The following is a 111,593-nucleotide window of genomic DNA, read 5'->3' on the forward strand; positions in this document are numbered from 1 at the left end:
CTCGCCCCGCGCGAGGGCGGCCTGCGCGAGCAGCTCACCAACCGCGAACAGACGATCCTGCTGCAACTGGCCCAAGGGCGCTCGAACCGCGAGGTGGCGCACGACCTCGACATCTCCATCCGCACGGTCGAAACCCACCGCAAGAACATCAAGCGCAAGCTCGGCATCAGCTCGACAGCGGGCCTCACCCGCTATGCGCTGGAACACGGCGTGCTGCAGGGCACCGGCGTTTCGCTTTAGGGGGCGGTCGAGGGGGCGCTGCTCCTAGCGTTGAAAGTCGGGACGACTTTCAACGTCTCCCCCGGGATACTGTCCCCAAGAAGAAGCCCCGGCGTCGCGACACACCGGGGCCGTCATTTTCCCGGGCTCAGCCGACCAGCCCGCCATCCTCGCGCCAGACAACCACCACCGACGAGCGCGGCAACTTGCCCTCGCCATCGGGGAAGGGCGCGTCGGGGTGCTGGATGCCCACGAACATCGCCGTCCGGTCCGCCGACCACGTGAGCCCTGTGACCTCCGAACCCCTGGGCCCGGTGAGGAACCGCGCGATCTCGCCCGTCACCGGGTCGCCCGCCAGCATCTGGTTGTTGCCCATGCCGGCGAACTCGCCCTCGTTGCTGTCGTCGCCATCGGTCTGGATCCACACCAGCCCGGCACTGTCGAAGGCCATGCCATCGGGCGAGTTGAACATGTTGCCGTTGGTCACGTTCTCCGAGCCGCCATAGACGTTCTGGTAGACGTCCGGGTTGCCCGCCATCACGTAGAGATCCCAGTCGAACGTATCGGCGGCGTGGTCGTCCTCATGCGGCCGCCAGCGCACGATCTGGCCGTAATTGTTGGTCTCGCGCGGGTTGGGCCCGTTCACCGGCGTCTCGTCGCCGCCCGCGTTGGGCTTCACGCCGCGGTTCTTGTTGTTGGTCAGGCAGCAATAGGCCTCGACGGCATGCGGGTTGGCGGCGATCCACTCGGGCCGGTCCATCGTCGTGGCTCCGACCTTCGAGGCCGCCATCCGGGCAAAGATCAGCACCTCGGCCAGGCTTTCCATGCCGGTGCTCTCCGGCGTCAGCGGCAGCCATTCGCCGGTGCCGTCATCGTTGAACTTCGCGGCGTAGAGCGTGCCCTCGTCCAGCAGCCCCCCGGTCGACCCGCCCGGCGCATAGGCCGCGTCCGAGACGAAGCGGTACATGAATTCGCCCCGCTCGTCGTCGCCCATGTAGACCACCACGCGCCCGTCGGGCGCCAGCACCACCTCGGCATTCTCGTGCTTGAACCGGCCAAGGCCGGTATGCTTGACCGGCGTGCTCTCCGGGTCCGCCGGGTCGATCTCGACCACCCAGCCCGCGCGGTGCGGCTCGTTGGGGTGTTTCGCCGTGTCGAACCGGTCATCCCACTTGTGGTAATCGTAGCCCCAGCCATCGGCCCCGATCCCGTAGCGCTCGTACCCGGCCTGCACCGCCTCCGGCACATCAGCCTCGGAGGTGGCCCCGAAATACCCGTTGAAGTTCTCCTCGCAGGTCAGATACGTCCCCCACGGCGTCTTGCCCGAGCCGCAATTGTTGAACGTGCCAAGGCTCTCGGTCCCGCTCGGGTCGGCCTCGGTCTTCAGCAGCTCATGCCCGGCGGCAGGCCCGGCAATCGTCATCGGCGTCAGATGCGTGATCCGCCGGTTATACGGGCTGTCGACCACGACGCCCCAGCCGCCCTCGCCCTTCTCGACCTCCATCACCGTCACGCCCTGCAGCTTCTGCAGCTTGCGCACGTCGTCCAGCCCGGCGGGCACGCCCTCCTCGGACTGGGGCAGGTTGATATCGCGATTGGTGTATTCGAGGTTCACGGCAATCAGCTCGTGGCCCTCATGCACGAATGTCTCCATCCCGTCGGTATTCTCGCCGAACACCCGGTCGGCGCTTTCGGCATCCCCGCCGGTGGCATGATCGAACTCCGGCGCGTCGGAAAACAGCGGATCGCCCCAGCGCACCAGCACGTCCCACTGGTAGCCCTCGGGCACGTGCACCGTGGCATCGGTCTGCGCCGCGATCGGGGTGAAGGGAAAGCGCGAGTGCTCCATCGCCTCGGCGGCCCCGCCCAGCAGCTGCGCCGTGCCCATCGCCGCCGCGCCCGAACCGAAGGCCACGACTCCGCCAAGGAAGCCGCGCCGCGACAGCGCGCGCTCGACCACCTCGTCGAACTCGCACCCCTCGGGGCGCGGGTCGTTCAACTCGTCCCACTCGTCGGCGGATACCCGGTTCAGGTCTACATCTTTCATGGCTGGAATCTCCCTTGCTTCATCATCCTCCGCAATCGGTGATTCCTGTAAAATCCATGTGTCCCTTTCGCGAAAACCCGCGCGCTGTAGGAAAAATTCCGCCCCCTCACCCGGTATCGCCGGCTCAGGTACAGCGCACTCCCGGTTCGACCAGTTCGAACGCCACGATCTCGAATTCGTAAAGCTCGCTGTTGTCCGGCCGCATCGCCCGCGCGATCAGCCGGCCCTCGGCATCGTGATAGACCGCGTGCGCCGTATGCAACGCGCGGTAGCAATGGTCGCCATTCGGATAGTAATACTTGATCATGCCGCTGTCTCCCGGTTCAGCCCTCTCGCCCCTCTCCTACCAGCCGACCCTGACACCCCCTGTCCGCAACCCCCGTTCCTGCGCAACATCCGGAAAGCAAACCCGCCGCCCTGCGACATTTTTTTCGGCCAACCCCGTTCTCAGCGGTTGACGGGTCCCATCCCCCGCCATAATGTCCCGCGCACGCAGACAGGAGCTTCCGATGATCGGTTCGATCGTAATTCTGGTAGGAAAATGGCGCATGGGCCGGTAACGGACACCATAACGGTACCCCATGCGCCCCCGAAACCCGGGGGCTTTTTTATGCGCAGCGACAGACACGTCATAAACGGAGCAAATCAAGATGACACGTCACATGACCGGAGCGAAAATGGTGGTTCAGGCCCTCAAGGATCAGGGTGTGGACGTCGTATTCGGATACCCCGGCGGCGCCGTGCTACCGATTTATGACGAGGTCTTTCAGCAGAACGACATCCGCCACGTGCTCGTCCGCCACGAACAGGGCGCGGTGCACGCGGCCGAAGGCTATGCGCGCTCGACCGGCAAGCCCGGCGTCTGCCTCGTCACCTCGGGCCCCGGCGCCACCAATGCGGTCACCGGCATCACCGACGCGCTGATGGATTCGATCCCGCTCATCGTCCTTTCGGGGCAGGTGCCCACCTTCATGATCGGCAACGACGCCTTCCAGGAGGCCGACACCGTCGGCATCACCCGCCCCTGCACCAAGCACAACTGGCTGGTGAGCGACACCAAGGACCTCTCCAACGTCCTGCATCAGGCCTTCCATGTCGCAACCTCCGGCCGGCCCGGCCCGGTTCTGGTCGACATCCCCAAGGACGTGCAGTTCGCCAGCGCCGAGTACACGCCCCCGCAAAGGGCCAAGACCTCGCATTACCAGCCGCAGGTCAAGGGCGATATGGAAGAGATCACCGAACTGGTCGAGGCGCTCGAACAGGCCGAACGCCCGATCTTCTATACCGGCGGCGGCGTGATCAACTCTGGCCCCGCCGCCAGCCAGCTGCTGCGCGAGCTGGTCGACGCCACCGGCGTGCCGATCACCTCGACGCTCATGGGCCTCGGCGCCTACCCGGCGAAGGGCGACAACTGGCTCGGGATGCTCGGCATGCACGGTCTCTACGAGGCCAACATGGCGATGCATGACTGCGACCTGCTGATCAACGTGGGCGCCCGGTTCGACGACCGGATCACCGGCCGCGTCGACGCCTTCAGCCCGCATTCCACCCGGGCCCATATCGACATCGACCCCTCCTCGATCAACAAGGTCATCAAGACCGACATCCCCATCGTCGGCGACATCGCCCACGTACTCGAGGACGTGCTGAAGATCTGGAAATCCCGCGGCCGCAAGACCAACCGCGAGGGGATCGAGAAGTGGTGGAAGAAGATCAACGAGTGGAAGAAGGTCAACTGCCTCGCCTTCACGCAGGCGGGCAAGACCATCAAGCCGCAATACGCCCTCCAGCGCCTCGAGGAGCTGACCAAGGATCACGACCGCTATATCTGCACCGAGGTCGGCCAGCACCAGATGTGGGCGGCGCAGTATCTGGGCTTCAACGACCCCAACCGCTGGATGACCTCCGGGGGCCTGGGCACCATGGGCTACGGCTTCCCGGCCTCGATCGGTGTGCAGATGGCGCACCCGGACGCGCTGGTGATCAACGTCGCGGGCGAGGCGTCGTGGCTGATGAACATGCAGGAGATGGGCACCGCGGTGCAGTTCCGCCTGCCGGTCAAGCAGTTCATCATGAACAACGAACGCCTCGGCATGGTCCGCCAGTGGCAGGAGCTTCTGCACGGCGAGCGCTACTCGCATTCCTGGTCCGAGGCCCTGCCCGATTTCGTCAAGCTGGCCGAGGCCTTCGGCGCCAAGGGCATCCAGTGCAAGGATCCGACCGAGCTCGACGACGCCATCATGGAAATGCTCGAGCATGACGGCCCGGTGATCTTCGACTGCCTCGTCGAGAAGCACGAGAACTGCTTCCCGATGATCCCGTCGGGCGAGCCGCACAACAAGATGCTGCTGGGCGAGAACGCCTCCACCAAGGACGCGATCAGCAGCTCCGGCGCGGTTCTGGTGTAATGACCCACTCTCACCCACCCTCCCCCGCAGGGTGGGTGAAACCCACCAACCCTTCTCGCCTTCGCGCCGCCCAAGGACCCGCCGCATGACGCCCCACTCCGCCGCAGACGCCCGTCTCGCGATCTTCGACAGCCGCCGCGGCCGGCAGCTCGGCCTCCTGGGCGCGCTGGTGACGGTCATGTTCGGCGCCATCTTCATCGTCGGCGGCATCGTCGAGATCAACGAGACCGACCTGATCTCGGTCTCGGTCGATTTCTACGTCTTCTGGGCGGCCGCCAAGCTGGCTCTCCAGGGCCTGCCCCTCGACGCCTTCGACGTCACCCGCATCGCCGAGATGGCGGCCGTCACCCATGACGACTGGATGCCCTGGGCCTACCCTCCGGGCTTCCTGCTGCTGGTGATGCCGCTGGGCCTCCTGCCCTTCGCGCCCGCCTGGGCGGTTTTCATGGTCCTCTCCTGCGCCGCGCTCCTGCTGGCCACCCGCCCCTTCACCGCCGGGCGCACGCATGTCCTGCTGGGCACCGCACTGGCGCCCGCGATCCTGCCCTGCCTGCTGGTGGGCCAGACCACCATCCTCTGGCTCGCCGGGCTGATGGCGGCGCTGGCCGCACTCCGCGCCGAAAGACCAATCCTCGCCGGCATCTTCATCGGCCTGCTGACCCTGAAACCCCAGCTCGGCCTGCTCATCCCCTTCGCCCTCATCGCCGCCGGCCAGTGGCGCGCGATCCTGTCGGCGGCGGTCACCACGCTCCTGCTCGCCGCCATCCCCACCGTGCTCTTCGGCACCGCCTACTGGCCCGAGATGCTCGCCATGATGCGCGAGCACGGGGACACCGTCCGCAACGCCATCGCCGATCTCAACCTGATGATCAGCGCCTATGCCGCCATCGTCTATCTTGGCCTCGCCGAAGCCACGGCACTGGCCGTGCAATGGGCCCTCACCGCCCTCTGCGCCGCCGCCGTCTTCCTCACCTGGCGCCGCCCCTCCACCTCCTTCGACCTGCGCGCCGCCACGCTGCTCTGCGCCATCCCGCTCGCCTCGCCCTACCTGTGGCACTACGAATCCGCCCTGCTCGCCCCCGCCGCGCTCTTCCTTACCCGCGCCGGCGTGGTCACGCCCGGGCGCCCCCTCACCGTGCTCCTCGGCATCGCCATGTGGCTCAGCCTCGGCCCCTCGGCCCTCGTGCTGCTCAAGTCCGGCGCGGCGGATGTCTTCCGGCCCGTCTTCCTGCCCCTCGCCCTCGCGGCGCTTCTCACCTGCCTGTGGCACGCCCTGCTCAGGCCCCGCCCTGCGGCCACCCCGGCCACCCCCGAAGAAACCCACTGAAGGACCAGACCCGATGTCAGCGCTCAAGATCAAGAAAGGCTCGACCAAGCATTCCGCCTACAACCTGCGCCCGACCTTTTCCGACAAGGCCGAGACGCATACCCTGGCGGTGATCGTCGACAACGAACCGGGCGTCCTGGCCCGGGTCATCGGCCTCTTCTCGGGCCGCGGCTACAACATCGACAGCCTCACCGTGGCCGAGGTCGACCATACCGGCCACATGTCGCGCATCACCATCGTCACCACCGGCACGCCGCAGGTGATCGAACAGATCAAGGCACAGCTGGGCCGCATCGTCGTGGTCCACGACGTCCACGACCTCACGGTCGAGGGCCATTCCGTCGAACGCGAACTGGCGCTCCTGAAAGTGGCGGGTGAAGGGGAAAAGCGGGTCGAGGCCCTGCGCCTTGCCGACATCTTCCGCGCCAACGCGGTCGACAGCACGCTCAACAGCTTCGTGTTCGAGATCACCGGAACCCCGCAGAAGATCGACGCCTTCGCCGATCTCATGCGGCCCCTCGGCCTGACCGAGATCGCCCGGACAGGCATCGCCGCGCTCTCGCGCGGCGCCTGATCAGCGGTAGGAGGATTCGGCGGCGCGCTGCGCCCCGGGCGTGCCGCGCGGATGCAGCACCACCACGTTCTGCCGGCCCGCCCCCGTGTTCGGGGGGGCGATCTTGTTGCGGCGCAGGTTCGCCTTGGCCAGCTTCAGATCGCCCGGCAGTGACGGAAATTCGTGCTTCGACACGATGCTGGGATCGACCGCAAGGCGCATGTCGTCCACCTCGCGCAGGTCGAACTCGACAAGGTCGCCGGGCACGAAACAACTCGCCTCCGACAGGTTCTCCTCGTCCTTGTAAAATGCCAGGTTACGGTGGTCCTCGCACCAGATGACCGCCCGGTTATGCTTTTTATCACTCCAAAGAACTACGCCGTACATGGTGACCCCAATCTTCTTCCTCACCTTCGATTTTGAAACAGTTTAAGCAAAAGTGAATGGGGAGATTGCCCATGGAGCTCGGGCAATTTGTGACAAGACCATGCAAAGCTGACGCCAAGTCGCGTCACGACTGACCCTGTTTGGCGTCGATTCTTGTGGAAACGCCTGGGAATCTCCGATAGCGTGATGATATCCCCGCCTTTGCAACTATAAAGCATGTCCTTCCTTGACACAACAACGCACAGCCGACTCGCGGACTCGCGACAGCGACCCGGCCGCGCTCCGAGAGGTCTTCGGCGATAACCTCCGCCGCCTTTGCGCCGGCTACCCCTCGGTATCCGAGCTCTGCCGCGAGCTCGGCATCAACCGCACCCAGTTCAACCGCTACATGTCGGGCGAAAGCTTCCCCCGCCCCGACGTGCTGCACCGCATCTGCACCTTCTTCGGCACCGACGCCCGAATCCTGCTCGAGCCGGTCGATGCCCTCGCCCCGGCGCCGAACGATCTTCTCAGCCATCCGTTCCTTGCCGACTTTTTCGGCAAACCCACGATCGAGGTCTCGGACACGATCTTCCCCAGCGGCTTCTACCGCTTCGCCCGCAAAAGCTTCGTCGACGCCTCGCGCTTCGTGCTGGGGCTCGTGCTGATCAAGCGCGGCGACGGCTACACCTTCCTGCGCGGGTTCGAGCCGCGCCAGGGCGTGCGCGAACAGGGTCTCTCGACCGATCCGCACACCCGCGAATACCGCGGCATCGTCATGCGCCAGGAAGAGGGGATCATGGCCGTGGTCACCCACCGCGCCTCGCTCTCCTGCTCGTTCAACTTCCTGACGCCCGAAACCTCGTTCCAGTCGAACCTGTGGGAAGGCTACGCCTCCCGCACGGTGCGCGAGAAGGTCTCGGGCAACCGCGCCACCCGGATGGTCTACGAACACCTGGGCAATTCCACCGGCCGCATCCTGCAGGCCGCCCGCGAAACCGGGGTCGTGACCATCGACAAGGTGCCGCGCTTCTACCGCCACCTGCTGCGGCCTGACGAGGATTTCCGCTAACCCCCGCCGCACTGCAATTTGTCGCCCTGAGATAATCCGGGTCGCTGCCGGTCGGTCGCGACGGGGGCTTTCATGCGTAGCTCTCCCCAGCTAACGCAAGGAGTCCCGCGATGACCGCCACCGTGACCGATCTCAGCCAGGTCCGCCAGCCCGTCGACAAGGCGCACGGCCTGCCCAACGCGCATTACATCGACCCGGCCGTCTTTGCCGAGGAACGCCAGGCCCTGCTCTTCTCGCAATGGGCGGGCCTCGCCGTCGCCGCCGATGTGCCCGAACCGGGCGACGCGGTGCCGATGGAATTCCTCGGCATGCCGCTCCTCCTCATCCGCGACAAGGAAGGCGACGTGCGCGTCTTCCAGAACATCTGCCGCCACCGCGGCATGATCCTGGTCGAGGAGCCCCGCAAGATCGAGGGCGCGATCCGCTGCCCCTACCATTCCTGGTGCTACTCGACCAAGGGCAAGCTGGTCTCGACCCCCCATGTGGGCGGCCCCGGCCATAACACCCACGAGACCATCAAACGCGACGATCTCGGCCTGATCGAGGTCCGCTCCCACATCTGGCGCGACGTGGTCTGGATCAACGTCTCCGGCGACGCCCCCGCCTTCGAGGAGGCGATGACCGACATTATCGCCCGCTGGTCCGAGTTCGACCTGCCCCTCTACCACGGCGGCCATGACAGCCGGATTACGCTGGAAGTGAAAACCAACTGGAAGCTCGCGGTCGAGAACTTCTGCGAAAGCTACCACCTGCCGTGGGTCCACCCGGGCCTCAACAGCTATTCCAGGCTCGAAGACCACTACAATATCGAGCAACCGGGCGAATTCTCCGGCCAGGGCACCATGGTCTATCGCCAGCTCACCAACGAGAACGGCGAATCCTTCCCCGATTTCGCCGATGTCGGCGCCAAGTGGAACGATCAGGCGGAATACATCGCCGTCTACCCCAACGTCCTGCTCGGCGTCCAGCGCGACCACGCCTTCGCCATCATCCTCGAACCCCGCGGCCATGACCGCACGGTCGAGCACATCCACCTCTACTATTCCGTCCCCGACAGCGACGAGGGGCTGCGCATGCGCAACACCCAGCTCTGGAAGACCGTGTTCGAGGAGGACATCTTCGTCGTCGAGGGCATGCAGAAAGGCCGCCACGCCAGCAGCTTCGACGGCGGCCGTTTCTCGCCGGTGATGGATAGCCCGACCCACTGCTTCCACGACTGGGTGGCCGCCAAGGTCGAGGCCCACCGCGGCCAGGCGCAAGCCGCCGAATGACCGCCCAGCCGGATCAGGGCATCGGCATGGTCGACACGCTCGACGCGCAGCTCCTCGCCGCGCATGACGGCGACGACCGCTTCGCCCTGATCCGGCTCTACACCCAGGCCGCCGACATCACCAACGATGTCGACGCGGCCTGCTTCTTCCTCACCTACGCCTATATATTCGCGCTCGAGGCCGGCGCCGCCGAGGCCACCACCCTCCACGCCCGCCTCAAGGCCCACGGGCGCGAGGAATAACCCTTTCACTCCGCCAGGAACGCCTGCCAGTTCGCCCGCGCATGCACCACCCGCACCACGTCCAGCACGGCCTCATCACTCTGGAAGATAACGAGATGCGCGCGATAGGGATGCACCCGCACCGGCGGCACGAATTCCTCCCTCAACCGGGCCGTCTCCGGAAACTCCGCCAACAGCCGCAGCGTCCGCTCCAACCCGGTCAGGTAGGCCACCGCCTGCCCCTCCGACCACGTCTCGACCGTGTAGCGCCAGATATCCTCCAGATCGGCCTCGGCCCTAGGGCGCCACAGAACCTGCCGGCTCACCCGCCCTGTCCGCGCGTCTTCCTCTCGATGAACCCGGCCATGTCGACCGACCGCGGCTCCCCGCTCCGAAGCCCCTCGTCGATCAGCCCCTGCATCTCGCCGATCGCCTGCTGCCGCTCCAGGTCCTTCCGGATCAGGTCGCGCACGTAATCGCTGACATTGCTGTACTGCCCGCCCCTGGCGCGCGCCTCGACCGAGGATTTCATGTGATCGGGAAGCGATATGTTCATCGTGGCCATGGCTGTTATCTTGGCGTCTTGGCAAACTTTGTCAACTCCCCTCCCCCATCCCTGCAAAACCGTCCTGCGCAAATCCACCTTGCATTTCCCCCTTCCCCTCCGTTAATTAAACACACGTTCAATTAGACGAACGCCAGGAGGAGGAGGCACCCAAATGGATTTCGCCCTCACAGAGGAACAGACGGCCATCTTCGACATGGCCCACGCCTTCGGGCAGGAACAGATCGCCCCCCACGCCCGCGACTGGGAAAAAGAAGGCACCATCCCGAAAGAGCTCTGGCCCCAGGTGGGCGAGCTGGGCTTCGGCGGCCTCTACGTCTCCGAAGAGTCCGGCGGCGCCGGCCTCTCGCGCCTCGACGCCACCCTCGTCTTCGAGGCGCTCTCCATGGCCTGCCCCTCGGTCGCGGCCTTCCTGTCGATCCACAACATGTGCGCCAAGATGATCGACACCTTCGCCTCCGACGAGATGAAGGCGCGCGTCCTGCCCAGGGCCATCGCGCTCGAAACCGTCCTCTCCTACTGCCTCACCGAACCCGGCTCCGGCTCCGACGCGGCGGCATTGAAAACCCGCGCCGAGAAGTCGAACGAAGGCTACACCCTCAACGGCACCAAGGCGTTCATCTCCGGCGGCGGCTATTCCGACGCCTATGTCGTCATGGTCCGCACCGGCGATGACGGGCCAAAGGGCATCTCCACCGTCTATGTCGAGGACGGCACCCCCGGCCTCTCCTTCGGCGGGCTCGAGGACAAGATGGGCTGGCGCTCGCAACCAACCCGCCAGGTCCAGTTCGACGACTGCAAGATCCCCGCCGACAACCTCGTCGGCGACGAGGGGCGCGGCTTCTCCTATGCCATGGCCGGCCTCGACGGCGGCCGCCTCAACATCTCGGCCTGCTCGCTCGGCGCGGCCCAGACCGCCATGAACCTCACCCGCGACTACATGGCCGAGCGCAAGGCCTTCGGCCAGTCCATCGACCAGTTCCAGGCCCTCCAGTTCCGCCTCGCCGAGATGGAGATCGAGCTTCAGGCCGCCCGCACCTTCCTGCGGCAAGCGGCGTGGAAGCTGGACACCAAGGCCCCCGACGCCACCAAGTTCTGCGCCATGGCCAAGAAATTCGTCACCGAAGCGGGCTCGAAAATCTGCAACGACTGCCTGCAACTGCACGGCGGCTACGGCTACCTCGCCGATTACGGCATCGAAAAACTCGTGCGTGACCTGCGCGTTCATGAAATCCTCGAAGGGACCAATGAAATCATGCGCCTGATCGTGGCGCGGCACATGCTGGCGGAGAAATGACAGACATATCGATCCGGAAAGACGGCAAGGCGGGCCGCATCACCCTCACCCGCCCCAAGGCGCTCAACGCCATGACCTACGAGATGTGCATCGCCATCGAGGACGCGGTCGATGCCTGGGCCGATGACGACACGGTCGAGCTGATCATCATCGACGCCGAAGGCGACAAGGCGTTCTGCGCCGGCGGCGACATCGCCGCGCTCTACGAGACCGGGACCAAGGGCGACCATGAATACGCCCGCCGCTTCTGGCGCGACGAATATCGCCTCAACGCCAAGATCTCCGAATATCCCAAGCCCTATGTCGCCTTCATGCAGGGCTTCGTCATGGGCGGCGGCGTCGGCATCTCCTGCCACGGCCACCCCCGCATCGTCTGCGAATCCAGCCAGATCGCCATGCCCGAATGCGGCATCGGCCTGGTGCCGGACGTGGGCGGCACCTACCTGCTGGCCAAGGCGCCGGGTCGGCTGGGCGAATATCTCGGCACCACCGGCACCCGGATGAACGCGGGCGACGCCATCCATGCGGGCTTCGCCGACCATTTCGTCCCGCAGGAGAAATGGGCCGACCTCATCGCCGGGCTCTCCGAAACCGGCGACCTCGCCCTGATCGCGCAAGCCAGCGAAACCCCGCCCGAAGGCAAGGTCAGCCCTCTCCAGGCCGAGATCGACGAGCATTTCGGCGGCGAGACCCTGCTCGACATCCTCAACTCCCTCAATGCCTCCGACAGCGAGTTTGCCGCGCAGGCGCTCAAGGCCCTCTCCCGCGGCTCGCCCCTCTCGATGGCCTGCACCATCGAAATGCTGCACCGCCTGCAAGGCCCCGCCGCCGGTATCCGCCGCGCGCTCGACCTCGAATACCGCTTCACCCATCGCGCCATGGAAAAGGGGGATTTCCTCGAAGGCATCCGCGCCGCGGTGATCGACAAGGACCGCTCGCCCAAATGGCAGCACGACTTCGACAACCCGCCCCAGCTGGCGGCGACGCAGATGCTCATGCCGCTCGGGGCCGATGCCCTGACATTCGAAAAGGAAGGATAACGCCATGAAGATCGGATTCATCGGACTGGGAAACATGGGCGGGCCGATGGCCGCCAACCTCGCCAAGGCCGGTCATGAGGTGACGGGCTTCGACACCGCCGAGGTCAGCATCGAGGGCGTCACCACCGTCGCCTCCGCCGCCGAGGCCGCCAAGGGCGCCGACGTGGTCATCACCATGCTGCCCAACGGCAAGATCCTCCGCGCCGTCGCCGAGGAAATCCATCCGGCGATGGACAAGGGCGCCGTGCATCTCGACTGCTCGACCGTCGATGTCGACAGCGCCCGCGCCGTGGCCGAGGCGGCCCAGGCCGCCGGCCTCTCCGCCCTCGACGCGCCGGTCTCCGGCGGCATCGCCGGCGCCGCCGGCGGCACGCTCACCTTCATGGTCGGCGGCGACGAAGCGGGCTTTAGTACCGCAAAGGAACTCTTCGACATCATGGGCCAGAAGGCCGTGCATTGCGGCCCCTCCGGCAATGGCCAGGCCGCCAAGATCTGCAACAACATGATCCTCGGCGCCACGATGATCGTCACCTGCGAGGCCTTCGCGCTCGCCGACAAGCTGGGCCTCGACCGGCAGGCGATGTTCGACGTGGTCTCCACCTCCTCCGGCTACTCGTGGTCGATGAACGCCTATTGCCCCGCCCCGGGCGTCGGGCCGCAATCGCCCTCCGACAACGACTACAAGCCGGGCTTCGCCGCCGACCTGATGCTCAAGGACCTGCGCCTTGCCATGCAGGCGGCCGAGGCCGCCGATGCCGACACCACCCTCGGCAAGGCGGCGATGAAGCTCTACGAGCAATTCGTCGAACAGGAAGACGGCGCCGGCAAGGACTTCTCCGCCATGCTCCCCCGCCTCGAAAAGCGCGGCCACAGCTAAGGCGGCAATCCGCCCACCCGGCCCGGCCTGCCTTGTGGCGGGCCGGATCGAACCCACTTCCTTGCCTATCGCATATCGCATGCAAGGAGGTTTCCCATGCGCAAGCTCATCGTCGCCGCCGCCGTGGCTGCGACCGCCATGACACCGCTGGCCGCGCAGGCCGGCTCGGCGGGCTGCCCGCCGGGGCTCGCCAAGAAGCATAACGGCTGCCTGCCCCCCGGACACGCCAAGAAGATCTACAGGAGCGATCGCAGGTATCTCCAGGGCGGCACGATCATCTCCTACCCGGAACGCTACGGCCTGAACCCCGGCTACACCTATTACCGCTCGGGCGGCAACGTCTACCGGGTCGACCGTGACACCCGCGAGATACTCGACCTGATCGGCGCAGTCAGCCGGATCCTGAACTGATCCTCGACACCTCCGCCGGGTGGCGGACACCGCCACCCGCACCGACGTAATACCGACAAAATACCGACGTTATACCGACGTTGAAAACCGGCCCTATTCGGCCGCCACTTTCCGCGCCGCCAGCATCTCTTTCAGGTAGCGCCCGGTATGGCTCCGCGGCTCTTCCGCCACGTCCTCAGGTGTGCCCACGGCCACGATCTCACCGCCGCCATCGCCACCTTCCGGGCCGATATCGATCAGCCAGTCGGCGGTCTTGATGACGTCCAGATTGTGCTCGATCACCACGACCGTATTGCCGGTTTCTACAAGCTGATGAAGGACTTCCAGCAGTTTCTTCACGTCCTCGAAATGCAGGCCCGTGGTCGGCTCGTCGAGAATATACAGCGTCCGGCCCGTCGAGCGTTTCGACAGCTCCTTCGACAGCTTCACCCGCTGCGCCTCGCCGCCCGACAGCGTTGTCGCCTGCTGCCCGACCTTGATATAGCCAAGCCCGACCCGCGCCAGCGCATCCATCTTCTCCCGGATCGCCGGCACCGCCTTGAAGAACTCCTGCGCGTCCTCGACAGTCATCTCAAGAACGTCGGCTATGCTCTTGCCTTTCCACGTAATTTCCAACGTCTCTCGGTTGTACCGCGCGCCATTGCACGTCTCGCAGGTGACGTAGACATCGGGCAAAAAGTGCATCTCGATCTTGATCAGCCCGTCCCCCTGGCACGCCTCACACCGCCCGCCCTTGACGTTAAACGAGAACCGGCCCGGCTTGTACCCCCGCGCCTTCGCCTCCGGCAGCCCGGCGAACCAGTCGCGGATCGGCGTGAACGCTCCGGTGTAAGTGGCTGGATTCGAACGCGGAGTCCGCCCGATGGGCCGCTGGTCAATGTCGATCACCTTGTCCAGGTGCTCCAGCCCCTTGATCGTCTCGCAAGGCGCCGGTGTCTGCCGCGCCCCGTTCAGCCGCATCGACGCGGTCTTGAACAGCGTCTCGATCGTCAGGGTCGACTTGCCACCGCCCGACACGCCCGTCACGCAGACGAACCGGCCCAGCGGAAACTCCGCATCGACGGCCTTAAGGTTGTTCCCTTCCGCCTTGATAACCTTGACGGATTTCCCATTCCCCTTGCGCCGTTCGGACGGGATGGAAATCTCCCGCTGGCCCGACAGGTACTGCCCGGTCACCGAAGCCGGGTCGGCCGCAATCTGCTCCGGCGTGCCGTGGCTCACCACCTGCCCGCCATGCACCCCGGCCCCCGGGCCGATGTCGAAAACATAGTCGGCCGTCCGGATCGCCTCCTCGTCATGCTCCACAACGATCACGGTATTGCCCTGATCCCGCAGGTTCTGCAGCGTCTGCAACAGCCGCCCGTTATCCCGCTGGTGAAGGCCAATCGACGGCTCGTCCAGCACGTACAGCACTCCGGTCAGCCCCGACCCGATCTGGCTCGCCAGCCTGATCCGCTGGCTCTCGCCGCCCGAAAGTGTGCCCGCACTGCGCGACAGCGTCAGGTAGTCGAGGCCAACATTGTTAAGGAATCCAAGACGTTCGCGGATTTCCTTCAGGATGGCCCGGGCAATCTCGTTCTTCTGCGCGGTCAGGCTTTCCGGCACGGTCTCGCACCATGCAAAGGCTTCCCGGATCGACATCTCGACCACCTGGCCCACGTGCAGCCCGGCGATCTTCACCGCCAATGCCTCGTCCCGCAGGCGATACCCGCCACAGGCCCCGCAGGGCCGGTTGTTCTGATACCGCTCGAATTCCTCGCGGATCCAGGCGCTGTCCGTCTCGCGATACCGGCGTTCCATGTTGGGGATCACCCCCTCGAACACCCGGCTCACCTGGTAGACGCGTCCGCCCTCGTCATAGCGGAACTGGATCTCCTCGTCGCCCGAACCGTACAGGAACACCTGCTGCACATGCGGATCGAGGTCTTTCCACCGCGCCTTCCGGTCGAACTCGTAATGCCGGGCGATGGCCTCGATCGTCTGAAGGAAATAAGGGCTTTTGCCCTTCCGCCACGGCGCCAGCGCACCGTCGGCGATGCGCAACTGCTCGTCCGGCACCACAAGCCGCTCGTCAAAGAACAGCTCGGCACCCAGCCCGCCGCATTCCGGGCAGGCCCCGAAGGGCGCGTTGAAGGAAAACAGCCGCGGTTCAATCTCTGGAATGGTGAACCCGCTGACCGGACAGGCGAAATTCTCGGAGAAGGTGAACCGTTCCGGCTCCCCTTCCTTCGGTGCGGTTTCAAGCACGGCAATACCGTCGGCCAAGTCCAGCGCGGTGCGGAAACTGTCGGCCAGCCGCGTACCGATGCCCTCCTTCACGACCACCCGGTCGACCACCACGTCGATATCATGCCGGAACTTCTTGTCGAGCTTGGGCGGATCGTCGAGCTCGTGAAACTCTCCATCGACCTTGACCCGCTGGAACCCCTGTTTGCGCAACTCCAGGAATTCCTTGCGGTATTCCCCTTTGCGGTCACGCACTATGGGCGCAAGCAGGTAAGCGCGTGTGCCCTCTTCCATGCCCAGCACGCGGTCGACCATATCCTGCACCTGCTGCGCCTCGATGGGTAGGCCGGTGGCGGGCGAATAGGGTGTGCCCACACGCGCGAAAAGCAGACGCAGGTAGTCGTAGATCTCCGTGACCGTGCCCACGGTCGAGCGCGGGTTCTTGCTGGTCGTCTTCTGCTCGATGGAGATCGCCGGGGAAAGACCGCTGATATGGTCCACATCCGGCTTTTCCATCATGTCGAGGAACTGGCGGGCATAGGCCGACAGGCTTTCGACATAGCGCCGCTGCCCCTCGGCATAGATCGTGTCGAAGGCCAGCGACGACTTGCCCGAGCCGGACAGGCCGGTGATCACCACCAGCTCGTTACGTGGAATATCCACGTCGATATTGCGCAGGTTATGCTCCCGCGCACCGCGCACTTCGATATGCTTGAGCTCGGCCATCCGGTCCCCCGTTCACACTGGTTAAGAGATAGTGGAGGAGGGCCGATCTTCCAAGTCAAAACTGCGAACATAAAGTGAACGCCTGACAACCTCTGTCAGCGAACCGCATTTTTCCGCGGGCCCGCCCGGAATGTCGATCGGGGCGGGCGTCGATCTGCCGATGGACGCTTAGTCGGCCGGTTCAGTAGAACCCGCCGCCATCGCAGGCGGCAAGCAAAAGCACGACGGCACCACCGGAAAGCCAGCGAAGCTTGGCGATCATCCTGTCACGTTTCATCTTGTTCTCCCCTTGGTTCAGATGGCTTTGGTCAGAAGTGCAGGTTCACGCCGACACGTGCGATCAGGTTCGACGACCCACCGACCGCGGGAATGCCGCCCGGAATTTGCGTCGATTCCGGAACATCGACGTAAAGCAGTTCGAGCCGCCCTGACGTCCTCACCCCGAACCAGCGTTCGACGCCGGCCCCGAGGGCCAGGCCCGGCTCCCATTCCTCGTCGGTACCGGCACCGGTCAGCGTGATCGACTTGCGCGTCCACGCGACACCGACCGTGCCGTATATCAGGTAATCCTGCGCGACCACCGTACCGGCACGAAACCGCAACGTGCCCATCCAGTCTTCCTCGAACCGCCCGCCGGGCGATTGGCCGTAGATGTCGAGCGCCGATATGTCGGCCTCGAGGCCGAAGACCGCGTTGCCACTCGTCCAGTTGTAACCGGTCTGGATGCCCCCGATTGCACTTCCCGAGTCGCCGATCGGGCCGGGATTCGCCGGAATGTTGTTGTCGAAATCGCTGTGAACATAGCCAATGTTCGCGCCGATATAGGGCCCTGCCCAATCCTGCGCCGCGGCGGGAAGGGCGAGCACGGACAGCGCAAGGAACGCAAGCGGCGAACTGCCTTGAAGTTTGCGGGTTGGTGCCATTCGGTGCTCCTCCGTCTCCGAGCAGCCTGAAGCCCAACATACATTGATCGGCAAGTTTACGCAACGGCAACCCCACCGGGCCCGACGGGGTTGCCGTTGCTGGACTGGCGATCAGACCGCCGTCAGATGTGTATCACCCGGTCGTAGGCGTCCAGCACCGCCTCGTGCATCATCTCGCTCAGCGTCGGATGCGGGAAGACGGCGTGCATCAGGTCTTCCTCGGTGGTCTCGAGCTGCCGGCCCACGACGTAACCCTGGATCAGCTCGGTCACCTCGGCGCCGACCATGTGCGCGCCCAGCAACTCGCCGGTCTTCTCGTCGAACACCGTCTTCATCATGCCTTCCGCCTCGCCCAGGGCGATGGCCTTGCCGTTGCCGATGAAGGGGAAGCGGCCGACCTTGATCTTGTAGCCCTTCTCCTTCGCCTGCGCCTCGGTCATGCCGACGCTGGCGATCTGCGGATGGCAATAGGTGCAGCCGGCGATGCTGTCGGGGCGCACGGGGTGCGGGTGCCCGCCGGCGATCAGTTCGGCCACCATGACGCCCTCGTGCGACGCCTTGTGCGCCAGCCACGGCGCGCCGGCGAGGTCGCCAATGGCGTAGAGGCCGTCGACCCCGGTACGGCAGTATTCGTCGACGATCACGTGCGTCCGGTCGACCTTGACGCCCAGCTCTTCCAGCCCGAGATTCTCGACGTTCCCGACGATGCCCACGGCCGAAATCACGGTGTCGAACTCGTGTTTCTCGGTCTTGCCGCCGGTTTCGATATGGGCGGTCACCTTGCCCTTTGCGCGGTCAAGCTTCTTGACCGTCGCCTTCTCCATGATCTTCATCTTCTGCTTCTGGAACGCCTTCTTGGCGAAGGCGGAAATCTCGGCATCCTCGACGGGCAGGATCCGGTCCATCACCTCGACCACGGTCGTATCGGCCCCAAGCGTGTTGTAGAAGCTGGCAAACTCGATCCCGATGGCGCCCGATCCGATGACCAGCAGCTTCTTCGGCATGCGCGGCGGCTGAAGCGCGTGCTTGTAGGTCCAGACGAGATCGCCATCGGCCTCGAGCCCCGGCAGTTCCCGCGCCCGGGCGCCGGTGGCCAGCACGATCGCCTTGGATTCCAGCTCCTCGGTGCCCTTGTCGGTCTTGACCGACACCTTGCCCTTGGCAGGCAGCGTGGCCTCGCCCATCACTGTGGTGATCTTGTTCTTCTTCATCAGGTGGCCCACGCCCGAGGCCAGCTGCTTGGCCACCCCGCGAGAGCGTTTGACCACGGCGTCGAGGTCGTAATCAATCCCATCGGCCTTCAGCCCGAACTCCTTGGCGCGGTGCATCAGGTGGAACACCTCGGAACTGCGCAGCATCGCCTTGGTCGGAATGCAGCCCCAGTTGAGGCAGATGCCACCCATGTGCTCGCGCTCCACGATGGCGACATTCAGCCCGAGCTGTGCCCCGCGAATGGCGGCCACATAGCCCCCCGGCCCTGCGCCGATAACGATCATGTCAAAGGATTTTGCCGCCATTTCCGTCTCCGTCTGGCTGTGTTCCGGAATTTAGTTTGATATTAAACTATCTCGCCTCTCCACACAACGCGACAAACGCTCCCCGCAACGCAATGTCACGGGGGGCTGGCCAAACAGCTCACAGGAAAGGATTTTTCACCTCCGGCCTAGGCCGCGTCGGCTTCCTGAAGGGCTTGCAGGGTGGTGCCGTATCCGCCCTGTTCGACATAGTCGAGCTCGGGATCGGTCGAATTGCGGCTGAGCGCATCGTTGCGATAGGGGAATCGGCCGAACATGCGGATGACCTCGCGATGCGCGCGGGCGTGCAGCAGCGTGTTCTCGCCACCTTTCGGCATCCGCTCCATCACCAGGCGGATGCAGCGTTCCTGATCGCACAGGTTTTCGGAATGCATGAGGGGGAGGTAGAAGAACTGTCGCGCCGGCTCGTCGATGCGCAGGTCCCATTTCCGGTGGATCGCCGCCTTGGCCGCGGCCACCGCGTGCTTGTCGGTTGCAAAGGCTGTCGCCTCGCCCCGGAACATGTTGCGCGAAAACTGGTCCATGACGATGATATAGGCCAGTGTCCCGCTGGGATAGGTCAGCCAGAGACCATAGGTGCCCTCACGCGCCCGGTCCCAGGTCTGCCGGAACCTGTCTCGTACCTTCGCGTCAAGCTCGTCCGACGCCTCGTACCATCCCTGAGGTCCGACTTCATCGAGCCAGAACTGCAGGACCTCCTCAGGGGTCGTCATTGGTGCCTCCTCATCTCTTCACACACCCGATATAGGAACGATTATTCCCATATCCTCTTTCATGGACAGTAAAAATTTGTAACATCGGCAACAGTCCGTGACTGTGGATAACTCGTTAGCGCTATCCGTCCTCCGGTTCGTCCTGTGCGGTTTCGTAGTCGTATTCGGCGGCAAAGTTCACCGCCAGCGGCGAGGCGGACATCGAGACCATGGTGAAACTGTCCGTTTCATCCACCGACGGCGCCGCGCGCTGGGTCATCCGGTAGGCCGCGTAGCCCGTGACCGCAAAGCACAACACGGCGATCACCAGGAAGAACGCCCAGGCACCAAGCTGGCCCATCAGCCAGCCGGTGACGACCGGCCCGGCCACCGCGCCAAGACCGTTGATGAACACCAACCCGCCGGCCGCGGCGGCCATGTCCTCGTGGCTCAGGAAGTCGTTGGTATGCGCGATCAGCAGCGAATACAGCGGGTTCGACATGCCCCCGACCATCAACCCCGCCAGAAGCAGCGCCGGAAAGAACGCGCCGAACACCGCCCCCACGATCCCGCCCGCGCCGCAGATGGCGGCAGCGATCAGGATCAGCAGGCGCCGGTCCATCCGGTCCGACAGCCAGCCGATGGGGAATTGCAGCACCAATGCGCCGACGAAGAAGGCCGAGACGAATGTCGAGATCTGCGCCACCGAAAGGCCCACCTCGGCGCCATAGACCGGCGCCATGCCGAACTGCGCCGAGAACACGCCGCCCAGCAGGAACATGCCGACACAGCCCAGCGGCGAAATCTTCATGATCTGGCGCAGGCTGAGGGGTTTGGCGGTATCGAACGACGGCGTGGGGCTGATCGACAGAAGAATGGGCGCAAAGGCCAGCGAGATGAGCACCGAGGGGATGATGAACAGGACGAAGCCGCCCGGATCGGCCACCAGCATCAGCGCCTGCGCCGACACGATGCCCACCATCTGCACGATCATGTAGAGCGACAGGGCCTTGCCGCGGTTCTCGTTGCTGGCCGCCTCGTTGAGCCAGCTTTCGGCAGTCACGTAGACGCCCGAGAAGCAGAACCCGATCAGGATCCGCCCCAAGCCCCACGCGTAGGGATGCGCGAAGGTGGGGTACAGGATCATGACCGCCGAAATGAGCGAGGCCAGCGCCGCGAAGACCCGGACATGCCCGACGCGGCGGATCATGTCCGGCGCCATGCGCGAACCGAACAGGAAACCCACGAAATACCCCGACATCACCAGCGACATTTCAATCGTCGAGAAGCCTTCGATCTCGCCGCGGATGCCGAGCAGCGTGCCCTGCATGCCGTTGCCGACCTGCAGAAGCATCATCCCAAGAAGCAGCGCCCATGCGCTGGACAAAACCGAAAACATGAACTGTGCCTCCCGTACAGACCCGGCAAGAGTGCCTTAGCATGGCACAGATGTCAGGGCCAAAGCCGACTCGCGCTGGTCTGCCCGCGCCGCCCTGACAGCCTTTCAGCCGGGGATCAACAGCGAAGCATCTCCGTACGAGAAGAAACGGTACTCTTCGGCAATCGCGTGCTCATAGATCGTGCGGACCCGCGCCTGCCCCATCAGGGCCGAGACCAGCATCATCAGGGTCGAGCGCGGCAGGTGGAAATTGGTCATCAAAGCGTCGGTGACCCGGAAGGCGAAACCGGGATAGATGAAGATGTCGGTCTCGCCCCGCCACGGCGCGATCTGCCCGCTCTCCCGCGCGGCGCTCTCGATCAGGCGCAGCGCGGTGGTGCCGACGGGAATGACCCGATGGCCCGCCGCCTTGGTGGCGGCAATCTCGGCCGCGGCGGTCGCGCTCACCTCGCCCCATTCGGCATGCATCTTGTGGGTGGTGACATCTTCCACCTTGACCGGCAGGAAAGTGCCCGCGCCCACATGCAACGTGACATGAGTGAATGATACGCCCGCATCGGCCAGTTTCGCCAGCAGCGCCTCGTCGAAATGCAACGAGGCGGTCGGTGCGGCGACGGCACCCGCGTTGCGGGCCCAGACGGTCTGGTAGTCCTCGCGGTCCTGCGCGTCCGCCGCGCGGCGTGCGGCTATATAGGGCGGCAGCGGCATGGCCCCCGCCTCGTTGAGCGCCGCGTCGAAAGCCTCGCCCTCGAGGTTGAAGGCCAGTATCGCCTGCCCGTCTTCCTTCGAGACACAATGCGCCTCGAGCCCGGCCCCGAAGCGCACGACCTCGCCCTCGCGCAGCTTCTTCAGCGGCTTGACCATCGCCCGCCAGCCCCCGCCCGGCGCCGGATCAAGCAGCGTCACCTCGATCCGGGCCTCCGTCTCTCCCGTGGCACCCGCGCGCCGCCGCGTGCCCGACAGGCGCGCCGGGATCACCCGGGTGTCGTTCAGCACCAGCCGGTCGCCGGGGCGCAACCACCGGCCAAGGTCGGTCACGGTCGCGTCGGTAATCGCGTCGCCCTCGGCCACCAGCAGGCGGGCCGAGGTCCTGGGCCGCGCGGGCCGGGTGGCGATCAGCCGCTCCGGCAGATCGAAATCGAAATCGGAAAGCTTCATTCCTAGCGGTCCTGGGTCCGAGTCATGTCTTCCCGTGTTTCGCTTTCCTCCTCGTTCGACGCAACACCGGAACGTTTGGGCGGCGCCCGGCGAAAGATGTCGCGGAACATCCCCGGCGTCAGCACCGACAGCGGGTTGACCTGCACCTTGGGGTCGCTGGTCGGCCCCTTGAGCGCATACTGGAAGCCCAGAAGCCCCTCGCCCTGCCGCGAAAACAGCCCGCCCAGCATGTTGACGGCATAGACAGGGGAAATCACCCCTTCGATATCCATCTGCCCGGCTTCGAGCCAATAGTATCCTTCCATCGAGATACCGAGCGAAGCACCCACGGCGCTGCCGCTGTAAAGGGTCACCCTGTCAGGCCCGAGCTGGAACTCGGCCTCGACCCGGTTGAAATGCAGCCCCTCGCCGGCAAGCTGCTCGAGAATGCCCACCACGCTCAGCGCGTTCAGCAGGGCGGCCATGGCCGGCGCATCCTTGACCCGCAGGTTGTCGACGGTGAGCTTGCCGTCGTAGGTGCCTTCCCCCTGCCCCGGCACCAGCACCAGCACCAGCGAGCCGTCGCGCGCCTGTTTCAGCGCATTGGCCGAACGCAACACGCCGCCCGCGTCCTGCGAGGTGATGGTAAAGGCGCTGCGCCCGTCGCGAGGCAGCACGCGCCCGACGATGGGTGTGCCGCCGTTGACCTTGCCGGTGAACTTGCCGTCCGCGCCGCGTGACATGTCGAGCTCGGCGTTGAAATCGGTCAATGCGATCTTGTCCGAGATCTGCAGCCGGTCGAGCCTGAGCGACACGGGCCCCCGCTCGCCGCGCGGCCCGTCTCCCTTGGCGGCCAGCGAAGTCTGGCGCAGGTCGATCTCGCCGCCGGTGACACGCACCAGCGGCGGCTTGTTCGGCCCGAGCCCCACCAGGTCGACCGGCGCGTCGATCCACGAGCCAAGCTGGACCCGCCCGAAATTGGCCTGTTGCAGGGTGCCGTCGTCGTTCAGCGTGACCGACCCGCTGGCCCGCAGCCCGGCGGCGTCAAGCCGGATACGCTCGATCTTTGGTGGCTGACCCAGCGCGCCTTCCACCTCCAGCAGGCCGGTGGCGCTGGTGCCCATCGACCAGCCGAGCGGTCGCAGGCGCAGGGCCACCCCCGAGAGATCGGAAGACATCCGGAAGACCGGCGGCGTGTCATTCTCGAAGTCGATCTCGATCTGCCCCCGCCCGGATCCTGAAATGCTGCCCGGCGGCAGGCCGATGCGGAACTCGTCGGCGAACCGCTCCGACAGCTCGATCCAGCCATCCACATGCGCGCGCCCGTTGCTGCCCTCGACCAGTGGCATCGACCAGGTGCCCTCGAACGGCACCCGTCCGACACGGCCCTCGCCGGAGATGTTCAGCCGCTCGCTTGTCGCGTCGATCTTCAGCTCCGAGGCGGCCAGCACCCGGTCCTCGACCAGGGTTTCGCTGCGCACGTCCTTCATCGCGCCGGTCAGGCCAAACGCCACGTCCTCGGGCTGAAGGTCATCGACCACGAGGAAATCGAGCTGCCCTTCCAGCTGCGCCATCCCGTCGGCCAGCGTCACCGGGCGCCCGGCCTTGTCGAGAAAGCGGAACGGCTCCTCGTTCAGCAGCGACAGCGCCGCGGTGATCGTGCTGCGGGTCTTCAGCCGCACCGTGCCGGGGCCGCGCTTGATACCGATATCGGGGATGTCGAAGCTCGACCCGGAAATGTCGATCTTGCCGCCCTGCGCGGCGGTCACGTACCCTTCATGCGCTGCGATCACGAAGCGGTTGTCGTAAATGGTGGCGTGGCCCCGGCCGTTCTCGATCATCGGGACGTTCTTGATGAAGCGCGAGGTCAGTTCGGAAAAGTCGAAGCCGAGGAACACGTCGGGCTTGTGGCCGGGGACAGAGCGCAGCGCCATCTGGATATCGCTCAGCTTGGCGGTGACGATGTTCTCCTCGATCCATTTCCGGGTCTTGGGCTCGAGGCGTTCGGGCCAGAGTGTCATCAGCCGATCCGGGTCGATCCCCGGCAGGCGTCCGTCGACACTGACATACCAGCCATCTGATCGGGCCTGCACATCGCCCGAGACGACGAGATTGCGGCCCTGGTCCGACAGGCTCAGCTCGCCCAGCGTGATGCGGAACGGATCGAGTGTCAGGCGCATGTCCATGGTCGCGCCCTCGAAATCGACCGGCGCATCGTAGATTTCCATCGGGTTGGCCGTCAGGTCGCGCACCTGGAACTGCGAGACCAGCGCATTGGGCCAGCCGTCCTCCATCCCGGCCAGGTAGGTCTGGCCCTCGATCCGGGCGCTTGCCCATTTGCTTTGCACGTCGAGCGCGTGAAACCGGATGAGGTGGTCGGACGGGTCATAGGTGAAATGCGTGCTGGCGTGGTCGAAGGCCACCGGGCGGGCCGCCTCGTTCGGGTGCAGCACGCCCTTGCCGATCTCGAGCTTGGTGTCGAGAGGGCCAAGCTGCCCGTCCTCGTCCACCGCGGCGCGGACGGAGCCGGAAATGGGCGCCTCCAGCGCGGTCAGCCACGTCAGCGCGGGCGACTGGCCGGCGATGTCGCCCGCCGGCATGTCCTCGAAATCGATCGCAAATTCCGCCGCCGTCTCGCCGATCCGGCTGGAGTAGCCCACGGCCAGGGTGGTTGCGTAGTCGCGCGCACCCAGCAGCGCGAAATCCGACCGGATCGTCAGCTCCTGCCCGTCACGACGCATCTGGATGCGCCCGCCGTCGACCGTCCAGGCCTTGCCGGCGCGGGCATCCTCGAAACGCAGGGTCAGGTTGTCGGCCGAAACCTCCGTCAGGGCGGAAAAATGCGGGCGCTGAAAGAAATTGTCGGCCCGCTTGATCAGGGCCGTGACAGTCTCGGCCTCCTGCACGGGGTCGGGCGTGTCGCCGACGCTGACCCCCACCGCCCCGTCATTGGCCCGGCGCAGTGTCACCCGCGCGCCGTTCAGCGATATCCGTCCCGGCTGCAATTCGCCCTTCAGCAGCGGCCCGAGCGCCACGGCGCCCTGCACGTCGGACAGTTGCGCGACCGGCGTGCCGGCCTCGTCGCGGATCGTCACGCGGTGCAGCGCCAGCCGCGGCACCCAGTCGTTTTCCAGCACGATCGACACGTCGCCGAAACCGACCGACATGCCCTGCACGTCGCTGTTGATCCTTTCGGTAATCCGTGCGCGCAGCCAGTCGGGTGCCGACAGCCGCGTCCCGACCAACGACATCACGGCAACGCCCGCGGCCATGACCAGCGCGACCAGCAGCGCCCCGCTCCACAGCCCCGCCTTCTTCAGGCGCCGGGCGCGCGGCCGTTCCTGTTTTTCATCGGTCATTCTTGTCTTCAAACGGTGACCTGCCTCTGGCTGTTTATACTGGCCTCTCGCGCCCTAATATGAAACTCAATTCTTTGTTGAAGGAGAATCCCCATGCTGAAACCCGCCGAGGCCGCCCCCGATTTCACCCTGCCCCGCGATGGCGGCGGGAATGTGACCCTGTCCGAACTGCGCCCCGCCCCGGTCGTCCTGTTCTTCTATCCCAAGGACGACACGTCGGGCTGCACCAAGGAAGCCATCGCCTTTACCGGGCTGGGCCGTGAGTTCGAAGCGGCCGGCGCGAAGGTGTTCGGCATCTCGAAGGATACCGTCGCCAAGCACGACAAGTTCCGTGACAAGCACGAGCTTGGCATTCCGCTGCTGTCCGATGCCGAGTCCGACGTGTGCGAGCAATACGGCGTCTGGAAGGAAAAGAGCATGTACGGCAAGAAATTCATGGGGATCGAGCGGACCACCGTGCTGATCGGCGGCGACGGCAAGGTCGTGCAGGTCTGGCCCAAGGTGAAGGTGCCGGGCCATGCCGAAGAGGTGCTCGAGGCGGTGAAGGCGCTTTGACGCAGCCGACCCTGTCGCAGATGGCGGTGGAGGTTCTGACCACTGCCGACGGGCGCGAGAAGACGGCCCTGTCGCGCCGTCATGCGGCCACGTGGTTTGCCGCGCGGGAGGCGGGCGAGACGATCCCGCTGGGGCATGCCACACCGCCCGATTTCCCCGCAAGGCCCGACAGGCCGGAGCTTCTCGACCCGCGCGACGTGCCGCGTCGCCGGCCCGGTTCGCCCAAGGGACGGCTGGCGATCCTGCACGCGGTGGCACATATCGAGCTGAACGCGGTCGACCTGCACTGGGATATCATCGCGCGCTTTACCGACGTGCCGATGCCCGTCGGCTTCTACGATGACTGGGTGAAGTCGGCGGACGAGGAATCGAAGCATTTCAACCTGATATGCGACTGTCTTGAGGCTCAGGACAGCTTTTACGGCGCCATGCCCGCCCATGCCGGCATGTGGCGTGCGGCCTCGGACACGGCAGAGGATTTCATGGGCCGGCTGGCGGTCGTTCCCATGGTGCTCGAGGCGCGGGGGCTCGACGTGACGCCGGGGATGATCGCCCTGTTCGAAAAGGCAGGAGAGACCGGCGCAGTCGAGGCGATGAAGGTGATCTATGCCGAGGAAGTGCACCACGTGGCCTATGGCTCCAAATGGTTTCACTTCCTCTGCGGGAGGCACGAGCACGACCCGAAGGAGGCGTTTCACACTCTCGTCCGCCGCTATTTCCACGGGGCGCTGAAGCCGCCCTTCAACGAGGAAAAACGCGCCGAAGCCGGCCTGCCGCCCGACTTCTACTGGCCGCTTGCCGACAGGGCCGGCTGAGTCGCACCGGCCCTTTCGCACTCAACCCATTGAGATCGGCAATTTTTTGCCGCCTGTGCGGCAAATTGCCGGTTTCATGGACTCAGGTGTCCAAAAACCTTGCTCATCGGGAATCCAGCCGCTAATCACTTCGGAGGCCCTCGTGAAAGAAAAAGTGAACAGCGGGGCCGCCTTGGGGATGGGGCAATAGGGACGGGGTTTACGTGCGAACACGACTCGCAATCAAGTTTCATGCGTTTCTGGAAAGATATTTCCCGGAGCGCAGGGTTTTCCTCCGGTCAGACAACGACACGCGGTTCATCCGCCTGAAGCCCGGGTCTCAACTTATTGCCTTCGTTGGCGTTTCGGCTGTCCTTGCCTGGACAATCATCGCCACCGCCGTTCTGCTGATGGATTCCATCGGATCCGGCAACTTCCGCGAACAGGCCAAGCGTGACCAGCGCACCTACGAGGCGCGGCTCAACGCGCTCGAGGCCGAACGCAACACCCGCGCCGAGGAAGCGGCCACCGCGCAGGAGCGTTTCAACTCGGCCCTGAAACAAATCTCGACCATGCAATCCGACCTGCTGGCCTCCGAAACCCGCCGGCGGGAGCTTGAAACCGGGATCGAGGTCATCCAGTCCACGCTGCGCCGCACCATGAAGGAGCGCGACGCCGCCCGCGAGGAAAGCGAGAGCCTGGCGCTCGCCCTCAGGGACAGCGCACCGGACACCTTGGCCGACAAGGAGGGGATGGGCACCGAAGCGACGCTCGAAACCCTGACCGCCGCCCTCTCCGACACCGCCCGCCAGCGCGACAAGATCAGCAACGACGCCGAACTGGCCCTGCTCGAGGCCGACGAGATGGCCGCGCAGATCCAGCTGATGAAGGACCAGAACGACCAGATATTCCGCCAGCTCGAAGACGCTATGACGATCTCGGTCGAACCGCTCGACAAGATGTTCACCGCCGCCGGCATGGATACCGACAACATGCTCGACACCGTGCGCCGCGGCTATTCGGGCCAGGGCGGGCCGCTGATGCCGCTTTCATTCTCGACCAGGGGCGAGGAGCCGACGCCCGACGCCATGCGCGCCAACCGGATCCTGAACCAGCTCGACCGGCTGAACCTCTACCGCATCGCCGCGCAAAAGGCCCCGTTCGCCCTGCCCGTGAAATCGACCTTCCGTTACACCTCGGGCTTCGGCATGCGCTGGGGGCGGATGCATTCCGGTACCGATTTCGCGTCGAAACACGGCACGCCGATCTATGCCACCGCCGACGGGATCGTCACCCATGCCGAGTGGCTGTCGGGCTATGGCCGGCTGGTGAAGATCCAGCACGAGTTCGGCATCGAGACCCGCTACGCCCATATGTCGCGCATTCGGGTCGAAAAAGGCCAAAGGGTCTCGCGCGGGGAACGTATTGGTGATATGGGGAACACTGGACGTTCCACGGGCACGCATCTACACTACGAGGTCCGTGTCGGCGGCAAGGCCGTCAACCCCATGATATACATCAAGGCTGCGAGAAATGTTTTCTAAGAGCAAAATCAACGATCCCGCCCCCAAGCAAGACACCGCGGCCAAGCCGGCCATCCCGGAAAAGCCGGACACGTCGCGCAGCGACTCACCGTCGACCGAGTTCAAGGCGACCGCGCCCAAGGCCAAGCCGCCGGCATCGGTGCTTTCCTCTGACCTGCACGTCACCGGCAACCTGAAGACCACCGGCGATATCCAGGTCGAAGGCACGGTCGAAGGCGACATCCGCGCGCACCTGCTGACCATCGGCGAAGGCGCCACGATCAAGGGCGAGGTGATCGCCGATGACGTGGTGATCAACGGCCGTATCGTGGGCCGCGTCCGTGGCCTGAAGGTGCGCCTGACCTCGACCGCCCGGGTCGAAGGCGACATCATCCACAAGACCATCGCCATCGAATCCGGCGCCCATTTCGAGGGCTCGGTTCAGCGGCAGGACGACCCGCTCAATTCCAAACCGAAGAACCAGCAGCATGGCGGCGGTCAACAGAACCCGCAGGGCCAGCACAAGCCCCAGCAGGTTCAGGAATCCGCCAAGGGCTGAGCTTTACCGCCCGGGATCTTCGGGGACAGACGAAAAGGCGCCGTGCCTCGCAGCGGCGCCTTTTTCATGTCCGGCAAACGCGGGTTTGCCGGTCCGGCCCACCCTGCCGGATCAGGCGGCCGGCGCGGTCAGCGGCAGCGTGAAGGCGAACGTCGTGGTCCCGCCCTCGCAGGTCACGCCGATCTGTCCGTTATGTGCCTCGGCGATGGTCGCGGCGATATAAAGGCCGAGGCCAAGCCCCTCGCCCTCGGCATGGGTGCCGCGCTGGAACGGGTGGAACAGCTTGTCGCGCAGATCGCCGGGCACGGCGAGGCCGCGGTTGCTGACGGTGATCGACACCTCGCTCTCGCCGGTGTGACCCCGCACCTCGATCGGCGAGCCGGGCGTGCCGTGGCGCACCGCGTTCGACAGCAGGTTCAATACCGCCTGCGCGACCCGCGGCGCATCGCAGGCAACCGGACGGGTGAGGGTGAGATCGAGGTTGATGGTGCTTTCCGGTTCGGCGGCGCGGATCTCCTCGACCACCTGTCGCACGGCGTCCGCCAGCGGCGCGTCGGGCGTCAGGGTTACGCGGATGCCGCCGCCCAGCCGGGCGCGGGCGTGCAGCATGATGTTCGAGATCAGGTCGTTCATCCGGTAGAGCGACGACCGCATCAGCGGCAGGATCATGCGCGCCTTGTCGTTCAGCGGCTCGCGCTCGAGCTGGCGGATGCCGGCCGAGAAGGCCGCGACCGGGTTGCGCAGATCGTGCCCCAGCACCGCCACCAGTTCATCCTGCAGGCGGGCCAGTTCCTTCTCATGGGCGAGGTTGTGCTCCTGCGCCTCCAGCCGCTCCTCGGTCTCGAGGCTGCGGCCGATGACGTCGGCGAACATCTCCAGCATCGCCACCACGCGCGCATCCTTGACGTCGCGCGGCTCGGTGTCGATGGCGCAGAGCGTACCGAAAAAGCTGCCGTCGCTGCGGTAGATCGGGATCGAGGCGTAGCTGACGATGCCGAATTTCCGCGCGATCGGATGGTCCTTGTAGATGTCATCCGTGCCGCTGTCGTTGAACAGGACCTTCTCCGCGCTGGTCCGGACGATCTGGCAGAAGGTCGACTCGATGTCGATCTCGTCCCCCTCGGCCAGGCCGAAATTCACCTCGTCCACCGTCCGGCAGGCCACCCAGCGCTCGGCCGTGACGCGGGCGACGGCGGCAAAGCGCATGTTCGTCGCCAGCATCACCGTCTCGAGGATGGTGCCGACGGTATCGCTACCGGCGATCCGGTCGATATCGGTCTGGAAATCATGCCGCTGCGCAAGGAATGCGGCGTGGTCCTGCATCGCCGCCTGCGGCAGTGAACTCTGGCTCATACTCGTCCCGTACAATCGTATCTCCGGCGCCCGGCCGCCGCCGGGCGGAAAAGGCGGAGCGCGGGGTCATATACCGGCCATTTGCAAGGAATGGCAATATACCCGCGCCGCCGCCGCCGCCGTCAGACACCAGCCGGGTTGTCGACGTCATGCCCCATCGCCCGCAGATCGGCATAGCGGTCGCCGATCCGGTGGTTCGGATGCCCGCCCACCGAGGCGCCGAGCGCGATGACCACCTCGTCGGGGGCCGGCGCATCGGGGATGTTTAGATGGATCGTCTGGTAATGCGAGCGCATGCCGGCATCGTCCTTGTGCATCAGCGGGATCATGATCGGCTGCCCTGCCCCGCCCCGACCGTTGGTGAAGGCGAGGTAGGACTTCGCCTTGATCGCATCGCGCAGCTGGTTGCCGAACCACAGCGAATGGGTCAGCGCCTGCGCATGTTCGACCTCGCCGCCCATGCCCACCACCGCGGCCTTGCCGCAGCCCTCCAGCGTGTCACCGGTCACGTCGAGCAGCATCTCGGTCAGCAGCCTGCCGATCTGGGGGCAGATATCCTGCACCTCGGGGCTCAGGTCTTCGACGTGCTCCCGCCCGAACCACGGGTTGCGGATCACCGCCAGCGCAGCCACCAGTTTGGTGGGCGTCGCCACCTCCTTCCAGCCTTCCTTGTAGGTGGTCTGCACCTGCAGAAGCGTGCGCCTGATCTCAGCCGGCATGGGCCACCTCCTTTTCCGCGAACTCGGGCATCACCTTGTCGATGAACAGCTGCAGCGAGCGTTTCTGCTGGGCCATGTCCATGCCCATAGAGGCGTAGTAGACGAAGGCATCGGCGCCCACGGCCTCGTGCGCCTTCAGTTTCCCGATCACCTGCTCGGGGCTGCCGAACATCAGGTTTTCTTCCAGCATCTCGGGGTCGACGCGGGCATTGCCATCCAGCTCCTCCAGTGGAATTTGCTCCGGGAAGCCATTGATAACCTCGCCCTTTTTCATCATCAGGTTGCCGAACTGTCCCAGCACGTGTCGGATCGAACCCATCGCCGCCTTCCGGTCCGCCTCGGTCTCGTAGACGGCCGCATGGCGCATCACGGCCCATGTACCCCTGAACGGCTTGCCTGCCTTCTCGACCGCCTCGTCGAGCCGGCGGCGATAGGTCTGCACCTCCGACAGCGGCATGGTCAGCGGCCAGCTCAGGATGTCGCAGTCATGCTCGACCGCATAGTCGAAGGTGATCGGCGCGCGGGCCGCCACCCAGACCGGCACCTTCTGCTGCACCGGCTTGGGGCAGGACGTGGCGGTGGGGAACTGCCAGTACTCGCCATCATGGGCATAATCGCCCGCCCAGAGCTTCTGCACCACGGGCAGCATTTCCTGCATGTAACGCCAGCTATCCTTCTGATCGAGGCCAGGCTTCATCCGGTCGAACTCTCGCTGGTAAGCCCCTGATCCGATGCCGAATTCCAGCCGTCCGTCGCTCAGCAGGTCCAGCATCGCCGCCTCGCCGGCCAGGTTGATCGGGTGCCAGTAGGCGGCGTTCACCACGCCGATGCCCAGCCGGATGTTCTTGGCATGCTCGCCCCACCATGTCAGGATCTGGAACGGGTTGGGCGCGATGGTCATCTCGAGCGCGTGGTGCTCGGCCGCCCAGGCGATCTCGAACCCGGCCGCATCGGCCATCTTCACCATCTCGAGCGTGTGGTCGCGCACCTCGCGCATGTCCGTCTCGGGGCTCATGCGTTCGAGGTTGATTGCCAAATGGAACTTCATCACTCTCTCCTTCTCATCGCATCTGGAACGGGTTGCCGACCGGCTCGTCGGACATGTTCATCCACACGGTCTTGGGGCGGGTGTAGTCGTAGACCGCCTGGAACCCGCTTTCCCGGCCATAGCCGGAGGCCTTGACCCCGCCGAAGGCCGCCACGGGCGAGATCGCCCGGTAGGTGTTGACCCAGACGATCCCGGCGCGCACGGCGCGGCTCATCCTAAGGGCACGGGCGCTGTCGCGGGTGAAGATGCCGGCGGCCAGCCCATGCTCGGTGTCGTTGGCCAGGCGCAGCGCCTCCTCCTCCGTGCGGAAGCGCAGCACGCAAAGGACCGGGCCGAAAAGCTCGGTATCGACGATCTTCAGGTCGGGCGACGGGCAGTCGATCACGGTGGGCTGAAAAAACATCTCCCCCGCCTCGGCCCGCTGGCCGCCGCAGACCACGGTCGCGCCTTCCGCGACCGCGCCGGCGATCTCGCGCTCGATGGTCTCGATCTGGCCCTTCGTGCAGAGCGGGCCCATCTCGGTCTCCTCCGCCATCGGGTCGCCGATGCGGATGCCCTCGGCGATCCCCTTCATCCGGGCGATGAAGTCGTCCGCCACATCCTCGTGCACGATCAGGCGGGAGCCGGCCACGCAGCTTTGCCCCGATGCGCCGAAAATCCCGGCGACGGAGCCGTTCACGGCACTCTCCAGATCCGCGTCATCGAACACGATGAAGGGCGACTTGCCGCCCAGTTCGAGGCTCACCTCGGCGAAGTTGCTGGCCGAGTTCATGATGACATGCCGCGCCGCCACCGGCCCGCCGGTAAAGCTGATCCGCGCCACCAGCGGGTGCGAGGTCAGCGCCTTGCCGCAGGGGTCGCCATGGCCCGAGACGATGTTGACCACCCCGTCGGGAATGCCCGCCTCGGCGATCAGCCGGCCGAATGCGAGGATCGCCGCGGGCGCCTGTTCCGAGACCTTGAGGACCACCGTGTTGCCCGCCGCCAGCGCCGGGCCGATCTTGACCGCGGTCAGGAACAGCTGGCTGTTCCACGGCACCACGGCGGCGACCACGCCCAGCGGTTCGCGGTTGGTGAAAACGAACAGGTCGGGCTTGTCGATGGGCAGGGTTTCCCCGCCGATCTTGTCGGCGGCGCCGGCGTAGAAATGGAAGAACTCGGCGATATACTTGGCCTGCCAGCGGGTTTCCTTGAACATCTTGCCGCTGTCGCGCGTCTCGATCTCGCCCAGCTCCTCCGACCGGTCGGCCAGCAGGTCGCCCAGCTTGCGCAGGCAGCGGCCCCGCTCGGTGGGGGTCATGCGCGACCAGGGGCCCTCGTAACAGGCCGCGTGGGCCGCTTTCACCGCCCGGTCGATGTCCTCTGCCGTGGCCTCGGGCGCGGTGGCCCAGGCTTTTCCGGTGGCGGGGTTCACCGTCTCGAACCGGCCCCCGTCGGAGGCGGCGACCCACTGGCCGCCGATCAGCATGTTGTAGTCTTCCATCTCTCCTGCTCCTTCATCCGGCATGGGCGTGCGGCACGACCCGGTGATAGGCCCCCTCGCGATAGGCGAGCGGCGGCGCGGCGCCATCCAGCACATGTTGCACATGACCCAGTATGATCACGTGGCTGCCGGAGCGCACCACCTGCTGCAGGCCGCATTGAAAGGCGGTGGCCCCGTCGATCACCGGCGCCTCGCCGCGGAGGGCGAACATCTCGATCCCGTCGAACCGGTCGGGCACGATCCCGTCGTGCCGCCCGGCAAAGCGGTCGGCGACGTCGGCGAAGCCCTCGGGCAGGACGTTGACGCAGAACCGCCCGTTTTCCTGCACCACCCCCGCGATCCGGCTTTGCGCGGCAAGGCAGACCAGCACGGTGGGCGGGTCGGCCGAGACGGAGGAGAAGGCGCTGACCGTGGCGCCTGCCCGGCCCGCCGGGCCGTCGCTCGTCACCACCGTGACCGAGGCCGCCACGCGGCGCATGGCCGAGATGAAATCCTGTCTGGGTGCAAGCCCGTGGGTCTGCCGAACCATGTCGCATCTCCTGTTTTCGCATCCTGTCGCACCGTCAGGGGTGCCACAGAATCTCAATTCTTGAAAACGAATTGTTTTGCGGAATAAGTTCGGGATATTCGAATTGTGAGGCCCGCCCCCATGAACATCACCGCGCTGCAGACCTTCCTTGCCATCGTCGACACCGGCAGCCTCGTCCGGGCCTCGCAGGTGCTGCATGTCACCCAGTCGACCGTCACGGCCCGGCTGCAGACACTGGAGGACGGGCTTGGCCAGCAACTGCTGAACCGCCAGAAATCGGGCACCACGCTGACCCCGGCGGGCACGCGACTGTTGCGCTATGCCCGGATCATGACCGGGCTCTGGCGACAGGCGCAGCTCGAAACCAGCCTGCCGGCCGGGCTGGCCTCGGTCTGTACCTTCGGCTGCGACCGCGAGCTGTGGCACGGGCCGGGGCGCGACTTCTTCGACGGGGTGCTGTCGGGCAGCCCCGAGATGGCCGTTTCCGTCCTGCAGGGCAGCGCGCGGGATCTCGAGGAATGGCTGGCCAACGGCATGGTCGACGTGATCCTGACCTTCGACTCGGTCACCCGCGGCAACCAGACGGTGCACCCCCTGCCGGCCGAGGAGCTGGTGCTCTATTCCGACCAGCCGGACACGCCGATCGACAAGGGGCCGTTCTATATCTTCGTCGATCACGGCGCCGAGTACCGCCGCCAACATGCCGAAACCTATTACGGCGCGGGGGTGGCGAGGGTCAGCCTCGACAGCTCGTGGTGGGCGCTGCAGACCATGCTGGACAGGGGCGGCTCGGCCTACCTGCCCCGCGCGCTGGCCGAGCCCTACGTGGCCGAGGGCAAGCTCTTCCAGCTCGATGCGCCGGTCTACACGCGCAAGAAGAACCTCATCGTCAACGACGCCGCGGCCCGGAGGTGGACATGGTTCGCCCCGCTCGTGGCCAGGATGACCGCTGCCGAAACATGAACGAAAGGTTAATGCCGGAGCCTGTCGGCGCGCGCCGCCCCTTGCTTCATCTTTCCAAAAATACTCAAATCCGCAGGCAGGCCACGCGGTGGCTCCGGCGCAATTCAAACACACAAGGTTAAGATATCGTATGAAAGCCGCCCTGATGATGGAATATGACGGCGAGCTTCCGCTCGAAACCGTCCCCGACCCGACCTGCCCGCGCGACGGGGCCGTCGTGGCGGTGCGCGCCTGTGGCGTGTGCCGGTCCGATCACCACGCGTGGAAGGGCGCCGACCCGGACGTGGCGCTGCCGCACGTGATGGGGCATGAATTCGCGGGCGAAATCCTCGAAACCGGCCAGGACGTGCGCGCCTTTGCCGTGGGTGACAGGGTCACGGCGCCCTTCATCCTGGGCTGTGGCACCTGCCCCGATTGCCGCGGCGGCGAGCCCACGATCTGCAACCACCAGGAGGTGATCGGCTTCACCGGCTGGGGCGCCTTTGCCGAGCGGGTGGTGATCCGCCGGGCCGATTTCAACCTCGTGCGCCTGCCCGAGAATGTCGACTACACCGCTGCCGCCGGGATGGGCTGCCGCGTGACCACCGCCTTTCGCGCCGTGGTCGACCGGGGGCGCTTGCAGCCCGGGGAGTGGCTGGCGGTGCATGGCTGCGGCGGCGTGGGCCTGTCGGCGATCATGATCGGCGCGGCCCTGGGGGCGCCGGTGGTGGCGGTGGATATCAACTCGGACGCGCTGAAGATGGCAGAGGCATTCGGCGCCACGGCCACGGTCAACGCGAGCGACGGCGATGTCGGCGCGGCGGTGCGCGAGATCACGCGAGGCGGCGCGCATGTCTCGGTCGAGGGGCTGGGGATCACCGCGACCTTCGAGAATTCCCTGCGCTCCCTGCGCAAGATGGGCCGGCATGTGCAGATCGGGATGCCGGTGGGCGCGCACGCCACCCCGCCCCTGCCCCTGCTGGAGCTGGTCTATGCCCGGCAGCTGACCCTGCACGGCACGCGCGGCATCGGCGCGACGCGGTTTTCGGCGCTGTTCGAGATGATCGCGGCCGGCCGGCTTGACCCGTCGCGGCTGGTCACCCGCACCATTCCGCTTTCGGGCGCGGCGGCGGCCCTGCGCGAGATGGATGGTTTCCAATCCAGCGGGGTAACGGTGATCGATCGCCTAGATTGTTGATATTTAGGCAACAAGTTCGCCCATCTGGCCGATTGAGCCTGTGGAAAAGTGTAGATTCGCACTCTTCTTTATGAAAGCCTTGTGACAAGGGCGCCGGTTGGCGCAAGTCAGCCGCGCTCTGTAAAGAGTAGGGAGCCGAGCATGGCCAAGACAGCGACACCGCCGCCGGACAAGGGCAAACCCAAGCCCCAGAACCCGACGAAATCCACACCCAATTCGCCGCGCGTCACAAGTACGACCCGCGTGTTCAACGACTTCGCCGCCATCTGAGCGCGGCGCAAAAACGAAAAGGCCGCCCCCTTTGACAGGCGCGGCCAATCCGAACGGGGCAGTAGGGACGGCGCTTAGCCGACCAGTTCGAGACCCGAGAAGAAATAGGCGATTTCGACCGCCGCGGTTTCCGGTGCATCCGACCCGTGAACCGAGTTCTCGCCGACGGATTCAGCGAATTCCGCCCGGATCGTGCCCGGCGCCGCATCCGCGGGGTTGGTGGCCCCCATCACGTCGCGGTTCTTGGCGATGGCGCCCTCGCCTTCCAGCACCTGCACGACGACCGGCGCGCTGGCCATGAATTCGCACAGCTCATCGTAGAACGGGCGTTCCTTGTGGACAGCGTAGAACACGCCGGCCTGTGCCTTGGTCAGGTGGATGCGTTTCTGGGCGACGATGCGCAGGCCCGCCTCCTCGAACTTGGCGTTGATCTTGCCGGTCAGGTTCCGGTTGGTGGCATCGGGTTTGATGATGCTCAGCGTGCGTTCGACAGCCATGTCAGCCTCTTTTCCTTGGGTTATGCGCGCGGGGGCAATGCGCCCGCGCCGAAAGATCGCGGCTCCGATAGCATGGGGGATAGTGATTGAAAAGCCGCGATTGACCATGCCGGCGGGATGGGGCATGCGGGGGCCATGCTGCGGATTGACGACATATCCTATTCGGTGGCGGGCCGCCCCCTGATCGAACACGCCTCGGCGGTGATCCCCGAGGGGCACAAGGTGGGCATGGTCGGACGCAACGGCACCGGCAAGACCACGCTCTTCCGGCTGATCCGGGGCGAGCTGGCGCTGGAGGGGGGCGAGATCAGCCTGCCCAAGCGCGCCCGCATCGGCGGGGTCGACCAGGAAGTGCCGGGCAACGAGGTGTCGCTTCTGGATACGGTGTTGAAGGCCGACACGGAACGCGCTGAATTGCTTGAGGAATCGATGACCGCGACCGAGGCGGGCCGGATCGCCGAGATCCAGACGCGGCTGGCCGATATCGACGCGTGGTCGGCCGAGGCGCGGGCGTCGTCGATCCTCAAGGGGCTGGGCTTCACCGACGAGGAGCAGGCGATGCCCTGCTCGGCCTTCTCGGGCGGCTGGCGGATGCGCGTGGCGCTGGCGGCGGTGCTGTTCTCGGCGCCGGACCTGCTGCTGCTCGACGAGCCGACCAACTATCTCGACCTCGAAGGCGCCTTGTGGCTCGAGAATTACCTCGCCCGCTATCCGCATACCGTGCTGATCATCAGCCACGATCGCGGGCTTTTGAACCGGGCGGTGGGGGCGATCCTGCACCTCGAGGACCGCAAGCTGACGCTATACCAGGGCGGCTATGACCGGTTCTCCGAGACCCGCGCCGCCAAGCTGGCCGCGGCGGAGTCGGAGGCCAAGAAGCAGGAGGCGCGGCGGGCGCATCTGCAATCCTACGTCGACCGGTTCCGCTACAAGGCCGACAAGGCGAAACAGGCGCAGGCGCGGATCAAGGCGTTGTCGAAGATGCAGCCGATCACCCGGCCGCAGGAGGCCGCGCTCCGGGCGTTTTCCTTCCCCGAGCCGGAGGAGCTGTCGCCGCCGATCCTGCGGCTCGAGGACGCCGCGGTGGGGTATGACGGGCGCGCGGTTCTGAAGCGGCTCGACCTGCGGATCGACCAGGATGACCGGATCGCCCTGCTGGGCCGCAACGGCGAGGGGAAATCGACGCTTTCCAAGCTGTTGGCGGGCAAACTTGAGGCGATGGAGGGGCAGATGCACGCCTCCTCCAAGCTGCGGGTGGGGTATTTCGCCCAGCACCAGCTCGAGGAGTTGCGCCCCGACGAAACACCGCTCGACCATATCCGCCGGATGCGGCCGGGCGAGGCGCCGGGCAAGCTGCGCGCGCGGCTGGGCGGTTTCGGCATCGGCGCCGAGCAGGCGGATACCGAGGCCGGGCGGCTGTCGGGCGGGCAGAAGGCACGGCTGTCGCTCTTGCTGGCGACGCTCGATGCGCCGCATATGCTGATCCTCGACGAGCCCACCAACCACCTCGATATCGAGAGCCGCGAGGCGCTGGTGGAGGCGGTGACGGCCTATACCGGGGCGGTGATCCTGGTGAGCCATGACATGCACTTGCTGAGCCTCGTGGCGGACCGGCTGTGGCTGGTGAAGGACGGGCGGGTGCGGCCCTATGACGGGGATCTGGAGGCGTACCGGCAGATGCTGCTCGGCGGGAATGGCGAGGAGAAGGCGGCGCCGCGGTCCAAGGCGGAGAAGGTGAAGCGCCCCTCGCGGGATGCCCTCCTCGCCATGCGGCAGGAGGTGAGGAAATGCGAGGAACGCGTTGAAAAGCTTCATGAAATGCGCGACCGGATATCCAGGAAACTGGCCGATCCGGAGCTTTACGACGAGACCCGCGCCGGGGACATGGCCGAGTGGCAGAAGAAATATGCCGAGGTGATGAACGGGCTCGACCGGGCCGAGGCGCTGTGGATGACTGCGCTGGAAAAGCTGGAGCGGGCCGAGGGGTGACGGCCCTGAAATGGCCGGATTTCCAACGTCGGTATAACGTCGGTATTTTGTCGGTATTGCGTCGGTGCGGATGACCGACGCGCCTTCCCCCCACCGCCCCCATCTGCAATGGTAGCCCCATGGATACCGGGTTTCTCATCACCGCCTTCGTGACCCTCGTGGTCATCATCGACCCGGTCGGCATGACGCCGCTCTTCGTGGCGCTGACGCAGGGCATGACGGGCGCCCGCCGCCGGGCCATCGCGCTGCGCGCCTGCATCACCTCGGCCCTGATCCTGATCGTGTTCGCCGCCTTCGGCGAGGCGGTGCTGGGCTTCGTCGGCATCTCGATGCCCGCCTTCCGCATCGCCGGCGGCATCCTGTTGTTCCTGACCGCGCTCGACATGCTGTTCGAGCGGCGCACCAAGCGGCGCGAGGGCACGGCACAGGCCGAGGAGGAGGATGACGACAGCGACGACCCCTCGGTCTTTCCGCTGGCCATTCCGCTGATTGCCGGGCCGGGCTCGATCGCCTCGGTGATCCTGCTGGCCGGGCAGCGGCCGGGGCTGGAGGGGCTGGCCTGGGTGGTGGGCGTGATGCTGACGGTGCTGGGGATCGTCTTCGTGCTGTTCCTGACCGCCGGGCTGCTGGAGCGGGCGCTGGGGCGGACGGGGATCAACGTGGTCACCCGCCTGCTGGGCATGCTGCTGGCGGCGCTGGCGGTGCAGTTCGTCCTCGACGGGCTGCGCGGCTTCGGGCTGGCGGCGTGACCTTCCCAACCGCCGCGTGCAGGACTATATCCGACGCATGAGCGAATTCGATTATGCCCGCCTCTTCTACCTCGTGCTGCTGGGCAGCGCCGTGGTGCTTTGGTTCTTCGCGCAGAACCGCAATTCCCTTGGCAAGATCACCCAGCAGGCGATCATCTGGGCATTGATCTTCGTCGGCGTGATCGCCGCGGTGGGCCTCTGGGGCGATATCCGCAACACGGTCATGCCCGGGCAGGCCGTTGTGGCCGAGGACGGGCGGATCGAACTGCCCCGCGCGGCGGATGGGCATTACTACCTGACGGCCGACGTGAACGGCGCGCCGATCCGTTTCGTGGTCGATACCGGGGCGAGCCAGATCGTGCTGACCAAGGCGGATGCGGAAACGGCCGGGCTGGCGACCGAGGAGCTTTCCTTCGTCGGCCGGGCCTATACCGCCAATGGCGAGGTGCGCACGGCGCCGGTGCGGCTGGAGCGGGTCGAGGTGGGGCCGCTGGTCGACGAGGACGTGCGCGCGGTGGTCAACGAGGGCGAGCTGGACCAGTCGCTTCTGGGGATGGAGTACCTGCAGCGGTTCACCAGCGTCGAGATCACCAACGGGACGCTGGTGCTGACACGCTGACGCGCTTTACCGTGCCTTAACCACGTCCGGGGCAGGCTTTGGCCCATGGACAACCGCAACTCTCCCCTGTCGCCGGAGCTTTGGCTCAACGATCTATTCGCCTCCAAGGCGGTGCAGCAGGGTGGCGTGATCCGCCGCAAGGCGCGGGACGTGGAGCGGTTTGCGGGCATGGACGTGTTCCTGCGCGAGGTGCGGCGGCGCGGGTTTCGCGCGGCGCTCAACGGCGGGCAGGTCGTGGTGTTCTGCAACCGGGAGCCTGTCAGGTGGCTTGAGTGAGGGATGGGGGCGCTTTCTTGAAAAGAAAGCGGGGCGAAATCTTTTAAAGATATCGGGTGGCGTCAAGATTAGGCCGTAAGGCTTTATTTTTCGGCCTTTTTCTCCCACCGGCCTGACTCTTCCGACCAGTATTGTGCCGAACAGCCGGCATCGGTCAGGGCCTTCCACTGGCCGCGCGCCGTCTGCAGCGCGGCCTCGTCATTGCCGTCGAACAGCACGCAGACGCGGTCGAGGCGCTGGACCTCTTCCGGCGCGACCTCGGCGCCGTCGATGGTCATGACGCAATGCGGATCGTTGGGGCTGTCAGTCCCGGTGGTCAGCAGGATCGGCTGGCGCGCGGCATGGGGCGCGGTGGCGAGGCCGTGGGGGAGAAACCCCTCCTCCGGCCCCAGCCAGAGCTTCTCGTCGAGCCATTCCATCCGCGCGACCGCCCTGCCCCGGACCGCGACCCGCCAGCCCGCCTCCTGCGCCTTGCCCAGAAGCATGGGCAGGGTCGCCTCGAGCGGGCGGCGGGTCAGGTGATAGAAATAGGCCGCCCCCATCACTTGCCTTCGTAATTGTCCGCGATCATGCGGTTGAGCGAGAGGACGCCCCAGCCCGAGGAGCCCTTGGGCGCGTAGGTGGTGTCTTCGCCCACGCGCGCCACGCCGGCGATGTCGAGGTGAATCCAGGGCGTGCCCTCCTGCACGAAGCGCAGGAGGAACTGCGCAGCCGTGATCGAGCCGGCGGGCCGGCCGCCCACGTTCTTCATGTCGGCGATGGCGGATTTCAGCTGCTTGTCATAGCTGTCGCCCATCGGCATGCGCCAGGCGCCCTCGCCCTCGGCATCGGCCGCCTTGAGGAAGCTGTTGCAGAAGGCATCGTCGTTCGAGAAGACGCCGGCCTTGTCATGGCCCAGCCCGATGATGATGGCGCCCGTGAGGGTGGCGAGGTCGACGATGCCGGAGGGTTTGTACGTCTCCTGCGCGTACCACAGCACGTCGGCCAGCACGAGCCGGCCCTCGGCGTCGGTGTTGATGATCTCGACCGTGTCGCCCTTCATCGAGGTGACCACGTCGCCGGGGCGGGTGGCGCGGTCCGAGGGCATGTTCTCGACCAGCCCGACGAGGCCCACCACGTTGGCCTTGGCCTTGCGCGCGGCGAGCGTGTGCATGACGCCGGTGACGACGCCGGCGCCGCCCATGTCCATGGTCATCTCCTCCATCCCGGCGGCGGGCTTGAGGCTGATGCCGCCGGTGTCGAAGACGACGCCCTTGCCCACCAGTGCCAGCGGCGCGTCGCCCTTCTTGCCACCCATCCATTCCATGATGGCCAGCTTCGAGGGCATGGCGCTGCCATGGCCCACCGACAGCAGCAGGTGCATGCCCAGCTTGCGCATCTCGTCCTCGTCGAGGATCTTGACCTTCAGTCCGGATTTCTCCAACCCCTTGATGCGGCTGGCGAATTCCTCGGTCGTGAGGTGGTTGGCCGGTTCGCTGACAAGGTCGCGGGTGAGGAAGACGCCCTCGGCCGCGGTGAGGTGGGGGGCGGCGGCCTCCTTCAACTCGTCGGGCTTGCCGGTCATGACGGTGATGCCCTTGGGCGCGTCGCGCTCGGCGGTCTTGTGGGCGGTGAACTCGTAGCCCCGCAGGACGAGGCCCAGCAGCATCTCGGCGGCGCGGCGCACCGGGTTCGCCAGCACCAGCAGCGCGGCCTCGCCCTTGAGGCGGCCAAGCGCCACGCCGGCCTTGCGGGCCTCGGCCACGTCGGCATTGCGGGGCAGGCAGACCACGTCGAGCGCCTCGGCCTTCATGCCGGCGGGCCAGGCCAATGTCCGGACATCGCCGGGCTTCATCTTGCCCCAGCTCTCGGCCTCGGCCATGCGGCCCACCGCGCCCCTGGTCAGCCGGTTGGCGCGCCGCGCGCCGGGGTCGAGCTTGCCGTCGGGGGTGACGAAGACGGCGACGCGGCCCTCGAATTCGGCGATGGCGTCGATATCGGTCTCGGTGATGGTCACGGCGGCGGGGGTGGTCATCGGCTGCTCCTCAAATCCCTGTGGTTGGGCAGAGTCCTAGCGCGGCTGTGCCGGCTTGGCCAGTTAGCAGTTTTCCCCCGTGATCAATTCCGGTAAGTTGCCTGAAAAGACGAACCTTGGGGGGTTTAGAGCATGACCAGATTCGACAGGTATATGCTGTCGCAATTCATGGTTCTGTTCGGATTCTTCTCGCTTGTCTTGGTGTCGATCTTCTGGATCAACAAGGCGGTGCGGATGTTCGACCGGCTGGTGGGCGACGGGCAGCCGGCCTGGGTCTTTCTCGAGTTCACCGCGCTTACCCTCCCCGGCGTCATCGGCATGGTGCTGCCGATCGCGGCCTTTGCCGGGGCGGTCTATGTCACCAACCGGCTGTCGACGGAGAGCGAGCTGACGGTGGTGCAGGCGACGGGGTATTCGCCGCTTCGGCTGATCAAGGCGGCGGCGGTGTTCGGCGTGATCATCGCGCTGATCATGTCGCTGCTCAGCCATTACCTGATCCCGACCAGCCTGAGCGAGCTGCGCCAGCGCGAGGCGGAGGTGCGGCAGAGCGTGTCGGCACGGTTCCTGGAGGAGGGCGAGTTCCTGCACCCTGCCCCCGGCATCACCTTCTACATCCGCGACATCAGCCCCGAGGGCGAGCTGCGCGACGTGTTCCTGTCGGACCGGCGCTACCCGGAAAGCCCGGTGACCTATACCTCGACGCTGGCCTACCTGGTGCAGGAAGGGGGCGGCACGAAGCTGGTGATGGTGAAGGGGTTGGCGCAGACGCTCAGGGCCGAGGGCAAGCGGCTCTTCACCACGCATTTCGACGATTTCTCCTATGATATCAGCCGATTGATCGCGCAGAACCCCACCAACCTGAACAAGGTGGAGTTCGCCCATACCGCCGACCTGATGATCCGGCCCGAGGAGGTGATGGAGGTGACGGGCGCCAGCGAGGGGCAGCTGCAGTTCACCCTGCACAGCCGGTTCACGCAGGCGCTGATGTGCATCGTCGCGGCGCTGATCGGGTTCGCCACGCTGCTTCTGGGCAGCTTCAGCCGGTTCGGCGTCTGGTGGCAGATCCTGATCGCCTTCGTGCTGCTGGTGGGCATCAAGCTGGTCGAGGGCAGTATCACCGGGGTGGTGATCAGCCAGCCGGCAATGTGGCCATTGATGTACCTGCCCGCCGGCATAGGCTTCGTGACCACGCTGATCCTCTTGTATTTCGCCGCCCGGCCCGGGCTGTTGCGGCGGCTGGTGCCATGGCGACGGCGGGCATCCTCGGGGGGCGCGCCATGATGCTGGACGCCTATTTCGCGCGCAAGTTCTTCTGGTCGGTGATGCTGGTCTTCTCGATCTTCCTGGTGCTTCTGGCGCTGATCGACCTTGTCGACGAGTTGCAGGATTTCCCCAACCTGCCCTTCGGCGACGTGCTGGAGATCGTGCTGCTGAACCTGCCCTCGGCCAATTACGAGATCCTGCCGCTGGTGATCGTGCTGGCGACGGTGGGCCTCTATATCCGGCTGGCGCGGTCGTCGGAGCTGGTGGTGGTGCGGGCGACCGGGCGGTCGGCGCTGCGCAGCCTGGCCGCGCCGGTGGGGGTGGCGCTTTTGATCGGGCTGTTGTCGGTGACGATGCTGAACCCGATCGTCGCGGCCTCGGCCAAGCGTTACAACGACCTGGTGAACAGCCACGTGGGCGGCGGCGCGGCGATCATGGTCATCGCCTCCGAGGGCCTCTGGCTCAGGCAGGGCAGCCCCGAGGGGCAGACGGTGATCCATGCCGAGCGCGCCAGTTCCGACCTGACGGTGCTGTTCGACACCACCTTCATCGACTTCGACCCCGACGGCCGGCCCGCCAAGCGGATCATGTCGCAGGCGGCGCGGCTGTCGAAGGGCGAGTGGATGCTCTACGACGCCAAGATCTGGGACCTGTCGCGCGGCGACAACCCCGAGGCGGCCGCCGAGACGGCCGAAACGCTGCGCCTGAGTTCGGCGCTGACGCAGGACCGGATCATCGACACGTTCGGCAAGCCCGAGTTCATCCCGATCTGGGACCTGCCCGGCTTTATCGACCAGCTTGACGAGGCGGGGTTTTCCGCGCGGCGCTATGCCATGTGGTTCCAGATGGAGCTGGCCCGGCCGCTGTTCATGATGGCGCTGGTGATGATCTCGGCCGCCTTCACCATGCGCCACGCGCGGCTGTCGAATACCGGCGTTTCGGTGCTGACGGCGGTGCTGCTGGGATTCGGCCTGCATTACATCCGGAACTTCGCCCAGATATTGGGGGAGAATGGCGAAATACCCATACTTCTTGCGGCATGGGCGCCCCCTGTGGCCTCAATACTATTGGCGACGGGCATCCTTTTGCATATGGAGGACGGATGAGGGGTGCTGCCGTAATATGTCTTCTGGTGCTGGGGATGGCGCTGGCCGGGTCGGGCGTGGCCACGGCGCAGACCGGCAGCCGGGCGGACGGCCAGACGACAGGCCAGACCGGCGCCCCGCCCCCGCCCGCCGTGCTGGTCGCCGACGATGTCTACATGGAAGGCAACGAGCGGCTGGTCGCCACCGGCAATGTCGAGGCGCTCTATGACGGCACGCGGCTTCAGGCCGAGGGGATCATCTATGACCGCACCGACGACACGCTGATCCTGAGCGGGCCGATCGTCATCCACGAGGACGGCGAGTCGGTCATCCTGGCCTCGTCGGGCGAGATCGACAAGGAGCTGCGCAACGGCATCCTGCGGGGCGCGCGGATCGTCATGGGCGACCACGTGCAGCTGGCGGCGCAGGAGCTGAACCGCTCGGCCGGGCGCTACAACCAGCTCGTGAAGGTCTCCGTCACCTCCTGCCGGGTGTGCGAGACGGGGCGCGCGCCGCTCTGGCAGATCCGGGCGCGGCGGGTGATCCACGACCAGGAGGAAAAGCAGCTCTATTTCGAGGATGCCCAGTTCCGGGTGCTGGACACGCCGATCTTCTACCTGCCGCGGCTGCGCCTGCCCGATCCCTCGCTTGAGCGCGCCACCGGCTTCCTGGTGCCGTCCTTCTACAACTCGTCGCTGCTGGGCACCGGGGTCCGGGTGCCCTATTTCATCCGGCTGGGCGATCACAAGGACCTGACGGTCACGCCCTTCGTGACCACCGAGAGCACGACGCTGGAACTGCGCTATCGGCAGGCCTTCCGCAACGGGCGGATCGAGTTCGAGGGCGCGATTTCCGACGACGATCTGGGCACGCGAAGCCGGCGGGGATACCTTTTCGGCGAGGGCGAATTCACCCTGCCGGGCGATTTCACCCTGCGTTTCGACATCGAAACGGTGAACGACGACGCCTACCTGCTGGACTATTCCTATTACGAGAAGGACCGGCTGGACAGCGAGCTCGAGATCGAGCGGGCCCGGCGCGACAGCTATGTAAGGGGCGCGATCACCCATTTCCACAGCCTGCGGGTGGGCGAGCAGAATTCGACCCTGCCGACGCTGGTCACCAATGCCGAGTGGGAACGGCGCCTGCACCCCAACTGGACAGGCGGCGGGGAAATCCGCCTGGGGATGCTGGCGCATTCGCATATCCGCTCGTCCGGGCTGATCAGCGACGGGCCGGACCTTGACCCCTGGGCCGACGGGCGTGACGTGGGCCGGCTGACGCTGAGCGCCGACTGGCACCGCAACTGGACCCTGCCGGGCGGTGTGCTGGCGCATGTGCGCACCGGCGTCGCCATCGACCATTTCGAGATACGGCAGGCCGGGCTGACCAGCCTGTCGGAGGCGACCGAGGTCACCCCCACCGTCGCGGTCGAGCTGCGCTGGCCGCTGATCAATGCCATGTCGGGCCACTCGACCCACGTGATCGAGCCGATCGTGCAATTCTCGTGGACCGGCGGCGAGAACCCGTTCATCCCCAACGACGAAAGCACCCGGATCGAGTTCGACGAGGGCAACCTGTTCTCGACCTCGCGCTTTACCGCGCCGGACCGGCGCGAGCGCGGCATGGTGGCGGCCTATGGCGTAAGCTGGACCCGGTTCGACCGGTCGGGCCTGCAGACCTCGCTGGCGATGGGGCAGCTGGTGCGTGACGAGGATCAGCTCGAGCTCAGCGGCCTGAACAGTTTCACCAGTTCCTCGGGCCTCAACAGCAAGGTTTCGGACATGCTGGTGGCCGGGCAGGTCAAGACCGGCAACGGGCTGGTGCTGACGGCGCGGGGCCTGTTCGACGAGACGTTCAACACCACCAAGGCCGAGGCGCGCGCAAGCTGGCAGAACCGCCTTGCCAGCCTGAGCGCCACCTATATCTGGCTGGGCCGCGACGTGGCCGAGAACCGGCCGACGACGATCTCGGAATGGGCCATCGACGCCTCCTACCGGCTGTCGCGGCACTGGACGGGCAACGCCAACTGGCGCTATGACATTGCCAGCGACGAAAGCGTGCGCGCCGGGCTTGGGCTGACCTACACCAACGAATGTGTCGAGGTCCGTCTCGCGGCCTCGCGGCGCTTTACCTCATCGACGATCCTTGAGCCCTCGACCGATATTAGCTTGACGGTCGGGCTCAGGGGCTTCACCACGAAGACGAGCGACAAAAGCTACGTCAGAACCTGCAACAACTAACCGGAATGGACGTCTCTATGCGAATTGTTGTCTTCAAAGCCGCCATGGCCACGCTGGCCGCCGCGCTGTTCCTGGTGCCGGCGCCGCAGGCCGGGGCCCAGGGCCTTTTCGAACCGGTGATCAAGGTCAACGAACAGGCCGTGACCCGGTTCGAGATCGAGCAGCGGGCGCGGATGCTGACGCTGTTCCGCACGCCGGGCGACCCGATCGAGATCGCGCGGGAGCAGCTGGTCGAGGACCGGCTCAAGCTCGGCGCGGCCAAGGTGGACGGCATCCAGGTCACCGAGGAGGTGGTCGACGCGGCGATGGAAGAATTCGCCCAGCGGGGCAACATGTCGGCCAACCAGATGGTGCAGAGCCTTGGCGCCGCGGGGGTCGACGAAAGCTCGTTCCGTGCCTTCGTGCGGGCCGGCGTCACCTGGCGCGAGGTGGTGCGCGCGAAGTTCGGCAATACCGTCGACGTGAGCGAGGAAGACATGGAGCGCGCCAAGCTGGCGATGACCGGCACCTCGGGCGTGACGGTGCTGCTGTCCGAGATCGTGCTGCCCATTCCGCAGGGCGGCGGGCAGGAAGCGATGGCACGCGCCGAGGAGCTGGCGCGGATCACCAGCCTGGCCGAGTTCGCCGCCGCCGCGCGGCGCTATTCGGCCTCGCCCTCGGCCGACAGCGGCGGGCAGATGGGCTGGACCTCGGTCGACGAGCTGCCCGAGCCGCTGCGCCCCGTGGTGCTGGGCCTGTCGCCCGGCGAGGTGTCGGCACCGCTGCCGACCGAACGGGCGATCGTGCTGCTGCAGCTGCGCGACATCGCCGAGACCGCCGTGCCGACGCCGCGCTATTCCTCGATCGAATACGCCATGTACTACATCGCCGGCGGGCAGAGCCAGGAAGCCCGGCAGCGCGCCGCCAATGTCGAGGCCGACGTGGATGTCTGCGACGACCTTTACGGCATCGCCAAGGGCCAGCCGCCCGAGGTGCTGGCGCGCGAGAAGAAGGCGCCGAACGAGATCCCGCAGGACGTGGCGCGCGAACTGGCCAATCTCGATCCCGGCGAGGTGTCGACCCGGCTGACCCGCTCGAACGGGCAGACGCTGGTCTTCCTGATGCTGTGCGAGCGGACCCCCATTGTCGACGGCGGCGAGGGCCCCACGGCCGAGCAGCTGACCAACTTCATCCGCAACCGGCAGCTCGATTCCTTGGCCAACGGTTACCTGGAACAACTGCGCGCCGAGGCCCGGATCGTCGAGCTGAGATGACCGCACCCATCGCGCTGACCTGTGGCGAACCGGCCGGGGTGGGCCCGGAACTGGCGGTGCGGGCGTGGGAGCGGCTGCAGGGGCGGCTGCCCTTCTTCCTGATCGGTGACCCCGACCACCTGCCCGAGGGCGCCCGCGTGGTCGAGATCGACAGCCCCGAGGGGTGCCTCTCCGCCCTGCCCCGCGGCCTGCCGGTGCTGCCGCACCGGTTCGAGGGCGCACTGACCCCCGGCCAGCCCAATCCGGCCCATGCGCAGGGCGTGATCGACGTGATCGCCCGCGCGGTGAAGCTGGTGCAGGACGGGTTCGCCGGCGCCGTCTGTACCGCCCCCATCCACAAGAAGGCGCTGCAGGACGGGGCGGGGTTCGCCTATCCGGGCCATACCGAGTACCTGGCGGCGCTTGGCGGGGTCGACCGGGTGGTGATGATGCTGGCCAGCGACATGCTGCGGGTGGTGCCGGCGACGATCCACATTCCGCTGAAGGACGTGCCGGGAGCGCTGACAGCCGAGTTGCTGCGCGAGACGCTGCGGATCACCCATGCGGCGCTGGTGCGCGATTTCTCGGTGGCGACGCCGCGGCTGGCGGTGGCCGGGCTCAACCCGCATGCCGGCGAAGGCGGCAAGATGGGGCGCGAGGAGATCGAGCTGATCGCGCCGGTGATCGAGGAGTTGCGGGCCGAGGGGCTGGACCTCGCCGGGCCGATGTCGGCCGACACGATGTTCCACGCCAGCGCGCGGGCCACCTATGACGCGGCGGTGGCGATGTATCACGACCAGGCGCTGATCCCGATCAAGACGCTGGATTTCGACCGGGGCGTGAACGTGACGCTGGGCCTGCCCTTCATCCGCACCTCGCCCGATCACGGCACCGCGCTGGACATCGCCGGCAAGGGGGTGGCCAACCCCACCTCGACGATCGAGGCGCTGCGGCTGGCCGCGCGCATGGCCGTCGCCCGCGCCGCCGCATGAGCGGGATCGACAGCCTGCCCCCCCTGCGCGAGGTGATCGCGGCGCACGGGCTCTCGGCGCGCAAGTCGCTGGGCCAGAACTTCCTGCTCGACCTGAACCTGACCGCGCGGATCGCGCGCGCGGCGGGGGAAATCGCGGGCGCCGACGTGCTGGAGATCGGGCCGGGGCCCGGCGGGCTGACCCGCGGGCTGCTGGCCGAGGGCGCGCGCCGGGTGCTGGCGGTGGAGAAGGACAGCCGCTGCATCCCCGCGCTGGAAGAGATCGCCGCGGCGTATCCCGGCCGGCTGGACGTGATCGAGGGCGACGCGCTGGAGGTGGACCCGCTGGCGCACCTGACCCCGCCGATCAAGGTGGCGGCCAACCTGCCCTACAATGTCGGGACGGAGCTGCTGGTACGGTGGCTGACGCCGAAGGACTGGCCTCCCTTCTGGGAGAGCCTGACGCTGATGTTCCAGCGCGAGGTGGCCGAGCGGATCGTGGCGCAGCCCGGCGGCAAGGCATACGGGCGGCTCGCCGTGCTGGCGCAGTGGCGCTGTGACGCGAAGATCGTGTTGAGCCTGCCGCCGGGGGCGTTCTCGCCCCCGCCCAAGGTGTCGAGCGCGGTGGTCCACCTGGCCGCCCTGCCCGGCCCCCGCTACCCGGCCAACGCGAAGATCCTGCAGGACGTGGTGGCCCGCGCCTTCAACCAACGGCGCAAGATGCTGCGGGCGGCGCTGAAGGGGCTGGGGCCGGATATCGAGGACAGGCTGGTGGCGGCGGGGATCAAGCCTACGGACCGGGCCGAGGTGGTATCGCTCGAGCAGTTCTGCGCGCTGGCAAGGGGGTTCGAGGGGTAGAAGGGCTGCGCTGACCAACCGTTTTCTTCGAAGAAAACGGGCCGGAAAATTGCAATTTTCCGGCCCGGAATTTTCCAAAATTCCGATCTCGCCGGACCCGCCGCGCGCGTGACGCGCACGAAAAAAGCGCCACCCCTCGGCAGCGCCCTTTCATTCTCTCGACTGGCAGACAGGCGGTTTACTCCGCCGCTTCCTTCGAATCCGGGCCCTTGTCGCCGCCCCCGTCGGAGGCTTTCGGCTTGGGCGTGCGCGGCTTGCGGGTGCGCTTGGGTTTCTCCTGCGGCGCGTCCTGCTGGCCACCGGTGTCGCCCGACTTGCTTTCCGGCGTTTCCACCAGCCCGCTGTCGGGCTCGTCGCCCGTGGTTTCCAGCACGTCCGAGCGGGATTGCTTCTGCTTGCCTTCGCCCTGCGGCTGGTGGTTCTGCTGCGACGGCTGGTCGTCCTCGACCATGTCGCCGCCGTTCATCTCGCGTTCCTGCCGCTTGGCGCGCTCGCGGTCGCGCTCGGCCTGGCGTTCGCGGTTCTGACGTTCCTGCTCCTCGCGCTTGGCGTCCTGCTCCTTCTGGGCGGACCCCAGAAGCCGCAGGTAATGCTCGGCATGCTGCTGGAAGTTCTCTGCGGCGACCCGGTCGCCGGCCAGCTGGGCGTCGCGCGCAAGCTGGTTGTACTTGTCGATGACCTGCTGCGGCGTGCCGCGCACCTTGCCCTCGGGCCCCGAGCTGTCGAAAACCCGGTTGACGACGTTGCCCATCGATCTATTGCGGTTCGACTTGTTCCGCGAACGTGACTTGGATGATCTCATTGTTAAGTTGTCAGCCCTATGCTCAAAGCGTCTTTTCGACCCGACTGGCGCCCCTTGCGCCGAAATTTGACCCGGATCCGACATGTTCTGGCTTGATGTCAAGCGGGACCGCCTGTTTCAGGCATCCACCGGCTTGACCCCTCCAGTAAACATGCCTGACGGCCCGAGACAAGGGGAAAGGCCGATATTTCGCTCAATTCGGGCGATTTTTAGCGCTCACGTGTCGGTATGTCACGGCGCCGTGAAGGCCCGGGCGGCGCTGACCACCCTGTCGCGCCCGTCGAGATCGGTGTGAAGGCGCAGGTTCTCGAAGCCCCGGGCGCGCAGGAGGGCCGACACGTCGGGCCCCTGCCGCCAGCCGATTTCCAGCAGCAGGCGGCCGCCGGGGCGGAGGTGATCCATGGCGCCCGCGGCGATGGCGCGGTAGGCGGTGAGGCCATCGCCCTCGTCGGTCAGCGCGCCGCGCGGCTCGTAGCGCAGCTCGGGTTCGAGCGTGTCCATCTCCCACGCGGCGATATAGGGCGGGTTCGAGACGACCAGGTCATATTGCCCCTCGACGGCGGTGAACCAGTCGGAGAGGCGCAGCTCGCAGCGGTCGGCCACGCCGAGCGTCTGGGCATTTTCACGCGCCACCGCCAGCGCGTCGTCGGAGATGTCGGTGCCCACCCCGCTGGCCCCGGGCCGCGCGGCCAGCAGCGACAGCAGGATGCAGCCGGTGCCCGTGCCGAGGTCGAGCACCCGCTCGAACGGCGCGCCCAGCCCCGCCTCGACCAGCATTTCCGTCTCGGGGCGCGGGTCGAGCACGTGGCGGGTGACGCGGAATTCGTGGCGGTAGAAGGCGCGCAGGCCAAGGATATGCGACAGCGGCTCGCGCGCGCAGCGGCGGGCGGCCATGCCGGTGAGGCGGTCCTCGGCGGCGGGTGGCAGCGGGTCGGTCTGCATCAGGCTGACCCGGTCGGGCGCCACGCCGAGGGCCGCGGCCATGATCCGCCGCGCCTCGCGGGGGGCGCCCTCGATGCCGGCGGCGGCCAGCCTCCCGCGCAGGTCCGAGAGCCCGTCGCCGACGGTCCGGCTCACCCCTCCATCTCCGCCAGCAGGGTGGCCTGGGCATCGGCGGTCAGCGCGTCGGTGATCTCGTCGAGGTCGCCGTTCATGATCTGGTCGAGCTTGTAGAGGGTGAGGCCGATGCGGTGGTCGGTCATCCGGCCCTGCGGGAAATTGTAGGTGCGGATGCGTTCCGAGCGGTCGCCGGAGCCCACCATCGCCGCCCGGGCCGAGGAGCGTTCGTCATGCGCCTTCTGCCGTTCCATGTCGTAGAGCCGGGTCTTCAGCACCTGCATGGCGATCTCGCGGTTGCGGTGCTGGGATTTCTCGGAGGAGGTCACCACGATGCCGGTGGGCAGGTGGGTGATGCGCACGGCGGAATCGGTGGTGTTGACGTGCTGCCCCCCGGCCCCGCTTGACCGCATCGTGTCGATGCGCAGGGCGTTGGGGTCGATCTGGATGTCCACATCCTCGGCCTCGGGCAGCACGGCGACGGTGGCGGCGGAGGTGTGGATGCGCCCGCCCGATTCCGTTTCCGGCACGCGCTGCACCCGGTGCACGCCGCTTTCGAACTTCATCCGGGCAAAGACGCCGTCGCCCTTCACATGGGCCACCAGCTCCTTGATCCCGCCAAGCTCGGTCTGGCTCATCTCGATGATCTCGAAACTCCAGCCCTTCTCCTCGGCATGGCGCTGGTACATGCGCAAGAGGTCGCCGGCAAAAAGAGCCGCCTCCTCGCCGCCCGTGCCGGGGCGGATCTCGAGGATGACCGAGCGGTTGTCGGCCTCGTCCTTGGGCAGCAGGGCCAGTTGCAGCTTGTCCTCGAGCCCGGGCTTGCGCGCCTCCAGCGTCTCCATCTCCTCGCGTGCAAGCTCGCGCATCTCGGGGTCGTCGAGCATCGCCTGCGCCCCCTCCAGATCGTCGAGCAACTGCCGGTAGGCACGGATTTCCTCGACCACCGGGCGAAGCTCGGCATATTCCCGGCCCAGCTTGGCGATATCGCCGCCGCCCTCGGCCATCCGCGCCTCGAGATACTCGAAGCGCTGCGTGATCTCGTTCAGTTTGTCCAAGGGCACCATGGCGCCGGTCTCTCCCATTCCTTTCATTTGGTCAAGCGGGTTGACGGTGCTATACTTTCCCCCATGAAACGGCTTGCCTTCCTTCTCACGTTCCTTGCCGCGCCGGCGCTGGCCGACGGGATCTATAACGGCAAGACGGTGGATTGCTACTGCACCGACAAGACCGGCGGGCGGGTCGAGATCGGCGAGATGACCTGCCTGCACGTGGACGGGCGCAGCTTCATGGCGCAGTGCCAGATGTCGCTCAACAACCCGATGTGGCGGGAAATCAGCGACGGGTGCCTGTCGTCATCCCTGTCGGAACCGGTTCAGCCAGCCGTCGACGCGCCTGGCGTTCACCCCAAGATCTGACGAGCCGAAGCGCTGACGGGCATGGATGCGGATCTCGCCGCCCGCCTGCTGGACCGTGGTGTAATCGGGAAAGCCCATGAGCTTCGTCCGGCTGACATAGGTGATCATTCCGTCTTCGACCGAGCCTGCCAGCACCGTGGTGCGCGGGCTGCCGGCGATGATCCCGTGCAGACGGGCCAGATCACCCTCGCCCGCCGCGATCACGCGCATGGCGCCGCTGCTGAAATCGCGGTCGGCCACGTCATCCGGCATCTTGTGCCAGCGCTTGGGGTCGGAGGGCGCCAGCCGCACGTAAGCGGCCAGCCCGATGGCCAGCACCAGCACGACCAGCACGACGATTACCGCGATACGCATCCCCCGCCTTTCATTGTTCCCAAAATACTCACTCCCGACCTTTCCGGTGGCGCCAGCCCCAGAGGCTGATCAGATCGGTCGCCACATGCGCCCCCGCGACGGCCGTCGCCCCCGAGGTATCATAGGGCGGCGACACTTCCACAACGTCGCCACCGACCATGTTGATCCCGGCCATGTCGCGCAGGATGATCGCCGCCTGCACCGAGGTCAGCCCGCCCCAGACCGGCGTGCCGGTGCCAGGCGCGAAGGCCGGGTCGAGCCCGTCGATGTCGAAGGAGACATAGGTCGGGTGATCGCCGACGATCCCCTTGATCTTTTGAGCCGTAGCAGCGGGACCGGCCTCGTAGACCTCGCGGGCGTCGATGATGTTGACGCCGAGCGGGTCGGAATTCGAGGTGCGGATGCCCACCTGGACCGAGCGCGCCGGCTCGATCAGCCCCATCTTCACCGCCTTGTAGAACATGGTGCCGTGGTCGATCCGCTCCATGTCGTCATCGGGCCAGGTGTCGGTATGGGCGTCGAACTGGACCAGCGACAGGGGCCCGTATTTCTCGGCATAGGCCTTCAGGATCGGGAAGGTGATGTAATGGTCACCGCCCAAAGCGATGCTGGGCACGCCCGCGGCCAGGATGATGCGGATGTGGTCGGTCACCGCGTCGGGGAAATCCTGGATCTTGGCATAGTCGAAGGCCACGTCGCCATAATCGACGATCGCCAGCTCGCTCATCGCGTCATAGCCCCAGCCATAGGGCGCGTCGAAGGCCTGCAACGTGCTGGCCTCGCGGATGGCGCGGGGGCCGAGGCGGGTGCCGGGGCGGTTGGTGACCGCCTGGTCGAAGGGAATGCCGGTGACCGCCACGTCGACGCCTTGCAGGTTCTTTGTATAGGCGCGGCGCAGGAAGGAGAGCGCGCCACCGAAGGTGTTCTCGTGCGAGAGGCCCTTCAGGTCCTCCTGAATGAGCGCGTTGTCGACTTCCTTCTTCGCATCTTCCAGTGCCATGCCGGTCTTGCCTCCAGATCTGCCGGGAATAATTTGATCAAATTGTGCAGGTTCGAAGCGGGGCGTCAAGCCCCGTGGTTCAGGCCGCCGGCTGGGCGCGCTCCACCAGCCGGGCGAAGAAGGAGGCGCCCACCGGCGCCACCGCGTCGTTGAAGTCGAATTTCGGGTGGTGCAGCCCCGCGGCCTCGCCCTGCCCGAGGAAGAGGTAGGCGCCGGGGCGCTCGGCCAGCATGTAGGAGAAATCCTCGGCCCCCATCTCCTTGCGCCGGTCGTCCACCACCGCGCCGCCGGTGGCAACCTCGCGGGCGATGCCGGCGGCAAAACCCGTCTGGTCGGGGTGGTTGATCGTGGCCGGGTAGCCCACGTCGATGCGCAGCTCCGCCGTGACCCCGTAGGAGGCCGCCTGCCCCGCCACGATCTCCTCCAGCCGGCGGTGGACCATGGCCTGCACGCCCGGGTCGAAGCTGCGGATCGTGCCGTTGATATAGGCGGTTTCGGGGATGATGTTCTCGGCGCTGCCGGTGTGGATCTGGGTGACCGAGACGACCAGCTCGTCGAGGGCGTAGTGGTTGCGGCTGACGATGGTCTGGATCGCCTGCACCATGCCCGCCGCCGCCACGACCGGGTCGCGGGTCTCGTGCGGCATGGCGCCGTGGCCGCCAAGGCCGGTCACGTCGATATGGAAGGTGTCGACGCCGGCCATGATCGGGCCGGGGCAGGTTTCGAAACTGCCCTCCGCCGCGCCCGGCAGGGTGTGGAGCGCATAGACCTCGGAGATGCCGTAGCGTTCGAGGATGCCCTCCTCGACCATCACCCGGCCGCCGCCCGGCCCTTCCTCGGCGGGCTGGAAGATCAGCGCGACGCGGCCGGCGAAGTTGCGCGTCTCGGCAAGGTAGCGGGCGGCGCCCAGCAGCATCGTGGTGTGCCCGTCATGGCCGCAGGCATGCATCCGGCCCGGCGTTGCGCTGGCATAGTCGAGCCCCGTCGCCTCCATAATCGGCAGCGCGTCCATGTCGGCGCGCAGCCCGATGGTGGGCCCCTCGCCGCGCCCCTCGATAACCGCGACGACGCCCGAGGTGGCGATGCCGGTCTCGATCTCGGTGATCCCGAATTCCCGCAGCCTGTCGACCACGAAGGCCGCCGTCTCGTGACAGTCGAAGCCCAGCTCGGGGTGGGTGTGCAGGTGCCGCCGCCATGCCGTCATGTCGTCGGCGAACCCCGCGATGCGGTTTATCACGGCCATGTCTGGACTCCTCGCGCCTCATTGGTCACGCTGCATTCAACTGCAAGAATTGAGGGGGTGCAATGCCTGACGATCCGCTGATATTCGACCCGTCCGGAGGTATGCCCCGCCTGATCGAGATCATGCGGCGGCTGCGCGATCCCGACACGGGGTGCCCGTGGGATATCGAGCAGAATTTCGGCACGATTGCCCCCTACACGATCGAGGAGGCCTACGAGGTCGCCGACGCCATCGAGCGCGAGGCGTGGGGCGAATTGAAGGACGAGCTGGGCGATCTGCTGTTGCAGGTGGTATTTCACGCGCAGATCGCGCGGGACCGCGGGCTTTTCGGGTTCGACGAGGTGGCGGACGCGATTGCCGACAAGATGGTGGCGCGGCATCCGCATGTCTTCGGCGACGAGAGCCGCGACAAGTCGGCCGAGCAGCAGACCCGCGACTGGGAGACGGTGAAGGCCGCCGAGCGGGCGGCCAAGGCCCAGACCGGCGTGCTGGACGGCGTGGCGCTGGGGCTGCCGGCGCTACTGCGGGCGGTGAAGCTGCAGAAACGGGCGGCGCGCGTGGGGTTCGACTGGCCGGATGCGAGCCATGTGCTCGACAAGATCACCGAGGAGGCGGGAGAGCTGCGCGAGGCCGCCGAGAGCCTGCCGCAGGAGAAGGTGGAGGAGGAGTTCGGCGACCTGCTCTTCGTCATGGCCAACCTTGCGCGCCACATGGGGGTCGAACCCGAGGCGGCGCTGCGCGGGGCCAATGCCAAGTTCACCCGGCGCTTCGAGCGGATCGAGGCATGGCTGGCCGAAGACGGGCGGGAGGCGTCGGAGTCGGACCTCGCCGAGATGGACGCGCTGTGGGACCGGGCGAAGGCGGAGGAGCGGGGGTGAGCTGACCTCTGTGAGCCACCGTCGGTCGCCCGGAATCAAGCCACGCCAAGGGCGTGGCGCCGGGCAGCGGTCGTCATTGTTGCGCCATTGGTCCGAGCGACAATGGCGACACCGCCCCCCGGGCGGGCGCTTCTGCAACGGGGGCATGCAGAGCCGTCGTCGGAGGTGGGCCGCACCATAAATCACCCAACTCAATCGTTGGTGCGCCCACCCGCGGTCGGGCGCTGCCCGTCGGCGCCCCCTAGATGCTCAGGCGATGACCCTCAGCCTCGGAATGCGCAGGTTGATCATTTTGTTGGAATATCCCCGCCGCCAGGGCACGTTCGTCATCTGGCAATTGACCGGGGTGCCGGTGACGAAATCCTCCTTCTCGCCCTGGGTGAAAAAGCCCACCCCTTTCAGCAGGTAGGTATCGCCCAGCATCACCGTCGTCACGCCACGGACCCGCATCGGCAGGTGCCCCTTGATGACATAGGCCTGCCAGCGATCGCCCTCGGCCCAGATGCCGCAGACCGCCACCTTGCCCTGCACTTCGCGGATCGTGATGGCGTAATACATGCTGCCATAGGGCTTGAACGGGATCTCGATCACGTAGGCGTCCTTGACCAGCGGCGTGGTGAAGCCCGTGGTCTGTGCCACGGAGGGCGCCACGCCCGACAGGCCGATGGCAAGGGACAGGCCGAGCAGGCAGGTGCGGAGAGGCTGAAACGGGAAATTCATATGGCATCCTTCTGTAATGTAAGGATAAAATGCCCCGGAACGCGCCCTCGCGCCAGCACAATCCAAGGTTGACGCGGCCTAACTCAAGGGCGTTGCATATCCGCCATGGCGGACGCTCGGCGCTCGATAGTTACCCCTCCCCCGCCTCCACCATCTGCCGGTAGAGATGCCACGTCCCGTGCCCCAGCAGCGGCAGCACCACGAATAGCCCCAGGAACCCCGGCAGCATCGCCACGAAGGTCAGCCCTGCCACGATCACCGCCCAGCCCAGCATCGGCGCCGGCGCGCGCAGGACCGACTGGAAGGAGGTGATCATGGCCGTCACGAAATCGACCTCGCGGTCGAGCAGCAGCGGCAGGGCGATCACCGTGATCATGTAGAGCAGCAGCGCGAAGGCGGCCCCCACAGCCGTGCCGAACCCCAGCATCGAAAGCCCCTCGCGGGTGAGGTAGATCTCGTAGCTGCTCGACACGTTGGTCATCGCCGACAGGCCGAGGAACAGGGCAAAGATCATGTGGGCGAGGAAGAACCAGAACAGGAACATGATGATGATCACCGCGCAGATCGAGGGCAGTTGCCGCCGCCTCTGATGCGCGATCACGCCGAAGATCTCGCGTGCCACCAGCGGCTCGCCTTCGCTCAGCCTGTGGCTCACCTCGTAGAGCCCGACCGCCGCGAAGGGCCCGATCAGCGGAAAGCCCACGGCCGCGAAGATCAGCCAGTAGCTTTGCCCCGTGACCCACGTGATCCACGCCATGACCCAGCCGATCGCCACGTAGACGCCCGCGAAAACAATGGCATAGCCCGGCGCCCGTCCCATGTCGCGCCAGCCCCGGTGCAGCGCCGCGCCCAGCATGTCGAAGCGCGCCGCGCCCAGCGGCGGCACCCCGAGCGGTTTTTCCTGCATGGCCGTCCTCCCCTCGTCCCCGGCGCAGGTTAGCCAAGGGATCGGCGGGGGCAAAGATGTAACTGGGGCTCAGCTTAACAGCGGCGGCCGCGCCTCGGGCCAGTTCGTCGCGCGGTGATAGGCCTCGGCCACCTCCAGCAGCATCGCGTCCGTGCCCGGCGCGCCGATCAGTTGCAGCCCCATCGGCAGCCCCGCCGCGCCGAACCCCGCCGGCACCGCCACCACCGGCAGGCCAAGCAGGCTGGCGGGGATCACCACCTCCATCCAGCGGTGATAGGTGTCCATCGCCACGCCCGCCACTTCCCCGGGCCAGTCGATATCGGCCGGGAAGGGCCAGGCCTGCGCGGTGGGCAGGGCCAGCACGTCATGCGTCTCGAACAGCGCCATCGCCTGCCGGTACCAGTCGGACCGGCGCAGACTGGCCCGGTGGACGTCGAGTGCCGAGAGTGCCCGGCCCTGCTCGATCTCCCACAGCGCCTCGGGCTTCAGCAGCCCGGCAGTGGCCGGATCGTCGAGCAGCGGGCCGAGATCGGCGGCATTGCTCCAGGCGCGCAGCGTGACCCAGGACTGCCAGAGCGCGTCGCGGTCGAAGGGCGCACCCACCGCATCGACCCGCGCGCCCGCGGCATCCAGCACCCCCAGCGCGCTTTCGCACAGCGCGAGTATGCCGTCCTCCATCGGCCAGGCGCCGCCCCAGTCGCCCAGCCACGCCACGCGGCGACCTTCGGCGCGGGGCTGTGGCACCCCACAGGGCGCGGCATCCCGCGTCATCGGCTGGCCGGGCACGGCGCCCGCCATCACGTCGAGCTGCAAGGCCAGGTCGGCCGGGCAGCGCGCCATCGGTCCGCGCGTCGACAGCCGGTGCAGGTAAAGCTCCCCGCCCCCGCCCGAGGGCACGGTGCCCCAGCTCGGCCGCATCCCGTAGACATTGCACCACCCCGCCGGGTTGCGCAGGCTGCCCATCATGTCCGACCCGTCGGCCAGCGTCAGCATCCCTGCCGCCAGCGCCACCGCGGCGCCGCCCGACGAGCCGCCACAGCTCCGGTCGAGCGCATAGGGGTTGCGGGTGACGCCATGCACCGGGTTGTAGGTGTGGCTGCCCAGCCCGAATTCCGGCGTGTTGGTCTTGCCGATGACGATGGCGCCCGCCGCGCGCAGGCGGGCCACGTGCGGGTCGTCGGCCTCGGCCACCTGGCCCGCGAAGGCGGGCGAGCCCATGCTGGTGGGCAGGCCCTTCGCGTTGGCGAGGTCCTTGATGGCGACGGGCAGGCCGTGCAGCGGGCCGCCCGGCCCGGCCTTGTCCGCGCCCCGTGCCTCGGCCAGCAACTCGTCGGGATCGCGCAGCGAGACGATGGCGTTCACCGCCCCGTTCACCGCGCCGATCCGGTCGAGCGTCGCCTCCATCAGCGCCTCGGCCGTCAGCCGGCCTTCGGCGATCGCGTGGGCCTGCGCGGCGGCGGTCTGTGCGGGGATATCATCCATGCGGCCAATCTGGCGGTCCGCCCGCGGCGGTGCAAGGCCGATTTCGCCGCCGGCCGGGCCGGCCGGGCCGGCGCCCCTGCGCAATTGAATTGCCAACCTTGCCCTTGCGGCTTAGCGTTCGTGCCATAACCGGAATTTGTTGCCCCCCAAACCTTTCCACGAGGACATTGAAATGAAGCACCCTATCCTGGCATCCCTGCTTGCGACCTGCGCCCTGTCCGGCGCCGCCATGGCCGACGAACTGGTCTCGGACGACCTGATCGTGTTGGACGACCTGCTCTGCGTCGGCGCGAAATGTTCCGATAGCGAACCGGAAATCCCCGACCGGCAGGGCCTCAAGATCAAGGACCTCGCTCCTGCCATCCTGTTCGAAGACATGTCCGACTCGGAGTTTCCGAAAGGGGACTGGTCGATCCGGGCCGGCGAGACCACGGCCAGCGGCGCCGAAGAATTCGCCGTGCAGGACGAAGACGCGGGCACCCGGCCTTTCCGCATCCTGGGCGGCGCGAACGAGAACACCCTCGTGATCGGCGAAGACGGCCATGTCGGCATCAACACGATGCTGCCCACCAAGCAGCTTCACGTTACCGGGACGAGCAGCGCCGTCGGCATCCGCATGGATTCAGGATCGGCCTTCTGGGAATTGCGGGCGAACCCGACTTATTTCCAGGTCCGAAACGCCAACGAGCACGCCGCGATCTTGCATCTGGAAAAGGCAGCGCCGAACCACAGCATATTCGTCCATGCGACCGGTAATGTCGGCCTGGGAACAAACAACCCGAGCGCCCCGCTCGAGCTGTTCGGCGACGACTCGTACAACTTCTTCCGCATCACGGCCGACGGCGCGGCGGTCAACCAGTCGGTCGACATCACCTTCACCCAAGGCCCCCTCGGCACCGGGCAGCTGCGTTACAACATCGTGGATGGCGACAACCAGGAAATGTCGCTCGATGCCGACGGCAACATGGAACTCGACGGCACGCTGACCACCGCGGGCTCCTGCTCGGTCGGCTGCGACGCGGTGTTCGACGCCGATTACCCCCTGCCCGCCGAAACCCTTGCCCTCGGGCACCTGCCCAACGTGGGCCCCACCCGCGAGGGAGCTGAACGAGCGTCTCGCCGCACAGGAGGCGCTGAACGCCCGGCTCATCGCCCGGCTCGACGCGCTGGAAGCGGCCGACTGACGCCGCCGGCGGGGCCATCGCGGCCACACGCTCCGCCCCGCTTCTTCTGGCTGAAAATATCCTGGGGGGAGCATTGAAATCCTTCAGGATTTCAATGCGGGGGGCAACGCCCCCTGCCCGCTCTAGTCCTCGCCCTGCGCCTCGGCCCGGCTCTTGCCCGAGACGTTCATCGCCAGCGTCGCCGCCATGAACTGGTCCAGATCGCCGTCCAGCACGCCCTTGGTATCCGAGGTCTCGACGCTCGTGCGTAGGTCCTTCACCATCTGGTAGGGCTGCAGCACGTAAGACCGGATCTGGTTGCCCCAGCCCGCGTCCCCTTTGGCCTCGTGCGCCTCGGCAATCGCCTCGTTCCGCTTGTCCAGCTCCATCTGGTAGAGCCGCGATTTCAGCGCCTTCATGGCGATCTCGCGGTTCTGGTGCTGCGACTTCTCGGAAGACGTCACCACGATCCCCGTCGGAATGTGCGTCATCCGCACCGCCGAGTCGGTCTTGTTGACGTGCTGCCCGCCCGCCCCGGACGAGCGGAACGTATCCACCCGCACGTCCGAGGGGTTCACCTCGATCTCGATATTGTCATCCACCACCGGGTAGACCCAGACCGAGCAGAAGGAGGTATGCCGCTTGGCGGCTGAATCGAAGGGCGAGATCCGCACCAGCCGGTGCACGCCCGATTCCGATTTCAGCCAGCCATAGGCGTTGTGCCCGGAAATCTTGTAGGCGGCCGACTTGATCCCCGCCTCCTCGCCCGGGCTTTCCGACTGAAGCTCGACCGTGTAGCCCCGCTTCTCGGCCCAGCGGACATACATCCGCGCCAGCATGTTGGCCCAGTCGCAGCTTTCCGTGCCGCCCGCGCCCGCGTTGATCTCGAGGAAGGTGTCGTTGCCGTCGGCCTCGCCGTCCAAAAGCGCCTCCAGCTCCTTGGCGGCGGCCTTCTGCTGCAGCGCCTTGATGGCGCTCTCGGCCTCGCCCACGACCTCGGCATCGTCCTCCATCTCGCCCAGTTCAATGAGCTCGATATTGTCCGACAGGTCCTGCTTGATCGTATCATGCGTCTCGATCGCGTCGACCAGCGCCTGCCGGTCGCGCATCAGCTTCTGCGCCTTCGCCGGGTCGTCCCACAGGGTCGGATCCTCGACGCGGGCGTTGAATTCCTCCAGCCGGTGCTTGGCGGTCTCCCACCCCATCCGCTGGCGCAGAAGCTCCAGCGAATTCTCGATCTCTTCCACGGCGGTTTCGATTTCAGCGCGCATGCGTCAGGGTCCTCGATCTGCTCAGATGCGGGTGATACCAAGGGCCAAGGGGTTGGACAAGACGGGTCGGTACGTGTCGCTCGCCGCGCGGAACAAAGGCGCGCCGCCGCGATGCTACGAAACCGCCAGCTCCGCGTAAGACACCATCACGTGCGCGCGATACGCCTCCCGCGCCTGCAGCCGCTCGTAATACCGCGCCACGTTCGGCAGTTCCGCCCGCTCGATCCCGATCTCGTAATATCGGTACAGCACGTGCCCGAACTGCACGTCCGCCAGCGTGAAATCTTCCCCCGCCAGGTACGGCACCTGCCCCAGCCGCGCCTCCGCGATCGCCAGCTTCCCTTCCAGCGCCGCCACCGCCGCCCGGATCGCCGGCCAGTCGCGTTTCGCCTCGGGAGTGCGCACCACGCGCCAGAAGATCGGCACGGTAAACGCCCCGCCCACGTTGATCTTCGCCCATTCCGCCCACTTGTCGACCTGCGCCCGCGCCGACGCATCCTCCGGCCAGAACGGGTCCGACCCGTAGCGATTGGCCAGGTACCGCAGGATCGCCGCCGATTCCCACAAGGGCGCGTCATCGCCATCCTGCAGCACCGGCACCGTCCGGTTGGGGTTCATCGCGATGAAGTCGTCCGTATCCGTGCCGCCATACCTGTGGCCCACGTCATGCCGCGTGCAGTCCAGCCCAAGCTCGGCAATGCCCCACATCACCGCCTGCACGTTCGACGAGGTCTTCCGCCCCCAGACCGTCAGCATGCGCCCCTCCCGGCCCGCGTCAGTAGAGGCCGCCGGAACTCAGGCTGCCAAAGCTCGCCTTGTCGCCCACGCTACCCGTGTCGCCGTCCGACGTGGTCAGCTCGCGCACCTCTTCCGAACGGTTCTGCTCGTAGATATCGAGGTCGTTGCCCATGGCGAACCCGCCGTCATAGACATAGCCGAAAAGCGGCTCCTCCCCGTCGCGGAAATACTCGGCCACCACATGCGCGCCGCCGGCCCCGTCGGGCAGGCGCTCGCCGGTATAGCGGTCGATCTTGATGAAATGCCCGCCCTCGGGCACCTTGAACTTGCCGCCGCCGTATTTCTTGATCGCCTGCGACATGAACTCCTGGAACACCGGCCCGCACATCGACGAGCCATAGGCGCTCCGGCCAAGGCCGCGCGGCTGGTCGAACCCGATATAGCAGCCCGCCACGATGTTCGAGGTAAAGCCCACGAACCACACGTCGCGCGCATCGTTGGTGGTGCCGGTCTTGCCGGCCACCGGCACCGGCAGGTTGATGGCGCCCGAGGCCGTGCCGCGCTGCACCACGCCCTGCATCATCGAGGTCAGCTGGTAGGCGGTGACGGGGTCGATCACCTGGTCGCGGTTCGACACGATGCGCGGGCCCCGGTTCCGCGGGATCGACGGCTCGTCGCATTCCACGCAATCGCGCGGATCGTGCTTGTAAACCGTCTCGCCGTACCGGTTCTGCACCCGGTCGACCAGCGTCGGCTGCACCCGTTCGCCGCCATTGGCGAACATCGCGTAGGCCGAGACCATGCGGTAGAGCGTCGTCTCCTCCGAGCCCAGCGAGTTGGCCAGGAAGGTGCTCATCCGGTCATAGACCCCGAACCGCTCGGCATAGGCGGCGACGGTGTCCATCCCAACCTCCTGCGCCAGCCGCACGGTCATCAGGTTCCGCGACATCTCGATGCCGGTCCGCAGCGGCGTGGGCCCGTAGAACTGGTTCGACGAGTTGCGCGGCCGCCAGATGCCCCCCGCCGTGTCGATCTCGATCGGCGCGTCGATCACGATGGTCGCGGGCGAATAGCCACTGTCGAGTGCTGCGGCGTAAACGAACGGCTTGAAGGACGAGCCCGGCTGCCGGTCGGCCTGCGTCGCCCGGTTGAACACCGAGTCCTGGTAGGAGAACCCGCCCTGCATCGCCAGAACCCGGCCGTTATGCACGTCCATCGCCACGAAGCCGCCCTGCACCTCCGGCACCTGCCGCAGGGTCCAGCGGATCAGGCTGCCATCGTCGTCCGAGGTCATCCGGCGCACATGCACCACGTCGCCGCGCTTGAACGTCTCCTTGAAGTCGCCCGGCAGCCACGCGATGTCCTTGCGCGGCACGCTCTGCACCTCGGCAATCGCCTCGATGCCCACGGTCATCTCCTGGTCGCCCCGCTCCAGCACCACGGCCGGGTACCACTTGCCGTCAAGCTCGATATCGCGCGCCACGTCCGTCGCCGCCAGCGCCTCGCGCCACGCCTTCTCGTCGTCCAGCACCTCTTCCGGCAGGGTCTCGCCCGTGCCGCGCCATTTGCCGGCGTTGCGGTCATACTGCTCCAGCTGCCGCTGCAGCGCCTGCGCGCCGGCGGTCTGCATTTCCGGGTCGATCGTCGCCCGCACGGTCAGCCCACCGGTAAAGAACTCGCCCTCGCCGAAATTCTGCGACAGCTGGCGGCGGATCTCGTCGGTGAAATAGTCCCGCGGCGGCAGCGTGTCGCGCCATTCCGGGAAATCCCCGTTCTGGACCGAGCGCAGCTCCTGCGCGATCTCCTCGTCCTTCACCGCCTCGCTGATGTAACCGTTCTCGTGCATCTCCCGCAGCACGTAGTTGCGGCGGTCGCGCAGCTGGTCCTTGTTGTGCACCGGGTGCGTCCGCCCCGGCGCCTGCGGCATCGAGGCCAGGAACGCCGCCTCGTGCGGCTCCAGCTCGCTCAGCGTCTTGTTGAAATAGGTCTGCGCGGCGGCGGTCACGCCATAGGAATTCTGCCCGAGGAAGATCTCGTTGAGATAGAGCTCGAGGATATCCTCCTTGCTCAGCGTCTCCTCGATCCGCGTGGCCAGGATGATCTCCTTGATCTTCCGCTCGATCCGCCGGTCGCCGGACAACAGGAAGTTCTTCATCACCTGCTGGGTGATGGTCGAGGCGCCGCGCACCGTCTCGCCCCGGGTCTTCACCGCCTCGACGATGGCCGCGGCGATCCCGCGCGCGTCGTAACCGGCGTGGTTGTAGAAATTCTTGTCCTCGGCCGAGATGAACGCCTGCTTCACCAGCTCGGGGATTTCCTCGGCCGGGGTGAACAGCCGCCGCTCGCGGGCGAACTCGTCGATGATCCGGCCCTCGCCCGAATAGATCCGGCTGATCGTCGGCGGCGTGTAATTGGCCAGCGATTCGTGGCTGGGCAGGTCCTTGCCATAGATATGGAACACCGCGCCGATCGACAGCGCCACCATCACCACGACAAGCGTCGCAAGGCTGAAAATCGTTCCGAAAAGGCTGAGGATGGGTCTGAGCACGCGCGGCCCCCGTTTCAAGTTAGGCATTCCTATAAGCGGCGGGCGAAAGCCCGTCAAAACACAATCGGGTCAGGCCCGGCACCCCTCCGCCTACTGGCGGACAAGCTTGGCGGCGGCGGCATCGGCGATCCGCCACGCCTCCAGCGCGTCGCGTATGCCGGCGGCCATGGCGGCGCGCCACACCGGGTCGCGCAGATGGTCAAGGTCGCTGCGGCTCGACAGGAACCCCAGCTCGATCAGGATCGACGGGATGTCCGGCGATTTCAGCACCGAGAACCCGGCCGAGCGCAGCGGCCGCGTATTGAGCGCGATCCCCTGCTCCTTGATCCCCAGCCGCACCGCGCGGGCCAGCTGGTCGGCGCGCGGCTGGGTCTCCATCCGGGCCAGGTCCATCAGCACGTCCGCCACCACGTCGTCACTCTCGGTCAGGTCCACGCCGGCCAGAATATTGGCCCTGTTGTGCCGCTCGGCCAGCGCGGCGCTGGCCTTGTCGCTGGCACTGTCGGACAGGGTATAGACCGTGGCGCCTGTCGCCCGCCCCTCGCTCAGCGCGTCGGCATGAAGCGAGATGAACACGTCCGCCTCCAGCTTGTGGGCGATCGCCACCCGCCGCTCGAGCGAGACGAACTTGTCCTCCTCCCGCGTCAGCGCCACGTCGAAGCCGCCGGCGCGCAACAGCTCGTCGCGCAGCTCCTTGGCAAAGCGCAGCATCAGCTCCTTCTCGTTGTCGCCGTCATTCTCGGCGCCGGGGTCGATCCCGCCATGACCGGGGTCCAGCACCACCAGCAGCTTCTCCTCGCCGGTCTGCCGCGCCTGCTTCACTGCCGGCAGGCCGGGCTGGTCGATATCCCATCCCGGCAGCGGCGCCGCGCCGGCCGTGCGGGCAAAGTCCTCCTCCGGCACCTCCCGCAGCACCACCTCGATCTGCACGCTGCCGCTGGCGGGGTCGGTCTTCGCTTCCGTTGTTTCCACCGCGAAGGGGCCGGCCATGTCCACCACCATCCGAGACCACCCGGGCCGGAACGTGCCCATGCGCACGGCCTTCGCCCCGTCGGCCCAGTCGACCAACTTGGGATCAACCCCGCGCCAGTCCACCTCGCGGAAATCCATCACCAGCCGCGCCGGCTCGTCCAGCGTGAACACCCGGAACGGCACGCCCTGGCTCAGCCCCAGCCGCACCCGCAGCCCGCCGCCGATATCGTCGATGCGCGTCTGCGCCATCTCGACCCGCGCCAGCGCGGTCAGCTCCCGCCCCTGCGCATGTGCGCCAAGGCCCATCGCGCAGATCACCAGCGCCAGACAAATCCTGATCATCCTGCTCTTCCGCCGTTACCGGTCTTGCTTGCCCGTCAGCATACACCAAGCGGGCCCCCTTGCCCACAGCCCACGCGCCCCGCAAGGCCCGAAAAACCATTTGCCGCACCCCGCCGCCCGGCCCGCTTTCACTTTTCCAGAAATACTCGATTCCCCAACCGCGCCCCAACCGACACGCCCGCAATCCACGCACCACCCCCCGCTTCTTCTTGGTAAAAATATCCAAATCCCGACGCCCGCCCCAAAACACAGGCGCCCGCGGCCTCAGCGCCCCATGAACGCCTTCAACCGCCTCAGCCCCTCGGCGATATCCGCCGTACTGCGCGCATAGGAAAACCGCAGCGTCCCGCCGCCCCGCACGGGGTCGAAATCCAGCCCCGGCGTCACCGCCACGCCCGCCTTCTCCAGGATTTCCTGCGCGAAGGCCCGGCTGTCATCGGTCAGGTGGCTCACATCCGCATAGACATAGAAGGCGCCATCGGGCGGCGCGATCCGGTCGAACCCCGCCGCCGGCAGGCCATCCAGCATCAACTGCCGGTTGGCGCGGTAGACATCCATGTTCGCCTCCAGCTCCTCGCTGCAGTCCATCGCCGCCAGCGCCGCCACCTGGCTGGCATGGGGCGGGCAGATGAACAGGTTCTGCGCCAGCCGTTCCACCACCCGCACATGATCTTCCGGCACCACCATCCAGCCCACGCGCCAGCCGGTCATCGAGAAATACTTGGAAAACGAGTTGATGACGTAACATTCGTCGCTGATCTCCAGCGCCGTCACCGCCTTCGACTCATACTCGATCCCGTGATAGATCTCGTCGCTGATGAAGCTCGCCCCCTGCGCCGCCGCCGCCTCCATCAGCGCGGCCATATCCTCTCGCCCCAGCATTGTCCCCGTGGGGTTCGCCGGGCTCGCCACCATCAGCCCCGACAGGTCCAGCCCCTCCAGGTCCGCCGCCACCGGCTGCAGCCGGTTGGCCTCGCGCGTCTCGATATCCACCGGCACAAGGTCCAGCGCCCGCAATATCTGCCGGTAGCTCGGATAGCCCGGGGCGCCGATCCCCACCCGCTGCCCGGTGTCGAACAGCGCGGTGAAGGCCAGGATGAACGCCCCCGACGAGCCCGAGGTCACGATCACCCGGTTCGGGTCGAGATCGACGCCATACCACTCGCCGTAAAGCCGCGCGATCCGCGCCCGCAGCGCCGGCAGCCCCAGCGCCACGGTATAGCCCATCGCCTCCTCGCCCATCGCGGCGGCCAGCGCCGCCCGCGCGCCCTCGGGCGCGGGCGTGCCCGGCTGGCCCACCTCCATGTGGATGATGTGCCGCCCCGCCGCCTCGGCCTTGCGGGCGGCTTCCATCACGTCCATCACGATAAAGGGATCGACGCCCGATCGGCTTGAGTTCCGCATGGATTTATCCCTAGACTGCGCCACGTATTCGAGCCTTGGGTTGCACCGGAAAGAGACGCGCCGTCAATGCATCATCTCCGATTTCCGGCCGGGGCTTGCCGCCACCGGCCGCACCTTCAAGAGCGAAATGACGAAACACCAATTGACCAGCAAGACGGAGACCCGCTTCATGACACGCCCCCTTCTGCCCGCGCTGGCCGCCATGGCCACGCTCGCCCTGCCCGCGCAGGCCCTCGACCTCGAGAACATGACCGATGCCGAGCGTGACGCCTTCCGCACCGAGATCCGCGACTACCTGCTCGAAAACCCCGAGGTGATCATGGAAGCCGTCGCCGTGCTGGAACAGCGCGAGACCGCGGCCCAGGCCGAATCCGACGTGCAGATGATCGCCGACCACGCCGAGGCGATCTTCAACGACGATCATTCCTGGGTCGGCGGCAATCCCGAGGGCGATCTGACGCTGGTCGAGTTCATGGATTACCGCTGCGGCTACTGCCGCCGGGCTGCGCCTGAGGTGGACGACCTCGTCGAGTTCGACGGCAATATCCGCTTCGTTATCAAGGAGTTCCCCATCCTGGGCGAGCAATCCATGATGTCCTCGCGTTTCGCCATCGCCACCAAGCAGATCGCGGGCGACGAGGCCTACAAGGCCGCCCATGACGCGCTGATCTCCTTCTCGGGCGATATCGACGAGACCGCCCTCACCCGCATGGGCGAGACGCTGGGCCTCGACACCGAGGCCATCCTCGCCCACATGGACAGCCCCGACGTGACCGAGGTGATCGCCGAGAACCACCAGCTCGCCAAGTCGCTGGGCCTCTCCGGCACGCCCTCCTTCGTGATGGGCGACCAGATGCTGCGCGGCTACGTCCCGCGCGAGCAGATGGAAGAGATCGCCGCCGAGATCCGCGCCGACTCGTGAGGCGGCGGTAATCCTGCCCGGCATTTAGGGCCAAGCCCGCCGGGCAGCGCCCGACCGCGGGTGGGCGCGCCTACGCTTGTGCTGGTTGATTTATCGTGCCGCCCACATCCGACGGTGGCTCGACATGGCCCCGTTGCAGAAGCGCCCGCCCGTCCGGGCGGTCGGGCGCTGCCCGGCGCCGCGCTAAAGCGCGGCTTGATTCCGGGCTTGCATCACTCCGCCGCCTGAGGCTCCGCCTCGCCCTCCTCGATCTCCGCCGCGCGCTTCTCGACCTCCTCGACGATATGGTCGATCATCTGGTCGTTCGACATCTTGTGGCTCGCCTTCCCGGCCAGGTACACCATCCCCGACCCGGCCCCGCCGCCGGTGAAGCCCACATCGGTCATCAGCGCCTCGCCCGGCCCGTTCACCACGCAGCCGATGATCGACAGGCTCATCGGCGTCTTGATATGTTCCAGCCGCTCTTCCAGAACCTCGACCGTTTTGATCACGTCGAACCCCTGCCGCGCGCAGGACGGGCAGGAGATGATGTTCACCCCCCGGTGCCGCAGCCCCAACGATTTCAGGATCTCGTAGCCGACCTTCACCTCCTGCACCGGATCGGCCGACAGGCTCACGCGGATCGTGTCGCCGATCCCCATCCACAGCAGGTTGCCAAGGCCAATCGCCGACTTGATCGTCCCACTCATCAACCCGCCCGCCTCGGTGATCCCGAGGTGAATCGGCGCGTCCGTCTGGTCGGCCAGCATCTGGTAGGCGGTCGCGGCCATGAACACGTCCGACGCCTTGCAGCTGATCTTGAACTCGTGAAAATCGTTGTCCTGCAACACCTTGATATGGTCGAGACCCGACTCCACCATCGCGTCCGGCGTCGGCTCGCCGTATTTCTCCAGCAAATGCCGCTCCAATGACCCGGCATTCACCCCGATCCGCATCGAACAGCCATGATCACGCGCGGCCCTGATCACCTCGCGCACCCGCTCCTGCGACCCGATATTCCCGGGGTTGATCCGCAGGCAAGCGGCGCCCGCCTCGGCGCTCTCGATCCCGCGCTTGTAGTGAAAATGGATATCCGCCACGATCGGCACCGGGCTTTCCCGCACGATCTCCTTCAGCGCCTTCGAACTCTTCTCGTCCGGCACCGAGACCCGCACGATATCCGCGCCCGCCTCGGCGGCGGCCTGCACCTGCGCCACCGTGGCCTTCACGTCCCACGTGTCGGTATTGGTCATGGTCTGCACGCTGATCGGTGCGCCGCCCCCCACCGGCACGTTGCCCACCATGATCTGCCGGCTCTCCCGGCGGTAGATGTTGCGCCACGGGCGGATTTCATTGAGCGACATCAGGTCGGCCCCGCTTGTTCGGATATTTCGTCAGGTGGAATCATAAGTACCCGAAAGCACGGTCGCAATGCGGGCAGGCCGGATTATTCCTGCGGCGTGACGTCCGACTGTTCGAGTTGGGCCACGTAGCGCGACAGGTCGCGATCCTGGCTCAGGTCGGCCACGTCATAGCGCTCGGTCAGCCCCTCGGCCGCCAGTGCAAGGTCCGACGTGACCGAGCCGTTGGGGCCCACCGGCCCGTAATGCTTGCCCGCCACCTCGAAATACACCGCACCGGATTCGCCCACCCGCAGGGTCGGCGGCTCTTCCGTCACCGGCACGCTGTAGGTATCGCCCCCGTTCAGGATGCCCTCGTAGACCACGCTGCCATCGGCGGCGCGCACCCGCACCCAGGCCGGCCGCACGGCCACCAGCCGTACGCCGGGCGGCGGGTCGGCCACGACCTTGGGCGTGTTCGCACCGGGGGTGCTGGCGCCCAGCACCGGCACCACGTCGCCCACGCCTTCCACCGCGCTGGCGATGGCGTTCTCGATGGCGTTGCGGTCCACCTGGTCCGACTGGCGGTCGGCCTCGGGCAGCTCGGCCACGAAGGTGCCCACGTCGGCGGGGTTCAGGGTCGAGATCGGCGCATCGCGGGCCACCATCACCGGCACGTCAAGCGCCTCGGGGCGATAGGGCCGGTCCAGCCCCTCCTCGGACACCGGCGGCAGGACGCCCGCGCTGCGCGTCGGGTCCTCGCTCTGGGCCGGGGTCCTCACCGCGGCGTCGAGCGGATCGAGATCGGTCAGCACGTCGGGCGTGTTCTCGACCGGGGCGAACTGCACCCGCTGGATCTCGTTCAGAACGCTCCACCCGCCATAGCCGATCCCGGCGATCAGCGCGACCAGCACCAGCGCCGAGCCGATGGCGCCCGGCTCGATCTGGCTGAACATGGTCTCGCGCGCCGGCAGGAACGGCGTCGACGGCGCGATCAGCGGGTCTTTCGGGGTGGCGTTGCGGCGCGGCTTCTCGTCCGCCTTGCGGATGCTCGAAGCGCCGGCCGACATGCCATGCGCCACGGAAAACCCGCACTCGGCACAGAAATCGGCAAAAGCCGCGTCCGGGTCCATTCCGAGATAGCGCGCGTAGGAGCGCACGTATCCGGGAATGAATCCGGGCGTGTCGAAGGCATCGGGGTCGGCATTCTCGATGGCGGCAATATAGGAGGCGCGGATGCGGATTTCCCGCTCCACGTCCAGCAGCGATTTGCCAAGGGTCGCCCGTTCGCCGCGCATCTTGTCCCCGAGACGCACGTCGTAGGCATCGAAACCCCTTGGTTTCTCCGCATTTACAAGAGGATCAGCCGTTTTGCTCCGGCGTATGGCCATGCAACCTGCCCCTTACAACCCATTGCCTGTTACCCGAAATGACGATTCGGAACCCGCTCTTTTTGTTTATGAGAGGTTACCACAACGCAATATATATTGCACCCGTCGCATCACGTTTCCGCGACGCGGCGCGATATTATGCCGACATTTCTGCACGATTGAGGGCACAGTGGCTCCACAGCTCGTCCATCGCGCGGATGAGGTGGTCCATCTCGTCGGGGCCGTGCACCGGCGAGGGGGTGAAGCGCAGACGCTCCGTCCCGCGCGGCACGGTGGGGAAGTTGATCGGCTGCACGTAGATGCCGTAACCGTCCAGCAGCATGTCCGACAGCTTCTTGGTATGCACCGGGTCGCCCACGATCACCGGCACGATATGGCTGCCATGGTCGATCAGCGGCAGGCCCATGCCCTTCAGCCGGGTCTTCAGGATCTTCGCCCGCTCCTGGTGCAGGTCGCGCAGCGCCTGGTCCCGCTTGAGATGCGCGACCGAGGCCGCGGCGCCGGCGGCCACCGCTGGCGGCAGCGAGGTCGTGAAGATGAAGCCCGGCGCATAAGACCGTATGGCGTCACACATTTTCGCGCTGGCCGCGATATAGCCGCCCATCACGCCGAACGCCTTGGCCAGCGTCCCGTTGATGATGTCCAGCCGGTGCATCAGCCGGTCCCGCTCGGCCACGCCGCCGCCGCGGGGGCCGTACATGCCGACCGCGTGAACCTCGTCGATATAGGTCAGCGCGCCAAACTCGTCGGCCAGGTCGCAGATCGCCTCGATCGGGCCGAAATCCCCGTCCATCGAGTAGACGCTCTCGAACGCGATCAGCTTCGGCGCATCCGGATCGTCCGCCGCCATCAGCTCGCGCAGATGCTCAACGTCGTTGTGCCGGAAAATCCGCTTCGCCCCGCCATTGCGCCGCACCCCCTCGATCATCGAGGCATGGTTCAGCTCGTCGGAATAGATGATCAGCCCGGGAAACAGCTTCGGCAGGGTCGAGAGCGTGGCGTCGTTGGCAATATAGGCGCTGGTGAACAAGAGCGCGGCTTCCTTGCCGTGCAGATCGGCCAGCTCCGCCTCAAGCCGCTTGTGATAGATCGTGGTGCCGGAAATGTTGCGCGTGCCGCCGCTGCCCGCGCCGGTGGCGTCGACCGCCTCGTGCATCGCCTCCAGGACAACCGGATGCTGGCCCATGCCAAGGTAATCGTTGCCGCACCAGACGGTGATCGGCGTCTCCGACCCGTCCGGCCGGCGCCAGGTGGCATGCGGGAACTGGCCCTTCTTGCGCTCGATATCGATGAAGGTCCGATACCGGCCCTCGTCATGCAGGCGCCCGATCGCCTCGTCCAGCTTGGCCGTATAGTCCACGTCGGATCCCCTCCTTGGCAGTCTTCGGTCCCATCTGAATCCGGTCCGGGGCCGAGGTCGCGCGCCGCACGACATATTCAATATTCTATATGCATGTCCGTAAGATGCATATAAGATGGCGCTTTACAGGACAACAGGTAACAAATCGTCACGCCCTCCCGCCTTGACCTATGTCAACCCGCTGGACAGCGCCCCGCGTCCTGTTACGGTCCCGCCGATATAGCAGATGATCCGGAGACTTCCATGCCGATTGACGCCGTTCTGACGCGCATTGACGACGAGATGCCCGCCGCCCTCGACCGCCTGATGGCGCTCCTGCGCATTCCCTCGATCTCGACCGACCCGGCCTACAAGGCCGACTGCCAGAGCGCCGCGGACTGGCTTGTCGCCGACCTGCAAAGCATTGGCATCAATGCGGAAAAACGCGAAACCCCCGGTCACCCGATGGTCGTGGGCCATGTCGGCGACAGCGGCCCGCACCTGCTCTTCTACGGCCATTACGACGTGCAGCCCGTCGACCCGCTGGAGCTGTGGAAGACCGACCCCTTCGCACCCGAGATCCAGGACACCGAGCAGGGCCGCGTGATCCGCGGCCGCGGCGCCTCCGACGACAAGGGCCAGCTCATGACCTTCGTCGAGGCCTGCCGCGCCTGGCAGGCGGTCAACGGCACCCTGCCCTGCCGCATCACCTTCTTCTTCGAAGGCGAGGAGGAATCGGGCTCCCCCTCCCTCGTCCCCTTCCTCAAGGACAACGCCGAAGAGCTCTCCGCCGACATCGCGCTCGTGTGCGACACCTCCATGGTCTCGCCCGGCGTCCCCTCCATCGCCTCCCAGCTCCGCGGGATGCTGAAGGACGAATTCACCCTCCACGGGCCCAGGATCGACCTCCACTCCGGCCATTACGGCGGCCCTGGCCTCAACCCGCTGAGGGAAATCGCCCGCATCATCGCCTCGTTCCACGACGACACCGGCCGCGTCGCCGTCAAAGGCTTCTACGACGGTGTCGAGGAGGTGCCCGACGAGCTCCTCCGCCAATGGGAAAACTGCGGCTTCGACGAGAAGACCTACCTCTCCTCCGTCGGCTACAGCCAGCCCCACGGCGAACAGGGTTACTCCACCCTCGTCCAGCAATGGGCCCGCCCGACGCTGGAAATCAACGGCCTCTGGGGCGGCTACCAGGGCGCGGGCTCGAAAACCGTCATCCCGGCCGAGGCGCATTGCAAGCTCACCTGCCGCCTCGTGGGCGACATGGACCCCGACCATGTCCGCAAGGCCTTGCGCAAGCATGTCGAAGACCGCCTGCCGGTGGATGCCACCGTCACCTGGGACAACGATCTCGACGGCTCCCCCGCCTCGGTCATGAACATCGACCGGCCCGAGTTCGAACAGGCCCGCCAGGCCCTGTCCGAGGAATGGAACCGCGAGGCCGTCTTCTCCGGCATGGGCGGCTCGATCCCGGTGACCCGCTTCTTCAAGGACATCCTCGGGCTCGATTCCATGCTCATCGGCTTCGCCCAGGACGACGACGCCATCCACTCGCCCAACGAGAAATACAACGTCGAGAGCTTTCACAAGGGCATCCGAAGCTGGGCCCGGGTGCTGGACAAGCTGGCGGGGTCGTAGGCGCGCACCTGCGGACGAAACTGGCACACGCCCGGAATCGAGGCCGAAGGCCGCCGGGCGAGCGCCGGCCCGTCCCCACGGGCAGGCGCTTTGGCGGTGTATCGTGACGTTCATAAGGAAAATGTACGCGGCACCATAAAGCGGCAGCCAATACCGTTGCAGCGCCTCCCCACGGGCCGGCGCTCGCCCGGCGCCGCGCTGTGCCCCACAATCATGAAATACGCGCGGTTCCCGCTCATCTGGATCGAGTCATTCCTTCAGCGTAGGGAGAGAGCGTGAGGTTTCACCAGCAACAACGGGAGCACCCCATGACCATCCCCGGCTTCACCGACCACACCGCCCCACTGAACGGCACGCAGATCACCTGGTCCGAAGCCGGCGACGGCCCGCCGCTCCTGCTCCTCCACGGCTTCCCGCAGACCCGCGCGCTCTGGGCCCGTATCGCCCCCGAACTGGCGCAAACCCACCGCGTCATCTGCCCCGACCTGCGCGGCTACGGCGAAAGCGGCAAGCTCGCCGACCCCGCCGCCTACAGCTTCCGCGAAATGGCCCGCGACCAGACCGCCCTCATGCACCACCTCGGCCACGAAACCTTCGCCGTGGCCGGCCACGACCGCGGCGGCCGCGTGGCCCACCGCTTGGCGCTCGACGCGCCCCACGCCGTCACCCGCCTCTGCGTGATGGACATCGTCCCCACCCACACCCTGCTGGAACCCCTAAAACGCGAGGTCGCACAGGCCTATTACCACTGGTTCTTCCTCGCCCAGCCCGAGCCCTTCCCCGAAACCCTGATCGGCCACGATCCCGACGCCTATTACCACTCCTGCCTGCTCGGCTGGGGCGGCGCGCAACTCTCGGATTTCTACGAGGATCAACTGGCGGCCTACCGCGCCGCCTGGCGCAAGCCCGACACCATCCGCGGCATGTGCAACGACTACCGCGCCGCCCTCTCGCATGATGTCCACGATGACGCCGCCGATCTCGACGCCCGCGTCACCTGCCCCACGCTGGTGCTCTACGGCGCACAAGGCGCGATGGCCAAAGCTTTCGACGTGCCGGCCACGTGGGAGGAGAAATGCACCGACATGCAGGCCGCCGCCATCCCCGGCGGCCATTTCTTCCCCGACACCAGCCCGGCCGAAACCACAACCGCCCTCGCGACCTTCTTCAACGCAAGCGACACGGCCCGAAAGGGCTGACGAGCTAACGCGAATTTTCAAGGGAAGGGAAAGTGGCGCGGTTGACGGGGCTCGAACCCGCGACCTCCGGCGTGACAGGCCGGCACTCTAACCAACTGAGCTACAACCGCGTGCGGGGCGTCTTACGCCAGCCCGCCGCGCCCGTCAATCGCCAAATATCACCTCGCCCGCGTCTTTCAGGCCCCGCCCACGGCACCGACGCGATACCGACAAAATACCGACGTTATACCGACGTCGCAAAACGCAGAAAAACAGGGCCCTGCCCCACATTTCGCGACGCGGCCCAAATCACCCGAATTTTCCGGAAATTAACCAAATGCAGCGATGGCGCGGTTGACGGGGCTCGAACCCGCGACCTCCGGCGTGACAGGCCGGCACTCTAACCAACTGAGCTACAACCGCCCGCTGCGCACCCGGGGCATCCGCCCCAAGCGTCTGCGCTTCTTAGGCCCGCGGCCCGGCCCCGTCAAGCACCCGAAACACCGAATTCGCGGCTTTTCTTCCCCGCCGCGCCCCCGCTCACTCCCCGCGGCCCAGGGCGTGCATGATCTGACCCAGCCGCCGCCGCTGCTCGGGGTCGTCACAGGCCGTGTACCAATCTTCCAGAAGGGCCATCTCCTCCGGCCGCAACGCCCCCTCGGGCGCGTCTTCAAGGCATTTCCGGATGGCTGCCAGCCTCTCGGTCCAGGTGCCGCTCCCGGGCGTCAGTCTCTTCCCCATCAAGTCTCCTCAATGTCGCAGCGACCCTCCCGGAAAACCGCCGGCCGCCTCGTCAATATCAATCGCGTGCAATGCCTCGCTCGATCCCCGAACCATGCCGAAGATCCCCAATGAAAGGCAGCATACAGCATGGAATTCGCATTTGACCAGCAGGCCGTGCGCGGCCCGCCCTCAGCGCCCGGACCGGGGCGTTAACCCTCCGGTCATCTTAACCTGCGACACGGCCCAACTGTTCCGCGCGAAACGCGGGGAAAAGCAGAAAGAAAGGGGAAAATGGTGGGTCGTGAGAGACTCGAACTCCCGACATCTTCGGTGTAAACGAAGCGCTCTACCAACTGAGCTAACGACCCCGTGACGCGCCTCATACAAAGACCGGCGCGGGCGCGCAAGTGGCAAGGTGACGATTGACAGCCGCGCCGCCCCGCGCCTTCATGGCGGCCATGAGCTTCGACCCCGCCGCCCACTGGACACACACGCCCCGCCCCTTCGCCGCGTTCCGCGTCGGCGAGGTGTTCCGCGCCGCCTCCCGCACCATGACCGAGGGAATCTTCGCGGCCTTCCAGGCCGCCTCCGGCGACAACCACCCGATCCATTACGACCGCGCCTACCTGAAACGCCGAGGCCACCCGGAACTCTACGCCCACGGCTACCAGACGCTCATCCAGGCCGCCATCGGTGCCTCGCCCCTGGCGCACGAGATGGGCGACGCCCTCATCGGCTTCCTCGAACAGTCCAGCCGCTTCCTCGCCCCGGTCTATTGCGGCGACACGCTCTACCCCGCCTTCGAGATCACCGCCCTCACCCCCGGCAAGACCACCGGCGTGATGGAGCTGGCCATCACCATCCACAACCAGGACGGCACGCTCGTGGTCGAGGGGATGCAGAAATACCTGCTCACGCTCTGAGGCCCCCGGCGCTACGGCGCCTCAAGCACAGTTTCTTCCCCGTTTTCAAGCAGATAGACGCAGCCCTGAAGGTTGCTCAGCCGATCCATGCCCTGCGCGTCCAGCCCACAGGCCTGCCCCCGCAGCACCTTGCCCAGAAGCCCGTGCGACACCACCACACTGGGGCCCTTCAGCTCGGCCAGGAACGCCGCCACCCGCGCCTGAAGCGCGTCCAGCCCCTCGCCGCCGGGCGCCCCGGCATAGAGGAAGAGGTCGCCCTCGCCCGTCGCCACCTCGGCCCGCAGCCGGCCTTCCCAGTCGCCCGTCGCGATCTCCGCCAGTCGCGGATCGGTCATGAAATCCCGCCCCGCCAGCGCGATCCGCGCCGTCTCCTGCGCGCGGCCCAGCGGCGAGGCGAAACACCCGCCCGCCCCCTCGGCCACCCGCTCCAATATGTCCGGCAATATCCGCGCCTGCCGCGCCGCTTGGCTCCGGCCAAGCGCCGTCAGCGGCGAATCCTTGTGCCCCTGAAGCCGCCCTTCCAGGTTCCATTCGGTCTGGCCATGGCGCAGAAACCAGATCGGGGGCAACTCCGCCATCGTGCAACCCGCTTCAAATCAAGGGAAAATGGTGGGTGATAAGAGATTCGAACTCCTGACATCTTCGATGTGAACGAAGCGCTCTACCACTGAGCTAATCACCCGCCGCCGCGTCTCTTAGCGCTACTCCACGGTCTCTGCAACCGTCTCGTTCGAATTATCGTCATCCGCGCGGTCTTCCGGGTCGAGCGCGGGCCCCGCGCTCTTGCTCTGGCGGATGCGGGCCACGGTGATGCGGGCGTTGGCGGTGTCCTTGGTGCGCTGCTGCTTGATCTTGCCGAAGGGCTGCAGGTTGACCTCACGTCCTTCGGAGATCGCCTCGCCAAGGACGTCGATCATCGCCTCGATCACCGGCTTGGCGAATTTCTTGCGCACGCCCGACCGCTTGACCACCTCGTCGATCAGCCCGCGCTTCTTCAGCTCGGCGCCGCCGCTCTCGGCCGGTGTCTCCACCGTCTCCGCCTTCGCCCGGGCCGCCGAGGCGCTGCCGGGTGCAAGCTTCGTCGCGGCCCTTGCGGGCTTGGTCGAGGTGGGTTTCTTCGTCGTGGAAGCCTTGGTGGAAGACCCGGACTTGCCCGATCCGGCCGTTCTCGCTGCCATGGTGTGCCTCATTTGCTTCAATTATGCGGCAAGCCTACCGATTCTCTTGTCTTTTGACTACCTGCAAGTTGACGTGTGGTAGGTTCGCTTTTTAAATCCGACTAGATGTAGTATTGGGGGAATACCGTGAAAAAGACATTGGCTGCCGCCGCAATTGCCGCCCTTCTGGCTGCTGGAACCGCCCACGCGGGCTCGCTGAACGATACGGTCATCACGCCCGACGTGGTCATGGTCGACGCCGTCGACAATTCCTCGAATGTCGAGGGGCTGATCGCGGCCGTGGCGGTGATCGCCATCATCCTCGGCCCGTCGCTCTGACACTGGCGCAATGACACCGGCGCCCTGACAGGGGCGCCGCGACAACGACACCCCATAGCGCGCGGAAGCCGTTCCGCGCGCCGGGCCTCCGACACACCCTAGAACGCCCCCGTCTCCAGCAACCGCAGCCGCGGCTTGTGCCGCGCGCCGTAGAGGTACCGCGCCCAAAGCGCGAAGAGCCCGGTCAGCAGCCCCGCCTCGATCTCGATCCGGTCGGTCAGCCGGCTGCCCTCCGCCGTGGGCGTCACGCGCATCGTGTGCCGCCACGCCTTCACCCCCGCCCCCTTCTCGGACGATCGCAGGACCATCCGGTCGTCATCGCATTCCAGCACCTCCATGCGATAGGGCTGCTTCGGCAGCTTCCCGAACAGCGAGACCATGACGTCGATCTTCTGCCCCTCCCGCACCCGCCCCCCGGGCAGGCCCTCGAAGGTGACAACCCCCTCCATCACCCGCGCCAGCGCATCGTAATCCGTGGCCAGGGCCCACAGCCGTTCGGGCGCAACGGGATAGTCATGGGTCAGGTGTACGGTCTTCATCACGGCGGCTCCGGGTTGGCTGGTCGCCGCCCTTAAACCACGCCGCAACCGGCTTGTCCCGCCGATACGTGCCCCGTCCCTCCGGGCGCTTGCCAGACCCCAGGCCCGGGGCGGGCCACCATGCCCCGCAGGGTGGGTGACAACCCACCGCCCCCCAACAAGAAAGGGCGCCCCGCAGGACGCCCTTTCCCAACTCTCATCAACCCGAAGGATCAGTGCGCCACCGCGCCCGACCCCTCGCCGGATTTCCGCGCGGCCTCGGCCGCGGCGGCCTCCTCGGCGGCCTCGTCCCAATCGACGGGCTCCGGCGTCTTCACCAGCGCCAGCTTCAGCACGTCGCGCACGTGATCGACGGGCACGATCTTCAGCCCCTCCTTCACGTTGTCGGGGATCTCGGTCAGGTCCTTCTCGTTCTCCCGCGGGATCAGTACGGTCTTGATACCGCCCCGAAGCGCCGCGAGAAGCTTCTCCTTCAGCCCGCCGATCGGCAGCGCGTTGCCGCGCAGCGTCACCTCGCCGGTCATCGCGATATCCTTGCGCACCGGGATGCCCGTCAGAACCGAGACGATCGAGGTCACCATGGCAAGCCCCGCGCTCGGCCCGTCCTTGGGCGTCGCACCCTCGGGCACGTGCACGTGGATATCCCACTTCTCGAACTGCGGCGGCTTCACCCCGATTTCCGGCGCGATCGACCGGACATAGGAACTGGCCGCATCGATCGACTCCTTCATAACGTCGCCCAGCGTGCCGGTGGTCTTCATCCGGCCCTTGCCCGGCAGGCGCAGCGCCTCGATGTTCAGAAGCTCGCCGCCGACCGACGTATAGGCCAGCCCGGTCACGACACCGACCTGGTCACGCTCCTCGGCCAGGCCGAACTTGTACTTCTTCACGCCCAGGAAGTCGCCCAGGTTCTCGCGCGTCACCGTGATCGTCTCGTCCTTCTTGCGGATGATCCGGGTCACGGCCTTCCGCGCCACCTTGGCGATCTCGCGCTCGAGGTTCCGCACACCGGCCTCCCGCGTATAGAGGCGGATGATGTCGGTCAGCGCCTCGTCGGTCAGCTCGAACTCCTTCTTCTTCAGACCGTGGTTCTTGATCTGCTTCGGAACAAGGTGCTGCTTGGCGATCTCGCGCTTTTCGTCCTCGGTGTAGCCGGCCAGGGGGATGATCTCCATCCGGTCCTTCAGCGGCTCGGGCATGTTGTAGCTGTTGGCCGTGGTCAGGAACATCACGTTCGACAGGTCGTATTCCACCTCGAGATAGTGGTCCACGAAGGTCGAGTTCTGCTCCGGGTCCAGCACCTCGAGCATGGCACTTGCCGGGTCGCCGCGGAAGTCCTGCCCCATCTTGTCGATCTCGTCGAGCAGGATGAGCGGGTTGGTCGACTTGGCCTTCTTCAGCGCCTGGATGATCTTGCCCGGCATCGAGCCGATATAGGTCCGGCGGTGCCCGCGGATCTCGCTTTCATCGCGCACGCCGCCAAGGCTGATGCGGATGAACTCGCGCCCCGTGGCCTTCGCCACCGACTGGCCGAGCGACGTCTTGCCCACGCCAGGAGGGCCGACAAGGCACATGATCGGGCCTTTCAGCTTCTTGGAACGCTGCTGAACCGCCAGGTACTCGACGATCCGCTCCTTGACCTTCTCGAGCCCGTGGTGATCGGCGTCGAGGATCTCCTCGGCGCGGCTCAGGTCCTTCTTGACCCGGCTCTTCTTGTTCCACGGAATGCTCAGCATCCAGTCGAGGTAGTTGCGAACGACCGTCGCCTCGGCGCTCATCGGGCTCATGTTCTTGAGCTTCTTCAGCTCGCCCTCGGCCTTCTCGCGCGCCTCCTTCGACAGCTTGGTCTCGGCGATCTTCTCTTCCAGCTCGGCAATCTCGCCCTCGCCGTCCTCGCCGTCGCCCAGCTCCTTCTGAATGGCCTTCATCTGCTCGTTCAGGTAGTACTCGCGCTGGGTGCGCTCCATCTGGCTCTTGACGCGGGTCTTGATCTTCTTCTCGACCTGCAGAACGCTCATCTCGCCCTGCATCAGGCCATAGACCTTCTCCAGCCGCTCGCTCACGCTCAGCGTCTCCAGAAGCTCCTGCTTCTGCGCCACCTCAATGCCGAGGTGACCGGCCACGAGATCGGCCAGCTTCGCGGGCTCCTCGCTCTCGGCCACGGCCGACAGCGCTTCCTCGGGGATGTTCTTCTTGACCTTGGCGTAGCGCGCGAACTCGTCCGTCACCGTGCGCAGCAGCGCGGCGATGGTGGCGGCGTCGCCCGGCATCTCGTTGAGGTACTCGGCCTTCGCCTCGAAGAAGTCCTCGTTCTCGAGGTAATCGGTGATGCGCACGCGCGCCACCCCCTCGACCAGCACCTTGACGGTGCCGTCGGGCAGCTTCAGCAGCTGCAGCACGTTGGCCAGCACCCCGGTGCGATAGATCCCGTCGGCGGTCGGATCGTCCTCGCTCGGGTCGACTTGGCTCGACAGCAGGATCTGCTTGTCGTCCTGCATGACCTCTTCCAGCGCCCGGACCGATTTCTCGCGGCCCACGAAAAGCGGCACGATCATGTGGGGAAAGACCACGATGTCACGCAGCGGCAGCACCGGGTAAGAGTTATTGAGGGGTTCTTGCATGCTCTTGTCCTGTTCTTGGCAAGACGGCTCCGGCCCCGTTTATCGGCAGCCCCGTCCGTCTCCGTTTCCAGAAGGTTAATCTGGGGCGGTTCCACCCTTCTTTCAACCTTCGTTGCGACAACCATGCCCCGCTGTGACACCGGGGGCAAGCGGCAAATCCCCAGCTTTTTCAGGGCCCCCGGCGCGGCTGCGCAACCCGGTCACAGCTACGTGCGCGCGTGCGCAGGGGCGCCATTCGAAGTCTTTGAAAGACTTCGCCCCGCATTCTTTTCAAGAATGCGCCCCCCGCCCCTTCAAACCGGCTCGATATCCCCCTCGGCGCGACCCGCATGGAACGCCGCCTCCCATTCCGCGAAGGTGCCCGCCGCGATGGCGCCGCGCATCCCCTCCATGATCTGCTGGTAGTAATGCAGGTTGTGCCAGGTCAGCAGCATCGAGCTGATGATCTCCTGGCTGCGGAAGACGTGGTGCAGGTAGGCGCGGGAATAATTCCGGCAAGCCGGACAGGTGCAGTCCTCGTCCAGCGGCCGCGGGTCGTCCATGTGCCGCGCGTTCTTGATGTTGACCTGCCCCCGCCGCGTCCACGCCTGCCCCGTCCGGCCAGAGCGCGAGGGCAGCACGCAATCCATCATGTCGATCCCGCGCTTCACGGCGCCCACGATATCATCCGGCTTGCCCACCCCCATCAGGTAGCGCGGCCGGTCCTCGGGCAGCATCCCCGGCGCGTAATCCAGCACGCCGAACATCGCCTCCTGCCCCTCGCCCACGGCCAGCCCGCCGACCGCGTAGCCGTCGAAGCCGATCTCCACCAGCTTCTCGGCGCTCTCGGCGCGCAGCTCCTGCGTCACGCCCCCCTGCTGGATGCCGAAAAGCGCGTGTCCGGGCCGATCGCCGAACGCCTCCTTCGACCGGGCCGCCCACCGCATCGACAGCCTCATGCTCTCGGCCACGGCCTCCTCGCTCGCGGGCAGCGCCGGGCATTCATCGAAACACATCACGATATCCGAGCCCAGCAACCGCTGGATCTCCATCGACCGCTCCGGCGTCAGCTCATGCTTCGAGCCGTCGATATGGCTCTTGAAGGTCACCCCCGCCTCGGTCAGCTTCCGCAGACCGGCCAGGCTCATCACCTGGAACCCGCCGCTGTCGGTCAGGATCGGCCGCTCCCAGTTCATGAACCGGTGCAGCCCGCCCAGCCGCGCCACCCGCTCCGCCCCGGGGCGCAGCATCAGGTGATAGGTGTTGCCCAGCAGGATATCCGCCCCGGTCTCGCGCACGCTTCCGGGCAGCATCGCCTTGACCGTGCCGGCGGTGCCCACCGGCATGAAGGCCGGCGTCCGGATCTCGCCCCGCGGCGTGGAGATCACCCCGGTCCGGGCCGAACCGTCGGTGGCGTTCAGGGAAAAGGAAATTCTCGTCATGGCGGCCCAAATGCACCGGATTTTCCGGTTTGCCAAGTCATCCTTGTTTCGCATCCCCATCCATGCTGGTATCGAGCGCGCAGGGCCAAAGGCGCGTCAAGACGCCCGCAACAACGACATGAGGGGAGAGGTTCATGACCCAATCCGAAACGCCGGAAACACTGCAGTTCGGATGGGAAGAATGGATATCGCTCCCCGATCTGGGCGTTCCCGCCCTGCGTGCCAAGGTGGATACCGGGGCCCGCACCTCGGCCCTTCACGCCTTCGATATCGAGACATTCGGCACCCAGGCCCGGCCCAAGGTGCGCTTTACCGTCCACCCCATCCCCGGGCGCGACGACCTGGTGATTCCCTGCTCCGCCAATATCGTCGACCGGCGCGAGGTTGCCTCGTCGAACGGCGAGAAGGAGATGCGCTACGTCATCGAAAGCACCCTCCTGGTCAACGGCCAGAAATGGCCCATCGAGATCACGCTCACCAACCGCTCCTCCATGACCTCGCGGATGCTGCTCGGGCGGCAGGCGATGAAGGATCACATCTCGATCGCCGCCACCGACCGCTTCCTGCAACCGGAACTCAGCTACGACGTCTACCACACCTCCCGCATGCGCGAGGTGGCGCCGAAACGGGCGCTGCGCATCTGCGTGCTCAGCCGGGAAGACAACTACTCCACGCGCCGCCTCGTCGAAGAGGGCGAGAAACGCGGCCACGCGGTTGAAGTCATCAACACAACCCGTTGTTATATGGCGATTAACACGCTGGCCCCCGAAGTGCATTACGACGGCAAGCGCCTGCCCCGTTTCGACGCGGTGATCCCCCGCATCGGCGCCTCGATCACCCCCTACGGCGCCGCCATCATCCGCCAGTTCGAAACCATCGGCACCTACTGCGTCAACGGCGCCGCCGGCATTTCCGCCAGCCGCGACAAGCTCTACGCCCACCAGATCATGGCCCGCGCCCGCATCGGCATGCCCAACACCGCCTTTGCCAGCTCGCCCCGCGACACCGCCAACATCATCAGCCTCGTCGGCACCACGCCCCTCATCGTCAAGCTGCTGGAATCGACCCAAGGCAAGGGCGTCGTCCTCGCCGAAACCAAGAAGGCCGCCGAATCCGTCATCGACGCCTTCCGCGGCCTCAAGGCCAACTTCCTCGTGCAAAGCTTCGTCAAGGAGGCGGCGGGCGAGGATATCCGCTGCCTCGTCATCGGCGGCAAGGTCGTGGCCTCAATGAAACGCACCGGCGCCGAGGGCGATTTCCGCTCCAACCTGCACCGCGGCGGCACCGCCAAATCGGTCCGCATCACCAAGGAGGAACGCGAAACCGCCGTCCGCGCCGCCCGCGCCTTCGACCTCAACATGGCCGGCGTCGATCTTCTGCGCTCGGAAAGCGGGCCCAAGGTGCTCGAGGTCAACTCCTCCCCCGGTTTCGAGGGCATCGAGACCTCCACCGGCAAGAACATCGTCGGCAAGCTCTACGAACAGATCGAGGCCCGCGTCCGCCCCGTTCCGATCCGCCGCCGCAAGACCACGCCGGGCAGCGCGGCCAAGGATTCCTGACGCCCCGCCCCCTCTGGACGCCGCCGCCGATAAATCCTATATGTTCTCTCAGGATAGGAACGTCAGGAATACCCGATGACTCAGAGCCCGGAACCGCTCGAGGGCACCCCTCTCATCGCACCGTCCAGCACGGAACACCCGCTCTACGAGCCGGTGGTCGAGGCATGCCGTTCCGTCTACGACCCTGAAATCCCTGTGAATATCTACGATCTCGGGCTGGTCTACACGATCGACATCGACAGTGAGAACGCCGTTCGCGTGATCATGACGCTGACCGCGCCGGGCTGCCCGGTGGCCGGCGAAATGCCCGGCTGGGTCGCCGACGCGATCGAGCCGCTGGAAGGCGTCAAGCATGTCGACGTCGAACTCACGTGGGAGCCGCCCTGGGGCATGGACATGATGTCCGACGAGGCAAGGCTCGAACTGGGCTTCATGTAAAAGCAAGCCTTTTGGCTTGCATCCCGTCCAAGCAAGCTTTTTCACTTGCTTTATCCGAAAGCAACCCTTATAACTTGCATGCCCCGAATGCAAAGGATTCTGCTTTCATGCCCCGCGTGCAGGCTGTCTTCACCGGCGATCTGATCGGCTCCCGCGACGCCCCTGCCGCGGCGGTCGAAGCCGCCATGGACAGCCTGAAGAGTGCTGCGCAATCCATTGAAACCACTCACGGTTTCTCGGCCCGCTTCACCCGCAACCGTGGCGATGGTTGGCAGATCCTCCTGCCCGACCCGCACCTCGCCCTCCACGCATTCCTCGCCCTTGCCGCCACCCTGCGCGCGGCCGATACCGGGCTCGCCACCCGCATCGCCATCGGCCTCGGCCCGGTCGACACCCCCGGCACCGCCGACCTCTCCGACGCCGCCGGCGCGGCCTTCGTCACCTCCGGCGACCTGCTCGAAACCCTCGATACCGAAACCGCCGCCATCGCCGGCCACGGCGTCACCGACTGGCAGCGCGGCGTCATCGCGCTCGCCGACTGGATCGTCAGCGGCTGGACCGCCCAACAGGCCGAGGCGGTCGCCCTCACCCTGCTCGAGCCCACCCACACCACCAATGCCGAACGGGCCCGCACCCTCGGCATCAGCCGCCAGGCCTTCGAGGCGCGCCTCAAGGGCTCCGGCCTCTCCGCCTTCGCCCATGCGCGCAGCGCCTTCCAGACCCACGATTTCGAGGCCCCCGCATGATCGAGACCTTCACCGCCCTCCTCTTCGCCCATGCGCTGGCCGATTTCCTGTTCCAGACCAACTGGATCAACGCGAACAAGCACCGCCCCCACGTGATGCTCCTGCATGGCGCCATCGTGCTGGTCACCGCGCAGGCCTCCATAGGCCGCGCGGACGCGCCCGAACTCCTCGCGCTGGCCGCCGCCCACCTCGTGATCGACGGCCTCAAGACATGGGGCGGCTTCACCTCCCTCACCGCCTACATCACCGACCAGGCCGCCCATATCGCCACCATCGCCGCGGTGGCGGCCTTTGCCCCCGGCCTCTGGGCCTCGGGGCCTTGGGCCGCCTATCCGCCCCTCCTGCCGCTCATGGCGCTGGGCGCGGGGCTGATCCTCACCCTCATCGCCGGGCAATACGCCGTCAGCCTGCTGATGCAACGGCACGGCGCCCGCATCCGCAGCGCCGGCCTCCGCCTCGGCGGGCAACAGATCGGCCTGCTCGAACGCGGGCTCATCTTCCTCTTCCTCCTCACCAATCACCCGATCGGCGTGGGCTTCCTGATCGGCGCCAAGTCGCTCCTGCGCTTCGGCACCGCCACCAAGGACCAGCGCACCGCCGAATACGTCATCATCGGCACGCTCGCCTCCTTCGGCTGGGCCATTGTTGTGGCGCTCGCCACGCAGTCGCTTCTCTCGGCGCTTCCCGCCCTTGAGATCGGCGCATCGCGGCCTTAGATTCCCGGACAGGACAAAAGGAAACACGCATGTTCGGCATTCCCGGAAAACAGGCGGTCACCATGACCCCGACAGCCGCGTCACAGATCGCCAAGCTGATGAGCAAGGGCGACACCAAGGGCCTGCGCATCGGCGTCAAGAAAGGCGGCTGCGCGGGCATGGAATACACCATGGATTACGTGACCGAGGTCGACCCCAACGACGAGGTCGTCGAACAGGACGGCGCGCGCGTGATGATCGCGCCGATGGCCCAGATGTTCCTCTTCGGCACCGAGATCGACTACCAGACCTCGCTGCTCGAATCCGGCTTCGTCTTCAACAACCCCAACGTGACCGAGGCCTGCGGCTGCGGCGAATCGATCAAGTTCGAGGGCATGTGAGGATTGCACCCCAACCCCTCCCGATCTAAGAAAAAAGAAAACGAGAGGGCACTGGGATGATGCGCAAGCTGGCCGCCGGCAACTGGAAGATGAACGGAACCCGCGCGGCCCTGGCCGAGCTGGAGAAGATCGCCGCCGCCCACCCCGAGGCGGCTGTCGACATCCTCGTCTGTCCCCCCTTCCAGCTCCTGGCCCAGGCCGCGGACATCGCCGCCAGTAGCCCCGTCGCCATCGGCGCTCAGGACTGCCATAACGAGACCTCGGGCGCCCACACCGGCGACATCTCCGCCGCCATGCTTGTCGATACCGGCGCGACGGCGGTGATCGTCGGCCATTCCGAACGCCGCGAAGACCATAACGAGACCAGCGCGCTTGTCCGCGAAAAGGCCCGCACGGCCATCGAGGCGGGCCTCACCGCCATCATCTGCCTCGGCGAATCCGAGGCACAGCGCGACGCCGCCAACACGCTCGACATCATCGCCGGCCAGCTTGCCACCTCCGTCCCCGACATCACCACCGGCGTCAACACCGTCATCGCCTACGAACCGGTCTGGGCCATCGGCACCGGCAAGACCCCCACGACCGAGCAGATCGACGAGGTGCACGATTTCATTCGCGCCCGCCTCGTCCGCCGCTTCGGAGAGACCGAAGGCCGCGCCGTCCGGCTGCTCTACGGCGGGTCGGTCAAACCGGGCAACGCGGCCGAGATCTTCGCCACCGACAATGTCGACGGCGCGCTGGTCGGCGGCGCCAGCCTCAAGGCCGAGGATTTCTCGCCCATCATCAAGGCGTTGGAAGCCACGGCTTAAGTGCCGGGCGGTGCATCGCACCGACGCAATACCGACAAAATACCGACGTCTGCATCACAGCGGCAGCATGGTGGTCGACTTGATCTCTTCCATCGACAAAAGCGCCGTCACGTTATGCACCTTCACCTCGGAAATCAGCGCCTGGTAGAACGTGTCATAGGCCCGCGCATTGGCCACGACGACCTTTAGAATATAGTCGATATCACCGGCCAGCCTGTGCGCCTCCTGCACCTCCGGGCGGTCCTTTAACGCCTTGAGAAACCTTGCCTGCCATTCCGCGTCATGTTCCGACGTGCGGATCAGCACGAAGAAACACGCCTCGAACCCCAGGGCTTCAGCATCCAGCAAGAAAGTCTGCTGCCGGATCACCCCGCCCTCGCGCATCTTGCGAATCCGGTTCCAAACGGGCGTCTTGGAACTGCCCACCGCCTTGGCGATGTCGTCCAGCGACTGCCCGCCGTCGCGCTGCAATTCCACAAGGATTTTCCGGTCGAGCTCGTCGAGGCGAACAGCCATTCCTGATTTGTCCTTCCACTGGAACATTCCATCCGGCCTGCCGCCAAACTGGAACATATGTCCTTATTTCCTTCCGCGTATGGCGGATAACCGGGAATATTTTCTATATAGAGGAGGAAGTCAATCGCAACGCGGAGACGGCACAGATGAAACATTTCCCGATCTTCATGGCGCTGGAAGGCCGCCGCGTCGCCCTCTCGGGCGGCGGAGAGGCGGCACTGGCCAAGCTGCGCCTGCTGATGAAGACCGAGGCAGAGCTTGCCGTCTTCACCCCCGCCCCCGCGCCCGAGATCGAGGCCTGGGCCGCCGAAGGCCGCCTGACCCTCACCCGCCGCGCACTCGAACCCGGCGACACCGCCGGCGCCGTGATGTTCTACGCCGCAGACGAGGACGAAACCGAAGACGCCCGCACCGCCGCCATCGCCACGGCCGACGGCGCGCTCGTGAACATCGTCGACAACCTCGAAGACAGCCAGTTCATCACCCCCGCCATCGTCGACCGCGACCCCGTGACCGTGGCCATCGGCACCGAGGGCGCCGCCCCCGTTCTGGCCCGCGCCATCAAGGCCGATCTCGAGGCGCGCCTGCCCGCCACGCTGGGCACGCTCGCCCGCATCGGCAAGGGCTTCCGAAAGGCCGTCGAGGTGCTGCCCTTCGGTCGCCGCCGCCGCGATTTCTGGGCCGACTACTACTTCAACGCCGGCCCCCGCGCCATGGATGACGGCGGCGAAGGCGCCGTGAAGGACGCCCTTCAAACCCTTCTGACCAAACATGAAAACGCGACCGACCGCGAAGGTCACGTGGCCTTCGTCGGTGCCGGCCCGGGCGATCCGGAGCTGCTGACGCTCAAGGCCCGCAAGGCGCTCGACACCGCCGACGTGGTCATCCACGACCGGCTCGTCACGCCCGAGATCCTCGAACTTGCCCGCCGCGAGGCGGTGCTGATCGACGCCGGCAAGGAAGGCTTCGGCCCCTCCATGAGCCAGGAGGAAATCAGCCGCCTGATCGTCGAGCACGGGTCAAAAGGCGCGCAGGTCGTCCGCCTCAAGGGCGGCGACCCCACCATCTTCGGCCGCCTCGACGAGGAGATCGACGCCGTCGACGCCGCCGGCCTGGGCTGGCACGTCGTCCCCGGCATCACCGCCGCCTCGGCCTCCGTCGCCGCCATCGGCCAGAGCCTGACGAAGCGTACGCGCAATTCCTCCGTCCGCTACCTCACCGGCCATGACATGAAGGGTTTCGCCGACCACGACTGGAAGGCACTGGCCCGCCCGGGCGAGGTCGCGGCGATCTACATGGGCAAGAAATCCGCCCGCTTCATCCAAGGTAGGCTGATCATGCACGGCGCCGACAGGGCCACGCCCGTCACCGTGATCGAGAACGCCTCGCGCCCCGATCAGCGGGTGCTCTCCACCACGCTCGACCGGCTGCCGCAGGACCTAACCGAGGCCGGCCTCACCGGCCCCGCGCTCACCTTCTACGGCCTCGCCCCCCGCGCGGCACAGGCCGAGCTTTCCCAAGCCGAACAGGAGCTTGCCTGACATGGCCAAACCATTCACCCCCAAGGTCGTCACGGCCAACGCCCTGATCGAGGGCGACGTGGTCTACCTCGCCGCCGATGACAGCTGGACCCGCGAGCTCTCCCAGGCCGAGCTGCTCGAAGACGAGGCCGTCGCCGACGAACGCCTGCTCTTCGCCTCGGCCCAGACCGAGACGGTCGTGGGCGTCTACCTCGCCGACGCGACGCCGGGCGAAAACGGCCCCGAACCCACCCATTTCCGCGAGGATTTCCGGCGCACCGGCCCCTCCAACTATTTCCACGGCAAGCAATCCGAAGGGCCGGCCAAATCCGCCGCCCCCGAGCAGGAGACGCAGACCCATGTATGACTATACCGAATTCGACGCCGCCTTCGTGGCCGAGCGCAACCGCCAGTTCCGCGCCCAGGTCGAGCGCCGCGTCGCCGGCCACCTGACCGAGGACGAGTTCAAGCCGCTTCGCCTGATGAACGGCCTCTACCTGCAGCTTCACGCCTACATGCTGCGCGTGGCCATCCCCTATGGCACGATCAACAGCCGCCAGATGGACCAGCTCGCCTACATCGCCGAGACGTGGGACAAGGGTTATGGCCATTTCACCACCCGCCAGAACATCCAGTACAACTGGCCCAAGCTGCCGGACGTGCCCGACATGCTGGATGCGCTGGCCGAGGTGAACATGCACGCCATCCAGACCAGCGGGAACACCATCCGCAACGTCACCGCCGACCATTTCGCCGGTGCCGCGGCGGATGAGGTGGCCGACCCGCGCCCGGTGGCCGAACTGCTGCGCCAATGGTCGACCGACCACCCGGAGTTCCAGTTCCTGCCCCGCAAGTTCAAGATCGCCGTGACCGGCGCCGAGAACGACCGCGCGGTCATCAAGGCCCATGACATCGGCATCCAGATCGTCGACCGCGACGGGGACCTCGGATACCGCGTCGTCGTCGGCGGCGGCCTTGGCCGGACGCCAATGATCGGCAAGGTGCTGAACGACTTCGTGCCGCAGGAAGACCTGCTGCCCTATGTCGAGGCCATCGTCAGCGTCTGGAACCTGCTGGGCCGGCGCGACAACAAGTACAAGGCGCGCATCAAGATCACCGTGCATGAGCATGGAATCGAAGACATTCGTGCCCGTGTCGAGGAGCGTTTCAAGGCGATCCGCCCGGCCTTCACCGGCATCGACGTGCAGCTCTTCGAGGAGATCAAGCAGGCCTTCGCGGCGCCGGCCTTCCGCGAGGACAGCACCGCCGTCTACGAGACCGCCTACAAGACCGACCCGATCTTCCGCGCCTGGGCCGACACCAACCTGGCCCAGCACCGCGCGCCGGGCTATGCCATCGTGCAGATCAGCCTCAAGGCCCACGGCGCCACCCCGGGCGACGCCTCGGCCGAGCAGATGCGCGTGATGGCCGAGATTGCCCGCAAGTACGGCCATGACGAGCTGCGCATCAGCCACGAGCAGAACGTGATCCTGCCGCATGTCCACAAGTCCGACCTGCCGGCCATCCACGCCACGCTCAAGAAGCACGGGCTCGCCACGGCGAATATCGGCCTCATCTCCGATATCATCGCCTGCCCCGGCATGGATTACTGCGCGCTGGCCACCGCCCGCTCGATCCCGATCGCGCAAGAGATCGCCACCCGTTTCGACGAGCTCAAGCTCGAGCATGAGATCGGCGACATGAAGATCAAGATTTCCGGCTGCATCAACGCCTGCGGCCACCACCACGTGGGCCATATCGGCATCCTCGGGCTGGATCGCGCGGGCGTCGAGAACTACCAGATCACGCTGGGCGGCGACGGCACGCAGGACGCGGCCATCGGCACCCGCACCGGCCCCGGTTTCTCGGCCGACGAGATCATCCCGGCGGTCGAACGGATCGTCTACGCCTACCTGGAACTGCGCGACGGCCCGCAGGAGACCTTCCTGCAAGCCTATCGCCGCGTCGGAATGGAGCCGTTCAAGGCTGCCCTCTACGAGAAGGCCGAGGCCTATGCCGCTGAATGATCTGGATAGAACCGTCGCCAGCCTGAACGAGCGCTACCGCCACCACTCGGCGACGTCCGTTCTGGCCCACGCCCTGCGCGACCCCGATGCCGGCGACCTGGCACTGGTGTCGAGCTTCGGTGCCGAATCCGTCGTGCTTCTGCACATGGTCTCGGTCGCCAAGCGCGACACGCCGGTGATCTTCCTGGACACGCAGCTTCTGTTTGCCGAAACGCTGGTCTACCAGCAGGAGGTCAGCGAGCGGCTGGGCCTGACGGATGTGCGCGTGATCCACGCCGATCAGGCCGCGCTGGCCCGCACCGACCCCGACCAGACGCTGCACCAGCGCGACACCGATGCCTGCTGCGACCTGCGCAAGACGGTGCCGCTCCAAAAGGCCCTTGCCCCGTTCGACGGCTGGATCACCGGTCGCAAGCGGTTCCACGGCAACGGCCGCGAGGCGCTGGAGTTCTTCGAGGTCGAGCCCGGCACCGGCCGGATCAAGGTCAACCCGCTGGCCCACTGGCGCCGCGAGGACGTGCAGACCTACATGGAAGAAAACCGCCTGCCGCGCCATCCGCTGGTCGCCAAGGGCTACCCGTCGATCGGCTGCATGCCCTGCACCTCGCCCGTGAAGGAAGGTGAAGACATTCGCGCAGGCCGTTGGCGCGGCGAAGAAAAATCCGAGTGCGGCATCCATTTCGTGGATGGCAAGCTCGTCCGGACAGGAGTGAACGCATGACCGTAATCGTGACCGACACAGGCTTCGCGCCCGATGGCTTCAACGGCGGTTTCGTCGCGCTGGAAGAGGCGCCGAACGGCGCCCCGGCGCTCGACCTGCCCTCCGACACCGACCCGGCCACCCTCACGGGTCGGCTGGACGGGGTCGAGGCCATCCGCGTCGATTTCCCCAGCTTCGCCGACGGGCGCGGCTTCACCATCGCCCGCCAGCTTCGGCTGATGGGCTTCGCCGGCCGCCTCCGCGCCCGCGGCCACGTCATCGCCGACCAGTACGCCATGGCCCGCCGCGCCGGCTTCGACGAGGTGGAAATCTCCGACGAGCTCGCCGCACGCCAGCCGGAAGACCAGTGGACATTCCGCGCCAACTGGCAGGCCCACGACTACCAGGCCCGCCTGCGCGGATAACGCCCCTTCACCTCGACGCCCTCAACGATTAACAGAAGGTGCCGGTTCATAAGGCCGGCAGGATGCATTGATGAACGAGACCGTAACCGTGACCGAAGCCAAGGCCGTGAAAGTTCCCACCCTGCCCGACGCGCAGACCGTGACAGAAGTGAAGCACTGGACGGACCGGCTGTTTTCCTTCCGCGTGTCGCGCCCTGCCAGCCTGCGCTTCCGCTCGGGCGAGTTCGTGATGATCGGGCTGATGCAGAAGGACGAGAAGACCGGCAAGGAAAAGCCGCTGTTGCGGGCCTATTCCATCGCCTCTCCGTCCTGGGATGACGAGCTGGAGTTCTATTCGATCAAGGTGCAGGACGGCCCGCTCACCTCGCGCCTGCAGCACATCCAGCCGGGCGACCAGATCATCCTGCGGCCCAAGCCCGTGGGCACGCTGGTGCATGACGCGCTGCTGCCCGGCAAGCGCATCTGGTTCTTCGCCACCGGCACCGGGTTCGCGCCCTTCGCCTCGCTCCTGCGCGATCCGCAGACCTACGAGGATTACGACGAGGTGATCATCACCCACACCTGCCGCGAGGTGGGCGAGCTGCAGTACGGTCATGACCTGATCGAATCCATCCGCTCCGACGAGATGCTGGCGGAACTGATCGGCGAGGGCTTCCACGAGAAGCTGCGCTATTACCCCACCACCACCCGCGAGGAGAGCCCGAAGATGGGGCGCATTACCGACCTGATGCGCAAGGGCGAGGTGTTCGAGGACCTGGGCGTCGAGCCGCTTTCGCCCGAGACCGACCGCGCGATGGTCTGCGGCAACCTCGCCTTCAACCTCGAACTGAAAGAGATGCTCGAGGAATACGGCCTGCGCGAAGGCGCCAATTCCGACCCGAAGGAATATGTGGTCGAGAAGGCCTTCCTGGACTAACTTCGCCTCGCAATACTCTGATATTACAATATAAAACCCGCGCCGAAAATCTCGGCGCGGGTTTTCCTGTCATAGCGGACCGGTGGGATCAGAGCCCCAGCGCCTCCCGTACTGCGGTCAGCGCGGTTTCAAGCTGTTCGGGGTTCCCCGCAGCCTCGCGAAGCGTTTCGATCAGCACCGTGCGCCGAACCGCGTCGAGGTCCGAGGCCTCGATCAGCTCGATCGCCTGGTCGAGATCGAACCCGTTGACGCTCAACACCTCCTCGGCTTCGGCACCTTCCACCGCGGCCTCTCCTGCCACGGTCGCTCCGGTCTCGCTGTCGCCGGTGGTGTCCATCGATTCGTCCATCGCCTCCTGGGTCGCCTCGGCGGTGTCCTCCGCGGCCTCTTCGGTGGCCTCGGTCGATTGCGCGTCGGCCGGCTCGTCGATGGTAAGCTCGATGATCTCGTCCTCGGCCCTCTCCGCCGCCTCGGACGCCGTATCGGCCACGTCTTCGGCCATTTCCTCGACCGCCTGGGCGGCATTCTCCGCCGCTTCCCCGGCCACGTCAGCCGCCTCTTCGGCCGCCTCTGCAGCTTCCGCCGCGGCCTCCTCGGCCGCCTCGGCCGCCTCGTCTGCGGCCGCTGCCGTGTCCTCGGCCATGTCCCCGGTGGCCTCCTCGGCGGTGTCCGCCGCCTCTTCCGACGCCGTCGCGGCCGCATCGGCGGCCTCCTCGGCGCTTTCCCCGGTTGCGTCCGCGGCTTCGCCCGCATCCTCTGCGACCTCTTCGGCCGCCTCGTCACTCATCCCCAGCACCTCCTGCACCGATTTGCCGGTGAAAAGCAGGTATCCGCCGCCGATGACCAGAACAGCAATTATGATCCAGAGCAGGTTTCGCATGATCGTTCCTTTTGACAGTGCCAGCCTCCGCTTCCGGCGGCCTTCAGATTTCCAGTATCCACATGACTATCCTAGCAGAAAAGCCGCAAGGGAAAACCGGTCGGGTATCGGCCCCGAGCCGCTGATTTTGCAGCTTGAAACGCCCCTTACGGGACGCTACCTTGCGCACTCAAACATGGACGACATAAAGGAACGAAGCCATAGCCCGCAGACCCCACAACGCGCCCCCGACGCGCGACACCGGCCCCCGCGTCAACGATAAGATCCGTGCCCCCGAAATCCGCCTGATCGGCCCAGAGGGGGAAAATATCGGCGTGGTGACCCCAGAAAAGGCTATGGACCTGGCCTACGAGGCCGAACTCGATCTCGTCGAAATCTCGCCCAACGCCACGCCGCCGGTCTGCAAGATCATGGACTACGGCAAGTACAAGTACGAACAGCAGAAACGCGAATCCGAGGCGCGCAAGAAGCAGAAGGTCATCGAGGTGAAGGAGGTGAAGTTCCGCCCCAACACCGATACGCATGACTATGACGTGAAGATGCGCAACGTGGTCAAGTTCCTGGAACATGGCGACAAGGTGAAGGTCACCCTGCGATTCCGCGGCCGCGAAATGGCCCACCAGGATCTCGGCCGTGAACTGCTGCACCGGGTCGCCGGCGATGTCGAGGGAATCGGCAAGGTCGAGAACATGCCCAAGATGGAAGGGCGGCAGATGATCATGATCATCGCCCCGGCCAGCAAGTAACGCCACCTGACCCAACGTCGAACGATCGGAACCTCCCGCCTCCCGCGCGGGAGGTTTTGTTTTTACTGGATACAACCTGCACGGAATCGCTGACGGCGGAGATTGATGAACGGAAACCCTTGATATTCGCAGCATCTCCGTCAGTATCGCACTGCGAACCAACAAGAACGGACGGCACCGGATCAACGGCGCATCAACCGTAAAAGAGACGACAGATCGTCCAGCAAGGGAGGAACCATAATGACACTCAGAACTATCCTCATCGGGGGAATCGCCGCGTCGGCGCTGGCCCCCATGGCGCAGGCCGAGCGTGGCGAAGACGGCCAGGTCGGCATCATCTACTGGCAGGCGCCATCGATCATGAACCCCTACCTGTCCGGCGGCACCAAGGATCTCGAGGCCGCGAGCCTCGTGCTCGAACCGCTGGCGCGCTACAACGAGACCGGCGACATGGTCCCGTGGCTGGTCGACGAGGTGCCCACCGTCGAGAATGGCGGCGTATCCGAGGATCTGACCTCGATCACCTGGAAACTGACCGAGGGGCTGGTGTGGTCCGACGGCTCGCCCGTCACCTCGGAAGACGTGAAATTCAGCTGGGAATACTGCACCGCCGAGGGCGGCGGCTGTGCCCAGATCGAGAAATACGGCGGCATCGAAAGCATCGAGACCCCAGACGAGCTGACCGCCGTGGTCAAGTTCAAGAACCCCAAACCCTTCCCCTACACCGCCTTCGTGGGCGCCCAGTCGCCCATCCTGCAAAAGGCGCAGTTCGCCGATTGCCTCGGGCCCAAGGCACCCGAATGCACCGAACAGAACTTCAACCCGATCGGCACCGGCCCCTTCGTGGTGACGGATTTCCGGCCCAATGACGTGATCACGCTGGAAGCCAACGAGAATTACCGCGATCCCGAGAAACCGGCCTTCGCCTCGGTCGTCTTCAAGGGCGGCGGCGATGCCACTGCGGCGGGCCGCGCGGTGCTGGAGACGGGCGAATTCGATTACGCCTGGAATCTGCAGCTGGCGCCCGACGTGCTAGCCAACATGGAATCGGCCGGCAAGGGCCAGATCGTCTCGGGCTTCGGCACGCTGGTCGAACGGATCATGGTCAACCAGACCGACCCGTCCTCCGACCTGGGCGACCGCCGGGCGACGCTCGACCACCCGCACCCGTTCCTGACCGACAAGGCCGTGCGGCAGGCGCTTTCGATGGCGATCGACCGCGAATTGCTGGTCGAGATCGGCTATGGCGACGCGGGCCGGGTGACCTGCAACGTGCTGCCGGCGCCGGAAATCTACGCCTCCACCGCCAATGACGATTGTAAGGTGCAGGATATCGAGGGTGCCAAGGCCGTGCTGGAAGAGGCCGGCTGGACCGACACCAACGGCAACGGGGTCCGCGACAAGGACGGGGTCGAACTGTCGATGCTGTTCCAGACCTCGACCAACGCCGTGCGCCAGGATTTCCAGGCGCTGATCAAGCAGTGGTGGTCGGAAATCGGCGTCGAGGCCGAGCTGCGCAACATCGATGCCAGCGTCTTCTTCGGCGGCGACCCGGGCAGCCCGGATACGTTCCAGAAGTTCTTCGCCGATGTCGAGATGTACGCCAACAACTTCGACGGCACCGACCCCGAGGCGTATATGTCCAACTGGCATTGCGACCAGATCCCGGCGCCCGAGAACCAGTGGCAGGGCAACAACATGCCCCGTTTCTGCAGCGACGAATACAACGCCCTCGTCGATGAAATGCAGCAGACCGGCGAGCTCGAGAAGCGCGCGGAACTGGCCAAGGCGATGAACGACATGCTGATGCAGGAATACGTGATCATCCCGCTGGTCGATCGCGGCCGGGTCTCTGCCCATTCCAACAGCCTCGGCGGTGTCGTCCTCAACACCTGGGACAGCGAGCTCTGGAACGCGGCCGACTGGCACCGCAAGGACACCAACTGAACGCTTGCCACGACCGGGCGCGCGGGTTAGCCGCGCGCCCGACGCAAGGTGACTTTCAGAAGGTGTGCGGCTGAATGCTGACCTATACAATCCGCCGGCTTGTCCTGTCGGTCCCGACGCTGCTGTTCATCGCGCTCGTCATCTTCCTTCTGCTGGAACTGGCGCCGGGCGACCCGATGGCCCAGGTGCCGCTGACCGTCCCGCCGGAAGTGAAAGCCCAGATGCGCGAGGCGCTGGGGCTGGGCGAGCCCACCCATATCCGTTTCGGCAAGTGGCTGTGGCAGTTCTTCGTGGTCGAGCCGATGGTGCTGACCGACAACCTGTTCGGCACCGAACTGGCCGCCGACAAACAGCGCGTCATCAGCTGGCAGACCCGCTCGCCGGTGATGGACATCGTGGTCCAGCGGATGCCCCAGACGCTCTGGGTGGTGGCCATGGCCTACGTTGTCGGCGTGCTGATCGCCCTGCCCATCGGCATCTACTCGGCCTACCGGCAATATTCCGTCTTCGACCAGGTCGGCACCTTCATCACCATGGTAGGCTACTCTGTCCCGCCCTTCTTCTCGGGCGTGCTGGTCATCGTGATCTTCTCGGTCCAGCTGGGCTGGCTGCCCTCGATCTACGACACCACGCACCGGGTGGTCGACTGGAACACCTTCGTCATGCAGCTCAAGCAGATGGTCATGCCAGTCATGGTGCTTGCGCTGCAGACCACGGCACAGATCAGCCGCTTCATGCGCGCCTCGATGCTCGACAACCTCAACCAGGATTACGTGCGCACCGCCCGCGCCAAGGGCCTGTCCGAACAGATCGTGGTGCTGGTCCACGTGCTGCGCAACTCGATGATCCCGGTCGTCACCGTCATCGCGCTCGGCGTGCCGCAGATCTTCGGCGGCGCCATCATCACCGAGCAGATCTTCAAGGTGAACGGGCTGGGCCAGCTTCTGATCACCGCGATCCAGGCCAACGACCTGCCGATGGTCCAGACCGTCACCTTCATGCTGGCGGTGCTGATCGTGCTCTTCAACATCATTGCCGACCTGCTTTACGGCCTGCTCGACCCGAGGATCCGCTATGACTGATCCGAAACCCGAAAACCCGCAGCCGAAAACCCCGGCCCCCACCCCGCTGGGCGCGCTGAGCGATCCCCAGCCCGCGACCCCGCCGCGCAGCCAGTGGCGCGATGTCTGGGACCAGTTCAAGCACCACCGCGGCGCGCTGGCGGGCGGCATCCTCTTCCTGCTGATCGTCGTCGTGGTCTATCTCGGCCCGCTCGTCTGGCCGCTCGACGCCACCTATATCGACATCCGCGCCCGCAACCAGGGCCCGAGCTGGGCGCACCCGTTCGGCACCGACCAGCTTGGCCGCGACACGCTGGCCCGGATGATGGCGGGCGGTCAGGTCTCGATCGCCGTGGGGCTGACGGCGATGCTGCTGGCGCTCGGCCTCGGCAGCCTGATCGGCGTGCTGGCCGGGTTCTTCCGGCGGCTCGACGGGCCGCTCATGCGGCTGACCGACCTGTTCCTGTCCCTGCCCCTGCTGCCGCTTCTGCTGGTGATGGTGCTGCTCTTCCGGCAGGCGCTCAACACCACCTTCGGGCCGGAGACGGGGATCTTCATCCTGATCGTCTTCGCCATCGGCGTGACAAGCTGGATGCCCACCGCCCGCGTCGTGCGCGGCGACGTGCTGGCGCTGAAGGAACGGGAATTCGTGCTGGCCGCCCGCTCGATCGGAACGACCAATTTCAACCTGATCACCCGGCACGTGCTGCCCAACGTGCTCTCGCCGATCATGGTCTCGGCCACGCTCGGCATCGCCAACGCCATCATCACCGAATCCGCGCTCAGCTTCCTCGGCCTGGGCTTCCCGCCCGACTTCCCGACTTGGGGCCGCCTGCTGAACGACGCGACGGTCTACCTTCAGGATTACCCGGAACGGGTGTTCTGGCCGGGCCTGGCGATCTCGCTGACGGTGCTGTCGGTCAACTACCTCGGCGACGGGCTGCGCGACGCGCTCGACCCGCGTATCCGGGGGCGCTAGGCGAAAACGGTGGTCAACAGCAAATAAGGACCGCTTCACGCCGGACCCGGCAGAGGGAAAACGTTTCACCCCCGCCCCGGCGTCAACCGGAACACTGTTCCGCCGGGACGCGCAGAGGCGAACGGTTTCCCGAAACCCGGCAGATATTCACAGGTCAGAATGCTTGATCGGCAGCAGATTCCACGCCAGATGGGAAAAAATTCCGCATCTCTGCCGAGGCTGCCATGTTTGAAGAATTCGGTTTCGAAACCCTCACCGCCCCGCAGGCGGTGGTCTGGTTCGCGCTGGCCCTGGGTCTCGCCTTCGGGGCGCTGGCCCAGATCACCCGGTTCTGCCTGCGCCGCTCGCTCGTGGGCGAGGACCGCAAACAGGCCTCCGGCGTCTGGCTGACGGCGCTGGCCGTGGCCGTGCTCGGCACGCAGGCCGCCGTCGCGCAGGGCTGGATCGGCTTCGGCGATCACCGCTTCATGGCCGCCAACCTGCCGGTACTGGCCGTCGTTGCAGGCGGCCTGCTGTTCGGCGTGGGCATGGTGCTGACCCGGGGTTGCATTTCCCGGCTGACGGTGCTGTCCGCCTCGGGCAACCTGCGCGCGCTGACCGTGGTGGTGATCTTCGCCATCACCGCCCACGCGACGCTCAAGGGCATCCTGTCGCCGCTGCGCACCACGCTGGGCTCGGTCACGATGCCGCTCGACAGCGCCGCCCTGCCCGGCAACCCGCTGATCTGGACGGCCGGCATCGCCGCCGCCGCGCTGCTTTACGCCCTGCGTTCGGGCAACCGGCCCGTCATGTTGCTCCTCGCCGCGCTGATCGGCGTGCTGGTGCCGCTCGGCTGGGTCGGCACGGGCTTCCTGCTCTACGACGATTTCGACCCGATCGCGATGGAATCGCTGGCCTTCACCTCTTCCATGTCCGACGCGTTGTTCTTCACCGTCGCCTCGACCGCCATTCCGGCGGGCTTCGGCACCGGGCTGATCGGCGGCGTTCTGCTGGGCGGGCTGCTGGCGGCGCTGCTGTCGGGCGGGTTCCGCTGGCAGAGTTTCTCGACCCCGGCGGAAACCGGCCGCTACCTTGCCGGCGGCGCGCTGATGGGCTTTGGCGGCGTTCTGGCCGGGGGCTGCACCGTCGGCGCAGGGCTTTCGGGCATCCCCACCCTCTCCATCGCCGCCATCCTCGCGGTCACCTCGATGGTCATCGGCGCGCTGGTCACCGACCGCGCCCTGCGCGCCGTTCCCGCCGCCCGCGCCCATCCCGCCGAGTAAGCCTTGCACTGACGCCCTTTGCCGCTAGGATGCACGCCGCATTTCAGCAAAGGCAGGCGGCATGACGCGCTACACGTACAAGGTTATCCCGGCCCCCTCGAAGGGGCGGAAGGCCCCTGGGGTCAAAGGCGCGGAAGCGCGGTTCGCCCACGGGCTCGAAGAGGCCATGAACGAGATGGCGGCGCAGGGCTGGGAATACCTGCGCGCCGACATCCTGCCCAGCGAGGAACGCCAGGGCCTGACCTCGACCAACACCGTCTACCGCAGCGTGCTGGTCTTCCGGCGCGAGGCCAGGGGAACAGGCGCCGCGGAGCGCCCGGTGCCGTCGCTGACCGCCCGTCGCGGCCCGCCGACCGAGGAAGAACTGAAATTCACCCGCCGCGAGCCGATCACGGCCGTCGCGGCGGATACCGATATTCCCGAACCGCAGGACCTGCCCGATCCCGAGGCCGAGGAACGGGCCGCCAATGACGACGCTCCCGTCCGGATCGAGGATGCGGAAACGCCGACCGAAACGCCGGAAACCGAAGAGACCGGCGAAGACACCGCCGAGGGTACCGGGAAAGACGACGACGAAACCCCGCCCCGGTGAGACCGTGACCCGTGCCGCGCGACCCGCGGTTTATCGCTCCTCCACCAGATTTTTACAAACTGCCCTCTTCAATTTGCCCACCAATAATCTAAACTCTCCGATCTGACTCGCAGAGGGAAGCCCATGACCAAGAGTGACCCATTCGGATTCGATATTTCTGTCGGCGCTTCGAAGAAGAAGAACCCGCGCGGCCGGCGCGGGATGTCGGGTGCGTCCGAAACCTCGACCCGCGTCTGCGATCACCCGGGCTGCGAGGAGCCCGGCAAGTACCGTGCGCCCAAGGCGCCCGACGTGCTGGATGATTTCTACTGGTTCTGCAAGGACCACGTGCGCGAATACAATACCAAGTGGAACTTTTTCGAAGGCACGACCGAGGCCGAGATGAATGCCCAGATGTCGAAGGACAAGGTCTGGGAACGCCAGACCAAGGCCTTCAACGACCCCGAGGCGCGCGCCTGGGCCCGGCTGGGCATCGAGGATCCGCACCAGGTCCTGGGCGGCAACGCCACCCAGAACCCGGGCAAGAACCGGACGCAGCAGCGCAAGCTGCCCCCGACCGAGCGCCGCGCGCTGGAGATCCTCGAGGCCGAGGATACCTGGTCGAAGGCCGATATCCGCAAGGCCTACAAGTCGCTGATCAAGGTGCTCCACCCCGACATCAACGGCGGCGACCGCAGCCAGGAAGAACAGCTGCAACAGGTGGTCTGGGCCTGGGACCAGATCAAGCCGAGCCGGAACTTCAAGTAGGCATCAGGGCGTGACGGGCTCGGGCCCCGCACGCCGCTCCCCCAGGCGCGGGTGCAGCGTGGCCGCCAGCCCCCAGCACCCGGCCAGCGCGAGCCCCGCGAAGGCAAAGACGCCCGACACCGGCGCCACCAGCAGCACCAGCCACGCCGCCCCCGGCGTCAGGATGCCCGACACGTCGCGGAAGCTGGAATAGACCGCCGACATCTCCGTCCGCTCCGAGGGCTTCACCGACATCAGGAAGGGCAGCCCGCCGCAGATATCGAGCAGCACCAGGAACCCGGAGGCGCAGAACAGCACCGCCAGCGCAAGCGCCGGCGTGGGCGCCAGCATCCAGCCGGCAAGGAACAGCATGCCGGCACAGGCAAACCCCGTCCGCACCGCCATCCGCACCGTGTGCCGCTGCATCCAGCGCAGCATCACCGGCGTCAGGAACAGGATCGCGTTCGTGGCCGACATCATGATCCCGCCGGTCTGCGGGTCGAGCCCGCTTTCGACGGCGTAGATCGGCAGGTAGACGACATAGGCCCACCACCCGCAGGACCGGATCACCGCGAAGAGCCAGCCCACCACCAGCCGCGGCTGGGCAAAGAACCGGCCCAGATAGCGCAGCGGGTTGGCCGCCGGGCGCCGCGCCCGCGTGATCAGCTTGCCGTTGCCCAGTCGCATCACGAAGAACAGCGTCAGCAAGCCGCAAACCGCCGCCGCCGAGACGAGGAACGGCGCCGGGGCCCACCACTGCATCAGTGTCACCCCCGCCACGGGCCCGACCGTCCAGCCGAGCGCGCTGTAGAACATCCGCAGCGTTTCGCACTGGCCCAGCTCGGCCCGCTCGACATAGTCCAGCACGTAGGCGTTGAAACACACGAAAAGCGAAACCGTCGCGACCGTGATCATCACCAGCCCGGCAATCACCCCCGCCCCGCCCGTGGCCGCCGCCAGCGCGCCTGACAGGAACAGCGTCGCCGCCCCGGCATAAAGCCAGCGGCGCGGGATGAACCGGTTGAGCCACGGCACCAGCAGCCCCGCCGTCAGCGACAGGAGGCCGGTGAGGAAATAGACCGCCGACACCACCTGGGCATCGCCCAACGCCCTGTACATGGCGACCGGGAAAACCGACACGAGCATGCCGCGCGCCACGGCCTCGGCCCCGGCAAGCATGGCGAAACCGCGCATCGACGGCGCGGGGGCATGGCGAAGCCATTCGGGAATGCGGCGCTCGAACATCGGGGCATGTCACGTGTTGTTTACCAGACCGGATGCGCCCCGGAACGCGCCCTGTCGCCTTCGTTCGCGACCCGAAGGTCGGAAACGGGCCTCCGCCGCGACCGCCCGAACGAAAAACGGCCGCCCCGATTGGCGACCGTTACGAGAATTTCCGGCGTGTCAGCGCCTTTACGCCGGCTTGAACACCAGGCTCACGCCGTTCAGGCAGTGGCGCTTGCCCGTGGGTTCCGGTCCGTCGTTGAAGATATGGCCCAGGTGGCTGCCGCAGCGGCGGCAATGCACCTCGGTGCGCGGGTAGATCAGCTTGAAATCGCGCTTGGTCTCCACCGCGTTCTCGAGCGGCCGGTAGAAGCTGGGCCAGCCCGTGCCGCTGTCATACTTGGTATCGGAGGGATAAAGCGGCAGGTCGCAGCCGCGGCAGTGATAGGTGCCCTTCGCATACTGCTTGTCGAGCGGCGAGCTGCCGGCGGGCTCTGTGCCCTCCTCGCGCATCACCTTGTATTGCAGATCGGTCAGCATGGCGCGCCATTCCGCCTCGGTGCGGGTCACCTCGAAATTGCCCGAGGCCGAGCTCGCGGCCCCCAGCGATGTCAGCGAAACGGCCGTGCCGCCCATCAGGATCATGGCGATAAAGCCTCTGCGGTCCATGGCGGGGTCCTCCCTTCGGTCCTTGTTGGTCCAAAGATGCCGTTTGCAGGGCGGTGCGGCAAGGGCGCCGCCCTGCACATTTCGGTGATCCGGCTCAGCTTTCGGCGGGCAGGATCACGGTATCGACCACGTGGATCACACCGTTCGACTGGTCGACATCGGCGATGGTTACGTTGATCGTCTGGCCGCGCTCGTCGGTCAGCATGATGTTGTCGCCCTGGTACCGGGCCTCCAGCTCGCAGCCGCCAACGGTCGGCACGATATGCATGCCGCCATCATCGTCCACCATGCCCTTGATGGCGGTCGACATCGCGTCGGCCGAAACCACGTGGCAGGTGAGGATCTGGGTCAGCTTGTCCTTGTACTCGGGCTGCATCAGCGCCTCGAGGGTTGCCGCCGGCAGCTTGTCAAAGGCCGCGTCGGTCGGCGCGAACACGGTGAACGGGCCGTCGCCCGACAGGGTATCGACAAGACCCGCGGCTTTCACGGCCGCGACAAGGGTTTCGTGATCGGCCGAGTTCACGGCGTTTTCCACGATATTCTTGTCGGCATACATGGGCGCACCGCCCACCATCGGGTTCTCAGCGAAGGCTGCAGCGGCGCTCATGGCGGCAACGGCCGTGGCCGCGACAAGTGTCTTGTTGAACATTGTGTATCTCCTCTCTGTCGTCCCGGGCGTCATTGCCCGAACATGCGACAACCCACGAAGGGCAGGCACCGAGAGTTTCAGAGGAAATGCAAAAACCGCGCAGTCTCACGCATCCGTGATCGCGCCGGTGGCCAGAACGGCCCCGGTCGGGGCGCCCGTGGGCGATCCCCCTTCGGGTTCGTCGGAGATTGCCAGAACCCCGCCGGCCAGGGCGCTTTCCAGCTCCGGCGTCACGGTGAACACCGCCCTGTCATCCTCGGGCAGAACGCCCAGCGAAACCGGGGCGGTCTCCCCGGCGATCAGCCACAGTTCAAGCGAGCGGCCCTCCCCGGCCTCTCCGGTCAGCCGCTCGACATACAGCTCGGCAGTGTCGGCGTCATAGGCCGCCTCGATCACCAGGCTGCGATCCTCGGCGGCGATCTCGGCGGTATAGGCCGGCGACTCGGGTGGAACCGGCCCCTGGTCGAGGAAATCGGACGACACGAACAGCAGCACGGCAAGCACGGCCACGGCGAGGCCCGTCAGCCCGAATCGTTGCCACAGCCCACGGCTCTCGCGCCCGCTGTCGCCGAACAGCCGCATCTCGACACGGGTCAGCACGTCTTCGGGGGGCGTCACCGGTTTCACGTCGTCGGCAAAGCCCGAGAATTCCTCGGCCCAGGTGGCGCAGATCCGACGCAGTTCGGGCTCGGACGCCAGGCGCGCCTCGAACGCCGCCGCCTCGTCCTCGGGCAGCAGGCTCAGGGTGTACTCCCCTGCAAGAACGACGTCGTCGTTCGGATCTGATGCTGTGCCGCTCATCGAGACAGGCACTCCCTCAGTTTCAACAGGCTGCGCCGCAGCCAGGTTCGCATCGTGTTGAGCGGCACGTTGTACCGCTCCGCCAGTTCGGCATATGTGTCGCCTTCCAGATACGCGCGTCGCACGGCATCGGCGTGCTGGGTGTCCAGCTCGCCGAAACATCCGTCCAGCCGGGTCCGTTCGGACGCCCGGATCGCCATCGTCTCGGGCCCCGGCGCGGGGTCGGCCAGGGTGGCGGTCAGAACATCCCCCGTGGTCGAATGTCGTGCCCGTCGTTTCCGGTCGATGGCCGCGTTGCGGGCGATGGAAATGAGCCATGTCATCGGGCTCAGGCCATTGGCGCGGTATCGGTCGGCGTTGTTCCAGACCTTGACATAGACGTCTTGCAACACGTCTTCCGCCTCGGCCCGGTCATCCAAGACACGCAGGATAACGCCGAATAGTTTCGCCGAGGTGCGGGAATACATATTGCGAAATGCGGCCCGGTCCCTCAGGGCCATGCGGGCAATCAGATTTTCGATTTCCTGAAGCTCAGACGACATTACACACCAACTCGTTTCGACCTAGGGTAAGTCAGTTGCGCGTGAGGTCCAGCAAAACTTCCCCTACCCCTTGCCCTTTCCGGCTTTATGTTGCACCACGTGGCGAAATTCACGATGCGAACCCAGAGGACCAGACCATGGCGGATGGAACGATAGACACGAAAGCCAAACCGACCGAGGAGATCTCGGTGCGCGACGTGTTCGGCATCGACACCGACATGGTCGTGCGCGGCTTCTCCGACCGCACCGACCGGGTTCCCGAGATCGACACCACCTACAAGTTCGACCCCGATACGACGCTGGCCATCCTCGCGGGCTTCTCCCACAACCGCCGCGTGATGATCCAGGGCTACCACGGCACCGGCAAGTCGACCCATATCGAGCAGGTCGCCGCCCGCCTCAACTGGCCCGCCGTGCGCGTGAACCTCGACAGCCATATCAGCCGGATCGACCTGATCGGCAAGGACGCGATCAAGCTGCGCGACGGCAAGCAGGTGACCGAGTTCCACGAGGGCATCCTGCCCTGGGCGCTGCGCAACCCCGTCGCCATCGTCTTCGACGAGTACGACGCCGGCCGCGCCGACGTGATGTTCGTGATCCAGCGGGTGCTGGAACATGACGGCAAGCTCACCCTGCTCGACCAGAACGAGATCATCACGCCCCACCCCTGCTTCCGCCTCTTCGCCACGTCGAACACGGTGGGCCTGGGCGACACGACCGGCCTCTACCACGGTGTGCAGCAGATCAACCAGGCGCAGATGGACCGCTGGTCGATGGTGGCGACGCTGAACTATCTCAGCCACGATGCCGAGACGAACATCGTGCTGGCCAAGAACCCGCTCTTCAACACCAAGGACGGCCGCCAGCAGGTCAGCCAGATGGTGACCGTGGCCGACCTCACCCGCACCGCCTTCATGAACGGCGACCTCTCGACGGTGATGAGCCCCCGGACGGTGATCAACTGGGCGCAGAACACCCACATCTTCCGCGACGTGGGCTATGCCTTCCGCCTGACCTTCCTCAACAAGTGCGACGAGCTCGAACGCCAGACCGTGGCCGAGTTCTACCAGCGCTGCTTCGACGAGGAACTGCCGGAAAGCGCGGCCAGCGTCAGCCTGGGGTGATGCGGCAGAACGGCAGGCCCCGCGAAACTGGAGCCGTGTCATGCATATCGGCCTGATCGGCGGGATCGGCGTGGCGGCGACGGTGGAATATTACCGCCGCCTGACCACGCTGATGAACAAGCGTCAACAGCGCCTCGAGCTGACCATCGTCCATGCCGACGTTCAGGAACTGATCCGCAACAACAACGCCGACGACCGACTGGCACAGGCCGAGATCTACGCCCGGCTCATCGACCGGCTCAGGGCGGCGGGATGCGACTGCGCTGTCATTTCCTCGATAGGCGGGCATTTCTGTTTCGAAGAGACGCAGGCCATTTCGGCATTGCCACTGGTCTCGGCCGTCGCCCCCCTCGATGCCCATTTCGAAAGCCTGGGCTTGAGCAGCGTGGGGCTGCTCGGCACGCGCAGGGTCATGCAGACGCGGCTTTACGGGCAACTCAAGGCCACCCGCGCGGTCGTACTCGACGACGAAGCCGCGCACCTGGGCCAGACCTACACCGACATGGCGGTCACCGGTCACTGCACGCCCGATCAGCGGCACCTCTTCCTCGACGCGGGCCGCCGCATGATCGACGATCACGGGGCCCAAGCCATCGTGCTGGCCGGCACCGACCTGAACCTCGCCTTCGACGGGCAGGACGCGGGCTATCCGGTCATCGATGCGCTTGATGTTCACGTCGACCTTCTCGCACGGATCGCCTCGGGAGAGGCAGAACCGTCGGCGGGCTGAACCGCCACACCCGGCGCGCGACGTATATTCTATGTATTGACAGGGTATATACATATCCATACCCTCGTCACATGAGGCACAAAACGATCACCCCGGCGGTGGTGGCGTTTCTGGCAGTGACAGGCATCTCCTCCGCCAATGCGGGCACTCTTTCCCCGATGGAACAGGCCCAGGCCTTCGCCACATGCGCCGGCCGGCTTCAGGCGCTCGCCACCCGGCAGGGCGCCGTTCACGACCCGCAATCCACCGACACGCGGCAGAAGCAACTGGGCTTCGAGGATATGCTCGACGCCCTTCTCCCCCATGTCACCGAGGCCGGCGTCGACCCCGGCGCACCCAAGCGCTGGCGCGCCTATGGCTGGACCGAGATCGCCCTCCTCCTGCGCCACGCCGAACATGGCGAGGATGACAGACGCGCCGATCGCGCGCGGGCCGACATGGCCCGCCGGATCGACACCTGCACCCGGATGATCCTGTAAGCCCCCGGAATCGCATCACCCCCACTGGTCAATCAGGTGCAATCCCACTAGGTTGCCCCTGATCACGAACACGATGCGTAAGGCGCGCTAAATGGCTCAGTCCGACAACCCTGCCGATCCCTTCAAGAAGGCGCTGGCCGAGGCGACCAAGGTGCTCGCCGACAACCCCGACCTGTCGGTCACCTACTCGGTCGATCCCGCCGGCCTGACGGGCGAGGCGATGCGCCTGCCGCAGATCAGTCGGCGCATGTCCAAGGACGAGGTGCTGCAGGCCCGCGGCACCGCCGACGCGCTGGCGCTGCGCCACAAGTACCACGATGCCGGCGTCGCGGCCCGCTACACCCCGCCGGGCGAGATGGCGCGCGAACTCTACGATGCCATGGAATCGGCCCGGTGCGAGGCGATGGGCGCCCGCCACATGCCCGGCACCGCCGGCAATATCGACGCCAAGATCGGCGCCGAGGCGTTGCGCCGCGGCTATGACCAGATCAAGGATGCCTCCGAGGCGCCCCTGCCCGTCGCCGCGGGCTATCTCATCCGCCACCTCGCCACTGGCCGCACCCTGCCGCGGGCCGCCGACAACGTCATGCAGCTCTGGCAGGGCTTCATCGAGGATCACGCCGGCGGCACGCTCGAGGACCTGCAGGCCAAGCTCTCCGACCAGGCCGAGTTCGCCCGTTTCGCCCGCCAGGTCATCAAGGACCTGGGCTATGGCGACCAGTTGGGCGACGATCCCGACGCGCCCGATGACGATCAGGACGACTCCGACCAGGAGGCGCAGGAAGAGGATCAGCCCGACAGCACCGGCCAGGACGAAAGCGACGAGGAACAGGCCGACGCCGATCCCGAGCAAAGCCAGGAAGAACAGCAGGACGACGCCCAGGCCCAGGTCAGCATGGATGACATGGCCGACGAGGAGATGGGCGACGAAACCGAGATGCCCGAGGGCGAAGCCCCGCTCGAGCCCCCGGCCCCGCAACCGATTTCCGAGGCCGATCCCGACTACGCGGCCTACTCCACCAATTACGACGAGGAAATCGCCGCCGAAGAGCTGGCCGAGCCGGTCGAGCTGGAACGCCTGCGCGCCTATCTCGACCAGCAGCTCGAACCGCTCAAGGGCGCGGTGTCACGGCTCGCCAACAAGCTGCAGCGCCGGCTTCAGGCCCAGCAGAACCGCTCGTGGGAATTCGACCGCGAGGAAGGTATCCTCGACGCGGGCCGCCTGGCGCGCGTGGTGGCCAACCCCACGACGCCGCTCTCCTTCAAGGTCGAGAAGGACATGGAGTTCCGCGATACCGTCGTGACCCTTCTCCTCGACAATTCCGGCTCGATGCGCGGCCGCCCGATCTCGATCGCCGCGATCTGCGCCGACGTGCTGTCGAAAACGCTCGAACGCTGCCAGGTGAAGGTCGAGATCCTCGGCTTCACCACCCGCGCCTGGAAAGGCGGGCAATCGCGCGAGACATGGCTCAACGAGGGCCGCCCGCAACTGCCCGGCCGCCTCAACGACCTGCGCCACATCATCTACAAATCCGCCGACGCCCCCATGCGCCGGACCCGGAACAATCTCGGGCTGATGATGAAGGAAGGACTGCTGAAAGAGAATATCGACGGCGAGGCGCTGGAATGGGCCCACCGCCGCATCGTCAACCGGCGCGAACAGCGCAAGATCCTGATGGTGATCTCGGATGGCGCGCCGGTCGATGACAGCACGCTGTCGGTCAACCCGGCCAACTACCTCGAGAAACACCTGCGCGACGTGATCGCCATGGTCGAGAAGCGCAAGCAGGTCGAACTGCTGGCCATCGGCATCGGCCACGACGTGACCCGCTATTACGACCGCGCGGTCACCATCACCGATGCCGATCAGCTGGCCGGCGCCATGACCGAACAGCTCGCCGCGCTCTTCGACAGCGACCCGCGCGCCCGGGCCCGCGTGATGGGGATCAAGAAGGCCAGCTAAGGCATTCGCGACAAGATGAAGCCCGGCGCGACCCGGGTTTCATCTTTCCCCAAATACTCAAATCCCTGCCGTTCGGTCCGCGCCACGCCTGAGGGTCCGGAATCCCGCATTGATCTTGCCCCGCCCCTCCCCTAGCAATGTGAGGCTGAACGAATTTCCGGGGGCCCGCCATGTTCCAGACCTTCCAAGACACCGCCAGCCCGGAACAGGGCCC

110 protein-coding genes and 4 tRNA genes (2 of these 114 cut by a window edge) are annotated in these 111,593 nt (G+C 66.2%); 60 read left to right on the plus strand and 54 right to left on the minus strand.

The genetic code is table 11. From position 1 onward, the window contains the following. Positions 1–240, plus strand: partial view of a response regulator gene (locus tag ACO07J_RS11530; RefSeq protein WP_422028958.1) — the final stretch only. Its footprint begins 408 nt before the window's first position; the window shows 240 of its 648 coding nt (coding positions 409–648); the start codon falls outside the window, past its left edge; it ends in the stop codon at positions 238–240. A 127-nt stretch (positions 241–367) separates the two neighbouring features. Here the strand turns inward: ACO07J_RS11530 and ACO07J_RS11535 are convergent, their stop codons facing one another. Both ACO07J_RS11535 and ACO07J_RS11540 read right to left on the minus strand, forming a co-directional pair. Beyond that, positions 368–2,266, minus strand: a complete 1,899-nt coding sequence (locus ACO07J_RS11535) for a PhoX family protein (protein ID WP_422028960.1) — start codon at positions 2,264–2,266, stop codon at positions 368–370. 124 nt (positions 2,267–2,390) lie between these two features. Further along, complete coding sequence (locus ACO07J_RS11540; protein ID WP_422028962.1) at positions 2,391–2,573, minus strand: hypothetical protein; 183 nt, start codon at positions 2,571–2,573, stop codon at positions 2,391–2,393. A gap of 343 nt (positions 2,574–2,916) precedes the next feature. Between ACO07J_RS11540 and ACO07J_RS11545 the strand changes: the two genes are divergently transcribed. The 3 genes from ACO07J_RS11545 to ilvN all read left to right on the plus strand — a co-directional run bounded on the left by ACO07J_RS11545 (position 2,917) and on the right by ilvN (position 6,575). Then, the gene (locus tag ACO07J_RS11545; protein ID WP_422028964.1) at positions 2,917–4,674 is read left to right on the plus strand and encodes an acetolactate synthase 3 large subunit; all 1,758 of its coding nucleotides are present in this window, start codon (positions 2,917–2,919) and stop codon (positions 4,672–4,674) included. A gap of 85 nt (positions 4,675–4,759) precedes the next feature. Further along, positions 4,760–6,001 carry a glycosyltransferase family 87 protein gene (locus ACO07J_RS11550; protein WP_422028966.1) on the plus strand — a complete coding sequence of 414 codons (1,242 nt, stop codon included), beginning with the start codon at positions 4,760–4,762 and terminating at the stop codon, positions 5,999–6,001. Positions 6,002–6,014: 13 nt separating this feature from the next. Then, positions 6,015–6,575, plus strand: a complete 561-nt coding sequence (gene ilvN, locus ACO07J_RS11555) for an acetolactate synthase small subunit (RefSeq protein ID WP_300895956.1) — start codon at positions 6,015–6,017, stop codon at positions 6,573–6,575. Here the strand turns inward: ilvN and ACO07J_RS11560 are convergent, their stop codons facing one another. Next, positions 6,576–6,941, minus strand: coding sequence for a hypothetical protein (locus ACO07J_RS11560; protein ID WP_422028968.1), 366 nt, complete (start codon positions 6,939–6,941; stop codon positions 6,576–6,578). A 226-nt stretch (positions 6,942–7,167) separates the two neighbouring features. On the opposite strand from ACO07J_RS11560, the gene ACO07J_RS11565 reads away from it, so the two are divergent. The 3 genes from ACO07J_RS11565 (at position 7,168) to ACO07J_RS11575 (ending at position 9,505) form a co-directional block, all read left to right on the plus strand. Further along, the gene (locus ACO07J_RS11565; protein WP_422028970.1) at positions 7,168–7,992 is read left to right on the plus strand and encodes a helix-turn-helix domain-containing protein; all 825 of its coding nucleotides are present in this window, start codon (positions 7,168–7,170) and stop codon (positions 7,990–7,992) included. 110 nt (positions 7,993–8,102) lie between these two features. Continuing rightward, positions 8,103–9,263, plus strand: a complete 1,161-nt coding sequence (locus ACO07J_RS11570; protein ID WP_422028972.1) for an aromatic ring-hydroxylating oxygenase subunit alpha — start codon at positions 8,103–8,105, stop codon at positions 9,261–9,263. After that, positions 9,260–9,505 (plus strand): hypothetical protein, encoded by a 246-nt coding sequence (locus tag ACO07J_RS11575; RefSeq protein ID WP_422028974.1) that lies wholly within the window; start codon positions 9,260–9,262, stop codon positions 9,503–9,505. The genes ACO07J_RS11570 and ACO07J_RS11575 overlap by 4 nt, the downstream gene beginning before the upstream one ends. Before the next feature lie 5 nt (positions 9,506–9,510). Here ACO07J_RS11575 and ACO07J_RS11580 read toward each other — a convergent pair whose 3' ends face one another. Continuing rightward, positions 9,511–9,810, minus strand: coding sequence for a type II toxin-antitoxin system RelE/ParE family toxin (locus tag ACO07J_RS11580; protein WP_422028976.1), 300 nt, complete (start codon positions 9,808–9,810; stop codon positions 9,511–9,513). Further along, positions 9,807–10,049, minus strand: a complete 243-nt coding sequence (locus tag ACO07J_RS11585; protein WP_422028978.1) for a type II toxin-antitoxin system ParD family antitoxin — start codon at positions 10,047–10,049, stop codon at positions 9,807–9,809. Before ACO07J_RS11585 ends, ACO07J_RS11580 begins: the two co-directional genes overlap by 4 nt. A gap of 154 nt (positions 10,050–10,203) precedes the next feature. Between ACO07J_RS11585 and ACO07J_RS11590 the strand changes: the two genes are divergently transcribed. The 4 genes from ACO07J_RS11590 to ACO07J_RS11605 all read left to right on the plus strand — a co-directional run bounded on the left by ACO07J_RS11590 (position 10,204) and on the right by ACO07J_RS11605 (position 13,674). Next, positions 10,204–11,346, plus strand: a complete 1,143-nt coding sequence (locus ACO07J_RS11590; protein ID WP_422028980.1) for an acyl-CoA dehydrogenase family protein — start codon at positions 10,204–10,206, stop codon at positions 11,344–11,346. Next, a complete protein-coding gene (locus ACO07J_RS11595) occupies positions 11,343–12,386 on the plus strand; it encodes an enoyl-CoA hydratase/isomerase family protein (protein ID WP_422028982.1) in 1,044 nt (347 codons plus the stop codon). Before ACO07J_RS11590 ends, ACO07J_RS11595 begins: the two co-directional genes overlap by 4 nt. Before the next feature lie 4 nt (positions 12,387–12,390). Continuing rightward, positions 12,391–13,263: a 3-hydroxyisobutyrate dehydrogenase gene (gene mmsB, locus ACO07J_RS11600; protein ID WP_422028984.1), complete on the plus strand. Its 873-nt coding sequence runs from the start codon at positions 12,391–12,393 to the stop codon at positions 13,261–13,263. 96 nt (positions 13,264–13,359) lie between these two features. Then, positions 13,360–13,674 (plus strand): excinuclease ABC subunit A, encoded by a 315-nt coding sequence (locus ACO07J_RS11605; protein ID WP_422028986.1) that lies wholly within the window; start codon positions 13,360–13,362, stop codon positions 13,672–13,674. A 93-nt stretch (positions 13,675–13,767) separates the two neighbouring features. On the opposite strand, the gene uvrA is transcribed toward ACO07J_RS11605, so the two are convergent. The 7 genes from uvrA to ACO07J_RS11640 form a co-directional block, all read right to left on the minus strand. Continuing rightward, positions 13,768–16,626, minus strand: coding sequence for an excinuclease ABC subunit UvrA (gene uvrA / locus ACO07J_RS11610; protein WP_422028988.1), 2,859 nt, complete (start codon positions 16,624–16,626; stop codon positions 13,768–13,770). A 308-nt stretch (positions 16,627–16,934) separates the two neighbouring features. Then, positions 16,935–17,549, minus strand: coding sequence for an outer membrane protein (locus tag ACO07J_RS11615; protein ID WP_422028990.1), 615 nt, complete (start codon positions 17,547–17,549; stop codon positions 16,935–16,937). Between the two features lie 122 nt (positions 17,550–17,671). Then, the gene (gene lpdA / locus ACO07J_RS11620; protein WP_422028992.1) at positions 17,672–19,066 is read right to left on the minus strand and encodes a dihydrolipoyl dehydrogenase; all 1,395 of its coding nucleotides are present in this window, start codon (positions 19,064–19,066) and stop codon (positions 17,672–17,674) included. Positions 19,067–19,212: 146 nt separating this feature from the next. Continuing rightward, entirely contained in the window at positions 19,213–19,797 is a 585-nt protein-coding gene (locus ACO07J_RS11625; RefSeq protein WP_422028994.1) for a DUF924 family protein, read from the minus strand. Between the two features lie 121 nt (positions 19,798–19,918). Continuing rightward, positions 19,919–21,175, minus strand: a complete 1,257-nt coding sequence (locus tag ACO07J_RS11630) for an MFS transporter (RefSeq protein WP_422028996.1) — start codon at positions 21,173–21,175, stop codon at positions 19,919–19,921. Positions 21,176–21,280: 105 nt separating this feature from the next. Continuing rightward, positions 21,281–22,333 (minus strand): tRNA preQ1(34) S-adenosylmethionine ribosyltransferase-isomerase QueA, encoded by a 1,053-nt coding sequence (queA, locus tag ACO07J_RS11635; RefSeq protein ID WP_422028998.1) that lies wholly within the window; start codon positions 22,331–22,333, stop codon positions 21,281–21,283. Between the two features lie 2 nt (positions 22,334–22,335). After that, entirely contained in the window at positions 22,336–25,671 is a 3,336-nt protein-coding gene (locus ACO07J_RS11640; RefSeq protein ID WP_422029000.1) for an AsmA-like C-terminal region-containing protein, read from the minus strand. 93 nt (positions 25,672–25,764) lie between these two features. Here ACO07J_RS11640 and ACO07J_RS11645 point away from each other — a divergent pair, with 93 nt between their 5' ends. From ACO07J_RS11645 to ACO07J_RS11660, 4 genes are all read left to right on the plus strand, one after another. Beyond that, complete coding sequence (locus ACO07J_RS11645; RefSeq protein WP_422029002.1) at positions 25,765–26,226, plus strand: peroxiredoxin; 462 nt, start codon at positions 25,765–25,767, stop codon at positions 26,224–26,226. Between the two features lie 20 nt (positions 26,227–26,246). Then, entirely contained in the window at positions 26,247–27,041 is a 795-nt protein-coding gene (locus ACO07J_RS11650; protein WP_422029771.1) for a ferritin-like domain-containing protein, read from the plus strand. A 203-nt stretch (positions 27,042–27,244) separates the two neighbouring features. Then, the gene (locus ACO07J_RS11655) at positions 27,245–28,564 is read left to right on the plus strand and encodes a DUF5930 domain-containing protein (RefSeq protein ID WP_422029004.1); all 1,320 of its coding nucleotides are present in this window, start codon (positions 27,245–27,247) and stop codon (positions 28,562–28,564) included. Then, positions 28,554–29,102 (plus strand): bactofilin family protein, encoded by a 549-nt coding sequence (locus ACO07J_RS11660; protein WP_422029006.1) that lies wholly within the window; start codon positions 28,554–28,556, stop codon positions 29,100–29,102. Before ACO07J_RS11655 ends, ACO07J_RS11660 begins: the two co-directional genes overlap by 11 nt. A gap of 111 nt (positions 29,103–29,213) precedes the next feature. On the opposite strand, the gene ACO07J_RS11665 is transcribed toward ACO07J_RS11660, so the two are convergent. From ACO07J_RS11665 to ACO07J_RS11685, 5 genes are all read right to left on the minus strand, one after another. Next, positions 29,214–30,455 (minus strand): GAF domain-containing sensor histidine kinase, encoded by a 1,242-nt coding sequence (locus ACO07J_RS11665; protein ID WP_422029007.1) that lies wholly within the window; start codon positions 30,453–30,455, stop codon positions 29,214–29,216. 122 nt (positions 30,456–30,577) lie between these two features. Continuing rightward, a complete protein-coding gene (locus ACO07J_RS11670) occupies positions 30,578–31,174 on the minus strand; it encodes an amino acid synthesis family protein (protein ID WP_422029009.1) in 597 nt (198 codons plus the stop codon). Next, a complete protein-coding gene (locus tag ACO07J_RS11675; RefSeq protein WP_422029011.1) occupies positions 31,164–32,222 on the minus strand; it encodes an LLM class flavin-dependent oxidoreductase in 1,059 nt (352 codons plus the stop codon). Before ACO07J_RS11675 ends, ACO07J_RS11670 begins: the two co-directional genes overlap by 11 nt. A gap of 13 nt (positions 32,223–32,235) precedes the next feature. Continuing rightward, positions 32,236–33,705 (minus strand): aldehyde dehydrogenase, encoded by a 1,470-nt coding sequence (locus ACO07J_RS11680; protein ID WP_422029013.1) that lies wholly within the window; start codon positions 33,703–33,705, stop codon positions 32,236–32,238. 13 nt (positions 33,706–33,718) lie between these two features. After that, the gene (locus ACO07J_RS11685; protein WP_422029015.1) at positions 33,719–34,234 is read right to left on the minus strand and encodes a flavin reductase family protein; all 516 of its coding nucleotides are present in this window, start codon (positions 34,232–34,234) and stop codon (positions 33,719–33,721) included. A gap of 120 nt (positions 34,235–34,354) precedes the next feature. On the opposite strand from ACO07J_RS11685, the gene ACO07J_RS11690 reads away from it, so the two are divergent. The 3 genes from ACO07J_RS11690 (at position 34,355) to ACO07J_RS11700 (ending at position 36,644) form a co-directional block, all read left to right on the plus strand. Then, the gene (locus ACO07J_RS11690; protein ID WP_422029017.1) at positions 34,355–35,197 is read left to right on the plus strand and encodes a LysR family transcriptional regulator; all 843 of its coding nucleotides are present in this window, start codon (positions 34,355–34,357) and stop codon (positions 35,195–35,197) included. Between the two features lie 130 nt (positions 35,198–35,327). After that, the gene (locus ACO07J_RS11695; RefSeq protein ID WP_422029019.1) at positions 35,328–36,374 is read left to right on the plus strand and encodes a zinc-dependent alcohol dehydrogenase family protein; all 1,047 of its coding nucleotides are present in this window, start codon (positions 35,328–35,330) and stop codon (positions 36,372–36,374) included. 141 nt (positions 36,375–36,515) lie between these two features. Next, positions 36,516–36,644: a hypothetical protein gene (locus tag ACO07J_RS11700; RefSeq protein ID WP_422029021.1), complete on the plus strand. Its 129-nt coding sequence runs from the start codon at positions 36,516–36,518 to the stop codon at positions 36,642–36,644. 74 nt (positions 36,645–36,718) lie between these two features. Here the strand turns inward: ACO07J_RS11700 and ndk are convergent, their stop codons facing one another. Further along, complete coding sequence (ndk, locus tag ACO07J_RS11705; RefSeq protein WP_300895991.1) at positions 36,719–37,141, minus strand: nucleoside-diphosphate kinase; 423 nt, start codon at positions 37,139–37,141, stop codon at positions 36,719–36,721. 135 nt (positions 37,142–37,276) lie between these two features. Here ndk and ACO07J_RS11710 point away from each other — a divergent pair, with 135 nt between their 5' ends. The 4 genes from ACO07J_RS11710 to ACO07J_RS11725 all read left to right on the plus strand — a co-directional run bounded on the left by ACO07J_RS11710 (position 37,277) and on the right by ACO07J_RS11725 (position 40,774). After that, positions 37,277–39,130: an ABC-F family ATP-binding cassette domain-containing protein gene (locus ACO07J_RS11710; protein WP_422029023.1), complete on the plus strand. Its 1,854-nt coding sequence runs from the start codon at positions 37,277–37,279 to the stop codon at positions 39,128–39,130. Positions 39,131–39,249: 119 nt separating this feature from the next. After that, positions 39,250–39,879 carry a MarC family protein gene (locus ACO07J_RS11715; protein ID WP_422029025.1) on the plus strand — a complete coding sequence of 210 codons (630 nt, stop codon included), beginning with the start codon at positions 39,250–39,252 and terminating at the stop codon, positions 39,877–39,879. A gap of 37 nt (positions 39,880–39,916) precedes the next feature. Next, positions 39,917–40,498, plus strand: a complete 582-nt coding sequence (locus ACO07J_RS11720; protein ID WP_422029027.1) for a retropepsin-like aspartic protease family protein — start codon at positions 39,917–39,919, stop codon at positions 40,496–40,498. A 45-nt stretch (positions 40,499–40,543) separates the two neighbouring features. Continuing rightward, positions 40,544–40,774: an aspartate aminotransferase gene (locus ACO07J_RS11725; RefSeq protein WP_422029029.1), complete on the plus strand. Its 231-nt coding sequence runs from the start codon at positions 40,544–40,546 to the stop codon at positions 40,772–40,774. 83 nt (positions 40,775–40,857) lie between these two features. Here the strand turns inward: ACO07J_RS11725 and ACO07J_RS11730 are convergent, their stop codons facing one another. Next, the gene (locus tag ACO07J_RS11730) at positions 40,858–41,316 is read right to left on the minus strand and encodes a DNA polymerase III subunit chi (RefSeq protein ID WP_422029031.1); all 459 of its coding nucleotides are present in this window, start codon (positions 41,314–41,316) and stop codon (positions 40,858–40,860) included. Then, positions 41,316–42,788 carry a leucyl aminopeptidase gene (locus ACO07J_RS11735; RefSeq protein WP_422029033.1) on the minus strand — a complete coding sequence of 491 codons (1,473 nt, stop codon included), beginning with the start codon at positions 42,786–42,788 and terminating at the stop codon, positions 41,316–41,318. The genes ACO07J_RS11730 and ACO07J_RS11735 overlap by 1 nt, the downstream gene beginning before the upstream one ends. A gap of 132 nt (positions 42,789–42,920) precedes the next feature. On the opposite strand from ACO07J_RS11735, the gene lptF reads away from it, so the two are divergent. From lptF to rsmA, 6 genes are read left to right on the plus strand one after another with little or no spacing between them, the layout of a single operon-like run. Continuing rightward, a complete protein-coding gene (gene lptF / locus ACO07J_RS11740; RefSeq protein WP_422029035.1) occupies positions 42,921–44,069 on the plus strand; it encodes an LPS export ABC transporter permease LptF in 1,149 nt (382 codons plus the stop codon). Then, on the plus strand, positions 44,066–45,157 hold the full coding sequence (lptG, locus tag ACO07J_RS11745; RefSeq protein WP_422029773.1) for an LPS export ABC transporter permease LptG: 1,092 nt from the start codon (positions 44,066–44,068) through the stop codon (positions 45,155–45,157). Before lptF ends, lptG begins: the two co-directional genes overlap by 4 nt. Beyond that, positions 45,154–47,379, plus strand: coding sequence for an LPS-assembly protein LptD (locus tag ACO07J_RS11750; protein WP_422029037.1), 2,226 nt, complete (start codon positions 45,154–45,156; stop codon positions 47,377–47,379). Before lptG ends, ACO07J_RS11750 begins: the two co-directional genes overlap by 4 nt. A 17-nt stretch (positions 47,380–47,396) precedes the next feature. Beyond that, the gene (locus ACO07J_RS11755; RefSeq protein WP_422029039.1) at positions 47,397–48,632 is read left to right on the plus strand and encodes a peptidylprolyl isomerase; all 1,236 of its coding nucleotides are present in this window, start codon (positions 47,397–47,399) and stop codon (positions 48,630–48,632) included. Next, the gene (gene pdxA, locus ACO07J_RS11760) at positions 48,629–49,603 is read left to right on the plus strand and encodes a 4-hydroxythreonine-4-phosphate dehydrogenase PdxA (protein WP_422029041.1); all 975 of its coding nucleotides are present in this window, start codon (positions 48,629–48,631) and stop codon (positions 49,601–49,603) included. The genes ACO07J_RS11755 and pdxA overlap by 4 nt, the downstream gene beginning before the upstream one ends. Continuing rightward, positions 49,600–50,439, plus strand: a complete 840-nt coding sequence (rsmA, locus tag ACO07J_RS11765; protein ID WP_422029043.1) for a 16S rRNA (adenine(1518)-N(6)/adenine(1519)-N(6))-dimethyltransferase RsmA — start codon at positions 49,600–49,602, stop codon at positions 50,437–50,439. The genes pdxA and rsmA overlap by 4 nt, the downstream gene beginning before the upstream one ends. 178 nt (positions 50,440–50,617) lie before the next feature. Here rsmA and ACO07J_RS11770 read toward each other — a convergent pair whose 3' ends face one another. The 3 genes from ACO07J_RS11770 to prfA all read right to left on the minus strand — a co-directional run bounded on the left by ACO07J_RS11770 (position 50,618) and on the right by prfA (position 53,364). Then, entirely contained in the window at positions 50,618–51,241 is a 624-nt protein-coding gene (locus tag ACO07J_RS11770) for a DUF4167 domain-containing protein (protein WP_422029045.1), read from the minus strand. A gap of 231 nt (positions 51,242–51,472) precedes the next feature. Then, a complete protein-coding gene (gene prmC, locus ACO07J_RS11775) occupies positions 51,473–52,318 on the minus strand; it encodes a peptide chain release factor N(5)-glutamine methyltransferase (protein WP_422029047.1) in 846 nt (281 codons plus the stop codon). Further along, positions 52,315–53,364 (minus strand): peptide chain release factor 1, encoded by a 1,050-nt coding sequence (prfA, locus tag ACO07J_RS11780; RefSeq protein ID WP_422029049.1) that lies wholly within the window; start codon positions 53,362–53,364, stop codon positions 52,315–52,317. Before prfA ends, prmC begins: the two co-directional genes overlap by 4 nt. Before the next feature lie 63 nt (positions 53,365–53,427). On the opposite strand from prfA, the gene ACO07J_RS11785 reads away from it, so the two are divergent. Beyond that, positions 53,428–53,715: a hypothetical protein gene (locus tag ACO07J_RS11785; protein ID WP_422029051.1), complete on the plus strand. Its 288-nt coding sequence runs from the start codon at positions 53,428–53,430 to the stop codon at positions 53,713–53,715. Here the strand turns inward: ACO07J_RS11785 and ACO07J_RS11790 are convergent. The 3 genes from ACO07J_RS11790 to ACO07J_RS11800 all read right to left on the minus strand — a co-directional run bounded on the left by ACO07J_RS11790 (position 53,653) and on the right by ACO07J_RS11800 (position 56,312). Further along, positions 53,653–54,069, minus strand: coding sequence for a DUF1499 domain-containing protein (locus ACO07J_RS11790; protein ID WP_422029053.1), 417 nt, complete (start codon positions 54,067–54,069; stop codon positions 53,653–53,655). The two genes, ACO07J_RS11785 and ACO07J_RS11790, sit on opposite strands and share 63 nt — an antisense overlap. Positions 54,070–54,097: 28 nt before the next feature. Next, positions 54,098–55,069, minus strand: a complete 972-nt coding sequence (speB, locus tag ACO07J_RS11795; protein ID WP_422029055.1) for an agmatinase — start codon at positions 55,067–55,069, stop codon at positions 54,098–54,100. A gap of 79 nt (positions 55,070–55,148) precedes the next feature. Continuing rightward, positions 55,149–56,312, minus strand: coding sequence for a M20 aminoacylase family protein (locus ACO07J_RS11800; RefSeq protein WP_422029057.1), 1,164 nt, complete (start codon positions 56,310–56,312; stop codon positions 55,149–55,151). 62 nt (positions 56,313–56,374) lie between these two features. On the opposite strand from ACO07J_RS11800, the gene mazG reads away from it, so the two are divergent. After that, the gene (gene mazG, locus ACO07J_RS11805) at positions 56,375–57,190 is read left to right on the plus strand and encodes a nucleoside triphosphate pyrophosphohydrolase (protein WP_422029059.1); all 816 of its coding nucleotides are present in this window, start codon (positions 56,375–56,377) and stop codon (positions 57,188–57,190) included. Between the two features lie 249 nt (positions 57,191–57,439). On the opposite strand, the gene ACO07J_RS11810 is transcribed toward mazG, so the two are convergent. The 3 genes from ACO07J_RS11810 to ACO07J_RS11820 form a co-directional block, all read right to left on the minus strand. Continuing rightward, a complete protein-coding gene (locus tag ACO07J_RS11810) occupies positions 57,440–57,910 on the minus strand; it encodes a hypothetical protein (RefSeq protein WP_422029061.1) in 471 nt (156 codons plus the stop codon). A 130-nt stretch (positions 57,911–58,040) separates the two neighbouring features. Beyond that, a complete protein-coding gene (locus ACO07J_RS11815; protein WP_422029063.1) occupies positions 58,041–58,817 on the minus strand; it encodes a DUF2189 domain-containing protein in 777 nt (258 codons plus the stop codon). A gap of 69 nt (positions 58,818–58,886) precedes the next feature. Next, the gene (locus ACO07J_RS11820) at positions 58,887–60,299 is read right to left on the minus strand and encodes an amidase (protein WP_422029065.1); all 1,413 of its coding nucleotides are present in this window, start codon (positions 60,297–60,299) and stop codon (positions 58,887–58,889) included. A gap of 229 nt (positions 60,300–60,528) precedes the next feature. Here ACO07J_RS11820 and ACO07J_RS11825 point away from each other — a divergent pair, with 229 nt between their 5' ends. Continuing rightward, positions 60,529–61,560 carry a hypothetical protein gene (locus ACO07J_RS11825; RefSeq protein ID WP_422029067.1) on the plus strand — a complete coding sequence of 344 codons (1,032 nt, stop codon included), beginning with the start codon at positions 60,529–60,531 and terminating at the stop codon, positions 61,558–61,560. A gap of 45 nt (positions 61,561–61,605) precedes the next feature. Here ACO07J_RS11825 and prfB read toward each other — a convergent pair whose 3' ends face one another. From prfB to ACO07J_RS11850, 5 genes are all read right to left on the minus strand, one after another. Then, on the minus strand, positions 61,606–62,733 hold the full coding sequence (prfB, locus tag ACO07J_RS11830) for a peptide chain release factor 2 (protein ID WP_422029069.1): 1,128 nt from the start codon (positions 62,731–62,733) through the stop codon (positions 61,606–61,608). Between the two features lie 114 nt (positions 62,734–62,847). After that, complete coding sequence (locus ACO07J_RS11835) at positions 62,848–63,489, minus strand: glutathione S-transferase family protein (protein WP_422029071.1); 642 nt, start codon at positions 63,487–63,489, stop codon at positions 62,848–62,850. 19 nt (positions 63,490–63,508) lie between these two features. Continuing rightward, a complete protein-coding gene (locus tag ACO07J_RS11840) occupies positions 63,509–66,019 on the minus strand; it encodes a penicillin-binding protein 1A (RefSeq protein WP_422029073.1) in 2,511 nt (836 codons plus the stop codon). Positions 66,020–66,109: 90 nt separating this feature from the next. Beyond that, a complete protein-coding gene (locus tag ACO07J_RS11845) occupies positions 66,110–67,333 on the minus strand; it encodes an N-acetylmuramoyl-L-alanine amidase (protein ID WP_422029075.1) in 1,224 nt (407 codons plus the stop codon). A gap of 264 nt (positions 67,334–67,597) precedes the next feature. Beyond that, on the minus strand, positions 67,598–68,737 hold the full coding sequence (locus tag ACO07J_RS11850) for a pyridoxal phosphate-dependent aminotransferase (RefSeq protein ID WP_422029077.1): 1,140 nt from the start codon (positions 68,735–68,737) through the stop codon (positions 67,598–67,600). A gap of 169 nt (positions 68,738–68,906) precedes the next feature. Here ACO07J_RS11850 and ACO07J_RS11855 point away from each other — a divergent pair, with 169 nt between their 5' ends. Continuing rightward, complete coding sequence (locus ACO07J_RS11855) at positions 68,907–69,659, plus strand: DsbA family protein (RefSeq protein WP_422029079.1); 753 nt, start codon at positions 68,907–68,909, stop codon at positions 69,657–69,659. Between the two features lie 212 nt (positions 69,660–69,871). Here ACO07J_RS11855 and ispG read toward each other — a convergent pair whose 3' ends face one another. The 3 genes from ispG to hemA all read right to left on the minus strand — a co-directional run bounded on the left by ispG (position 69,872) and on the right by hemA (position 73,729). Beyond that, complete coding sequence (gene ispG / locus ACO07J_RS11860; RefSeq protein ID WP_422029081.1) at positions 69,872–71,002, minus strand: flavodoxin-dependent (E)-4-hydroxy-3-methylbut-2-enyl-diphosphate synthase; 1,131 nt, start codon at positions 71,000–71,002, stop codon at positions 69,872–69,874. 83 nt (positions 71,003–71,085) lie between these two features. After that, positions 71,086–72,276, minus strand: a complete 1,191-nt coding sequence (locus ACO07J_RS11865; protein WP_422029083.1) for a RodZ domain-containing protein — start codon at positions 72,274–72,276, stop codon at positions 71,086–71,088. A gap of 229 nt (positions 72,277–72,505) precedes the next feature. Next, on the minus strand, positions 72,506–73,729 hold the full coding sequence (hemA, locus tag ACO07J_RS11870; RefSeq protein ID WP_422029085.1) for a 5-aminolevulinate synthase: 1,224 nt from the start codon (positions 73,727–73,729) through the stop codon (positions 72,506–72,508). Positions 73,730–73,972: 243 nt separating this feature from the next. On the opposite strand from hemA, the gene ACO07J_RS11875 reads away from it, so the two are divergent. Together ACO07J_RS11875 and ACO07J_RS11880 are read left to right on the plus strand one after the other, a co-directional pair. Continuing rightward, a complete protein-coding gene (locus tag ACO07J_RS11875) occupies positions 73,973–75,352 on the plus strand; it encodes a dipeptidase (protein WP_422029087.1) in 1,380 nt (459 codons plus the stop codon). Between the two features lie 308 nt (positions 75,353–75,660). Then, on the plus strand, positions 75,661–76,551 hold the full coding sequence (locus ACO07J_RS11880; protein ID WP_422029089.1) for an alpha/beta fold hydrolase: 891 nt from the start codon (positions 75,661–75,663) through the stop codon (positions 76,549–76,551). A gap of 33 nt (positions 76,552–76,584) precedes the next feature. Here the strand turns inward: ACO07J_RS11880 and ACO07J_RS11885 are convergent. The 4 genes from ACO07J_RS11885 to ACO07J_RS11900 form a co-directional block, all read right to left on the minus strand. Then, positions 76,585–76,661 (minus strand) — tRNA-Asp (locus tag ACO07J_RS11885). A gap of 215 nt (positions 76,662–76,876) precedes the next feature. After that, a tRNA-Asp gene (locus ACO07J_RS11890) sits at positions 76,877–76,953 on the minus strand. A 117-nt stretch (positions 76,954–77,070) separates the two neighbouring features. Continuing rightward, a complete protein-coding gene (locus ACO07J_RS11895) occupies positions 77,071–77,271 on the minus strand; it encodes a hypothetical protein (protein ID WP_422029091.1) in 201 nt (66 codons plus the stop codon). A gap of 274 nt (positions 77,272–77,545) precedes the next feature. After that, positions 77,546–77,621 (minus strand) — tRNA-Val (locus tag ACO07J_RS11900). A 54-nt stretch (positions 77,622–77,675) separates the two neighbouring features. Between ACO07J_RS11900 and ACO07J_RS11905 the strand changes: the two genes are divergently transcribed. Further along, entirely contained in the window at positions 77,676–78,176 is a 501-nt protein-coding gene (locus ACO07J_RS11905) for a MaoC family dehydratase (protein ID WP_422029093.1), read from the plus strand. 11 nt (positions 78,177–78,187) lie between these two features. On the opposite strand, the gene ACO07J_RS11910 is transcribed toward ACO07J_RS11905, so the two are convergent. From ACO07J_RS11910 to ACO07J_RS11920, 3 genes are all read right to left on the minus strand, one after another. After that, positions 78,188–78,754, minus strand: a complete 567-nt coding sequence (locus ACO07J_RS11910) for a histidine phosphatase family protein (protein ID WP_422029095.1) — start codon at positions 78,752–78,754, stop codon at positions 78,188–78,190. A 29-nt stretch (positions 78,755–78,783) separates the two neighbouring features. Beyond that, positions 78,784–78,858 (minus strand) — tRNA-Val (locus ACO07J_RS11915). Positions 78,859–78,877: 19 nt separating this feature from the next. After that, positions 78,878–79,354 carry an HU family DNA-binding protein gene (locus ACO07J_RS11920; RefSeq protein WP_422029097.1) on the minus strand — a complete coding sequence of 159 codons (477 nt, stop codon included), beginning with the start codon at positions 79,352–79,354 and terminating at the stop codon, positions 78,878–78,880. A gap of 126 nt (positions 79,355–79,480) precedes the next feature. Between ACO07J_RS11920 and ACO07J_RS11925 the strand changes: the two genes are divergently transcribed. Beyond that, positions 79,481–79,672 (plus strand): hypothetical protein, encoded by a 192-nt coding sequence (locus tag ACO07J_RS11925; RefSeq protein ID WP_300894131.1) that lies wholly within the window; start codon positions 79,481–79,483, stop codon positions 79,670–79,672. A 98-nt stretch (positions 79,673–79,770) separates the two neighbouring features. Here ACO07J_RS11925 and ACO07J_RS11930 read toward each other — a convergent pair whose 3' ends face one another. From ACO07J_RS11930 to tgt, 3 genes are all read right to left on the minus strand, one after another. Further along, the gene (locus tag ACO07J_RS11930; protein WP_422029099.1) at positions 79,771–80,211 is read right to left on the minus strand and encodes an SRPBCC family protein; all 441 of its coding nucleotides are present in this window, start codon (positions 80,209–80,211) and stop codon (positions 79,771–79,773) included. Between the two features lie 212 nt (positions 80,212–80,423). After that, the gene (gene lon / locus ACO07J_RS11935) at positions 80,424–82,832 is read right to left on the minus strand and encodes an endopeptidase La (RefSeq protein ID WP_422029101.1); all 2,409 of its coding nucleotides are present in this window, start codon (positions 82,830–82,832) and stop codon (positions 80,424–80,426) included. 293 nt (positions 82,833–83,125) lie between these two features. Beyond that, positions 83,126–84,253 carry a tRNA guanosine(34) transglycosylase Tgt gene (gene tgt, locus ACO07J_RS11940; RefSeq protein ID WP_422029103.1) on the minus strand — a complete coding sequence of 376 codons (1,128 nt, stop codon included), beginning with the start codon at positions 84,251–84,253 and terminating at the stop codon, positions 83,126–83,128. Between the two features lie 134 nt (positions 84,254–84,387). Between tgt and rimK the strand changes: the two genes are divergently transcribed. The 6 genes from rimK (at position 84,388) to tpiA (ending at position 88,901) form a co-directional block, all read left to right on the plus strand. Then, positions 84,388–85,812 carry a 30S ribosomal protein S6--L-glutamate ligase gene (gene rimK / locus ACO07J_RS11945; RefSeq protein WP_422029105.1) on the plus strand — a complete coding sequence of 475 codons (1,425 nt, stop codon included), beginning with the start codon at positions 84,388–84,390 and terminating at the stop codon, positions 85,810–85,812. Between the two features lie 75 nt (positions 85,813–85,887). After that, positions 85,888–86,250, plus strand: a complete 363-nt coding sequence (locus ACO07J_RS11950) for an SUF system Fe-S cluster assembly protein (protein WP_422029107.1) — start codon at positions 85,888–85,890, stop codon at positions 86,248–86,250. Positions 86,251–86,357: 107 nt separating this feature from the next. Next, positions 86,358–86,996 (plus strand): hypothetical protein, encoded by a 639-nt coding sequence (locus ACO07J_RS11955; RefSeq protein WP_422029109.1) that lies wholly within the window; start codon positions 86,358–86,360, stop codon positions 86,994–86,996. After that, the gene (locus tag ACO07J_RS11960; protein WP_422029111.1) at positions 86,993–87,712 is read left to right on the plus strand and encodes a DUF3307 domain-containing protein; all 720 of its coding nucleotides are present in this window, start codon (positions 86,993–86,995) and stop codon (positions 87,710–87,712) included. Before ACO07J_RS11955 ends, ACO07J_RS11960 begins: the two co-directional genes overlap by 4 nt. Positions 87,713–87,741: 29 nt before the next feature. Continuing rightward, complete coding sequence (locus ACO07J_RS11965) at positions 87,742–88,092, plus strand: HesB/IscA family protein (RefSeq protein ID WP_300894123.1); 351 nt, start codon at positions 87,742–87,744, stop codon at positions 88,090–88,092. 56 nt (positions 88,093–88,148) lie between these two features. Further along, complete coding sequence (gene tpiA / locus ACO07J_RS11970; protein WP_422029113.1) at positions 88,149–88,901, plus strand: triose-phosphate isomerase; 753 nt, start codon at positions 88,149–88,151, stop codon at positions 88,899–88,901. A gap of 54 nt (positions 88,902–88,955) precedes the next feature. Here tpiA and ACO07J_RS11975 read toward each other — a convergent pair whose 3' ends face one another. Further along, complete coding sequence (locus ACO07J_RS11975) at positions 88,956–89,417, minus strand: Lrp/AsnC family transcriptional regulator (protein WP_300894121.1); 462 nt, start codon at positions 89,415–89,417, stop codon at positions 88,956–88,958. Between the two features lie 146 nt (positions 89,418–89,563). Between ACO07J_RS11975 and cysG the strand changes: the two genes are divergently transcribed. The 6 genes from cysG (at position 89,564) to ACO07J_RS12005 (ending at position 95,005) form a co-directional block, all read left to right on the plus strand. Continuing rightward, positions 89,564–90,958 carry a siroheme synthase CysG gene (cysG, locus tag ACO07J_RS11980; RefSeq protein ID WP_422029115.1) on the plus strand — a complete coding sequence of 465 codons (1,395 nt, stop codon included), beginning with the start codon at positions 89,564–89,566 and terminating at the stop codon, positions 90,956–90,958. Position 90,959: 1 nt separating this feature from the next. Beyond that, a complete protein-coding gene (locus tag ACO07J_RS11985; protein ID WP_422029117.1) occupies positions 90,960–91,304 on the plus strand; it encodes a DUF2849 domain-containing protein in 345 nt (114 codons plus the stop codon). Next, entirely contained in the window at positions 91,297–92,964 is a 1,668-nt protein-coding gene (locus ACO07J_RS11990; RefSeq protein WP_422029119.1) for a nitrite/sulfite reductase, read from the plus strand. The genes ACO07J_RS11985 and ACO07J_RS11990 overlap by 8 nt, the downstream gene beginning before the upstream one ends. Beyond that, the gene (locus tag ACO07J_RS11995) at positions 92,951–93,685 is read left to right on the plus strand and encodes a phosphoadenylyl-sulfate reductase (RefSeq protein ID WP_422029121.1); all 735 of its coding nucleotides are present in this window, start codon (positions 92,951–92,953) and stop codon (positions 93,683–93,685) included. Before ACO07J_RS11990 ends, ACO07J_RS11995 begins: the two co-directional genes overlap by 14 nt. Continuing rightward, positions 93,682–94,089 carry a DUF934 domain-containing protein gene (locus ACO07J_RS12000; protein ID WP_422029123.1) on the plus strand — a complete coding sequence of 136 codons (408 nt, stop codon included), beginning with the start codon at positions 93,682–93,684 and terminating at the stop codon, positions 94,087–94,089. The genes ACO07J_RS11995 and ACO07J_RS12000 overlap by 4 nt, the downstream gene beginning before the upstream one ends. 70 nt (positions 94,090–94,159) lie before the next feature. Beyond that, entirely contained in the window at positions 94,160–95,005 is an 846-nt protein-coding gene (locus tag ACO07J_RS12005) for a ferredoxin--NADP reductase (RefSeq protein WP_422029125.1), read from the plus strand. Between the two features lie 88 nt (positions 95,006–95,093). On the opposite strand, the gene ACO07J_RS12010 is transcribed toward ACO07J_RS12005, so the two are convergent. After that, on the minus strand, positions 95,094–95,885 hold the full coding sequence (locus ACO07J_RS12010; protein ID WP_422029127.1) for a translation initiation factor 3: 792 nt from the start codon (positions 95,883–95,885) through the stop codon (positions 95,094–95,096). A 200-nt stretch (positions 95,886–96,085) separates the two neighbouring features. On the opposite strand from ACO07J_RS12010, the gene infC reads away from it, so the two are divergent. From infC to ACO07J_RS12045, 7 genes are all read left to right on the plus strand, one after another. Continuing rightward, positions 96,086–96,631 carry a translation initiation factor IF-3 gene (infC, locus tag ACO07J_RS12015; protein ID WP_422029775.1) on the plus strand — a complete coding sequence of 182 codons (546 nt, stop codon included), beginning with the start codon at positions 96,086–96,088 and terminating at the stop codon, positions 96,629–96,631. Positions 96,632–96,871: 240 nt separating this feature from the next. Next, on the plus strand, positions 96,872–98,578 hold the full coding sequence (locus ACO07J_RS12020) for a peptide ABC transporter substrate-binding protein (RefSeq protein WP_422029129.1): 1,707 nt from the start codon (positions 96,872–96,874) through the stop codon (positions 98,576–98,578). Positions 98,579–98,652: 74 nt separating this feature from the next. Next, complete coding sequence (locus ACO07J_RS12025) at positions 98,653–99,660, plus strand: ABC transporter permease (RefSeq protein ID WP_422029131.1); 1,008 nt, start codon at positions 98,653–98,655, stop codon at positions 99,658–99,660. Continuing rightward, positions 99,653–100,618 carry an ABC transporter permease gene (locus ACO07J_RS12030; protein ID WP_422029133.1) on the plus strand — a complete coding sequence of 322 codons (966 nt, stop codon included), beginning with the start codon at positions 99,653–99,655 and terminating at the stop codon, positions 100,616–100,618. The genes ACO07J_RS12025 and ACO07J_RS12030 overlap by 8 nt, the downstream gene beginning before the upstream one ends. Before the next feature lie 224 nt (positions 100,619–100,842). After that, on the plus strand, positions 100,843–101,880 hold the full coding sequence (locus ACO07J_RS12035; RefSeq protein ID WP_422029135.1) for a YeeE/YedE family protein: 1,038 nt from the start codon (positions 100,843–100,845) through the stop codon (positions 101,878–101,880). 61 nt (positions 101,881–101,941) lie between these two features. Further along, positions 101,942–102,472, plus strand: a complete 531-nt coding sequence (locus ACO07J_RS12040; protein ID WP_422029137.1) for a hypothetical protein — start codon at positions 101,942–101,944, stop codon at positions 102,470–102,472. 123 nt (positions 102,473–102,595) lie between these two features. Continuing rightward, the gene (locus ACO07J_RS12045) at positions 102,596–103,219 is read left to right on the plus strand and encodes a J domain-containing protein (RefSeq protein WP_422029139.1); all 624 of its coding nucleotides are present in this window, start codon (positions 102,596–102,598) and stop codon (positions 103,217–103,219) included. A gap of 3 nt (positions 103,220–103,222) precedes the next feature. Here ACO07J_RS12045 and ACO07J_RS12050 read toward each other — a convergent pair whose 3' ends face one another. The 5 genes from ACO07J_RS12050 to ACO07J_RS12070 all read right to left on the minus strand — a co-directional run bounded on the left by ACO07J_RS12050 (position 103,223) and on the right by ACO07J_RS12070 (position 107,041). Next, a complete protein-coding gene (locus ACO07J_RS12050; RefSeq protein WP_422029141.1) occupies positions 103,223–104,443 on the minus strand; it encodes an MFS transporter in 1,221 nt (406 codons plus the stop codon). A gap of 168 nt (positions 104,444–104,611) precedes the next feature. Further along, on the minus strand, positions 104,612–105,091 hold the full coding sequence (gene msrB / locus ACO07J_RS12055) for a peptide-methionine (R)-S-oxide reductase MsrB (protein ID WP_422029143.1): 480 nt from the start codon (positions 105,089–105,091) through the stop codon (positions 104,612–104,614). A 94-nt stretch (positions 105,092–105,185) separates the two neighbouring features. After that, entirely contained in the window at positions 105,186–105,740 is a 555-nt protein-coding gene (locus tag ACO07J_RS12060; RefSeq protein ID WP_422029145.1) for a fasciclin domain-containing protein, read from the minus strand. A 105-nt stretch (positions 105,741–105,845) separates the two neighbouring features. Next, positions 105,846–106,541, minus strand: coding sequence for an anti-sigma factor (locus ACO07J_RS12065; RefSeq protein ID WP_422029147.1), 696 nt, complete (start codon positions 106,539–106,541; stop codon positions 105,846–105,848). After that, positions 106,538–107,041, minus strand: a complete 504-nt coding sequence (locus tag ACO07J_RS12070) for a sigma-70 family RNA polymerase sigma factor (RefSeq protein ID WP_422029149.1) — start codon at positions 107,039–107,041, stop codon at positions 106,538–106,540. Before ACO07J_RS12070 ends, ACO07J_RS12065 begins: the two co-directional genes overlap by 4 nt. Before the next feature lie 179 nt (positions 107,042–107,220). On the opposite strand from ACO07J_RS12070, the gene cobS reads away from it, so the two are divergent. From cobS to ACO07J_RS12095, 5 genes are all read left to right on the plus strand, one after another. Next, a complete protein-coding gene (gene cobS, locus ACO07J_RS12075; RefSeq protein WP_422029151.1) occupies positions 107,221–108,207 on the plus strand; it encodes a cobaltochelatase subunit CobS in 987 nt (328 codons plus the stop codon). A gap of 40 nt (positions 108,208–108,247) precedes the next feature. After that, a complete protein-coding gene (locus ACO07J_RS12080; protein WP_422029153.1) occupies positions 108,248–108,937 on the plus strand; it encodes an aspartate/glutamate racemase family protein in 690 nt (229 codons plus the stop codon). Between the two features lie 71 nt (positions 108,938–109,008). After that, positions 109,009–109,416 (plus strand): hypothetical protein, encoded by a 408-nt coding sequence (locus ACO07J_RS12085; RefSeq protein ID WP_422029155.1) that lies wholly within the window; start codon positions 109,009–109,011, stop codon positions 109,414–109,416. A 91-nt stretch (positions 109,417–109,507) separates the two neighbouring features. After that, the gene (cobT, locus tag ACO07J_RS12090) at positions 109,508–111,379 is read left to right on the plus strand and encodes a cobaltochelatase subunit CobT (protein WP_422029157.1); all 1,872 of its coding nucleotides are present in this window, start codon (positions 109,508–109,510) and stop codon (positions 111,377–111,379) included. 170 nt (positions 111,380–111,549) lie between these two features. Next, a protein-coding gene (locus ACO07J_RS12095; protein WP_422029159.1) for an aminopeptidase P family protein crosses the window boundary here: on the plus strand, positions 111,550–111,593 show its start. It continues 1,756 nt past the right edge of the window; the window shows 44 of its 1,800 coding nt (coding positions 1–44); its start codon is at positions 111,550–111,552; its stop codon lies beyond the right edge, outside the window.

It is taken from the genome of Roseovarius sp. (assembly GCF_965228755.1).
In the GTDB taxonomy this organism is placed as follows: Bacteria; Pseudomonadota; Alphaproteobacteria; order Rhodobacterales; family Rhodobacteraceae; genus Roseovarius.

Excerpts from the sequence above, each read along its gene's own strand:
- ACO07J_RS11535 (WP_422028960.1), bottom strand. The coding sequence starts at position 2,266 with ATGAAAGATGTAGACCTGAACCGGGTATCCGCCGACGAGTGGGACGAG.
- ACO07J_RS11540 (WP_422028962.1), bottom strand. The coding sequence starts at position 2,573 with ATGATCAAGTATTACTATCCGAATGGCGACCATTGCTACCGCGCGTTG.
- ACO07J_RS11545 (WP_422028964.1), top strand. The coding sequence starts at position 2,917 with ATGACACGTCACATGACCGGAGCGAAAATGGTGGTTCAGGCCCTCAAG.
- ACO07J_RS11550 (WP_422028966.1), top strand. The coding sequence starts at position 4,760 with ATGACGCCCCACTCCGCCGCAGACGCCCGTCTCGCGATCTTCGACAGC.
- ilvN (WP_300895956.1), top strand. The coding sequence starts at position 6,015 with ATGTCAGCGCTCAAGATCAAGAAAGGCTCGACCAAGCATTCCGCCTAC.
- ACO07J_RS11560 (WP_422028968.1), bottom strand. The coding sequence starts at position 6,941 with ATGTACGGCGTAGTTCTTTGGAGTGATAAAAAGCATAACCGGGCGGTC.
- ACO07J_RS11570 (WP_422028972.1), top strand. The coding sequence starts at position 8,103 with ATGACCGCCACCGTGACCGATCTCAGCCAGGTCCGCCAGCCCGTCGAC.
- ACO07J_RS11575 (WP_422028974.1), top strand. The coding sequence starts at position 9,260 with ATGACCGCCCAGCCGGATCAGGGCATCGGCATGGTCGACACGCTCGAC.
- ACO07J_RS11585 (WP_422028978.1), bottom strand. The coding sequence starts at position 10,049 with ATGGCCACGATGAACATATCGCTTCCCGATCACATGAAATCCTCGGTC.
- ACO07J_RS11590 (WP_422028980.1), top strand. The coding sequence starts at position 10,204 with ATGGATTTCGCCCTCACAGAGGAACAGACGGCCATCTTCGACATGGCC.
- ACO07J_RS11595 (WP_422028982.1), top strand. The coding sequence starts at position 11,343 with ATGACAGACATATCGATCCGGAAAGACGGCAAGGCGGGCCGCATCACC.
- mmsB (WP_422028984.1), top strand. The coding sequence starts at position 12,391 with ATGAAGATCGGATTCATCGGACTGGGAAACATGGGCGGGCCGATGGCC.
- ACO07J_RS11605 (WP_422028986.1), top strand. The coding sequence starts at position 13,360 with ATGCGCAAGCTCATCGTCGCCGCCGCCGTGGCTGCGACCGCCATGACA.
- uvrA (WP_422028988.1), bottom strand. The coding sequence starts at position 16,626 with ATGGCCGAGCTCAAGCATATCGAAGTGCGCGGTGCGCGGGAGCATAAC.
- ACO07J_RS11615 (WP_422028990.1), bottom strand. The coding sequence starts at position 17,549 with ATGGCACCAACCCGCAAACTTCAAGGCAGTTCGCCGCTTGCGTTCCTT.
- lpdA (WP_422028992.1), bottom strand. The coding sequence starts at position 19,066 with ATGGCGGCAAAATCCTTTGACATGATCGTTATCGGCGCAGGGCCGGGG.
- ACO07J_RS11625 (WP_422028994.1), bottom strand. The coding sequence starts at position 19,797 with ATGACGACCCCTGAGGAGGTCCTGCAGTTCTGGCTCGATGAAGTCGGA.
- ACO07J_RS11630 (WP_422028996.1), bottom strand. The coding sequence starts at position 21,175 with ATGTTTTCGGTTTTGTCCAGCGCATGGGCGCTGCTTCTTGGGATGATG.
- queA (WP_422028998.1), bottom strand. The coding sequence starts at position 22,333 with ATGAAGCTTTCCGATTTCGATTTCGATCTGCCGGAGCGGCTGATCGCC.
- ACO07J_RS11640 (WP_422029000.1), bottom strand. The coding sequence starts at position 25,671 with ATGACCGATGAAAAACAGGAACGGCCGCGCGCCCGGCGCCTGAAGAAG.
- ACO07J_RS11645 (WP_422029002.1), top strand. The coding sequence starts at position 25,765 with ATGCTGAAACCCGCCGAGGCCGCCCCCGATTTCACCCTGCCCCGCGAT.
- ACO07J_RS11650 (WP_422029771.1), top strand. The coding sequence starts at position 26,247 with ATGGCGGTGGAGGTTCTGACCACTGCCGACGGGCGCGAGAAGACGGCC.
- ACO07J_RS11660 (WP_422029006.1), top strand. The coding sequence starts at position 28,554 with ATGTTTTCTAAGAGCAAAATCAACGATCCCGCCCCCAAGCAAGACACC.
- ACO07J_RS11665 (WP_422029007.1), bottom strand. The coding sequence starts at position 30,455 with ATGAGCCAGAGTTCACTGCCGCAGGCGGCGATGCAGGACCACGCCGCA.
- ACO07J_RS11670 (WP_422029009.1), bottom strand. The coding sequence starts at position 31,174 with ATGCCGGCTGAGATCAGGCGCACGCTTCTGCAGGTGCAGACCACCTAC.
- ACO07J_RS11675 (WP_422029011.1), bottom strand. The coding sequence starts at position 32,222 with ATGAAGTTCCATTTGGCAATCAACCTCGAACGCATGAGCCCCGAGACG.
- ACO07J_RS11680 (WP_422029013.1), bottom strand. The coding sequence starts at position 33,705 with ATGGAAGACTACAACATGCTGATCGGCGGCCAGTGGGTCGCCGCCTCC.
- ACO07J_RS11685 (WP_422029015.1), bottom strand. The coding sequence starts at position 34,234 with ATGGTTCGGCAGACCCACGGGCTTGCACCCAGACAGGATTTCATCTCG.
- ACO07J_RS11690 (WP_422029017.1), top strand. The coding sequence starts at position 34,355 with ATGAACATCACCGCGCTGCAGACCTTCCTTGCCATCGTCGACACCGGC.
- ACO07J_RS11695 (WP_422029019.1), top strand. The coding sequence starts at position 35,328 with ATGAAAGCCGCCCTGATGATGGAATATGACGGCGAGCTTCCGCTCGAA.
- ACO07J_RS11700 (WP_422029021.1), top strand. The coding sequence starts at position 36,516 with ATGGCCAAGACAGCGACACCGCCGCCGGACAAGGGCAAACCCAAGCCC.
- ndk (WP_300895991.1), bottom strand. The coding sequence starts at position 37,141 with ATGGCTGTCGAACGCACGCTGAGCATCATCAAACCCGATGCCACCAAC.
- ACO07J_RS11710 (WP_422029023.1), top strand. The coding sequence starts at position 37,277 with ATGCTGCGGATTGACGACATATCCTATTCGGTGGCGGGCCGCCCCCTG.
- ACO07J_RS11715 (WP_422029025.1), top strand. The coding sequence starts at position 39,250 with ATGGATACCGGGTTTCTCATCACCGCCTTCGTGACCCTCGTGGTCATC.
- ACO07J_RS11720 (WP_422029027.1), top strand. The coding sequence starts at position 39,917 with ATGAGCGAATTCGATTATGCCCGCCTCTTCTACCTCGTGCTGCTGGGC.
- ACO07J_RS11725 (WP_422029029.1), top strand. The coding sequence starts at position 40,544 with ATGGACAACCGCAACTCTCCCCTGTCGCCGGAGCTTTGGCTCAACGAT.
- ACO07J_RS11730 (WP_422029031.1), bottom strand. The coding sequence starts at position 41,316 with ATGGGGGCGGCCTATTTCTATCACCTGACCCGCCGCCCGCTCGAGGCG.
- ACO07J_RS11735 (WP_422029033.1), bottom strand. The coding sequence starts at position 42,788 with ATGACCACCCCCGCCGCCGTGACCATCACCGAGACCGATATCGACGCC.
- lptF (WP_422029035.1), top strand. The coding sequence starts at position 42,921 with ATGACCAGATTCGACAGGTATATGCTGTCGCAATTCATGGTTCTGTTC.
- lptG (WP_422029773.1), top strand. The coding sequence starts at position 44,066 with ATGATGCTGGACGCCTATTTCGCGCGCAAGTTCTTCTGGTCGGTGATG.
- ACO07J_RS11750 (WP_422029037.1), top strand. The coding sequence starts at position 45,154 with ATGAGGGGTGCTGCCGTAATATGTCTTCTGGTGCTGGGGATGGCGCTG.
- ACO07J_RS11755 (WP_422029039.1), top strand. The coding sequence starts at position 47,397 with ATGCGAATTGTTGTCTTCAAAGCCGCCATGGCCACGCTGGCCGCCGCG.
- pdxA (WP_422029041.1), top strand. The coding sequence starts at position 48,629 with ATGACCGCACCCATCGCGCTGACCTGTGGCGAACCGGCCGGGGTGGGC.
- rsmA (WP_422029043.1), top strand. The coding sequence starts at position 49,600 with ATGAGCGGGATCGACAGCCTGCCCCCCCTGCGCGAGGTGATCGCGGCG.
- ACO07J_RS11770 (WP_422029045.1), bottom strand. The coding sequence starts at position 51,241 with ATGAGATCATCCAAGTCACGTTCGCGGAACAAGTCGAACCGCAATAGA.
- prfA (WP_422029049.1), bottom strand. The coding sequence starts at position 53,364 with ATGGTGCCCTTGGACAAACTGAACGAGATCACGCAGCGCTTCGAGTAT.
- ACO07J_RS11785 (WP_422029051.1), top strand. The coding sequence starts at position 53,428 with ATGAAACGGCTTGCCTTCCTTCTCACGTTCCTTGCCGCGCCGGCGCTG.
- ACO07J_RS11790 (WP_422029053.1), bottom strand. The coding sequence starts at position 54,069 with ATGCGTATCGCGGTAATCGTCGTGCTGGTCGTGCTGGTGCTGGCCATC.
- speB (WP_422029055.1), bottom strand. The coding sequence starts at position 55,069 with ATGGCACTGGAAGATGCGAAGAAGGAAGTCGACAACGCGCTCATTCAG.
- ACO07J_RS11800 (WP_422029057.1), bottom strand. The coding sequence starts at position 56,312 with ATGGCCGTGATAAACCGCATCGCGGGGTTCGCCGACGACATGACGGCA.
- mazG (WP_422029059.1), top strand. The coding sequence starts at position 56,375 with ATGCCTGACGATCCGCTGATATTCGACCCGTCCGGAGGTATGCCCCGC.
- ACO07J_RS11810 (WP_422029061.1), bottom strand. The coding sequence starts at position 57,910 with ATGAATTTCCCGTTTCAGCCTCTCCGCACCTGCCTGCTCGGCCTGTCC.
- ACO07J_RS11815 (WP_422029063.1), bottom strand. The coding sequence starts at position 58,817 with ATGCAGGAAAAACCGCTCGGGGTGCCGCCGCTGGGCGCGGCGCGCTTC.
- ACO07J_RS11820 (WP_422029065.1), bottom strand. The coding sequence starts at position 60,299 with ATGGATGATATCCCCGCACAGACCGCCGCCGCGCAGGCCCACGCGATC.
- ACO07J_RS11825 (WP_422029067.1), top strand. The coding sequence starts at position 60,529 with ATGGCCGACGAACTGGTCTCGGACGACCTGATCGTGTTGGACGACCTG.
- prfB (WP_422029069.1), bottom strand. The coding sequence starts at position 62,733 with ATGCGCGCTGAAATCGAAACCGCCGTGGAAGAGATCGAGAATTCGCTG.
- ACO07J_RS11835 (WP_422029071.1), bottom strand. The coding sequence starts at position 63,489 with ATGCTGACGGTCTGGGGGCGGAAGACCTCGTCGAACGTGCAGGCGGTG.
- ACO07J_RS11845 (WP_422029075.1), bottom strand. The coding sequence starts at position 67,333 with ATGATCAGGATTTGTCTGGCGCTGGTGATCTGCGCGATGGGCCTTGGC.
- ACO07J_RS11850 (WP_422029077.1), bottom strand. The coding sequence starts at position 68,737 with ATGCGGAACTCAAGCCGATCGGGCGTCGATCCCTTTATCGTGATGGAC.
- ACO07J_RS11855 (WP_422029079.1), top strand. The coding sequence starts at position 68,907 with ATGACACGCCCCCTTCTGCCCGCGCTGGCCGCCATGGCCACGCTCGCC.
- ispG (WP_422029081.1), bottom strand. The coding sequence starts at position 71,002 with ATGTCGCTCAATGAAATCCGCCCGTGGCGCAACATCTACCGCCGGGAG.
- ACO07J_RS11865 (WP_422029083.1), bottom strand. The coding sequence starts at position 72,276 with ATGCGCGGCGAACGGGCGACCCTTGGCAAATCGCTGCTGGACGTGGAG.
- ACO07J_RS11875 (WP_422029087.1), top strand. The coding sequence starts at position 73,973 with ATGCCGATTGACGCCGTTCTGACGCGCATTGACGACGAGATGCCCGCC.
- ACO07J_RS11880 (WP_422029089.1), top strand. The coding sequence starts at position 75,661 with ATGACCATCCCCGGCTTCACCGACCACACCGCCCCACTGAACGGCACG.
- ACO07J_RS11895 (WP_422029091.1), bottom strand. The coding sequence starts at position 77,271 with ATGGGGAAGAGACTGACGCCCGGGAGCGGCACCTGGACCGAGAGGCTG.
- ACO07J_RS11910 (WP_422029095.1), bottom strand. The coding sequence starts at position 78,754 with ATGGCGGAGTTGCCCCCGATCTGGTTTCTGCGCCATGGCCAGACCGAA.
- ACO07J_RS11920 (WP_422029097.1), bottom strand. The coding sequence starts at position 79,354 with ATGGCAGCGAGAACGGCCGGATCGGGCAAGTCCGGGTCTTCCACCAAG.
- ACO07J_RS11930 (WP_422029099.1), bottom strand. The coding sequence starts at position 80,211 with ATGAAGACCGTACACCTGACCCATGACTATCCCGTTGCGCCCGAACGG.
- lon (WP_422029101.1), bottom strand. The coding sequence starts at position 82,832 with ATGCAAGAACCCCTCAATAACTCTTACCCGGTGCTGCCGCTGCGTGAC.
- tgt (WP_422029103.1), bottom strand. The coding sequence starts at position 84,253 with ATGACGAGAATTTCCTTTTCCCTGAACGCCACCGACGGTTCGGCCCGG.
- rimK (WP_422029105.1), top strand. The coding sequence starts at position 84,388 with ATGACCCAATCCGAAACGCCGGAAACACTGCAGTTCGGATGGGAAGAA.
- ACO07J_RS11950 (WP_422029107.1), top strand. The coding sequence starts at position 85,888 with ATGACTCAGAGCCCGGAACCGCTCGAGGGCACCCCTCTCATCGCACCG.
- ACO07J_RS11955 (WP_422029109.1), top strand. The coding sequence starts at position 86,358 with ATGCCCCGCGTGCAGGCTGTCTTCACCGGCGATCTGATCGGCTCCCGC.
- ACO07J_RS11960 (WP_422029111.1), top strand. The coding sequence starts at position 86,993 with ATGATCGAGACCTTCACCGCCCTCCTCTTCGCCCATGCGCTGGCCGAT.
- ACO07J_RS11965 (WP_300894123.1), top strand. The coding sequence starts at position 87,742 with ATGTTCGGCATTCCCGGAAAACAGGCGGTCACCATGACCCCGACAGCC.
- tpiA (WP_422029113.1), top strand. The coding sequence starts at position 88,149 with ATGATGCGCAAGCTGGCCGCCGGCAACTGGAAGATGAACGGAACCCGC.
- ACO07J_RS11975 (WP_300894121.1), bottom strand. The coding sequence starts at position 89,417 with ATGGCTGTTCGCCTCGACGAGCTCGACCGGAAAATCCTTGTGGAATTG.
- cysG (WP_422029115.1), top strand. The coding sequence starts at position 89,564 with ATGAAACATTTCCCGATCTTCATGGCGCTGGAAGGCCGCCGCGTCGCC.
- ACO07J_RS11985 (WP_422029117.1), top strand. The coding sequence starts at position 90,960 with ATGGCCAAACCATTCACCCCCAAGGTCGTCACGGCCAACGCCCTGATC.
- ACO07J_RS11990 (WP_422029119.1), top strand. The coding sequence starts at position 91,297 with ATGTATGACTATACCGAATTCGACGCCGCCTTCGTGGCCGAGCGCAAC.
- ACO07J_RS11995 (WP_422029121.1), top strand. The coding sequence starts at position 92,951 with ATGCCGCTGAATGATCTGGATAGAACCGTCGCCAGCCTGAACGAGCGC.
- ACO07J_RS12000 (WP_422029123.1), top strand. The coding sequence starts at position 93,682 with ATGACCGTAATCGTGACCGACACAGGCTTCGCGCCCGATGGCTTCAAC.
- ACO07J_RS12005 (WP_422029125.1), top strand. The coding sequence starts at position 94,160 with ATGAACGAGACCGTAACCGTGACCGAAGCCAAGGCCGTGAAAGTTCCC.
- ACO07J_RS12010 (WP_422029127.1), bottom strand. The coding sequence starts at position 95,885 with ATGCGAAACCTGCTCTGGATCATAATTGCTGTTCTGGTCATCGGCGGC.
- ACO07J_RS12020 (WP_422029129.1), top strand. The coding sequence starts at position 96,872 with ATGACACTCAGAACTATCCTCATCGGGGGAATCGCCGCGTCGGCGCTG.
- ACO07J_RS12025 (WP_422029131.1), top strand. The coding sequence starts at position 98,653 with ATGCTGACCTATACAATCCGCCGGCTTGTCCTGTCGGTCCCGACGCTG.
- ACO07J_RS12030 (WP_422029133.1), top strand. The coding sequence starts at position 99,653 with ATGACTGATCCGAAACCCGAAAACCCGCAGCCGAAAACCCCGGCCCCC.
- ACO07J_RS12035 (WP_422029135.1), top strand. The coding sequence starts at position 100,843 with ATGTTTGAAGAATTCGGTTTCGAAACCCTCACCGCCCCGCAGGCGGTG.
- ACO07J_RS12040 (WP_422029137.1), top strand. The coding sequence starts at position 101,942 with ATGACGCGCTACACGTACAAGGTTATCCCGGCCCCCTCGAAGGGGCGG.
- ACO07J_RS12045 (WP_422029139.1), top strand. The coding sequence starts at position 102,596 with ATGACCAAGAGTGACCCATTCGGATTCGATATTTCTGTCGGCGCTTCG.
- ACO07J_RS12050 (WP_422029141.1), bottom strand. The coding sequence starts at position 104,443 with ATGTTCGAGCGCCGCATTCCCGAATGGCTTCGCCATGCCCCCGCGCCG.
- msrB (WP_422029143.1), bottom strand. The coding sequence starts at position 105,091 with ATGGACCGCAGAGGCTTTATCGCCATGATCCTGATGGGCGGCACGGCC.
- ACO07J_RS12060 (WP_422029145.1), bottom strand. The coding sequence starts at position 105,740 with ATGTTCAACAAGACACTTGTCGCGGCCACGGCCGTTGCCGCCATGAGC.
- ACO07J_RS12065 (WP_422029147.1), bottom strand. The coding sequence starts at position 106,541 with ATGAGCGGCACAGCATCAGATCCGAACGACGACGTCGTTCTTGCAGGG.
- ACO07J_RS12070 (WP_422029149.1), bottom strand. The coding sequence starts at position 107,041 with ATGGCCCTGAGGGACCGGGCCGCATTTCGCAATATGTATTCCCGCACC.
- cobS (WP_422029151.1), top strand. The coding sequence starts at position 107,221 with ATGGCGGATGGAACGATAGACACGAAAGCCAAACCGACCGAGGAGATC.
- ACO07J_RS12080 (WP_422029153.1), top strand. The coding sequence starts at position 108,248 with ATGCATATCGGCCTGATCGGCGGGATCGGCGTGGCGGCGACGGTGGAA.
- ACO07J_RS12085 (WP_422029155.1), top strand. The coding sequence starts at position 109,009 with ATGAGGCACAAAACGATCACCCCGGCGGTGGTGGCGTTTCTGGCAGTG.
- cobT (WP_422029157.1), top strand. The coding sequence starts at position 109,508 with ATGGCTCAGTCCGACAACCCTGCCGATCCCTTCAAGAAGGCGCTGGCC.